The sequence below is a fragment of the Microbacterium sp. BWR-S6Y genome (genome assembly GCF_041379845.1).
GTDB lineage: Bacteria > Actinomycetota > Actinomycetes > Actinomycetales > Microbacteriaceae > Microbacterium > Microbacterium hydrothermale.
This window is the reverse complement of sequence record NZ_JBFECV010000008.1, coordinates 56,315-169,565: the sequence shown is the minus strand read 5'-3', so window position 1 is coordinate 169,565 and position 113,251 is coordinate 56,315. Positions and strand designations below refer to the sequence as shown.

The 113,251-nt window shown below is 71.7% G+C and carries 98 protein-coding genes (1 of these 98 only partly in view); 40 read left to right on the top strand and 58 right to left on the bottom strand.

Features of this window, described 5'->3' with window-relative positions; translation table 11 throughout:
• Window positions 1-185 precede the first annotated feature (185 nt).
• Window positions 186-1,556 carry a deoxyribodipyrimidine photo-lyase gene (locus AB1K56_RS16330; protein WP_371206515.1) on the top strand — a complete coding sequence of 457 codons (1,371 nt, stop codon included), beginning with the start codon at window positions 186-188 and terminating at the stop codon, window positions 1,554-1,556.
• Window positions 1,557-1,562: 6 nt separating this feature from the next.
• Here AB1K56_RS16330 and AB1K56_RS16325 read toward each other — a convergent pair whose 3' ends face one another.
• From AB1K56_RS16325 to AB1K56_RS16310, 4 genes are all read right to left on the bottom strand, one after another.
• Complete coding sequence (locus tag AB1K56_RS16325) at window positions 1,563-2,915, bottom strand: hypothetical protein (RefSeq protein WP_371206514.1); 1,353 nt, start codon at window positions 2,913-2,915, stop codon at window positions 1,563-1,565.
• Complete coding sequence (locus AB1K56_RS16320) at window positions 2,912-3,331, bottom strand: hypothetical protein (RefSeq protein ID WP_264632209.1); 420 nt, start codon at window positions 3,329-3,331, stop codon at window positions 2,912-2,914. Before AB1K56_RS16320 ends, AB1K56_RS16325 begins: the two co-directional genes overlap by 4 nt.
• A 117-nt stretch (window positions 3,332-3,448) precedes the next feature.
• A complete protein-coding gene (locus AB1K56_RS16315) occupies window positions 3,449-3,868 on the bottom strand; it encodes an Asp23/Gls24 family envelope stress response protein (RefSeq protein WP_136587376.1) in 420 nt (139 codons plus the stop codon).
• A gap of 121 nt (window positions 3,869-3,989) precedes the next feature.
• On the bottom strand, window positions 3,990-4,259 hold the full coding sequence (locus AB1K56_RS16310) for a hypothetical protein (protein WP_371206513.1): 270 nt from the start codon (window positions 4,257-4,259) through the stop codon (window positions 3,990-3,992).
• A gap of 95 nt (window positions 4,260-4,354) precedes the next feature.
• Between AB1K56_RS16310 and AB1K56_RS16305 the strand changes: the two genes are divergently transcribed.
• Window positions 4,355-5,404 (top strand): LLM class flavin-dependent oxidoreductase, encoded by a 1,050-nt coding sequence (locus AB1K56_RS16305; RefSeq protein WP_371206512.1) that lies wholly within the window; start codon window positions 4,355-4,357, stop codon window positions 5,402-5,404.
• Between the two features lie 195 nt (window positions 5,405-5,599).
• Here AB1K56_RS16305 and pheA read toward each other — a convergent pair whose 3' ends face one another.
• On the bottom strand, window positions 5,600-6,562 hold the full coding sequence (gene pheA, locus AB1K56_RS16300) for a prephenate dehydratase (RefSeq protein ID WP_371206511.1): 963 nt from the start codon (window positions 6,560-6,562) through the stop codon (window positions 5,600-5,602).
• Between the two features lie 131 nt (window positions 6,563-6,693).
• On the opposite strand from pheA, the gene pgm reads away from it, so the two are divergent.
• Window positions 6,694-8,340, top strand: coding sequence for a phosphoglucomutase (alpha-D-glucose-1,6-bisphosphate-dependent) (pgm, locus tag AB1K56_RS16295; RefSeq protein WP_371206510.1), 1,647 nt, complete (start codon window positions 6,694-6,696; stop codon window positions 8,338-8,340).
• A gap of 464 nt (window positions 8,341-8,804) precedes the next feature.
• On the opposite strand, the gene AB1K56_RS16290 is transcribed toward pgm, so the two are convergent.
• The 12 genes from AB1K56_RS16290 to AB1K56_RS16235 form a co-directional block, all read right to left on the bottom strand.
• Window positions 8,805-9,851 carry an NAD(P)-dependent alcohol dehydrogenase gene (locus AB1K56_RS16290; protein WP_371206509.1) on the bottom strand — a complete coding sequence of 349 codons (1,047 nt, stop codon included), beginning with the start codon at window positions 9,849-9,851 and terminating at the stop codon, window positions 8,805-8,807.
• A 90-nt stretch (window positions 9,852-9,941) separates the two neighbouring features.
• Window positions 9,942-10,556 (bottom strand): bifunctional 4-hydroxy-2-oxoglutarate aldolase/2-dehydro-3-deoxy-phosphogluconate aldolase, encoded by a 615-nt coding sequence (locus AB1K56_RS16285; RefSeq protein ID WP_371206508.1) that lies wholly within the window; start codon window positions 10,554-10,556, stop codon window positions 9,942-9,944.
• Complete coding sequence (locus AB1K56_RS16280; RefSeq protein WP_371206507.1) at window positions 10,553-11,476, bottom strand: sugar kinase; 924 nt, start codon at window positions 11,474-11,476, stop codon at window positions 10,553-10,555. The genes AB1K56_RS16285 and AB1K56_RS16280 overlap by 4 nt, the downstream gene beginning before the upstream one ends.
• Window positions 11,476-12,315, bottom strand: a complete 840-nt coding sequence (kduI, locus tag AB1K56_RS16275) for a 5-dehydro-4-deoxy-D-glucuronate isomerase (RefSeq protein ID WP_371206506.1) — start codon at window positions 12,313-12,315, stop codon at window positions 11,476-11,478. Before kduI ends, AB1K56_RS16280 begins: the two co-directional genes overlap by 1 nt.
• Before the next feature lie 95 nt (window positions 12,316-12,410).
• Window positions 12,411-13,175, bottom strand: a complete 765-nt coding sequence (kduD, locus tag AB1K56_RS16270) for a 2-dehydro-3-deoxy-D-gluconate 5-dehydrogenase KduD (protein ID WP_371206505.1) — start codon at window positions 13,173-13,175, stop codon at window positions 12,411-12,413.
• On the bottom strand, window positions 13,172-14,023 hold the full coding sequence (locus AB1K56_RS16265) for a fumarylacetoacetate hydrolase family protein (protein ID WP_371206504.1): 852 nt from the start codon (window positions 14,021-14,023) through the stop codon (window positions 13,172-13,174). Before AB1K56_RS16265 ends, kduD begins: the two co-directional genes overlap by 4 nt.
• Entirely contained in the window at window positions 14,017-15,198 is a 1,182-nt protein-coding gene (locus tag AB1K56_RS16260) for a glycoside hydrolase family 88 protein (RefSeq protein ID WP_371206503.1), read from the bottom strand. Before AB1K56_RS16260 ends, AB1K56_RS16265 begins: the two co-directional genes overlap by 7 nt.
• A gap of 19 nt (window positions 15,199-15,217) precedes the next feature.
• Window positions 15,218-15,892 (bottom strand): ferredoxin-NADPH reductase, encoded by a 675-nt coding sequence (locus AB1K56_RS16255; protein ID WP_371206502.1) that lies wholly within the window; start codon window positions 15,890-15,892, stop codon window positions 15,218-15,220.
• 2 nt (window positions 15,893-15,894) lie between these two features.
• On the bottom strand, window positions 15,895-16,809 hold the full coding sequence (locus AB1K56_RS16250; protein WP_264632195.1) for a carbohydrate ABC transporter permease: 915 nt from the start codon (window positions 16,807-16,809) through the stop codon (window positions 15,895-15,897).
• Window positions 16,809-17,759 carry a carbohydrate ABC transporter permease gene (locus AB1K56_RS16245; RefSeq protein WP_136587360.1) on the bottom strand — a complete coding sequence of 317 codons (951 nt, stop codon included), beginning with the start codon at window positions 17,757-17,759 and terminating at the stop codon, window positions 16,809-16,811. The genes AB1K56_RS16250 and AB1K56_RS16245 overlap by 1 nt, the downstream gene beginning before the upstream one ends.
• Window positions 17,760-17,825: 66 nt before the next feature.
• Window positions 17,826-19,127, bottom strand: coding sequence for an ABC transporter substrate-binding protein (locus AB1K56_RS16240; protein WP_371206501.1), 1,302 nt, complete (start codon window positions 19,125-19,127; stop codon window positions 17,826-17,828).
• Entirely contained in the window at window positions 19,124-21,142 is a 2,019-nt protein-coding gene (locus AB1K56_RS16235) for a DUF2264 domain-containing protein (protein ID WP_371206500.1), read from the bottom strand. The genes AB1K56_RS16240 and AB1K56_RS16235 overlap by 4 nt, the downstream gene beginning before the upstream one ends.
• Window positions 21,143-21,292: 150 nt before the next feature.
• Between AB1K56_RS16235 and AB1K56_RS16230 the strand changes: the two genes are divergently transcribed.
• Genes AB1K56_RS16230 through AB1K56_RS16220 form a run of 3 tightly spaced genes read left to right on the top strand, consistent with a single transcriptional unit; the run spans window position 21,293 to window position 25,901 of the window.
• Window positions 21,293-23,215 (top strand): heparinase II/III family protein, encoded by a 1,923-nt coding sequence (locus AB1K56_RS16230; protein ID WP_371206499.1) that lies wholly within the window; start codon window positions 21,293-21,295, stop codon window positions 23,213-23,215.
• The gene (locus tag AB1K56_RS16225; protein ID WP_264632191.1) at window positions 23,212-24,312 is read left to right on the top strand and encodes a substrate-binding domain-containing protein; all 1,101 of its coding nucleotides are present in this window, start codon (window positions 23,212-23,214) and stop codon (window positions 24,310-24,312) included. Before AB1K56_RS16230 ends, AB1K56_RS16225 begins: the two co-directional genes overlap by 4 nt.
• Window positions 24,309-25,901, top strand: a complete 1,593-nt coding sequence (locus AB1K56_RS16220; RefSeq protein ID WP_371206497.1) for a DapH/DapD/GlmU-related protein — start codon at window positions 24,309-24,311, stop codon at window positions 25,899-25,901. The genes AB1K56_RS16225 and AB1K56_RS16220 overlap by 4 nt, the downstream gene beginning before the upstream one ends.
• Before the next feature lie 96 nt (window positions 25,902-25,997).
• Here the strand turns inward: AB1K56_RS16220 and AB1K56_RS16215 are convergent, their stop codons facing one another.
• Window positions 25,998-29,549: a glycoside hydrolase gene (locus tag AB1K56_RS16215; RefSeq protein ID WP_371206496.1), complete on the bottom strand. Its 3,552-nt coding sequence runs from the start codon at window positions 29,547-29,549 to the stop codon at window positions 25,998-26,000.
• Window positions 29,550-29,946: 397 nt separating this feature from the next.
• On the bottom strand, window positions 29,947-30,930 hold the full coding sequence (locus tag AB1K56_RS16210; protein WP_371206552.1) for a LacI family DNA-binding transcriptional regulator: 984 nt from the start codon (window positions 30,928-30,930) through the stop codon (window positions 29,947-29,949).
• Between the two features lie 194 nt (window positions 30,931-31,124).
• Between AB1K56_RS16210 and AB1K56_RS16205 the strand changes: the two genes are divergently transcribed.
• The 7 genes from AB1K56_RS16205 to AB1K56_RS16175 all read left to right on the top strand — a co-directional run bounded on the left by AB1K56_RS16205 (window position 31,125) and on the right by AB1K56_RS16175 (window position 38,959).
• Window positions 31,125-32,048: a carbohydrate ABC transporter permease gene (locus AB1K56_RS16205; protein WP_136587353.1), complete on the top strand. Its 924-nt coding sequence runs from the start codon at window positions 31,125-31,127 to the stop codon at window positions 32,046-32,048.
• Window positions 32,045-32,974 (top strand): carbohydrate ABC transporter permease, encoded by a 930-nt coding sequence (locus AB1K56_RS16200; protein ID WP_205822938.1) that lies wholly within the window; start codon window positions 32,045-32,047, stop codon window positions 32,972-32,974. The genes AB1K56_RS16205 and AB1K56_RS16200 overlap by 4 nt, the downstream gene beginning before the upstream one ends.
• Before the next feature lie 91 nt (window positions 32,975-33,065).
• Window positions 33,066-34,424 (top strand): sugar ABC transporter substrate-binding protein, encoded by a 1,359-nt coding sequence (locus AB1K56_RS16195; protein WP_371206495.1) that lies wholly within the window; start codon window positions 33,066-33,068, stop codon window positions 34,422-34,424.
• Window positions 34,425-34,494: 70 nt separating this feature from the next.
• Complete coding sequence (locus AB1K56_RS16190) at window positions 34,495-36,015, top strand: alpha-N-arabinofuranosidase (RefSeq protein ID WP_371206494.1); 1,521 nt, start codon at window positions 34,495-34,497, stop codon at window positions 36,013-36,015.
• 13 nt (window positions 36,016-36,028) lie between these two features.
• Window positions 36,029-37,747, top strand: a complete 1,719-nt coding sequence (locus AB1K56_RS16185; RefSeq protein ID WP_371206493.1) for a glycoside hydrolase family 35 protein — start codon at window positions 36,029-36,031, stop codon at window positions 37,745-37,747.
• Between the two features lie 205 nt (window positions 37,748-37,952).
• Window positions 37,953-38,522 (top strand): pyridoxamine 5'-phosphate oxidase family protein, encoded by a 570-nt coding sequence (locus AB1K56_RS16180; protein ID WP_371206492.1) that lies wholly within the window; start codon window positions 37,953-37,955, stop codon window positions 38,520-38,522.
• The gene (locus tag AB1K56_RS16175) at window positions 38,519-38,959 is read left to right on the top strand and encodes a cupin domain-containing protein (protein WP_371206491.1); all 441 of its coding nucleotides are present in this window, start codon (window positions 38,519-38,521) and stop codon (window positions 38,957-38,959) included. Before AB1K56_RS16180 ends, AB1K56_RS16175 begins: the two co-directional genes overlap by 4 nt.
• A 16-nt stretch (window positions 38,960-38,975) precedes the next feature.
• On the opposite strand, the gene AB1K56_RS16170 is transcribed toward AB1K56_RS16175, so the two are convergent.
• The gene (locus AB1K56_RS16170) at window positions 38,976-39,992 is read right to left on the bottom strand and encodes a LacI family DNA-binding transcriptional regulator (RefSeq protein ID WP_136587348.1); all 1,017 of its coding nucleotides are present in this window, start codon (window positions 39,990-39,992) and stop codon (window positions 38,976-38,978) included.
• A gap of 141 nt (window positions 39,993-40,133) precedes the next feature.
• Between AB1K56_RS16170 and AB1K56_RS16165 the strand changes: the two genes are divergently transcribed.
• The 4 genes from AB1K56_RS16165 (at window position 40,134) to AB1K56_RS16150 (ending at window position 45,427) form a co-directional block, all read left to right on the top strand.
• Window positions 40,134-42,197, top strand: coding sequence for a beta-galactosidase (locus tag AB1K56_RS16165; RefSeq protein WP_371206490.1), 2,064 nt, complete (start codon window positions 40,134-40,136; stop codon window positions 42,195-42,197).
• On the top strand, window positions 42,194-43,123 hold the full coding sequence (locus AB1K56_RS16160; protein ID WP_264632183.1) for a carbohydrate ABC transporter permease: 930 nt from the start codon (window positions 42,194-42,196) through the stop codon (window positions 43,121-43,123). The genes AB1K56_RS16165 and AB1K56_RS16160 overlap by 4 nt, the downstream gene beginning before the upstream one ends.
• Complete coding sequence (locus AB1K56_RS16155) at window positions 43,120-44,025, top strand: carbohydrate ABC transporter permease (protein ID WP_205822936.1); 906 nt, start codon at window positions 43,120-43,122, stop codon at window positions 44,023-44,025. Before AB1K56_RS16160 ends, AB1K56_RS16155 begins: the two co-directional genes overlap by 4 nt.
• Before the next feature lie 73 nt (window positions 44,026-44,098).
• The gene (locus AB1K56_RS16150) at window positions 44,099-45,427 is read left to right on the top strand and encodes an ABC transporter substrate-binding protein (protein ID WP_371206489.1); all 1,329 of its coding nucleotides are present in this window, start codon (window positions 44,099-44,101) and stop codon (window positions 45,425-45,427) included.
• Window positions 45,428-45,500: 73 nt separating this feature from the next.
• Here AB1K56_RS16150 and AB1K56_RS16145 read toward each other — a convergent pair whose 3' ends face one another.
• A complete protein-coding gene (locus AB1K56_RS16145) occupies window positions 45,501-46,466 on the bottom strand; it encodes a helix-turn-helix transcriptional regulator (RefSeq protein WP_371206488.1) in 966 nt (321 codons plus the stop codon).
• Window positions 46,467-46,563: 97 nt separating this feature from the next.
• Here AB1K56_RS16145 and AB1K56_RS16140 point away from each other — a divergent pair, with 97 nt between their 5' ends.
• Window positions 46,564-46,980, top strand: a complete 417-nt coding sequence (locus AB1K56_RS16140) for a VOC family protein (RefSeq protein ID WP_136587343.1) — start codon at window positions 46,564-46,566, stop codon at window positions 46,978-46,980.
• Between the two features lie 127 nt (window positions 46,981-47,107).
• Here AB1K56_RS16140 and AB1K56_RS16135 read toward each other — a convergent pair whose 3' ends face one another.
• From AB1K56_RS16135 to AB1K56_RS16125, 3 genes are read right to left on the bottom strand one after another with little or no spacing between them, the layout of a single operon-like run.
• Entirely contained in the window at window positions 47,108-47,503 is a 396-nt protein-coding gene (locus AB1K56_RS16135; RefSeq protein WP_371206487.1) for a type II toxin-antitoxin system VapC family toxin, read from the bottom strand.
• On the bottom strand, window positions 47,500-47,763 hold the full coding sequence (locus AB1K56_RS16130; protein WP_371206486.1) for a hypothetical protein: 264 nt from the start codon (window positions 47,761-47,763) through the stop codon (window positions 47,500-47,502). Before AB1K56_RS16130 ends, AB1K56_RS16135 begins: the two co-directional genes overlap by 4 nt.
• 59 nt (window positions 47,764-47,822) lie before the next feature.
• Window positions 47,823-48,776: a LacI family DNA-binding transcriptional regulator gene (locus AB1K56_RS16125; RefSeq protein WP_371206485.1), complete on the bottom strand. Its 954-nt coding sequence runs from the start codon at window positions 48,774-48,776 to the stop codon at window positions 47,823-47,825.
• A 145-nt stretch (window positions 48,777-48,921) separates the two neighbouring features.
• Here AB1K56_RS16125 and galT point away from each other — a divergent pair, with 145 nt between their 5' ends.
• The 4 genes from galT (at window position 48,922) to AB1K56_RS16105 (ending at window position 52,839) form a co-directional block, all read left to right on the top strand.
• The gene (gene galT, locus AB1K56_RS16120) at window positions 48,922-50,013 is read left to right on the top strand and encodes a galactose-1-phosphate uridylyltransferase (RefSeq protein ID WP_371206551.1); all 1,092 of its coding nucleotides are present in this window, start codon (window positions 48,922-48,924) and stop codon (window positions 50,011-50,013) included.
• Complete coding sequence (gene galK / locus AB1K56_RS16115) at window positions 50,010-51,161, top strand: galactokinase (RefSeq protein WP_371206484.1); 1,152 nt, start codon at window positions 50,010-50,012, stop codon at window positions 51,159-51,161. Before galT ends, galK begins: the two co-directional genes overlap by 4 nt.
• Before the next feature lie 323 nt (window positions 51,162-51,484).
• Entirely contained in the window at window positions 51,485-52,069 is a 585-nt protein-coding gene (locus AB1K56_RS16110; RefSeq protein WP_371206483.1) for a GNAT family N-acetyltransferase, read from the top strand.
• 2 nt (window positions 52,070-52,071) lie between these two features.
• Complete coding sequence (locus tag AB1K56_RS16105) at window positions 52,072-52,839, top strand: PaaX family transcriptional regulator (protein ID WP_371206482.1); 768 nt, start codon at window positions 52,072-52,074, stop codon at window positions 52,837-52,839.
• Window positions 52,840-52,893: 54 nt separating this feature from the next.
• Here the strand turns inward: AB1K56_RS16105 and AB1K56_RS16100 are convergent, their stop codons facing one another.
• The 4 genes from AB1K56_RS16100 to AB1K56_RS16085 form a co-directional block, all read right to left on the bottom strand.
• Window positions 52,894-53,877 carry an LLM class F420-dependent oxidoreductase gene (locus tag AB1K56_RS16100; RefSeq protein ID WP_371206481.1) on the bottom strand — a complete coding sequence of 328 codons (984 nt, stop codon included), beginning with the start codon at window positions 53,875-53,877 and terminating at the stop codon, window positions 52,894-52,896.
• A gap of 279 nt (window positions 53,878-54,156) precedes the next feature.
• A complete protein-coding gene (locus AB1K56_RS16095) occupies window positions 54,157-55,104 on the bottom strand; it encodes a DNA methyltransferase (protein ID WP_371206480.1) in 948 nt (315 codons plus the stop codon).
• On the bottom strand, window positions 55,101-56,150 hold the full coding sequence (locus AB1K56_RS16090) for a biotin/lipoate A/B protein ligase family protein (RefSeq protein WP_371206479.1): 1,050 nt from the start codon (window positions 56,148-56,150) through the stop codon (window positions 55,101-55,103). Before AB1K56_RS16090 ends, AB1K56_RS16095 begins: the two co-directional genes overlap by 4 nt.
• Window positions 56,151-56,323: 173 nt before the next feature.
• Window positions 56,324-57,283, bottom strand: a complete 960-nt coding sequence (locus AB1K56_RS16085; RefSeq protein ID WP_371206478.1) for a DMT family transporter — start codon at window positions 57,281-57,283, stop codon at window positions 56,324-56,326.
• Between the two features lie 71 nt (window positions 57,284-57,354).
• Between AB1K56_RS16085 and AB1K56_RS16080 the strand changes: the two genes are divergently transcribed.
• Window positions 57,355-58,263, top strand: a complete 909-nt coding sequence (locus AB1K56_RS16080; RefSeq protein WP_371206477.1) for a LysR family transcriptional regulator — start codon at window positions 57,355-57,357, stop codon at window positions 58,261-58,263.
• 59 nt (window positions 58,264-58,322) lie between these two features.
• On the opposite strand, the gene AB1K56_RS16075 is transcribed toward AB1K56_RS16080, so the two are convergent.
• Window positions 58,323-59,171 carry an alpha/beta fold hydrolase gene (locus AB1K56_RS16075; protein WP_371206476.1) on the bottom strand — a complete coding sequence of 283 codons (849 nt, stop codon included), beginning with the start codon at window positions 59,169-59,171 and terminating at the stop codon, window positions 58,323-58,325.
• Between the two features lie 107 nt (window positions 59,172-59,278).
• On the opposite strand from AB1K56_RS16075, the gene AB1K56_RS16070 reads away from it, so the two are divergent.
• From AB1K56_RS16070 to AB1K56_RS16060, 3 genes are all read left to right on the top strand, one after another.
• Window positions 59,279-59,740, top strand: a complete 462-nt coding sequence (locus tag AB1K56_RS16070) for a MarR family winged helix-turn-helix transcriptional regulator (RefSeq protein WP_136587334.1) — start codon at window positions 59,279-59,281, stop codon at window positions 59,738-59,740.
• Between the two features lie 8 nt (window positions 59,741-59,748).
• Window positions 59,749-61,110: an MFS transporter gene (locus AB1K56_RS16065; protein WP_371206550.1), complete on the top strand. Its 1,362-nt coding sequence runs from the start codon at window positions 59,749-59,751 to the stop codon at window positions 61,108-61,110.
• Between the two features lie 166 nt (window positions 61,111-61,276).
• Window positions 61,277-62,887 (top strand): DHA2 family efflux MFS transporter permease subunit, encoded by a 1,611-nt coding sequence (locus AB1K56_RS16060; RefSeq protein ID WP_371206475.1) that lies wholly within the window; start codon window positions 61,277-61,279, stop codon window positions 62,885-62,887.
• A 99-nt stretch (window positions 62,888-62,986) separates the two neighbouring features.
• Here AB1K56_RS16060 and AB1K56_RS16055 read toward each other — a convergent pair whose 3' ends face one another.
• From AB1K56_RS16055 to AB1K56_RS16040, 4 genes are all read right to left on the bottom strand, one after another.
• Window positions 62,987-63,298, bottom strand: coding sequence for a transcriptional regulator (locus AB1K56_RS16055; protein ID WP_264632162.1), 312 nt, complete (start codon window positions 63,296-63,298; stop codon window positions 62,987-62,989).
• On the bottom strand, window positions 63,295-63,726 hold the full coding sequence (locus tag AB1K56_RS16050) for a chemotaxis protein CheY (RefSeq protein ID WP_371206474.1): 432 nt from the start codon (window positions 63,724-63,726) through the stop codon (window positions 63,295-63,297). Before AB1K56_RS16050 ends, AB1K56_RS16055 begins: the two co-directional genes overlap by 4 nt.
• Window positions 63,727-63,860: 134 nt before the next feature.
• Entirely contained in the window at window positions 63,861-64,991 is a 1,131-nt protein-coding gene (locus AB1K56_RS16045) for a Gfo/Idh/MocA family protein (protein WP_371206473.1), read from the bottom strand.
• Complete coding sequence (locus AB1K56_RS16040) at window positions 64,988-65,812, bottom strand: sugar phosphate isomerase/epimerase family protein (protein ID WP_371206472.1); 825 nt, start codon at window positions 65,810-65,812, stop codon at window positions 64,988-64,990. The genes AB1K56_RS16045 and AB1K56_RS16040 overlap by 4 nt, the downstream gene beginning before the upstream one ends.
• 103 nt (window positions 65,813-65,915) lie before the next feature.
• Here AB1K56_RS16040 and AB1K56_RS16035 point away from each other — a divergent pair, with 103 nt between their 5' ends.
• On the top strand, window positions 65,916-66,533 hold the full coding sequence (locus AB1K56_RS16035; protein WP_371206471.1) for a TetR/AcrR family transcriptional regulator: 618 nt from the start codon (window positions 65,916-65,918) through the stop codon (window positions 66,531-66,533).
• Window positions 66,534-67,119: 586 nt separating this feature from the next.
• Here the strand turns inward: AB1K56_RS16035 and AB1K56_RS16030 are convergent.
• The 5 genes from AB1K56_RS16030 to AB1K56_RS16010 form a co-directional block, all read right to left on the bottom strand.
• Entirely contained in the window at window positions 67,120-68,379 is a 1,260-nt protein-coding gene (locus AB1K56_RS16030; RefSeq protein WP_371206470.1) for an alpha-hydroxy-acid oxidizing protein, read from the bottom strand.
• 65 nt (window positions 68,380-68,444) lie between these two features.
• On the bottom strand, window positions 68,445-69,896 hold the full coding sequence (locus AB1K56_RS16025) for a rhamnulokinase family protein (RefSeq protein WP_371206469.1): 1,452 nt from the start codon (window positions 69,894-69,896) through the stop codon (window positions 68,445-68,447).
• Entirely contained in the window at window positions 69,893-71,929 is a 2,037-nt protein-coding gene (locus AB1K56_RS16020; protein WP_371206468.1) for a bifunctional aldolase/short-chain dehydrogenase, read from the bottom strand. Before AB1K56_RS16020 ends, AB1K56_RS16025 begins: the two co-directional genes overlap by 4 nt.
• Before the next feature lie 119 nt (window positions 71,930-72,048).
• Window positions 72,049-73,215 (bottom strand): L-rhamnose isomerase, encoded by a 1,167-nt coding sequence (gene rhaI, locus AB1K56_RS16015; RefSeq protein WP_371206467.1) that lies wholly within the window; start codon window positions 73,213-73,215, stop codon window positions 72,049-72,051.
• Complete coding sequence (locus tag AB1K56_RS16010) at window positions 73,212-73,607, bottom strand: L-rhamnose mutarotase (protein ID WP_371206466.1); 396 nt, start codon at window positions 73,605-73,607, stop codon at window positions 73,212-73,214. The genes rhaI and AB1K56_RS16010 overlap by 4 nt, the downstream gene beginning before the upstream one ends.
• Before the next feature lie 82 nt (window positions 73,608-73,689).
• On the opposite strand from AB1K56_RS16010, the gene AB1K56_RS16005 reads away from it, so the two are divergent.
• Window positions 73,690-74,688: a LacI family DNA-binding transcriptional regulator gene (locus tag AB1K56_RS16005; RefSeq protein ID WP_371206465.1), complete on the top strand. Its 999-nt coding sequence runs from the start codon at window positions 73,690-73,692 to the stop codon at window positions 74,686-74,688.
• 188 nt (window positions 74,689-74,876) lie between these two features.
• Here the strand turns inward: AB1K56_RS16005 and rhaS are convergent, their stop codons facing one another.
• From rhaS to AB1K56_RS15985, 4 genes are read right to left on the bottom strand one after another with little or no spacing between them, the layout of a single operon-like run.
• The gene (gene rhaS / locus AB1K56_RS16000) at window positions 74,877-75,917 is read right to left on the bottom strand and encodes a rhamnose ABC transporter substrate-binding protein (protein WP_371206464.1); all 1,041 of its coding nucleotides are present in this window, start codon (window positions 75,915-75,917) and stop codon (window positions 74,877-74,879) included.
• 37 nt (window positions 75,918-75,954) lie between these two features.
• Window positions 75,955-77,019 (bottom strand): ABC transporter permease, encoded by a 1,065-nt coding sequence (locus tag AB1K56_RS15995; RefSeq protein ID WP_371206463.1) that lies wholly within the window; start codon window positions 77,017-77,019, stop codon window positions 75,955-75,957.
• Window positions 77,016-78,050, bottom strand: coding sequence for an ABC transporter permease (locus AB1K56_RS15990; RefSeq protein ID WP_371206462.1), 1,035 nt, complete (start codon window positions 78,048-78,050; stop codon window positions 77,016-77,018). Before AB1K56_RS15990 ends, AB1K56_RS15995 begins: the two co-directional genes overlap by 4 nt.
• A gap of 52 nt (window positions 78,051-78,102) precedes the next feature.
• Window positions 78,103-79,635 (bottom strand): sugar ABC transporter ATP-binding protein, encoded by a 1,533-nt coding sequence (locus AB1K56_RS15985; protein ID WP_371206461.1) that lies wholly within the window; start codon window positions 79,633-79,635, stop codon window positions 78,103-78,105.
• Window positions 79,636-79,777: 142 nt separating this feature from the next.
• Here AB1K56_RS15985 and AB1K56_RS15980 point away from each other — a divergent pair, with 142 nt between their 5' ends.
• Window positions 79,778-80,788, top strand: a complete 1,011-nt coding sequence (locus AB1K56_RS15980) for a LacI family DNA-binding transcriptional regulator (protein ID WP_371206460.1) — start codon at window positions 79,778-79,780, stop codon at window positions 80,786-80,788.
• A gap of 9 nt (window positions 80,789-80,797) precedes the next feature.
• Here AB1K56_RS15980 and AB1K56_RS15975 read toward each other — a convergent pair whose 3' ends face one another.
• Window positions 80,798-82,264, bottom strand: a complete 1,467-nt coding sequence (locus AB1K56_RS15975; RefSeq protein WP_371206459.1) for an MDR family MFS transporter — start codon at window positions 82,262-82,264, stop codon at window positions 80,798-80,800.
• A gap of 71 nt (window positions 82,265-82,335) precedes the next feature.
• Between AB1K56_RS15975 and AB1K56_RS15970 the strand changes: the two genes are divergently transcribed.
• Entirely contained in the window at window positions 82,336-82,947 is a 612-nt protein-coding gene (locus AB1K56_RS15970) for a TetR/AcrR family transcriptional regulator (protein WP_371206458.1), read from the top strand.
• Between the two features lie 57 nt (window positions 82,948-83,004).
• On the opposite strand, the gene AB1K56_RS15965 is transcribed toward AB1K56_RS15970, so the two are convergent.
• From AB1K56_RS15965 to AB1K56_RS15955, 3 genes are read right to left on the bottom strand one after another with little or no spacing between them, the layout of a single operon-like run.
• Window positions 83,005-83,850, bottom strand: coding sequence for a transglutaminase family protein (locus AB1K56_RS15965; RefSeq protein WP_136587312.1), 846 nt, complete (start codon window positions 83,848-83,850; stop codon window positions 83,005-83,007).
• A 46-nt stretch (window positions 83,851-83,896) separates the two neighbouring features.
• Window positions 83,897-84,829, bottom strand: coding sequence for an alpha-E domain-containing protein (locus AB1K56_RS15960; protein ID WP_108320594.1), 933 nt, complete (start codon window positions 84,827-84,829; stop codon window positions 83,897-83,899).
• Complete coding sequence (locus AB1K56_RS15955) at window positions 84,823-86,559, bottom strand: circularly permuted type 2 ATP-grasp protein (protein ID WP_371206457.1); 1,737 nt, start codon at window positions 86,557-86,559, stop codon at window positions 84,823-84,825. Before AB1K56_RS15955 ends, AB1K56_RS15960 begins: the two co-directional genes overlap by 7 nt.
• A gap of 108 nt (window positions 86,560-86,667) precedes the next feature.
• Here AB1K56_RS15955 and AB1K56_RS15950 point away from each other — a divergent pair, with 108 nt between their 5' ends.
• Window positions 86,668-87,891, top strand: a complete 1,224-nt coding sequence (locus AB1K56_RS15950) for a carbamoyl-phosphate synthase large subunit (RefSeq protein WP_371206456.1) — start codon at window positions 86,668-86,670, stop codon at window positions 87,889-87,891.
• Between the two features lie 134 nt (window positions 87,892-88,025).
• On the opposite strand, the gene AB1K56_RS15945 is transcribed toward AB1K56_RS15950, so the two are convergent.
• Complete coding sequence (locus AB1K56_RS15945) at window positions 88,026-89,195, bottom strand: alpha/beta fold hydrolase (protein WP_371206455.1); 1,170 nt, start codon at window positions 89,193-89,195, stop codon at window positions 88,026-88,028.
• A 158-nt stretch (window positions 89,196-89,353) separates the two neighbouring features.
• Here AB1K56_RS15945 and AB1K56_RS15940 point away from each other — a divergent pair, with 158 nt between their 5' ends.
• Window positions 89,354-90,907, top strand: a complete 1,554-nt coding sequence (locus AB1K56_RS15940) for a molybdopterin-dependent oxidoreductase (protein ID WP_371206454.1) — start codon at window positions 89,354-89,356, stop codon at window positions 90,905-90,907.
• Window positions 90,908-91,062: 155 nt separating this feature from the next.
• On the opposite strand, the gene rocD is transcribed toward AB1K56_RS15940, so the two are convergent.
• Window positions 91,063-92,280, bottom strand: coding sequence for an ornithine--oxo-acid transaminase (gene rocD / locus AB1K56_RS15935; RefSeq protein WP_371206453.1), 1,218 nt, complete (start codon window positions 92,278-92,280; stop codon window positions 91,063-91,065).
• Window positions 92,277-93,161: a dimethylargininase gene (gene ddaH, locus AB1K56_RS15930; protein WP_371206452.1), complete on the bottom strand. Its 885-nt coding sequence runs from the start codon at window positions 93,159-93,161 to the stop codon at window positions 92,277-92,279. Before ddaH ends, rocD begins: the two co-directional genes overlap by 4 nt.
• 289 nt (window positions 93,162-93,450) lie before the next feature.
• Here ddaH and AB1K56_RS15925 point away from each other — a divergent pair, with 289 nt between their 5' ends.
• From AB1K56_RS15925 to mtnB, 3 genes are read left to right on the top strand one after another with little or no spacing between them, the layout of a single operon-like run.
• Window positions 93,451-94,623, top strand: a complete 1,173-nt coding sequence (locus AB1K56_RS15925; RefSeq protein ID WP_371206451.1) for a hypothetical protein — start codon at window positions 93,451-93,453, stop codon at window positions 94,621-94,623.
• Window positions 94,620-95,321: an acireductone synthase gene (mtnC, locus tag AB1K56_RS15920; RefSeq protein ID WP_371206450.1), complete on the top strand. Its 702-nt coding sequence runs from the start codon at window positions 94,620-94,622 to the stop codon at window positions 95,319-95,321. Before AB1K56_RS15925 ends, mtnC begins: the two co-directional genes overlap by 4 nt.
• The gene (mtnB, locus tag AB1K56_RS15915) at window positions 95,318-95,950 is read left to right on the top strand and encodes a methylthioribulose 1-phosphate dehydratase (RefSeq protein WP_371206449.1); all 633 of its coding nucleotides are present in this window, start codon (window positions 95,318-95,320) and stop codon (window positions 95,948-95,950) included. Before mtnC ends, mtnB begins: the two co-directional genes overlap by 4 nt.
• A gap of 209 nt (window positions 95,951-96,159) precedes the next feature.
• Here the strand turns inward: mtnB and mtnK are convergent, their stop codons facing one another.
• The 4 genes from mtnK to AB1K56_RS15895 are packed head-to-tail and all read right to left on the bottom strand — an operon-like array spanning window position 96,160 to window position 101,055.
• The gene (mtnK, locus tag AB1K56_RS15910) at window positions 96,160-97,356 is read right to left on the bottom strand and encodes an S-methyl-5-thioribose kinase (protein ID WP_371206448.1); all 1,197 of its coding nucleotides are present in this window, start codon (window positions 97,354-97,356) and stop codon (window positions 96,160-96,162) included.
• Window positions 97,353-98,405, bottom strand: coding sequence for an ABC transporter permease (locus AB1K56_RS15905; RefSeq protein WP_371206447.1), 1,053 nt, complete (start codon window positions 98,403-98,405; stop codon window positions 97,353-97,355). The genes mtnK and AB1K56_RS15905 overlap by 4 nt, the downstream gene beginning before the upstream one ends.
• Window positions 98,402-99,964: a sugar ABC transporter ATP-binding protein gene (locus tag AB1K56_RS15900; protein WP_371206446.1), complete on the bottom strand. Its 1,563-nt coding sequence runs from the start codon at window positions 99,962-99,964 to the stop codon at window positions 98,402-98,404. The genes AB1K56_RS15905 and AB1K56_RS15900 overlap by 4 nt, the downstream gene beginning before the upstream one ends.
• Entirely contained in the window at window positions 99,961-101,055 is a 1,095-nt protein-coding gene (locus AB1K56_RS15895; RefSeq protein WP_136587292.1) for a substrate-binding domain-containing protein, read from the bottom strand. Before AB1K56_RS15895 ends, AB1K56_RS15900 begins: the two co-directional genes overlap by 4 nt.
• A gap of 216 nt (window positions 101,056-101,271) precedes the next feature.
• Here AB1K56_RS15895 and AB1K56_RS15890 point away from each other — a divergent pair, with 216 nt between their 5' ends.
• Complete coding sequence (locus AB1K56_RS15890; RefSeq protein ID WP_371206445.1) at window positions 101,272-101,853, top strand: acireductone dioxygenase; 582 nt, start codon at window positions 101,272-101,274, stop codon at window positions 101,851-101,853.
• A 108-nt stretch (window positions 101,854-101,961) separates the two neighbouring features.
• On the opposite strand, the gene AB1K56_RS15885 is transcribed toward AB1K56_RS15890, so the two are convergent.
• Window positions 101,962-103,476: an alpha-N-arabinofuranosidase gene (locus AB1K56_RS15885; protein ID WP_371206444.1), complete on the bottom strand. Its 1,515-nt coding sequence runs from the start codon at window positions 103,474-103,476 to the stop codon at window positions 101,962-101,964.
• A gap of 193 nt (window positions 103,477-103,669) precedes the next feature.
• Window positions 103,670-107,413, bottom strand: a complete 3,744-nt coding sequence (locus AB1K56_RS15880) for an aldehyde dehydrogenase family protein (RefSeq protein WP_371206442.1) — start codon at window positions 107,411-107,413, stop codon at window positions 103,670-103,672.
• A gap of 188 nt (window positions 107,414-107,601) precedes the next feature.
• Here AB1K56_RS15880 and AB1K56_RS15875 point away from each other — a divergent pair, with 188 nt between their 5' ends.
• Window positions 107,602-108,735: a S1 family peptidase gene (locus tag AB1K56_RS15875; protein WP_371206441.1), complete on the top strand. Its 1,134-nt coding sequence runs from the start codon at window positions 107,602-107,604 to the stop codon at window positions 108,733-108,735.
• A 158-nt stretch (window positions 108,736-108,893) separates the two neighbouring features.
• Complete coding sequence (locus AB1K56_RS15870) at window positions 108,894-109,871, top strand: acetylxylan esterase (RefSeq protein ID WP_371206440.1); 978 nt, start codon at window positions 108,894-108,896, stop codon at window positions 109,869-109,871.
• A gap of 21 nt (window positions 109,872-109,892) precedes the next feature.
• Here the strand turns inward: AB1K56_RS15870 and AB1K56_RS15865 are convergent, their stop codons facing one another.
• Window positions 109,893-110,453, bottom strand: a complete 561-nt coding sequence (locus AB1K56_RS15865) for an acyl-CoA thioesterase (RefSeq protein ID WP_136587286.1) — start codon at window positions 110,451-110,453, stop codon at window positions 109,893-109,895.
• A gap of 179 nt (window positions 110,454-110,632) precedes the next feature.
• On the opposite strand from AB1K56_RS15865, the gene AB1K56_RS15860 reads away from it, so the two are divergent.
• Window positions 110,633-111,139, top strand: coding sequence for a GNAT family N-acetyltransferase (locus AB1K56_RS15860; RefSeq protein WP_136587285.1), 507 nt, complete (start codon window positions 110,633-110,635; stop codon window positions 111,137-111,139).
• A gap of 2 nt (window positions 111,140-111,141) precedes the next feature.
• A complete protein-coding gene (gene cofE, locus AB1K56_RS15855) occupies window positions 111,142-111,894 on the top strand; it encodes a coenzyme F420-0:L-glutamate ligase (RefSeq protein ID WP_371206439.1) in 753 nt (250 codons plus the stop codon).
• A 548-nt stretch (window positions 111,895-112,442) separates the two neighbouring features.
• On the opposite strand, the gene AB1K56_RS15850 is transcribed toward cofE, so the two are convergent.
• Window positions 112,443-113,051: a CbiQ family ECF transporter T component gene (locus tag AB1K56_RS15850; RefSeq protein WP_371206438.1), complete on the bottom strand. Its 609-nt coding sequence runs from the start codon at window positions 113,049-113,051 to the stop codon at window positions 112,443-112,445.
• On the bottom strand, window positions 113,045-113,251 hold the 3' portion of the coding sequence (locus tag AB1K56_RS15845) for an energy-coupling factor ABC transporter ATP-binding protein (protein ID WP_371206437.1). 480 nt of this gene lie beyond the right edge of the window; 207 of the gene's 687 nt are visible here — the last part of the coding sequence; its start codon lies beyond the right edge, outside the window; it ends in the stop codon at window positions 113,045-113,047. The genes AB1K56_RS15850 and AB1K56_RS15845 overlap by 7 nt, the downstream gene beginning before the upstream one ends.

Below are 113,251 nucleotides of genomic sequence, written 5' to 3'. Positions count from 1 at the left end.
GCGGCCCGCCGGCCGCTGCGCGCGGCGAGATCACACGAACGGCGCGAGAGCACGCGAAGCGGCGGGGCCGCAGCGGGTGCTGTCGCGCCGAACGTGTGATCTCGGCGTCGGCGACGCGGTGAGCGGCGGGCGCGCGGAGGTGTCAAGCCCGGATCGGCGGATGCCGCGGTGGATAGCGTCGGAGGATGGCTTCGCCCTCGATCGTGTGGTTCCGTGACGACCTCCGCCTGACCGACAATCCGGCCCTGCGGGCGGCGCTCGACCGCGACGAGCCGATCGTGGCCCTCTACCTCCTCGACGAGGAGTCCGACGGGGTGCGCGCCATCGGCGGAGCCGCGCGGTGGTGGCTGCACGGGTCGTTGGCATCCCTCGCCGAACGGCTCGAGGATCGGGGCGCGTCGCTCGTGCTGCGCCGCGGGGCGGCAGCGAAGGTGCTCACGGCGCTGGTCGACGAGGTCGGAGCGGGCGCCGTGTTCTGGAACCGCCGCTACGGCGGAGCCGAACGAGAGATCGACGCGGGCATCAAAGAGAAGCTGCGCGACGACGGGGTGACGGTGGCGTCGTTCGCGGCGAACCTCCTCTACGAACCGTGGACCGTGCGCACGCAGGGCGACAAGCCGTACGGCGTCTACAGCCCGTTCTCGCGGGCGGTGCAGAAGCTCCCGGCGCCGCGTCCGCCGATGCCCGAGGCGCGCAAGGTGCCCGGGATCTCGGCATCCGTCGACTCCGACGACCTCGCGTCGTGGGAGCTGCTCCCCACGAAGCCCGACTGGGCCGGGGGCCTGCGCGAGATGTGGGAACCGGGCGAGCCGGCGGCCAAGGCGCGGCTGCGCGAGTTCCTCGACGAGGACCTCGGCGACTACTCGAAGTACCGCGACGAGTTCGCCGGCGGCGCCACCTCGAACCTGTCGCCCCGCCTGCGCTGGGGAGAGCTCAGCCCCTACCAGGTGTGGCACGACACCCTCGAGCACCGCGGATCGGGCCAGCACGCGCAGAGCGCGAGCGGCTTCCTGTCGGAGGTCGTCTGGCGAGAGTTCGCCTGGCACGTGACCTACCACTCCCCCGACATCGCGACGGTGAACTGGCGCCGTAACTTCGACGCCTTCCCCTGGCCGAAGCTGAACCGATCGCACCTCGAGACCTGGCAGCAGGGCAAGACGGGCGTGGCCGTGGTCGACGCCGGCATGCGCCAGCTCTGGCACACCGGCGTCATGCACAACCGCGTGCGCATGGTGACGGCATCGTTCCTCGTCAAGAACCTGCTCATCGACTGGCGTCACGGCGAGCAGTGGTTCTGGGATTGCCTCGTCGACGCGGATGCCGCGAGCAACCCGTTCAACTGGCAGTGGGTCGCGGGGTCGGGCGCGGATGCCGCCCCGTACTTCCGCGTGTTCAACCCGGAGACGCAGCGCAAGAAGTTCGACGCGCACGACGAGTACGTGCGCGAGTGGGCGCCGGAGTTCCTGGGCGAGAACCCGCCCGAGCCGATGGTCGACCTCGGCGAGACGCGCAAGCGCGCGCTCGACGCCTACGCCCACGTGCGACACGGGGGCTGAGCCGACTCAGTGCCAGGGATCGACCGGATTGCCCGCGTCGAAACGCGCGAGGAACTGCGCCATCTCGTCGACCACACGCTGATCGTTGCTCTGCATGTCCTGCAGCACGAGGTCGAGGTTCTGCGCCCCGGTCGTCACATCCCAGGCGAGATTGCGCAGGAGGTCGTAGAGCAGGGTGCGCAACGCGCCCCAGGCGCCGGAAGGTCCGCTCGCGCCGATACCCAACGCGCCGTCGCGCGCTACGCAGCTCATCGAGGCGCTCAGGAGCGCGGTCGCCGAGCCGGAGAGCTCCGCCGAGATCGTGGGCAGGTACGTCGAGCTGATCTCGATGACGAGGGAGGGCTCGATGATGATGACATCGGAGGAACTCGCAGGATCATCCTGGACGAGGGGCGCCGACAGGTCGTACGACGACTGCTGGGACTGCACCGCGGTGAGGTTGTTCGAGAGGTTCTCGTCGAGCAGGGTCTCCTCGTGCGCGATGCCCTCGTTGAGTGCGCGTAGCGCCTCTTCGAATGTGGACAGCACGGCGGCGGCATCCGCTCCGGTGATCGTCTCCTTCTCGGGGTCCTGCTCGCTCGAACCCTGGACGACCTGGATGCCCAGGCCCACCACCTCGAACACCGCACCCGCGCCCGGCACGAACAGCTTGGCGCCCTGCGCCGCCCAGCCCGCCACCTTCAGCGCGATCTCGTACCCTTCGGTGGCGCCGGATGCCGCGAGCTCCTCCGACGCATCCACGCCCGCCTGGACGATCTGTCGCACGTTCTCCCGTGCGGACTCCCAGAGTTTCTGCTCCGCGGCGAGCGCGGCCCCGAGGACGACCGAGAGCCCGTGCAGCCCGCCGATGACGGGTCCCAGCTGCGAGACGAAGCGGGATTTGAACGCGGCGATGGCGGCGCCCGACATGGCGTCGCTGTTCTCCATGATGAGCGCGATGTTGCCGGCGATGAGTCCGGCACCGACCTGGGCGCCCTCGGACGCCGCCGCGGCACCCGACAGCTTCCGCGCGACGGCCACCGCGGAGGCCACCTCGCCCTCGATCGTGCCGGGATCGGGGAGGTGGAGCCAGGGGGCGATGGCCTCGTCGATGCGGGAACGGATGCTGTCGAACGCCGCGCCGAATTCCTCGTCCTTGCCGCCGCCGACGAAGATGTCGGCGATGAAGTTGTCGCTCGACCAGTCTCCGCCGCCCTCGCCGTCCGGCCCGGGCCGGGTGACCGTGTAGTGCGCGCTCGACGAGTCGATCTCGTAGGAGTCGCCGTTGATCTCCCATCCGGACGGGCTGGTGCGCATGTAGGCGTCGATGGCCGCGCGCTTGAATCGCGGAATGAGAGCGGAGACGTCCGTCGAGCTCATCGTTGCGCACCCGCCGAATCGCGCGCACCGTCGCCCTCGGGCAGCGCGGCTCGTCGTCGTGCCGCCAGCAGGGTCAGGCCGGTGCCGAACACCGCGACCAGACCGATCCACGTCATCCGAGACTGCCGCGCCTCGCCGCAGAGCCCCTGCGCCGTCGCGTCCGCCCGCGCCGCCAGCTCGACGCTCGGGTTCTCTCCCTCATCGATGTAGCCGACGCTCTCGAGCCAGCGCTCGGTCACATCGGACTGATCGTCCGCGCGGTCGCCGACGAGACTGGCCCCCGACACGGAGGACAGCAGGGGTCGGCACTGCAGGTCGCCGACCCCGTTGCTCAACCCCACGGAGGTCGGGGCGAAACCCAGGAACCCCGCTCCAACGATGGTCGCACCCGCCACGACCGGACTGATCCAGCGCATTCATCCCCCTTGAATCCACGTCGCCCTCCAACCTATGCGCGAGCATTGCGTGGCGGAAGGCCCACCGCCCAGGCGAAAGGGGCGCCACCTCGCGGTGACGCCCCTTATCGACGGGTGTCAGTTGACGCGCTGCTCGTCGGCGTCGTCCTCGTCGTCACCCGGGATGAAGACGTCGACCACGGTCACGTTGATCTCGGCGACCTTCATGCCGACGAGCTCGGTGATGGCCTGGTGCACGGCCGCGCGGACGTTGGACGCCACGCGCTGCAGCTGCTCGGGGTAGTCGACCTGGATGGCGATGTCGGCGGCCACCTCGGTCTCGCCGACCTCGACGCTCACGCCCTGGGCGTGGTCCTTCGCGCCGACGGCCTGACGGATGTTGCCGATCACGCGCGCGGCGCCGCCACCGAGTGCGTGGACGCCGGGGACCTCGGCCGCGGCGATGCCGGCGACCTTGGCGACGACGGCGTCGACGATGACGGTCGAGCCGCCGTCCTTCGTGGTGGGGGTGGCGGTGGTGGTGGTGTTCTCAGCCATGTTCGCTTCCTTCCGTCGTTCCGGGACCGTGTGTCCCGCGATGTCAAAGGTGAGACGCACCGCGGAGGGGATTCGTCACGACTTTCTTCCTGGGAGAAGCCTGGGGATGGATGCCGCGCCCTCAACCGACGTCCCAGTCGACCGGGGGCGGCTCGGCGGCGAAGGGATCGTCCGAGACCTCCGCGCCCCAGAGCAGCACGCGGGAGTGGGCGGTGAAGAGCACCCGCACCTCCCTGTCGCCCGTCACCGAGAACCGTTCGAACCGCCCGCCGTCGTGCACGGCGGCCTCGATGCGTCTCTCGAGATCATCGACATCCTGTCCCGGCGCGAGCGAGAACGTCGCGTCGTCGACGGCCATCACCGTGCGCACCACGGTCGCTTCATCGCTCATGCGCCGCACGCTAAGAACGTCTGCGCCCGTCCGTCACGGGGGTTGCGCCCCCGCGGAAGGGGAATACCCTGCAGCCAGCGGATGTTGTCATCGGGGTGAACGACGCGATCCCCTCCCTCTCCGTTCTCGACCTCGTGCCCGTGCGCCACGGGCAGACCAGCGCGCAGGCGGTGAGCGCCGCCCTCGACCTCGTCGAGCGGGCCGACCGCCTCGGCTACCGCCGCTACTGGTTCGCCGAGCACCACAACATGCCCTCGGTGGCATCCACCACTCCCCCGGTCCTGATCGCCGCGGCCGCCGCGCGCACGAGCCGCATCCGCGTGGGCTCGGGCGGCGTCATGTTGCCCAACCACTCGCCGCTCATCGTGGCCGAGCAGTTCGCGGCCCTCGAGGCGCTGGCACCGGGACGCATCGACCTCGGCATCGGACGGGCGCCCGGCAGCGACCCCGTCATCACGCAGCTGCTGAACCGCTCGGGAACCACGAGCGACGTCTCGCACTTCCCCGATCACGTGACCGACATCCTCGCGCTCACCTCCCCCGAGGGCGCGACCGTGCGCTTCACCTCGGGCAGCGAGTATCAGGTGCGGGCGACGCCCGCGGCATCCGGGATGCCGCAGGTGTGGCTGCTCGGATCGAGCGACTACTCCGCACAGCTCGCGGCGTCGTTCGGTCTGCCGTACGTGTTCGCGAATCACTTCGCCGGCGAGGGGCTCGACCGGGCGCTGCACCTGTACCGCGACCAGTTCGTGCCCAACGACAGCGGCGAGGGTCCCCGCACCTTCGTGACCGCCAACGTCGTCGCCGCCCCCACCGCCGAAGAGGCGGAGGAACGCGCGGTGCCGCAGCTGCGCATGATGGCGCGCCTGCGCACCAACAAGCCGCTCGTGCCGCTCGAGACGGTCGAGCAGGCGAAGGCCGACCCGTTCGACGCGATGGCCGAGTCGATCATGGCCTCGACGCGGCAGAAGTGGTTCGTCGGGACGGGCGCCGACGTGCAGGGCCAGCTCGCCGCCTTCGCCGCGCAGCACGGCGTCGACGAGATCATGGTGTCCCCCGTGGCGGGGGCGTACGACGGCGAGGGAGCGGAGGGCCGGGCCCAGACGCTCGAGCTCATCGCGACACCGGCGGCCGTCGCGGCCTGAGGGCCCGCCGCGGCGGCCCGGGGCAAGCCCGGGGGTGAGGCCGTGGCCCGGTGAGCCGTCGCGCGGAGTCCGTCGGCGACACGCCGGGGTACGGCATCCGGAACAGGCCTCCCGAGAGGACGGTCGCCCCGTGGCCGGGAGCGCCCGCGCGCCGGGACCGCGGCCGCGGCCCGGCGACCCGCGGCGGGGCGGGGGTCAGGCCTCGGGCTCGCCGCTCAGCAGGCCGCGCAGCCAGTCGCGGGCCTCGACGAACACGTCGTCGCTGTAGCGCTGCGGGTATCGCACGATCGCGCGGTCGGCGCGCGCGTACGACCCCAGGAAGATGACCTTCGGGCTGAAACGCCGCAGACCCATCAGCGCGTCGGCCATGCGCTCGTCGTGCACGTGCCCGTCGGCGTCGATGACGAAGCGGTAGCGGCCGAGGGCGTCGCCGATGGGGCGGGATGCCAACAGGCTCAGGTTGATACCTCGGGTGGCGAACTGCTCGAGCAGTTCGAGGAGGGCGCCCGGGTGGTCTTCGGGGAGCTCGACGATGAGCGAGGTCTTGTCGGCACCGGTCGGCGGGGCCGGCGCCACCGTGCGGCTGACCAGGACGAAGCGGGTCACCGCGTTCGGGTTGTCGCCGATGCTCTCCGCGAGCACCGCGAGGTCGTGGTGGGCGACGATCCCGGGCGCCGCGATCGCGGCATCCGCGGCGCTCGTGCCATCGAGGACGCCCAGGGCGCTGGCGACGTTGCTCTCGGCGGGCAGGTGCGCGTGCGCGGGGAGGTTCTTGCTCAGCCACCCGAGGCACTGGCCGTAGGCGACGGGGTGCGCGGCGACGAGGGAGACGTCGTCGAGCGTCGCCCCGGGGCGGCCCACGAGCACGAAGTTCACGGGGACGAGGTACTCGCCGACGATCCGCAGACCGGGAACCGTGGCCAGCGCGTCCTGCGCCGTCGAGACCCCACCGTCGACGGAGTTCTCGATCGCGATCATCGCGGCATCCGAGCGGCCCTCGACGACGTCGGCGAGCGCCTCGCCGACGTTGCGGACCGGGCGCCAGATCTGGTCGCGGGCTTCGGGGACCTGGGCGAGGGCCGCCTCGGTGAACGTCCCGGCCGGACCCAGGTAGCTGTAGGTACGACGGGCGGGAGTGTGATCTGTGTCGGGCAGCACGGCGTACAGCCTAGACCGGCGACGGGCGCGGACCCCCTCCGGGACCGTCGGGGGTCCGTACCCGTCGACGTATTCGCCGAGAATGCGACACCGCGTGTGCGCATGTCGGAGGGAGCGGGCAGACTGGGCGCATGAGCAGTCGCGCAGGACAGCCCGCCGAGGCATCCGATCTCATCGACATCGACGACCTGATCGCCGCGTATTACGACCGCAAGCCGGATGCCGCGGTGCCCGAGCAGCGCGTCGCCTTCGGCACGAGCGGCCACCGCGGCTCGTCGCTGAGCACGAGCTTCAACGAGGACCACATCCTCGCCACCACGCAGGCCATCGTGGACTACCGGGCGGCGCAGGGCATCACGGGCCCGCTCTTCCTCGGCCGCGACACCCACGGCCTGTCGCTCCCGGCCGAGCGCAGCGCCATCGAGGTGCTCGTCGCCAACGGCGTCGACGTGCGCGTCGACTCCCGCGACGCGTGGGTGCCCACGCCCGCCCTGAGCCACGCGATCCTCACCTACAACCGCGACCGCGCGACGGACGACCCGGGCCGTGCCGACGGCATCGTCGTGACGCCCTCGCACAACCCCCCGCGCGACGGCGGCTTCAAGTACAACCCGCCGCACGGCGGCCCCGCCGACACCGACGCCACGGGCTGGATCGCCGACCGCGCGAACGACCTCATCGCGGCCGGCCTCGACGGCGTGCAGCGCACCCGTCACGCGGACATCGACCTCGACGGCCTCGGACAGTACGACTTCCGCGACGCGTACGTGAGGGACCTGGCATCCATCATCGACGTCGACGCGATCAAGAACGCCGGGGTGCGCATCGGCGCCGACCCGCTGGGCGGGGCCTCGGTGGAGTACTGGGCGCTCATCGCCGAGGTGTACGGCCTCGACCTCACCGTGGTGAACCCCGAGGTCGACCCGACGTGGAAGTTCATGACGCTCGACTGGGACGAGAAGATCCGCATGGATCCGTCGTCGCCCTCGGCGATGGCCTCGCTCGTCGCGGCGCGCGCCGAGTACGACATCCTCACCGGGAACGACGCGGACGCCGATCGCCACGGCATCGTCACCCCCGACGCGGGGCTGATGAACCCCAACCACTACCTCGCGGTCGCGATCGACTACCTGTTCTCGCACCGACCGGGCTGGCCGACCGACGCCGCCGTGGGCAAGACGCTCGTGTCGTCGATGATCATCGACCGGGTCGCGGCCTCGCTGGGCAAGACGCTGCTCGAGGTCCCCGTGGGCTTCAAGTGGTTCGTCCCGGGCCTGCTCGACGGTTCCGTCGCGTTCGGCGGAGAGGAGTCGGCCGGAGCGTCGTTCCTGCGCAAGGACGGCACGGTCTGGACGACCGACAAGGACGGCATCCTGCTCTGCCTGCTCGCCGCCGAGATCCTCGCCGTCACCGGCAAGACGCCCTCGCAGCGGTACGCCGAGCTCGAGGCCGAGTTCGGTGCCTCCGCCTACCAGCGCGTCGACGCGGCGGCGACGCCCGCGCAGAAGGCGGCGCTGTCGAAGCTGTCTCCGGATGCCGTGTCGGCCACCGAGCTGGCCGGAGAGCCCATCACCGCGAAGCTGTCGCACGCGCCCGGCAACGGCGCCGCGATCGGCGGCCTCAAGGTGCAGACCGAATCGGCGTGGTTCGCCGCGCGCCCCTCGGGCACCGAGGACGTCTACAAGCTGTACGCCGAGTCGCTGCGCGGCGAAGAGCACCTGCGCGCGGTGCAGGAAGAGGCGCGGGCCGTCGTGTCCGCGGCCCTCGGCCAGGCGTAACAACGTCGCCGAAGCGGCGCTGTCCTGCGGGGCGGCGCCGCTTTCGCGTGTACCCGGGGGCGCGCGGGCGGCGCGCGCGGGGGCGCGCGGGCGGCGCGCGCGGGGGCGCGCGGGCGCTGGGGCGCGGGGGCAGTCGGCAGTCGCCGATAAACGCCGATCCGTGCGAGAAACGCGGCGACGCCGCGAGTTTCAGCAGGAGGAGCGTTTATCGGCGACAGGCCAGCGGCGTTCCACCGCGACGGGCCAGCGGCGTTCCTCCGGGGCAGGACAGCAGCGGGACCGGCGCGAGGTTCCGCTCGACCGCTCCGCCCGCCCGCGCCGATAAACGCCGATCCGTGCGAAACACGCGGCGACGCCGCGTGTCTCAGCAGGGAGAGCGTTTATCGGCAGAAGGCGGTGAGGACGCCGCGGCCCCGGCGCTCCGGAGAACGTCGGGGCCGTGGCATCCGGGGACGGAAACCGGATCAGGCGGGGGCGAAGGTCTTCGCGTCGATGACGAAGCGGTAGCGCACGTCGCTCTTCAGCACGCGCTCGTAGGCCTCGTTGATCTGGTCGGCCGAGATGAGCTCCGTCTCGGGCGCGATGCCGTTCTCGGCGCAGAAGTCGAGCATCTCCTGGGTCTCGCGGATGCCGCCGATCGACGAACCCGCGAAGGAACGACGGTTGGTGAACAGCGTGAAGACCTGGATCGGCAGCGGCTCCGGCGGGGCGCCGACGTTGACCATCGTGCCGTTCAGCGCAAGCAGGCCCAGGTACTGCTTGAGGTCGAGCGGGGCGCTCACGGTGTTGATGATGAGGTCGAAGTGCTTCTTCAGCTTCTCGAAGGTCTCGTCGTCCTTCGTCGCGTAGTAGTGGTCGGCGCCCATCTTCAGGCCGTCGTCCTTCTTGCTCAGCGTCTGCGAGAGCACGGTCACCTCGGCGCCCATGGCGTGGGCGATCTTGACGGCCATGTGGCCGAGCCCGCCGAGGCCGACGACGGCGACCTTCTTGCCGGGGCCGGCGTTCCAGTGGTTCAGCGGCGAGTAGGTCGTGATGCCCGCGCACAGCAGCGGAGCGGCCTTCTCGTAGGGGATCGACTCGGGAACGCGCAGCACGAAGTGCTCGTCGACGACGATCTTCTCGCTGTAGCCGCCCTGGGTGATCGTGCCGTCGACGTCCTTCGCGCCGTACGTGCCGATGTTGCCCTTCTCGCAGTACTGCTCCTCGCCGGCGAGGCAGTTCTCGCACTCGCGGCACGAGTTGACCATGCAGCCGACGCCGACGCGGTCGCCGACCTTGTGGCTGGTCACCTCGGAGCCGACCTCGGCGACCGTGCCGATGATCTCGTGGCCGACGGTCAGGGGGTAGGGGACGTCGCCCCACTCGCCGCGGATGGTGTGGATGTCGGAGTGGCAGATGCCGGCGTAGGCGATGTCGATCAGGACGTCCTTCGGGCCGACCTCGCGGCGCTCGATGGTCGTGGGCTCAAGGGGTGAGGTCGCGGACGACGCCGCGTAGGCGTTGACGTGCATGGGTCTCCTCGGTGGGGGTCGATTCGGACGTATCGATCTTCCTCTCCCTCCCGCCGAAGAAGACGGGCTTGCACGGACGTGCAGAATGACTCATCGCAACAGCCGCGCGAGTCGCGGCAGTTGCGAGGCGTCTTCGAGGGCCGAGCCGACCGCGGCCACGCGCACCCCGGCATCCAGGAATTCCGCCGCATTGCCGGCGTCCAGGCCGCCGGTCGCGACGAACCGCACGTCGGGGAACGGTCCGCGGATCACCCGGAACCACGCGGGCCCGAGCCACGCCGCCGGGAAGGCCTTGAGCCAGCGCAGCCCGAGGGCGACCGCGCGCTGCACCTCGCTGGGCGTGGCGACGCCCGGGAGGATCGGGATGCCGTGCTCTCGAGCGGCCGCGACCACCGCCGGATCGAGTCCCGGTGAGACGAGGTAGCGGGCCCCCGCGGCCAGGGCCACGGGAACCTGCGCGGGGTCGACGATCGTGCCCGCGCACACCGACAGCCCGCGCTCGGTCGCGGCCGCGGCGACGGCCCTCAGCGCTTCTTCGTCGTCGGGCGTCTGCAGCGGCACCTCGACGGAGGAGATGCCGAGGTCCCACGCCGTGGTCGCGAGGGCGAGCGAGCGCTCGCGTCCCATTCCGCGCAGGATCGCCATGAGCGGCGCCCCCGCGAACGTCTCGTCGAAGAAAGCGGTGTCGTCGGAGGGTGGGGTCATGCGAGGGTCCTGTCGAGGTACGGGGACGGAGTGGGGTCGTGGATCGAGTCGCCGTAGGTGCGCAGGGTCAGGGCGGCCCGCGCGTGGCCGGCGGCGAGGCGGTCGGCCACGTCGAGGCCCCGGGCACGCGCGGCGAGGTAGCCGCCGGCGAACGCGTCGCCGGCGCCCACGGCGTCGAGCACCTCGACGCGCAACGCGGGCACGAAGACGCGTCCCGCGTCCGCGAAGACGGTGGCGCCGACGTCGCCGTCCTTCACGACGAGCTCGGGGATCGTCGGCAGAAGTCTCCGCACATCGTCGTCGCGCGGGGTCTGCCATAGCGTCTCGGCCTCGTCACGGCCGACGAACACGATGTCGGCGCGCGCGGCGAGGGCCGCGAGCACCGGACCGGCGTCCGCCGCCGGCCACAGCGCCGCGCGGTGGTTCACGTCGAAGCTCACGGTGACGCCGAGGGCGCGCGCGCGGGTCATCGCCGCGTCGAGGAATTCGCGCGCCGAAGGCGACAGCGCGGCGGTGATGCCCGAGACGTGCAGCACGTCGACGTCGTCGAGGCGGAGCGCCGCGGCATCCCTCACCCCGAGGTGCGCCGCCGCGGAACCCGCGCGGTAGTACCGGACCCCGCGACCCGGGTCCTTCACGTACAGTCCCGTCGGATGCCGTTCGTCGCGCACCACGCCCGCGATGTCCACCCCGCGGGCCGAGACCTGTCGCAGGACGCGGTCGCCGAGGGCGTCGGTGCCCAGTCTGCTGGCCCACCGAGCCGTCACGCCGAGGGCCGCGGCGTGCGCGGCGACGTTCGACTCGGCGCCGCCCGCGTCGAGGAGGAAGACGGCGGCATCCGTCACCCCCTCGCCGTCGGAAGGCGCGAGCATCGCCATGGTCTCGCCGACGGCGAGGAGAACAGGGGCGGGAGCGGCCATCAGCGCAGGTCGGTGATGGGGGCGGCGTCCATGTCGTCGAAGGACTGGTTCTCGCCCGCCATAGCCCAGACGAACGAATACGCGGCCGTGCCGACGCCGGAGTGCAGCGACCAGCTCGGCGAGATGACCGCCTGGCGGTCGCCGACGATGAGGTGCCGGGTCTCGTCGCGTTCGCCCATGAGGTGCACGACGCGAGCGTCGTCGGGCACGCCGAAGTAGAGGTAGCACTCGGTGCGACGGTCGTGGGTGTGGGCGGGCATGGTGTTCCACATCGACCCGGGGTGCAGCTGCGTCACCCCCATCACGATCTGGCAGCTCTGCACGCCGTTCTCGTGGATGTACTGATTGAGCGTGCGGCGGTTGCTCGTGAGCGGGTCGCCGAGCTCGCGCACGGTTCCCTCGCCCGGCGAGACGAGAGCCGCCGGGTAGGTCGTGTGCGCGGGCGCCGAGAAGAGGTAGAACTGCGCGCCGGCATCCCGCGCGTCGGCGAAGACCACGTCGCGGATGCCGCGACCGAGGTACAGACACGCTCCGGTCGCGAGTTCGTACACCACGCCGTCGGCGGTGACCGTGCCCGGTCCCCCGACGTTGACGATGCCCACCTCGCGGTGCTCGAGGAAATAGTCGCTGCGGATCTCGGGATAGCCCGTCAACGCGAGCTCCGAGCCGGCCGGCACCGCACCGCCGAGGACGATGCGGTCGTGGTGCGTGTACGTCAGGCGCACCTCCCCCGCCACGAAGACGTCGTCGATGAGGAAGCGCTCGCGCACCTGCGCGGTGGTCATGCCCGGGATCTGCTCGGGGTGGGTGGCGTAACGCTGGGGGATGGAGGCGGTCATGCGGTTCTCCTGGTTTCGGGCTCGGCGGGCGGGACGGATCGGTGGGACGGTCGGCGGGACGATGCCGGCTGCGGAGGACGGACCGGCGCGACGGGTCAGCGCACGAGCCAGCCGCCGTCGACCGGGATGACGGCACCCGTGACGTACGCGGCGGCCTCGGACGCGAGGAACACGAACGCCCCCTGCAGGTCGGCGGGGGTGCCCCACCGCCCGGCCGGGATGCGGGCGAGGATCGAGGCCTCGCGATCGGCGTCGGCGCGGATCGGGGCGGTGTTGTCGGTGGCCATGTAGCCCGGCGCGATCGCGTTGACGGTGACGCCCGAGGCCGCCCACTCGTTCGCGAGGGCCTTCGTGAGGCCCGCGACGGCGTGCTTGCTCGCGGCGTAGCCCGGCACGAGAATGCCGCCCTGGAACGACAGCATCGAGGCGACGTTGACGATGCGCCCCCAGCCCTGCGCGATCATGTGCCGGCCGGCGGCCTGGGACAGGTGGAACACCGCGTCGAGGTTGACCGCGAGCACGTCGTCCCAGTCCTGGGCGAGGTGATCGGCGGCCGGGGACCGGCGGATCGTTCCGGCGTTGTTGACGAGGATGTCGATGCGCCCGCGCGTCTCGACGGCCTCGTCGATCGCGGAGGCCAGCTCGTCGCGCGAGGCCGAGACGAAGTCGCGGTGGATCGAGTGCACGCTCCGGCCGAGGCCCCGCGCGAGCTCGGCCGTGTGCTCCGCGTCGCCGCGGTCGATCAGCACGAGATCGGCTCCGGCCTCGGCGAGCGCCAGGGCCGCGCCCCGTCCGAGACCGCGGCTGGAGCCGGTGACGACGGCGACGCGGCCGTCGAGGCGGAAGGTGTCGAGGATCATTCGGGCTCTCCCGGGGGTGCGATGAAGGTGGTCGTGAGTTCGCCGATACCCGTCACCCGCACGGTGACCGCGTCGCCGGGGGCGAGGGGGCGGTGCGCCGACTGCGCGGCGGGGAGCTTCTGCGGCGTGCCGGTCGAGATGACATCGCCCGGTTCGAGGGTCAGCACCTGACTGAGGTGGTGGACGACGAAGGCGACCGAGAAGATCGTCGTCGCCGTGGATTGCGAGACCGTGACCTCGCCGTCACGGAGGACCTCGACGAGAAGGTCCTGCGGGTCGATCTCGTCGGCGGTGACCAGCCACGGTCCCAGCGGAGCGAAGCCGTCGAAGCATTTGCCCAGCGCCCACTGGCTCTGTCTGCGCTGCCAGGCGCGATCGGAGACGTCGTTGAGCAGCGTGAAGCCCGCCACGTACGACAGGGCCTCCTGCTCCGAGACCGCGTGCGCGCGGCGCCCGATGACGACGGCGATCTCGCCCTCGTAGTCGACGTCGTCGGCGACGGCGGGGATCACCACGGGATCGATCGGCCCGCCGAGGGTGTTCGCCGTCTTCACGAACACGTCGGGGCTGTCCGGGTCGTCGGCGGTGGGGTCGACGCCGTCGGGCACGTGCCCGCGGTAGTTGTAGCCGAGGCACAGCAGCGAGCGCGGAGTCACCGGCGCCTGCAGCGTCGAGGGGTCCAGGGGCGGGAGGGTCGCGGCATCCGTCCGTTCCACGAGGGAGCGGATGCCGTCGAGGTCGCGGAACAGCTCGGGCAGCGGACGCGGGCCGAGGTCGAGCGCGTGATCGCCCGAGGGTCCGGCGACGACCGCGATCGAGCGGTCGTCGGCGCGCGCGAGCCTCACCATACGGGCCGCCAGTCGGGGCGGGCTGCGCGGACGAGGGCTTCGAAGAAGAAGTAATCGCCCCAGAGCGTCCCCTCGTCGACGCCGACGTCCTTCGGGAGGTCGTAGACGCTGTGCAGCAGCACCGTGTCGGCGTCCTCGGCGCGGGCGGGGGTGTATCCGGCGATGAGGGATGCCAGGATCCGCTCCGCCGCGGCGCGCCAACGCGGCGCCCCCTCGGGGTCGACGGCGGCCAGCTCGAACAGCCCGCACACGGCGATCGCGCCCGAAGAGCTGTCGCGCGGGGCGTCGGCGCCGTCATTGTAGACGAGGTCCCAGTAGGGCACGTCGTCGGCCGGCAGGTGCGCGAGGAAGTACTCGGCGCAGGTGCGCGACGCCTCGAGCAACGACGAGTCGCCGGTCGCACGGTGATTCATCGCGAAGCCGTAGATCCCCCACGCCTGCCCGCGCGCCCAGCACGAGTCGTCGAACGCGCCCTGCTCGGTGGCGCCGCGCAGGGGCTCCCCGGTCTCGGCGTCCCAGTAGAACGTGTGGAACGTCGAGCCGTCGGGGCGCAGGATGCGCCGGCGCAGCTCTCGCGTGTGCCGTGCCACGACGTCGCTGTACCGGGAGTCGCCCGTCTGCTCGGCCGCCCATGTCAGCAGCGGCATGTTCATGAGGCTGTCGATGATCGTGCGCCCGCGCTGCGCGGGGTCGGCGAGGTCGCCCCAGGCCTGGATGACGCCCGCCGACGGCAGGAAACGGGTCATCAGGTGCTCGGCCGCCGCGAGAGCGCTGGATCGGGCGTCTTCGTCACCGAGCAGGCGGGCCGGGGCGACGCACGACAGCGTGTAGAGGAAGCCGAGGTCGTGGGTGTCGAGGTCGCGCTCCTCGCGCACCCGGCGTCCGAAGTCGGCGGCGTGCGCCAGGGCGGCGTCGCGGAAGACGTCGTCGCCGGTGAGCTCCCACCCGATCCACTGCATCCCGGGCCAGAAGCTCGTCGTCCAGCCGCGGTTCTCCCCCTCGTCGAAGCCGGGGGCGGCGGGCCGCAGCGGGTACCGGTCGTCGCGCGTGGTGTCGTCGGGGTAGCGGAGGCCGAAGGCGCGGATGTTCGCGCGCACCGTATCGAGCACCTGCGTGATCGCGCGGTCGGTGTCGGCGCGGACGGCGGCCGCGGCGGAGGGAGGGGAGGTGGTCATGCGGGGGAAGTCCTTCGGATCAGACGGCGGCGACGGTGGAGTCGGCCGGAAGCACGGGGCGGAGGCAGAAGCGGGCGTTTGCCCACACCAGGTACAGGGCGGGCGCCGCGGTCAGGCCGAGGGCCAGCGCGGGCGAGGTGGTGAACAGCACGGCTTGAGCCGCGAGCACGAGCAGGCTCACGACGCTGAGGTACCAGCGACGCACGGCGAGCACCGCCGCCGTCGAGAGGAGGACCCGCAGCGGCGTCCCCGGCGCTTCGACGAGCGCGGTCAGGGCGACCGGGGCGGTGGCCATCACGAGCAGCGCGACGGTGCCGCACAGCGGGACGACGACGACCGACCAGGATGCCGCCGACACGGCGCGCACGTCGACCAGGACGATCGCGAGGAGCCCGGCCACGAGAGCGCCGATCGCGAGCGCCTTGCGCAGCGTCCGTCGCCACCCGGCGAAGAAGGCTCGGACGACGCGCGCCTCGCCGACCTGGTGCGCCCGGAAAGCGGTGAGGGCGCCGGCCAGCGCGGGAGCGCTCACCGGGAGCGCGATCAGCAGCAGCGGCCAGGTCTGCGCGGGGTCGGTGGCGAGCAGGAGCAGCACCAGCGGCGCACCGGCGACGAGCAGGAGCACGTTGACCATCAGCCCCAGGTAGACCGTCGAGAAGACGTTCGCGTAGGTGTCATGGGAGATGCGACGCACGATCAGCCCTTCATCCCGCTGGTGGCGATGCCCTCGACGAAGTACTTCTGGCCGAAGAGGAAGACGATCGCGATGGGCACCACCGACATCGTCAGACCCGCGAACAGCAGCGCGTAGTTGGCGTCGTAGAGGGTGCTGACGAAACTCTGCAGACCCAGCTGGATCGTCCAGAGGTCGGGGTTGCGCAGGTAGATGAGGGGCCCGAGGTAGTCGTTCCAGGTGTTCACGAACGTCAGCAGCGTCAGACTGGCGATCGCCGGGACCGACAGCGGCAGCATGATGCGAGCCCAGATCCCGTACTCGCTCAGACCGTCGAGGCGCGCGGCCTCGGACAGGTCCTCGGGGATGGTGTCGTAGTACTGCTTCATCAGGAACACCCCGAACGCCCCGAACGCCTGGATGAGGATGATCGCCCAGAGGGTGTTCGACACCTTGAGGTTCGACAGCAGGATGAACTGCGGGATCATGTACGACTGCCACGGGACGGCGATGGTCCCGATGTACACGAGGAACAGCACGTCGCGGCCGGGGAAGCGCATGCGGGAGAACCCGTAGGCGGCGAACGAGCCGGTGAGCACTTGGAGGAAGGTCACCACCACGGCCAGCAGCAGGGTGTTGCGGATCCACGTGAGCATGCCGGACTGCGTCCAGATGTCGACGTAGTTGCTCCACACCCAGGTCTCGGGGAACCACTTCACCGGGGCGCTGAAGACGTCGTTGGGCGTCTTGAGCGAGCTCATGATCATCCAGAAGAACGGCAGCAGCAGTGCGGCGGCGGCGACGATCATGACGGCGTAGCCGACGATGCGCCCCACGCGGCGGGCGGGGTGGGAGCCCGCGACCGGGCGGCGGCGGGGCGGCTTGGCGCCCGCGGTGACGAGCGTGCGGGTGGCGTCGGGGACGAGGAGGTCGGTCATCAGGCGTCCCGCTTCTTGTTGAGGAAGAACTGCACGAGCGTCACCACGATGCACAGGAGGAACAGCACGATGGAGGCCGCCGAGGCGTAGCCGAACTGGTTCTCCTGGAAGCCCTTCTGGTAGATGAACTGCGACAGCACGAGCGTCGACTGCCCCGGTCCGCCCTGCGTCATCACGAGGATGAGATCGAAGATCTTGAACGAGTTGATCGTGAGCATCACGGTCACGAAGAAGGTGGTCGGGCGCAGGCACGGCAGGGTGACGTTGACGAAGCGCTGCCAGACGTTGGCACCGTCGACGCGCGCGGCCTCGTGCAGCTCGCGGGGCACCGTCTGGAGCCCGGCGAGGAAGAGGATCATGTAGTAGCCCATGTCGCGCCAGGTGCTGATGATCACGACGGCGGGCATGGCCCACTCCGACGAGGTGAGCCACCCGGGCGGGTTCTGCAGACCGAAGAAGCGCAGGATCTCGTTGATCGGCCCGTACTCCGGGCTGAACAGGAGGTTCCAGACGACGGCGATCGCGACGATCGAGGTGATGTAGGGGAAGAACGCGGCGGTGCGGAAGAACGCCACCCCGCGCAGCTTGTTGTTCAGCAGCAGGGCGAGCCCCAAAGCGACGATCATCGTCAACGGGATGTGCAGTGCCGCGTAGTACAGGGTGTTCAGCAGCGCGATGCGGAAACTGCCGTCGCCGATGAGCCGCTGGAAGTTGGCCAGGCCGACGAACGCCGACGACCCGAAGACGTTCCAGTTCGTCATCGACATGTAGAAGAGCGTGACGACGGGGACGAGCGTCAGGGCGGCGAAGCCCAGGAAGTTGGGGAGGATGAAGCTCCACCCGATGAGGGTGCTGCGCAGCGTCAGACGCGAGCGGCGGCGCACGGGACGGGGCCCGCGGTCCCGCCCGGTCTTCGACGCCCGCGGGCGCGTGTCGGCGATGGTCGCCATGGTGTCTCCAGATCGTGAGGGGTGACCGGCCCGAGCGGGGCCCGGGCCGGTCACCGACCTGCGGGGTCAGCCGACGCCGACCTCGCTCTTGACGCGGTTCTCGGCGGTCGCGATGGCGTCGTCGATCGAGGTGGATCCCGACATCACGGCGGTGTGCAGGTCGAGCAGGATGTTCTGCACGGCCGCGGTCTTGGCCGAGGTGGGGTTCTCGGGCTTCGTCTCGTGCGTCGACCACGCGAACTTCGACAGGTCGTCGGTGGGCGCACCGGCCACCGCGAAGTACGTGTCGGCGACGGTGGAGCTCGTCAGCGCGGGAGTGATGCCCAGGCCCGCGAGCACCTGCGCGCCCTCCTCGCCGGCGGCGAAGGCGAGGAACTTCTTCGCGGCGGCGAGCTTGGTGGCATCCGCCGCCTTGTTGATCGCGAAGCCGGTGGGGTCGCCGAAGGTCACCGGGGTCTTCGACTCGCCCGTGGTCGAGGAGTCGTACTGCGGGATGGGCGCGAGTCCCCACGAGAACGCGTCGGCCTCGCCCTTGGCCTGCTGGGCGATGAGGGTCGCGACGTACCAGGTGCCCATCGGCATCATCGCCGCCTGCTGCTTGCCGAACTCGGCCTGGTAGGTGAGCTTGTTGGCGGTGACGGTGTTGTACTCCACCTGCGCTCCGGCGGACTGCAGGGCGAGAGAGCGCTCGTAGAAAGGCTTGAGGTAGCCGTAGTCGCCCGCGAGGATGTCGGCGTCGGGCGACTGCGCGTTCGCGAAGCCCTGGACGGTCGACTGCCAGCTGTGCTGGTAGGTGCCGAGCGCCGCGGACCCGGCGGCGCCGAGCTTCGAGGTCAGCTGCTCGGCGGCTTTCTCGTAGTCGTCCCACGTCCACGAGCCGTCGGGTTCGGCGACGCCCGCCTGGGTGAAGAGGTCCTTGTTGTAGAAGAGCACCCACGAGTCCTGGCGGTAGGGCACGGCCCACGTCGCGCCGTCGACCTCGAACGCCTGAGCGCCGCCGATGTCGCCGGGCAGCTCGACGTCGGACACGTCGGCGAGCTGGCCGCCGGCCTGATAGGTGATGAAGGTCTTGAGGTTCTTCTGCGTGATGATGTCGGGTCCGGAGCCGGCCGCGAGGTCCGCCGTCATCAGCGTGTCGTAGTTCGAGGAGTCGTACTCCTTGACCTCGATCGTGATGTCGGGGTTCTCCTCGTGGAACTTGTCGGCGAGGGCCTGGAACTCCGGCGTCGTGCTGAGGCTCCAGCCCGACATCGACAGGGTCACGGGGCCGCTCTGCGCCGGGGCTTCCGACGATCCGCCGCTGCAGGCGGTCAGCGACAGGGCGGCGACGATGCCCACCCCGGTCGCGACGACGATCTTGCGCTTCATGCGTGCTGCTCCTTTGGGATTGCGTGACGGGCACCGCTTCGGGCCCGGGAGTGCCGGTGCGCCCCGCGCGGGGCTCCGGAGTCTGTGAGAGGGGTGCGCGTGCGCCGACCGTCGGGCCACGTGATCGCGGCGACCGCGTCGAGGCCGGCGCCCTCGATCTCGAGGCGGGGCTCGGCCCGGTCCGCGACGGGGTCGCCCGAGAGCGCGATGAGGGCGGCGAAGGGCGTGCCGACCGCCGCGTCCCACGTCAGGACCGGGACGGCCGCCCGCTCTCCGAGGGGGCTCGCCCCGCGGCGCATCGTCACGCGCGACGTGGCGTCGGGGGTGAGAGCCCGGATGCCGGACACCCGACCGTCGGCACGGGCCTCGGCCGCGCCGGTGGAGGTGGCGTGCGTCGGCTCGTCGGAGGCGACGGCCCAGCCGCCCATCCGCACCCGCACGGTGTCGAGGTCGACGCCCGCGGCCACGTGGTCGATCTCGGCGATGCGCACCTCCCAGGCGCCGCGCACCAGCGAGCGCACCGTCATCCGCCCGAGGGGGTGCACCGTGCCCGCGAGACCGGCACCGTGTCGGTGCGTGGTGGGGGCGGGGTCCACGAGGTGCACGTCGGATGCCGAGGCGGCGACGCCGACTCCGTCGTGCACGGTCGCGCCGAGGGGCTCGAGGGCGGTGCGGTGGGTCGCCCGCCCCGCGACGTCGACGAGGGCGACGCTCTGCTCGAGCGCGTCGCTCCACGCGAGGTCGTCGAGCAGCGGGGCGGTCGCGGTGGAGTAGCCGACGCGCGCGTAGAGCGGGGAGTCGGCCGTGCGGGCTCCGGGCAGCGCCTTGTCGGTGCCGTGGTTGACGACACGCACGATCCCGTCGGAACGGGTCGCCGACACGATCCACCCGGCGGCGCGAACGGAACGCAGGTCGTCGGCTTCGGTGACCGCGAGGGGCTCGTCGGGCGCGGCCCAGGCGTCGTGATCGGCGGGCAGCATGATGCCCATGAGCCCTTTGACGGCCCAGTAGGGGGAGCCGGGACCCGAGTACGACTGCGCGAGCGCGGGCCACTCGTGGTGCCAGCCGACTGTGAGCAGGTCGTCGTCGTCGAGGGCACCGTGCGTCAAGAAGTGGTCGACGATCGCACCCGCCGTGCGCCGCAGCCGCCCGGTACCGGTCGAGGGGACGCCGACGATGATCCCGGCCCAGAACGGCGCCGCCGCGGCGAAGCGGTAGATGAGACTGCGCCCCTGCAGCAGCGGGGAGCCGTCGCCGCCGACCAGGTGCACCGCGTCGAGCAGGAACCGGTCGAGCCGCGCGACGTCGTACGCCACGCGATCGCCGGCGAGCTCGCCCGCCCCGGTCATCCGGGGCCAGAGCACGGGGTACACGTGCAGGGCCCAGCCGACGTAGTGGTCGAAGGCCCGTTCGTCACCGTCGGACAGCCAGCCGTCGGCGCGCACGAACGAGTCGTGTCGAGCGAGGTCCGCGGCGATGTCGGACGCGGACCAGGGTCCGCCGACCGAGCGCAGGAACGTCTGGACGACGATGCGGAACCACACCCAGTTCGTCGACGGGTAGGTCTCATCGCCCACGGCCGGGGCGAGGTAGGCGATCACGCGCGCATGCGTCCGCTCGTCGAAGCGGTCCCAGATCCACTCGCGGGTGAGGTCCAGCGCGAGGGCGATCGAGGCGGCCTCGACCTTGGCCTGCGCGTGCTCGTCCATCCGCACCCAGCGATCGGTCGCGTCGGGGTCGACCCCGGTGCGCACGCCCTGGGCGAAGAAGGCGATGAGGTCGTCGACCCCCTGCCCGCGCGCCCCGGCGATGCGGAACGCGGCCAGCAGGAACACGCGGGCGAAGCCCTCGAGACCGTCGACGTCCGTCCCGTATCCGCCCGCGGGCCCCGGGATGACGATGCGACCGCGTCCCTCGGTGGCGTGCCGCTGCGCCCCCGCGAGCATCGCGTCGGCCACCGCGAGCCAGTCGCTGCGCTGTCCGCCGGCGAGGCGGGGGAAGACCGAGGTCGCCACGGGTTCTCCTTCGAAGGCCGTTCGTCCACCGGGTCCGAGTGGTGAACGTTGGCGAGCGTATCAATCATAAAACAACACAGCAACATCTTTTCTGAATCCTAATGATCGTTTATGATCGTTTTATCCGCTCACCCCCGACCGAGGAGACCGATGTCGTTCCCCGCCGCCGCGTTCCGCGGCCCCCTCGCCGCGATCGCCGAGGGGGCGACGTTGACCGCGCCCGACCGGTCGCTCCCCGTCCCCGTGGCCTCCGACCGCGACGTCTGGGACACCTCGTCGGGCTCGGCCGATCGCGCGGCGATCGAGGAGGTCATCGCGCGCGCCACCGACGAGCGCTCCACCCCGTGGCCGCAGCCCCGCGCGAGCGACGCCGCGCGCGTGCACCGCGACGGCGACCGCACCGCGTGGGAGGACGCCGCGTTCGAGCGGCAGCGGCGCCTCAGCCGCGCCACCGTGGCCGCGGCGGCGACGCTCGACGAGGGCTGGGTCGACGAGGTCGTCGACGGCGTGGTGCTGCTGTGCGAGCAGAGCTCGTGGTGCTGGCCCGCGCACGACGACACCCGGCGGGTGCACGGCGCGGTGCTCGCGACCGTGACCGATCCGTTCGTCGACCTCGGAGCCGGAGAGGTCGTGGCGCAGCTGGCCTGGATCGACCACCTGCTCGGATCCGTCCTCGAGGCCCGCGCACCCGGCATCCGCCGACGGATTCGACACGAAGCCCGCGTGCGCGTGTTCGAGCCGTTCCGACGACGACGCGACTGGCACTGGATCGGCCTCGACGGCGACGTGCACAACTGGAACCCGTGGATCCACGGCAATGTCATCGTCGCGGCCCTGCGCCTTCTCGACGCCGACACCGAGATCGCGGAGCGCGAGGGGGTCGTCGCTCTCGCCGTCGAGGGCCTGGACCGCTACGTCGCCGCCCTTCCCGCGGACGGCGCCATCGACGAGGGGTACGCCTACTGGTGGAACGGGGCGTGCCGCGCCCTGGAGGCGCTCGACGTGCTCGCGCACGCCACGGACGGGGCGGTGGATGCCACGTCCGTCGGCTCCCTCCGCGAGACCGTGGCCTTCCCCCACCGCTCGCACCTCGGCGGCGACTGGTTCGTCAACCACGCGGACGGGCAGGCGCGGCCTCCCTCCGACCAGCCCTGGCACGCCCTGCACCGCGCGGCCCGCCGGTACGGCGATGTCGAAGCGGAGGCGATGGCCGCGAGCCACCGGCACCCGGGGTCGCCCGCGGCGACGGAGCGAGAGGGCCTCGGTCGTCTGCTGCGCGGACTCACCGACCCCGCGTGGGTGGGGGCGTCCCCCGCGTCGCCGCCCCTCCCGCGCGCGGTCTGGCTGCCCTCGACCGAGGTTCTACTCGCCCGCCACGACGCGGGGTCGCCCGCGGGGCTCGCGCTCGTCGCGAAGGGCGGGAACAACGCCGAGCACCACAATCACAACGACGTGGGATCGTTCCTCGTCGCCGTCGACGGCGTACCGGTGATCGTCGACGCCGGTCGTCCCACCTACACCGCGGCCACGTTCGGTCCCGATCGCTACGACATCTGGACCATGCAGAGCTCCTGGCACAACGTCCCGGTCGTCCGGGGGACCACGCAACCCGCGGGCGGGGATGTCGCCGCCCGCGACGCCGTGACAGGGATCGACGACGAGCGGGCGACGTTCTCGGCCGACCTCGCGGGGGCCTATCCCGCGGCGGGCCTGGCGTCGTGGCGGCGCACGGCCGCCCTGGACCGCGTCACGCGGCGCATCGAGATCCGCGACGAATGGCGCTTCGCCGACGCCGCCCCCACCCGGGCCGACACGGCCCTGCACCTGCTGCTGGCCGGCGAGGTGCAGCTCGAGCGGGGAGGAGCGCGGGTGACGCCCCTCGGCGGCGCGCGGCCGGTCCGTCTGCGCTGGGCCGACGACCTCGAGGCGACCGCGCAGGTGCGGCACCTCGACGATCCGATGCTCACCGAGGTGTGGGGCGAGCGACTCACGCGCCTCGCCCTCCCCCTGGCATCCCGCACGCAGCTCCTGCTCACGGTAGAACTGGACACACCGATCGAGGACCTCCCATGACCGACACCACTCCGCATCAGCCGCTGGCCGCGGAACGCCGCGCCCACATCCTGAGCGCCCTGCACAGCGACGGCGCCGTGCGCATCTCCCAGCTGACCGAGGACCTGGGGGTGGCCACCGTGACCCTGCGTCGCGACCTCGCCCAGCTCGAGAAGGAGGGAGTGCTGCGACGCGTGCACGGCGGCGCGGTGCCCGGCGAGAACATCCCGGCGCGCCCCGAGCCCGCCGTCGACGAGACGAGGACCGGGTCGCTCGCGGTCCTCGTGCCCTCGCTCGCCTACTACTGGCCCGGGGTCGTCCGGGGAATGGAGACCGCCGCTCAGCGCCTCGGCTACAAGATGCTGCTGCGCGGAGCCTCGTACGAGCTGCAGGACGAGCGGCCCGTCCTCGAACGCCTCGTGGCCGGCGGAGACGTGCGCGGACTGATCGTGGCGCCCAACACCGACACCGCCCACGCGAGCGACGTCATGAGCTGGCTGGCCGACTGCCCCGTACCCAGCGTCCTTGTCGAGCGCGACGCGGTGCCCGGGGCCGGTGGCATCCCGATGGAGTCCGTGACGACCGACCACGCCCTCGGAGCCCTCTTGGCGGCACGGCACCTCGCCACGCTCGGGCACCGCAAGGTCGGCCTGATCCTCTCGCGGCACTCCCCCACCTCGCGCAAGATCGCCGCCGGATGGCAGACCGCGTGCGAGGAACTCGCTCTCACGCCCGCCGATCACTTCGAGCAGACGCTGCCCGACCGCACGAGTCCGGACTTCTCCGACGTGGTCAACGCGACCCTCGACTCCGCCCTGGCCACCGGCGTGACGGCTCTGCTCGTGCACTCCGATCCCGAGGCGATGGCCTTCGTCGATCTCGCCCTCACCCGCGGGATCTCGGTGCCCGACGACCTGTCGATCATCGCCTACGACGACGAGGTGGCCCAGCTCTTCACGCCCGCGCTCACCGCGGTCAGCCCGCCGCGCGCGAGCGTGGGCGAGGCGGCCGTCGAACTGCTCGTGCGACGCATCGAGGACCCGGACCGTCCGGTGCACCGGGTGCAGCTGAGTCCCCGACTCAACGTCCGCGCCTCGACGGCGGCGCCGCGGTCATGACGTCTCCCTCGTCTCACGACTTCTCGCCGTGGACGTTCTGGGACGAGGCATCCTCCGAAGACCGGGACCGGCAGCGGACCCACCTCGACGCGCTCCGCCGGGAGCACCCGCAGTGGAACCTCGGTGATCGCGTGTTCGTCTCGGAGCACGCGGGGGTCGACCCCGAACAGCTCGCGATCGGCGACCGCTCGTACCTCGCCCTCGGCACCTACGTCACGGGCACGATCCGCATCGGCGCCGACTGCTCGATCAACCCGTACACCGTCGTTCGCGGCGACGTGCAGCTCGGCGACGCGGTCCGCGTCGGCGCGCACACCTCGATCATCGGCTTCAACCACTCGTTCGAACCGGGCAGCCCGGTCTTCCGCCAGCCCCTGACCTCACGCGGCGTGCGCATCGGCGACGACGTCTGGATCGGCTCGCACGTCGTCGTCCTCGACGGTGTCTCGATCGGCGATCACGCGGTGCTCGCCGCGGGGGCCGTGGTGACCAAGGACGTCCCGAGCGGCGCGATCGTCGGCGGCAACCCCGCGCGCCGTCTCCGATGGCGCGTCGCTACCCCGACTTCTCGTGATCCGCGCCGCGACGAGCTCGCGCGGTTCGCCGACCGCGCCCGCGACGATCTGGCATCCGTCCTCTCCCTCACCGCGGTCGAGGGCGGCTTCCGCGACCGCCCGGGCGCGGCACCGTCGGTGCGTGGTCTCGGTGACGCGGTCGAACTCGCCGACCTGCTCCACGGCGCACCTCCCCCGGGTGCGGGGCGCACCGATTGGGTCTCCGCGCTGTCGTCGGCGCAGCGTCCCACCACGGGCCTGACGACCGACGCGGCATCGCTGTGGGACGACCCCGACGCCGCGTACGGCGTCCTCAGCGCCGGCTACGCCCTCGACCTGCTCGGTGCGCGCTTCCCCCATGCCCTCATCGACGTCGTCGATGCCGACGTCCCCGGTCTCGTCGCGCATCTCGAGGCCCTGCCCTGGGCCACCGACCCCTGGAGGGCGGGGCATCACGTCGATGCGTTCGGCACCGCTCTGCTGTGGAGCGGGCGGCGGACGGATGCCATCCCCCCGGGCCTCGCCGAGGCGCTGTTCGGCTGGCTCGCGCTGCGCGCCGACCCGCGCACGGGGATGTGGGGCGAGCCCGGCCCCGGCGGGGATTCACGCCTCCTGGTCAACGGCTTCTATCGCGCCGCGCGCGGCACCGTGGCGCAGTTCGGCCTCGACGTCGCGCACCCGCTCGCCGTGATCGACACCGTGCTGCGTCACGCGCGCGACGATCGATGGATGCGGCCCGAGCGACGCGACGCCTGCACCGTGCTCGACATCGCGCAGCCCCTCTGGCTCACGCGGTCGAGCGGCTACCGCACCGACGAGATCCGCGCTCTCGCCGCCGAACTGCTGCGTCACGCCCTGAGCGGTTGGCGCGCGGGAGCGGGTATGGCCTTCCGCCTCGACGGCGACGATCCCGGCCTGCAGGGCACGGAGATGTGGCTCGCGATCGTCTGGTACCTCGCGGATCTGTTGGAGTGCTCCGACGCGCTGGGGTACCGGCCGCGCGGAGTGCACCGCCCCGAGCCCGCCCCGCGCTGAGCGCTCGACCCGCCGGGGCGGGTGCCGGCCGCGCAGCGAGCTGAACCTCCGCCCCGCGGAGAGGGTGCGGCCCGCCGCAGCGGACCGCACCCGTTCTCACACCCGTGATCGACGGCGCCTCAGCAGGAGCGTTCCCGCGCCGAGGGCGAGGAGCAGCAGCGCGACGCCGGCCGTGACGGCCGCGCCCGTGGTGTCCTGACCCGTCGATGCCAGGTCGTCGCGCCCGTGGGGCTGGCCGGGGTCGGAGTCTCCCCCGGACGGCGGGCCGGGCGTGCCAGGCTCTCCCGGCTCTCCGGGCTCTCCCGGCTGACCGGGCTCGGCCGGCTGACCGGGCTCGGCCGGTTCGCCGGGCGCCGCCAGCGTCACCGCGACCGTGTAGGTGCGCGTCGCCCCGTCGGGGGCCGTGACCTGGACGGTTCCCGTGCCGTCGGCATCCTGAGGCTGCGTGATCGCGACGACGGCGTCCTCGTCGACCGCGAGGGCGAACAGCTGGGGCAACGCGTCGCCCTCCACCGTGACGGCGTACTCGGTCGTCGCCGGGTCGAATCCCGCGACCGCGTCGTCACCGACGGTCAGTCGCGCGAGGTCGGCGATGCCCGCCGGTCCCGCCGCGTCGGCGAGGATCTCGACCTCCGACACGATCATGTGCTGGTTCTCGCGAGCGGTCAGCACGACCCGCACCTCGTCGGCCCGGGCGCCGTCGACCGGCACTTCGACCCGCGGGGCGCCCTGCTCCGGCACGGGAACCGCGACCGGCTCGCCCTCGACCCAGGCGCCGTCACCCGCGCGATGGTCCACGCGGAGCGTGTCGGCCCAGCTCGGCCCGCCGTCGCGGAAGAACTGCACGGCGACGCCGCGCACGGTCTCCTCCGCGGCGAGCGCGTAGCTGAGCGTGTCGGAGGTGTTCTTGGCATCCGATCGCCAGTTCGACCAGCCCTTGTCGGTGGTGTCGCCGTTGATCGTGCGTTCCACGCCGTAACCGCTCTCCGTGTAGGTCGCCGAGGGCGTGCTCTCGGGAGCGACGTTGCGCTCGACCGCGGCGGTCACGATGACCGTGAGTCGCGCGTCGAGGCCGTCCTGCGTCGTGCCCGCGACCTCGACGGTGCCGGGCGCGGCGAACGCGGCGTCTTCCACGCCCTTCCAGTCCCACGAGACCGGTACCGCGTAGCCGGACCCCGAAGGACGCAGCTCGGCGAGCACCGTGTCATCCGCGTGCGCCTGCACGGCGGCGAGCGCCGACCCGGCGACGACGGTGACCGAACGGGGGCGGGTCGCGGTGAACGCACCCACCTCGACCTCGGCGCGCGCCTCGACGGAGGTTCCGAAGACGTCGGCCGCCGTTCCGGGCACCGTCACGGTCCCCGCGGCGCCGACGTCGAGCCCCGCGGTGTTCCATGTGACGGGCGCCGCGCGGCCCGCACCGTCGGCGTAGCGCACCGTCACGGTCTCGGGCAGATCGGGAGCCGTCCCCACGGGGGTCGCGACCGAGACCGGGTCGCTTCCCACGGCGGTCGTGCTCACGAGGCGCCAGGTCTGGTCGCCCGCACCGTTCGAGGTCCACAGCCCCACGGCCGCCCCGGCATCGCTGCTCGCGCCGTTCACGTCGAGAACCCGCTCCGCGGCGACGTTGAGCACCGAATACGTGGTGCCGTCGAGCGTCGAGCCCATCCACTGGGTCGCCGGATCCGCCGCGGCCGTGGCCGCATCCGTGTCGATCAACGCTGTGGCGCCGTCTCGCTCGCCGAGGAACAGCCCGTCGCCGTTCTGGAGCGTGAACCGGTGACGGTTGGTCCCGGCACCGTCGATCGTGCGCACCGTCCAGCCCTGGGCGCGAGCGGCTTCGGGGGTGGCGGCATCCGTCTCGATCGTGAGGTCGGTGTCGCCGTTCAGGGCGAGACCGCTCTGCACGCCGACGAGCTGCACGGTGTCGCCGTCGCGGAACGCCGGGGCGTCCGCCGCGACGCCCGAGACGCCGTCGACCTCGAACGTGACGACCGACTTCGCGGGGATCGTGAGCCGGGCGATTCCGGATGCCGCGTCCACGGCGACCGCGTCACCGGCGCGCAGCGCGTTGACGGTGGGCTCCTCGACGGTCGACTGGGTCGTCACGATCGGGGTGACCGTGGCCCCGGGGGCGATCTCGCCGAAGCGGCTCAGGTCGAGCTCGACGGCCTGCTCGGCATCGTCGGCGTTGACGTGGACGATGGACGCGCCCTGCCCGTCGGCGTCGATCGCCGCCGTCGAGTTCGTGTCGTCCGTGGCCATCAGCCGGTCGCCCGGCTGGATGTAGTGCGTGAAGTTGCGCACGGTGTTGAACTTCTCGTTCGTCAACACCTGGCAGCTCGGGTCGGCGTCGCCGTCGGCGATGCGCCGCTCCGAGAGACCCTCGGCGTTGCAGTCGAAGTCGATGAAGACGCTGCCCCAGTTGAGCTTCTCGACCTTCTGCATGTTGTAGAGATCTTCCACCGGCTGCCAGAACACCCACGCTTCGGGCTCGAGCTCGCGCAGGTCGCCGACGATGTGCGAGGCCATGCCGAGGCCGTTCTCGATGTCGTTCGTGACGAATCCGCGGCTCCTGTCGGTCCAGTTGCCCTCGACCTCGCTCATCCACAGGGGCTTGTCCGACGCCTTGGCGATGTCGCGCACGACCGGACGCCCGCCCGTGCCGTACGTGTGCACGTTGAGCTGATCGACGGCATCCTTCGATGCGTCCGACCACGTGTTCCAGTTGTTCGCGAAGATGCCCGGGTTCGTCTCGTCCATCGCCGAGATCACGGCATCCGTCGTCGTGTCGTCGCGCCCGAGTCGGTCGGCGAGCGCCCGGATCATCTCGTCCTGGCGCTCGGGGCCGATATGCGCGCCCTCCTGGCGACCACCGGTCGGCCATGTCGCGCCGTCGGGGATCTGCGTCTGCCAGTAGTTCGTGTTCGGCTCGTTGAAGGGATCGATCGTGTCGAACCGGATGCCATGGGCTTCCTCGAGCTCGTCGACCACGGTGACCAGATACCCGGCGAACTTCTGCATGTCGGCCGAGCGGAGCTGCTCGCTGGTGACGTCGTTGATGCCACCGGAGACGAAGCCGCTGTCGGTGAGGAAGTACGGCGGGGAGTTGCTGAAAGCCTCCCAGTGCGTGACCTTGTCCTTCAGCGCGTCGAGCCACCAGCGCTGGGCGGAGTCGGCGTCGAAGTCGTAGTGCGTCGGGTCGTCGGGGTTCCACGCGTCGCGGTAACGGTCGCGGTCGGCGTAGGTCGAGGTGATCTCGCCCTCGGCATCCGTCGCCGGGAGGTCGGGGTTCCAGAACCCGGGCACCGCGCCGCCCGCACGCAGGTAGGGCGGCACGTCGGTCGCGTTGCCGCCGCCCACGTTGTAGCGGGCGATGTTGAGGTTGAGCCCCTCCTCGCCGAACACGGCGTCGAAGAGCTTCTGCCGCACGTCGGCGGGGTAGTCACCGGTGGCATTGGCGAACCACACCAGGCTCGTACCCCAGCCCTCGAAGGCCTCGGTGGCCGAGGCGGGATTGGGCGTGATGCGCACGGCCGAGGGCGCGTCGGCGGCGCTCGCCGGGGGTGGCGCGGCGGCCGCTCCGGCGGTCAGGGCGCCGGCGACGAGAGCCGCGGCGCACGTGGAAGAAAGGACTCGAGACGTCATCGTCGTTTCCGTTTCCGGCCGCGTCGGTGCGACCTGTGGGGGGATGTTGACGTCAACATGTTGACGTCAACACCGAGCCTAAGCCGATTCGCGGGCCGCGCGCAACGGTTCCGCCGCGCGGCGGATGGCTCGCGCGGGCCGCGTGCGCGTGCGACGTGGGGCCGTGCACGGCGGTCACGCGGGGCCGCGCACCTGGGGCCGGCAAGGAGCCGCGCGTGGCCGCGCACCCGGGGCGCGCCGAGACTGCATCCGGCAGACATCCCCGCCGCACGCTGCACGGGGAGATGTCAGCGGCATGCAGTCTCGCGGGCCAGATCGAGCGCAAGCGCGCGGGAGCGGCGAGCGCCTCGGAGTCACGGGCCCGATCGAGCCGAAGCGCGCCGGAGCGGCGACCGCCTCAGCGCCGCGGACCGGAGCTCGCCCGCACCACGAGGGAGGTCGGCACGAGCGTGCGCGCGTGCTCGCCGCCGGTGCCCTCGATGTCGGCGATGAGCGCCGTCATCGCCTCCTCCCCCACGCGCTCGAAGCGCTGGCGGACGGTGGTGAGCGGAGGCCAGAAGTTGGCCGATTCGGGCATGTCGTCGAAGCCGACGACGCTGACGTCCCCCGGGACGGCGCGGCCCGTCTCGTGCAGGGCGCGGATCACGCCGAGCGCCATCTGATCGTTGGCCGCGAACACGGCCGTCACCTCCGGCATGGTGGCCAGCGCGAGCCCGATGCGGTGCCCCGACTCGGCCGTCCAATCGCCGATCTGCACGTCGGGCACGCGGCATCCGCGCTGCTCGAGGGCCTCGCGCCAGGCGTCGCGCCGGCGCTCGGCCGCGAAGGACTCCGGCGGCCCCGACACGTGCCACACCGTCTCGTGACCGAGGTCGAGCAGGTGCTCGGTCGCGAGCTTCGCCCCCTGCGCCTGATCGTTGTCGACGACCGCGTACGGGTAGTCGGCGCTGGAGTCGACGACGACGACGGGCAGCCCCGACGGGATCGACAGCTCGGTCTCGCCCAGGCGGTGCGTCTCGATCAGGATGACGATGCCGTCGACCGCGTGCTCGCGCAGGCGCAGGAAGGCCCCCGACACGTCGGACTGCGACGCGGACTGCACGGTGATGAGGGTGATGGAGTATCCGGATGCCGCCGCCATCGACGCCAGCGCGTCGAGGGTGCGCGTGTTGCCGTACGAGCTCAGCGAGAACATGATCACGCCGATGCTCCGGAAGCGCCCCGAGCGCAGCGCGCGGGCCGCGCTGTTGGGGCGGTAGCCGAGGGTCGACATGGCATCGAGCACCCGCTGTCGCGTCTCGGGGTCGACGTTGGTGCGGCCGTTCGCGACGCGTGACACCGTCTGCCCCGACACTCCGGCCGCCGCGGCGACGTCGGCCATCGACACCTCGCGCCGACGTCCGCGCGCCGGCGCGGCGGCCGGAATCGCGGTCTCGATCGCGGTCGACGTCGTCGTCTCGCTCACGTGTGCCCCCTTGGGATGTTGACGTTGACACACTAGCGCGACGGAGTTATGTTTACGTCAACATCTCGACGACCCGGCCGAGATGCGCACCGACGAAGAGGCACCGGACGATGACGACCACCGCGGCACCCCCGCCCGCCCTGCGCACCCCCCGGCGCAAGCGGCGCACCCGAATCGACGACCGCGGCTGGCTGTTCGTCGCCCCCTTCGCGATCGTGTTCGCCCTGGTGTTCCTCGCGCCGCTCGCGTACTCGATCTACCTCAGCCTCTTCCGCGACCAGCTCATCGGCGGCAACGCGTTCGTCGGCTTCGCGAACTACGTGACGGCCTTCAACGACCCCCAGTTCTGGGACGGCCTGGGTCGGGTCGCGATCTTCCTCGTCGTGCAGGTGCCGATCATGCTGCTGCTGGCCCTCGCCGCCGCCCTCGCGATCGACAGCGCGCGTCTGCACGCCGCGGGCTTCTACCGCATCGTGATCTTCCTGCCCTACGCCGTGCCCGCGGTCGTCGCCGTGCTCATGTGGGGCTACATCTACGGCGACCAGTTCGGGCTCACCCGCAACCTCAACGACCTGCTGGGCGGTCAGTTCGTGCAGCCCTTCCTCCCGGAGTGGATGCTCGTCTCGATCGGCAACATCGTCACGTGGCAGTTCGTGGGCTACAACATGCTCATCTTCTACTCCGCGCTGAAGACGATCCCGAACGAGCTGTACGAAGCGGCATCCATCGACGGGGCGGGCGCGTGGCGCACGATCTTCTCGATCAAGATCCCCGCCGTGCGCGGCGCGATCGTCATCGCGACGATCTTCTCGATCATCGGCAGCTTCCAGCTCTTCAACGAGCCCAACATCCTCAAGCCGCTGGCGCCGAACACGATCTCGACGTACTTCACGCCGAACATGTACGCCTACAACCTGTCGTTCGCCGGCCAGCAGTACAACTACGCGGCCACGATCGCGATCATCATGGGCGTCATCACCGCCGTCATCGCTTACGTCGTGCAGCTGCGCGGCTCACGTCAGGAGGCGCGATGACCACCGCGACCGCACCCCGTACCGACACCGTCGCCGTGACGACCCCGCGTCGCGCGCCGCGCCTGGCGCGCCGCTCCCCCACCCAGGGCAAGAAGTCGCTCGTGCTGAGCATCGTCATGGGCCTGTACCTGCTCTACACGCTCGTTCCGCTCGCGTGGCTGCTCATCAACGCCACGAAGACGCAGCCCGACCTGTTCACCACCTTCGGCCTCGGCCCCGGCAACAGCTTCGCCCTGTTCGACAACATCGCCCAGACCCTGACCTATCGCGACGGGATCTTCCTGCGGTGGCTCGGCAACACGCTGCTCTACGTCGTGGTCGGCGCGGGCGGCGCGACTCTCCTGGCGACCCTCGCCGGGTACGGTCTGGCCAAGTACAACTTCCGCGGCCGCAAGGCGGTGTTCGCCGTCGTGCTCGGCGCGATCGCGGTGCCCGGAACCGCCCTGGCGGTGCCGACGTTCCTGCTCTTCAGCCAGCTGGGCATCACCAACACCCCGTGGGCGATCATCATCCCCTCGCTGATCAGCCCCTTCGGCCTGTACCTCATCTGGGTCTACGCCACCGACGCGATCCCCACCGAGCTGCTCGAGGCCGCGCGTATGGACGGAGCGGGCGAGTTCCGCACGTTCTTCACGATCTCGATCCGACTGCTGACCCCCGGCATCGTCACGGTGCTGCTGTTCGCGGTGGTCGCGACCTGGAACAACTACTTCCTGCCGCTCATCATGCTCAGCGACCCCCAGTGGTACCCGCTGACGGTCGGCCTGAACCAGTGGAACGCGCAGGCGACCGGTGTCGCCGCGCAGCCCATCTACAACCTCGTGATCACCGGGGCCCTGCTGTCGATCATCCCGATCGTCGCCGCGTTCCTCGTGCTGCAGCGCTTCTGGCAGTCGGGCCTGAGCGCCGGCAGCGTCAAGCAGTGATCCCCTGACTCCCCCTCACCGCGCCTCCCCGTCCACGGGGCGTCGCACCTGCAACCGCACCACATCCACAACAACGAAGTAGAGGAATCCGATGACATTCATGCGTTCCGGCTCCGCCGCGCGGCGGACCGTCTTCGCCGTCGCCGCGACCGCCCTGTCGGTGGCCGCGCTCACCGCCTGCTCGGGCGGCAGCACCGGCGGCGCCGCCGCGGGCTCGGCCGACGACATCGAGAAGGCCCTCGAGGCCGGCGGCGAGATCACGTACTGGTCGTGGACCCCGTCCGCCGAGGCCCAGGTGAAGGCGTTCGAGGCGAAGTACCCCAACGTCAAGGTCAACTACGTCAACGCCGGCACCAACAAGGACGAGTACGCCAAGCTGCAGAACGCGATCAAGGCCGGCTCGGGCGCCCCCGACGTCGTGCAGATCGAGTACTACGCGTTCCCGCAGTTCGCCCTGTCCGACTCGCTCGTCGACCTGTCGTCGTACGGTTTCGGCGACCTGAAGGGCGACTACAGCTCCGGCACCTGGGGCTCGGTCGACTTCGACGGCAAGATCTTCGGCCTGCCGCAGGACTCGGGCCCCATGGCCCTGTTCTACAACAAGGCCGTCTTCGACCAGTACGGCATCGCGGTCCCCACCACGTGGGACGACTACTACGCCGCCGCGCAGAAGCTGCACGCGGCCGACCCGACCAAGTACATCACCGCCGACACCGGCGACGCCGGTTTCACCACCAGCATGATCTGGCAGGCCGGGGGCACCCCGTTTACGACCTCGGGCGACGCCGGAACCGACGTGAAGATCGACCTCCAGGACGACGGATCGAAGAAGTTCGCCGACAACTGGAACCGCCTCATCGAGGGCGGCCTCATCTCCGACACCCCGAGCTGGAGCGACGAGTGGTTCAAGGGCCTCGGTGACGGCTCGATCGCCTCGCTCGTGATCGGCGCCTGGATGCCGGGTGTGCTGGAGTCCTCGGTTCCCGACGGCGCCGGCAAGTGGGCCGTGGCCCCCATCCCCACCTACGACGGCAAGGCCGTGACGGCCGAGAACGGCGGCGGCGGCCAGGCGGTCACCAAGCAGAGCAAGAACCCGGCCCTGGCCGCGGGCTTCCTGAAGTGGCTCAACAACGACGAGGAGAGCCTGAAGATCTTCGCCGAGTCGGGCGGCTTCCCGTCCACGACCGCTCAGCTGAGCGACTCGGCGTTCGTCGACAAGGCCTCGGACTACTTCGGCGGCCAGAAGATCAACGAGGTCCTCACGCAGGCCTCGGGCGAGGTGCGCGAGGGCTGGAGCTACCTGCCCTACCAGGTCTACGCCAACAGCATCTTCAACGACACCGTGGGCCAGGCCTACGCCACCAAGGGCGACCTGAACGCGGGCCTGAGCGCGTGGCAGGACCAGCTCGTGCAGTACGGCAACGACCAGGGCTTCTCGGTCAACAAGTAACACCTTCGCGGGGGCGGGTCGCATCTGTCGTGCGACCCGCCCCTTCCTCTTCCCACCAGGAGAAACCCGAATGACCTCCCCCACCCGCATCGTCGTCGACCGCGCCGCGGTCGGAGCCGACGTCCCCCGCCGCCTGTTCGGCTCCTTCGTGGAGCACATGGGCCGCTGCGTGTACGACGGCATCCACTCCCCCGGTCACTCCACCGCCGACGCGTCCGGGTTCCGAGCCGACGTGCTCGAGCTCGTGCGCGAACTGGGCGCCACGGTCGTGCGCTACCCGGGCGGCAACTTCGTCTCGGGATACCGCTGGGAAGACGGTGTCGGCCCCCGCGACGAGCGTCCCGTGCGCCTGGATGCCGCGTGGCACAGCACCGAGACGAACCAGGTGGGCCTGCACGAGTTCGCCGAGTGGGCGGATGCCGCGGGCCTGGAGGTCATGGAAGCGGTGAACCTCGGCACGCGCGGCGTCGCCGAAGCCGCCGACCTGCTCGAGTACGCGAACCACCCCGCCGGGACCGAGCTCAGCGACCGACGCCGCGCGAACGGACGCGACGAGCCGTTCGGCGTCCGCCTCTGGTGCCTCGGCAACGAGATGGACGGTCCCTGGCAGATCGGCCACAAGACCGCCGACGAGTACGGCCGCCTCGCCGCCGAGACCGCCCGCATGATGCGCTTCATCGACCCGGGCGTCGAGCTCGTCGCCGCGGGCAGCTCGAACCACGAGATGCCCACGTTCGGCGAGTGGGAGCGCACCGTGCTGCGCCACACCGCCGGTCTCATCGACCACATCTCGGTGCACGCCTACTACGAGGAGGACCCGGCCGACCCGGCGAGCTTCCTCGCGAGCGGCACCGCCCTCGACCGCTACATCTCCGACGTCGTCGACATCATCGACGAGGTCGGCGCCACGACCCCCGACGGCGGGACCATCGGCATCAGCGTCGACGAGTGGAACGTGTGGAACCAGACCCGCTGGAACGAGGTCGACAAGCCCCGCGTCTTCACCGGCGACTGGCCGATCGGGCCGCGCCTGATCGAAGACGACTACACCGTCACCGACGCCGTCGTCGTCGGCTCCCTGCTCATCACGCTCATCCGCCGCTCCGACCGTGTCTCGATGGCCAATCTCGCGCAGCTGGTCAACGTCATCGCCCCCATCCGCACCGAGCCCGGCGGGGGCGCGGCCTGGCGCCAGAGCACGTTCCACCCGTTCGCGCTCACCGCGAAAGCGGCATCCGGTCGCGTGGTCCTCCCCCGCGTCGAGGGCGCCACCATCGACACCGCCCGCCACGGCGCGGTGGACGCGGTCGACGCGGTCGCCACCGTCGACGGCGACACCGTGGCGGTCTTCCTCGCGCACCGCGATCTGCACGCGCCGACCGAGGTCGAGCTCGACCTCGGTCCGGTCGAGGGCGTCGAGGCGGTCGTCGTGACCATCCCCCACGGCGGCGACCGTCACACCACCAACTCCGCCGACGCCGAACCCGTCGCGCCCGCTCCCCTGTCCGTCGAGGTCGGAGCCGACGGCATCCTGCGCTTCACCCTCCCCGCCCTCGCCTGGGTGCGCCTGACGGCGCGCCTCACCGACTGACCCGAAAGACACCGTGACGACCTTCACCATCGGCGAGACCGACTTCCTGCTCGACGGGCGACCGCACCAGGTCATCTCGGGCACGCTGCACTACTTCCGCATCCACCCCGAGCACTGGGCCGACCGCATCCGCACCGCCAAGGCGATGGGCCTCAACACGATCGAGACCTACGTCGCGTGGAACGCGCACGAGCCGGTGAAGGGCGAGTGGGATGCCACGGGCTGGAACGACCTCGGACGCTTCCTCGACCTGATCGCCGAGGAGGGACTGCACGCGATCGTGCGCCCCGGGCCCTACATCTGCGCGGAGTGGCACAACGGCGGTCTGCCGGTGTGGCTGACCTCGACGCCGGGGATCGGCATCCGCCGCTCCGAGCCGCAGTTCGTGGAGGCCGTGTCGGAGTACCTCCGCCGGGTGTACGAGATCGTCGCCCCCCGCCAGATCGACCGCGGCGGCAACGTCGTGCTCGTGCAGATCGAGAACGAGTACGGCGCGTACGGCTCCGACAAGGAGTATCTGCGCGAGCTCGTGCGGGTGACGAAGGAGGCCGGCATCACGGTGCCGCTGACCACCGTCGACCAACCGATGCCGTGGATGCTCGAGGCGGGGAGCCTGCCCGAGCTGCACCTCACCGGCTCGTTCGGCTCGCGCTCCGCCGAGCGCCTCGAGACCCTCCGCGAGCACCAGCCCACGGGTCCGCTGATGTGCAGCGAGTTCTGGGACGGGTGGTTCGACTGGTGGGGCAGCATCCACCACACGACCGACCCCGCGGCATCCGCCCACGATCTCGACGTGCTGCTCGCGGCCGGGGCCTCGGTGAACATCTACATGGTGCACGGCGGGACCAACTTCGGCACGACGAACGGCGCGAACGACAAGGGACGCTTCGACCCGATCGTCACCTCGTACGACTACGACGCCCCCATCGACGAGTCGGGTCACCCGACGGCGAAGTTCCACGCGTTCCGCGAGGTCATCGCGAAGTACGCGCCCGTGCCCGCCGACGTGCCCGCACCGCGACCGGCGGCACCCGCGTTCACCGTCTCGCTCTCGGGCGAGGGCGACTGGATGCCGGCCGCCGGAGGTTCGCCGCGTCCGGCGCCGTCGAGCTTCGAGCAGCTCGGCCACCTCGGCCCGCTCGTGCGGTACGACGTCGACCTGCCCGCCTTCGCCGGTCCCGCGGCGCTCGTGTTCGACGAGGTGCGCGACCTGGCCTGGGTCCACGTCGACGGCACTCCCGTCGGCCGCCTCTCGCGGAGCCTGCACGAGCGCGCCCTCACGCTCCCGGCGGGATCCCGGCTCACGGTGCTCGTGGAGGACCAGGGTCGGGTGAACTACGCCGACCGTCTCGGCGAGGCCAAGGGGCTCATCGGCGAGGTGACGCTGAACGGCGAACCGCTGACCGGATGGACCGCCACTCCCGTCGACCTCGACACCGTCGAGGGCAGCGGCACCGGTGCCGTCGGCCGGGCGTTCCTGCGCGGATCGTTCGACCTCGACGCCCCGGCCGACCTGTTCCTCGACACCGCGGCGTGGGGCAAGGGCTACGCGTTCATCAACGGCTTCTTCCTCGGTCGCTACTGGAACAACGTCCCCCAGAACACCCTCTACGTGCCGGGTCCGGCGACCCGGGCGGGCGCGAACGAGATCGTCGTGCTCGAGCTCGAGCACGCTCTCGAACCGGTCGCGCGCTTCGTCGCGGAGCCGTCGCTGGGTCAACTCGAGGAGTAGGCCCGCCCTTCTCGGAACAGGCGATCCATCGACGAAACGCTCGGCGGGTCGCCTGTTCGCGCGTGGGCGTCGCGACGGCGGGCGCGCGGGGCCGGGCGACCGCCGCCGACGGGCCTCGCCGAGGTCCTCGCCGACCGGCCTCGCCGACCGGCCTCGCCGACGGGCCTCGAGCGACGGCCGCGCCCGGGAGGAGCAGGATGGAGGGATGACGATGGCCGCCTGGCTCCGCTCGCTCCCCTCGCTCACCGGCACGGCTCCGCTCCCGGACGCCGCACCCCCGCCCGACGCGCCGGAGCCGCTGTTCGAGCGCTGGATCCGCGCGGCCGTCGACGCGGGCGTCGCCGAGGCGCACGGCGCCACCCTCGCGACGGTGGATGCCGACGGCATCCCGGACGCGCGCGTGCTCATCCTCAAAGATGTCGGCCCCCGCGGCTGGGCCTTCGCGGGACCGCGGGACTCCGCCAAGGCCGAGCAGCTCGCCGCGCAATCCGCTGCGGCGCTGACGTTCTGGTGGCCGCCGGTGCTCCGCTCCGTGCGCGTGCGCGGCCGGGTGATGGAGGCGTCGGCGGAGGAGTCCGCGGCCGATCTCGCCGCGCGATCCGCCGCCGCTCGCGACGGGATCGCCCCCGGCGGGTGGGTGCTGTGGCGGCTGGTCCCCGACCGCGTCGAGTTCTGGGAGGGCTCCCCCGATCGCCGACACCGGCGCACGATCTACCATCGCACCGCCGGCGGCTGGCAGGTCTCCACCCCCACGACAGAGAGCGAACGGCCATGACCGACTACGAGATCACCGACATCGGAGCGATGGATGCCTGGCGCGCCCACTTCGGCGGGTTCGTCCCCGAGCGCTCCCGCGACGGACGGCGCGTGATCGACCACGAGATGGCGATGCAGTTCATCGGCATGACGGCGAACGCCCTCCTCCCCGGCGAGGACGCGGGCTACTGGCACACGCACAGCCGGGTCGAGGAGCTCTACGTCTTCCTCGAGGGACGCGGACAGATGGGCCTCGACGACGACGTCGTGGACGTCGGACCCGGCAGCGTCGTCCGCGTCGGACAGGGCGTGTGGCGCGTCTGGCGCGCGCTCCCCGACAGCCCCGGGGAACTGCGCTGGCTGTGCATCCGCGCGGGCGGGGAGGCCCTGCCCCGCATCCCCGACGACAGCTCGCGCGACGCCGAGCGCCCGATGCCCTGGGCCGCGGCCGGCTGAGGGCGCCGGGAAGGGCCTACGCCGACCCGCGCCAGACGACCGGAGCGTCGAGAAGGATGCCGTCGGCGTCGGCGACGCCGCCCGACAACTGCAACAGCACGGCCTCGGCCGCCGCGGCCCCGAGTCCCTCGGCGGGTTGGTCGACCGTGCTGAGCGGCGGGTCTGTGCGCAGCGCCCACGCGCTGTCGTCGAATCCCACGACGCCGACGTCGTCGGGCACACGCCGCCCCGCTGCACGCAAGGCCTGCACGGCGCCCGCCGCCACGGCATCCGATGCTCCGAAGACGGCGTCGAGGTCGGGCGCGCGCTCAAGCAGCCGACGCATGCCCGCCTCGCCGTCGGCGAAGGCGTACAGCGGCACCGGCTCCACGAGGTCGGGGTCGAAGTCGTCGCCGAGAGCCTCGCGGAACCCGGCCAACCGGTCGCTGCCGGAGTCGCGGTCGAGGGCGGCGGCGATCATGCCGATGCGGCGACGGCCGGTCTCGCGCAGCTGACGGGTGATCGCGCGGGCCGCTCCGAGATTGTCGATACCCACCCACGGCCGCGAGATCCCCGGCGGGTGCCCGACGTAGGCGACGGGGAGGCCCAGTCGTTCGACGACGTCGGTGATGGGGTCGTGATGACGGGCCGAGACGATCACGGCGCCGTCGACGAAGCCGCCGCTGAGGTAGCGCGCGACCCGGTCGGTGTCGCGGTCGGTGTCGACGACGACGCACACCATCTGATAGTCGGCCTTCGACAGCGCCGTGTTGGCACCGAGCATGATGCCGCCGATGTTGGGGTCTTCGAGGAAGAGCGAGTGCGGCTCGTGCACGATGAACCCGACCGCCTGCGTGCGCTGTCGCACCAGGGTGCGGGCGGCGTTGTTGGGCACGTAGCCGACCTCGCGGATGGCGGACTGGATGGCCTCGCGCGCGTGCTCCGAGACGTAGCCGCCGTTCAGGACGCGGCTCACCGTCCCCCTCGACACCCCCGCGGCCTTCGCCACGTCATGCACCGTGCTGCGCCGGCGCCCGGGCGGAGGAGGCGTCATGAGGGTCAGCCTAGCGGCAGCCGGGAGTTGACGATCGCGTGACGCCGTGTCAGTATGTGCACGTTCACACATTCATCCTCCGGATTTTCGGATGCCGAGTGTGTGCACGTTCACAGAACCACGCAAAGGAGCGCCCACCGGATGCTTGCCGTCGATCATCTGGCCCCGCTCGATCGCGAGAGCGATCGTCCGACCAACCCGACCCGCAAGGGCGGCGCGCTCGATGCCCTGACCCGCGAGGGTCTCGTCTTCGGCTGCGACTACAACCCCGACCAGTGGGATCGCTCCGTCTGGGACGAGGACATGCGCCTGATGCGCGAGGCGGGCGTGGGTCTCGTTGCCGTCAACATCTTCGGCTGGTCGTGGATCAACCCCGACCACGGCGTGTGGAGCTTCGACGAGCTCGACGAGCTCATGGACCTCGCCCACGCGCACGGCATCCGGGTCAATCTCGGCACCGCGACCGCCTCTCCCGCCCCGTGGGTGACCGCGCGGCATCCCGAGATCCTCCCCGTCGCCGAAGACGGCACGCGCCGCTTCCCCGGAGGCCGCCAGGCCTACTGCCCGAGCTCGCCGATCTTCCGCGCCTACGCCGCCGAGCTCAGCCGCCGCGTCGTCGAGCGCTACGCCGACCACCCCGCCCTGGCCATGTGGCACGTCTCGAACGAACTCGGATGCCACAACGCCCTCTGCTACTGCGACGCCAGCGCCGTGGCGTTCCGCTCCTGGCTCGAGGCGCGTTACGGCTCGCTCGCCGAGCTCAACGCGGCGTGGGGCACCTCGTTCTGGAGCCAGCGGTACAGCGCCTGGGACCAGATCCTCCCGCCGATGGCCGCCCTGTCGCTGCGCAACCCCGGCCAGCTGCTCGACTTCCAGCGCTTCTCGTCCGACCAGCAGCTCGAGCTGTACCGCGCCGAGGCCGAGATCATCCGTCTGCGCAGCGCGGCGCCCGTCACCACCAACTTCATGGTCACCGCGCACATCCGCGCTCTCGACTACTTCTCGTGGGCGGACGAGATGGACGTCATCGCGAACGACCACTACCTCGACCGGCGCCTCGCCGACCCGATCGCCGAACTCTCGTTCGCCGCCGACCTCACGCGCGGTCTCGCCGCCGGCACCCCGTGGCTGCTGATGGAGACCTCCACCGGCGCCGTCAACTGGCAGCCCCACAACCTCGCGAAGGGCGAGGGCGAACTGCTGCGCAACGTCGTGTCGCACGTCGCCCGCGGCGCCGACGGCATCTGCTTCTTCCAGTGGCGTGCCTCGGCGCAGGGGGCGGAGAAGTTCCACTCCGCGCTCCTCCCGCACGCCGGGACCGAGACCGCCCAGTGGCGGAGCGTGCTCGAGGTGGGCCGCACCCTGCGCGACCTGCAGCCGATCGCGGGAACGCGCGTCGCCTCCGACGCCGCCGTGCTCTTCGACTGGGAGAGCTGGTGGGCGCTCGAGAACGAGGGGCGTCCCAGCGAAGACCTGCGCTACCTCGACCAGGTGCACGCCGCTCACGCCGCGCTGACCGCCGCGGGCGTCTCGACCGACGTCGTCTCGGCCGACGCCGACCTGTCCGCGTACCGCCTGGTCGTCGTGCCGGCCCTGCACCTCGTCCGCGACGCCTGTGCCGACCGACTCGCGCGGTTCGTCGAGGCCGGCGGGACCGCCGTCATCACCTTCGCGAGCGGGATCGTCGACGAGAAGGACCGCGTCCGCCTCGGCGGCTACCCGGGTGCGTTCCGCGACCTGCTCGGGATCGTGTCGGAGGAGTTCGCCCCCCTCGGACCCGCGCAGGTCGTCGCCCTCGACGACGGCAGCACCGGCACGGTGTGGTCGGAGCGCCTGCGCACGGTCGACGCCGAGATCGACGCCCGGTTCGCCGACGGTCCGGCGGCGGGGCTCCCCGCCCGCACCCGTCGCTCCGTGGGCGCGGGATCCGCGTGGTACCTCGCGACCCTGCCCGCCGCAGACGCCTATCGCGACCTGATCTCGCGCATCGCCGCGACCGCCGGCATCCGCACCCTCGACGCAATCCCCGGCGTCGAGATCGTGCGTCGCGCGGGCGAGGACCGCGCGTACACGTTCGTCATCAACCACACCACCGAGTCGGTCGAGATCGCGGCGCACGGTCGCGACGCGCTCACCGGCGAGACCGTCGAGGGCTCCGTCGCCGTCGCCGGCGGTGCCGTCCGCATCATCGAGGAGGCCTCGTGACCACCACCGCTCCCGCTCCCGCGCGGGCCGACCGCGCGGGAGCACCGCGGCCCCGCCGCTCGCGCGTGCCCTTCAAGAGCGCGATCGTCATCCTGCTCGCGCCGTTCGCGGTGCTGTTCGCCCTCTTCTACGTCCTGCCGATCGTCTTCGCCATCGGGCAGTCGCTCCTGGTCGTGCGGCGCGAGGGCACGTTCGGCAAGGCCGAGCTCGTCTTCGGCGGTCTCGCGCAGTACGCCCTCGTCTTCCAGAACGAGGCGTTCTGGGCGTCGATGCTGCGCATGCTCGCGTTCGGCGTCGTGCAGGTCCCCGTCATGCTCGGGCTCGCGCTGATCTTCGCTCTCCTGCTGGACTCGCCCCTGCTGAAGGGCAAGCGGTTCTTCCGCCTGGCCTTCTTCGTCCCCTACGCCGTCCCGGGCGTGATCGCGGCGATCATGTGGGGCTCGCTGTTCTCGCCCAACCTGTCGCCGTTCACCGCGCTGACCAAGAACGTCGACTTCCTCGGCGCCGACCTCGTGCTGTGGTCGATCGCCAACGTCGTCACCTGGGTCTACGTCGGCTACAACATGCTGATCATCTACTCGTCGCTGCTGTCGATCCCCAGCGAGATCTACGAGGCGGCACGCCTCGACGGCGCGGGCCAGTTCCGCATCGCCTGGTCGATCAAGATCCCGCTCGTGCGTCCCGCGATCGTCATGACCGCGATCTTCTCGATCATCGGCACGCTGCAGCTGCTCGCCGAGCCGCAGGTCTTCCGCTCGTTCAGCTCCGCCGTGACGAGCACGTTCACCCCCAACATGACCGTCTACGCCACGGCATCCATCCCCAACGCCAACCTCGCCGCGGCGTTCTCGGTCGTGCTGGCCGTGACCACCTTCGTGCTGTCGTTCGGCTTCATGAAGTGGATGCAGAAGAAGGGCAACGCATGAGCGCCGTCACCACCTCCCGCAGCCCCCTCGGCACCCGCGCGGGCGCCTCCCGGTCGGGCGCGATCCGCGAGCCCCTCGTCTCGCGCACCTCGGCGATGCTGGTCATGGCCGTGTTCACGGTCTACTTCCTGCTGCCCCTGTGGTGGCTGCTCGTGGCCTCGAGCAAGAGCACCGGCGACATCCTGACCACGAACCCGCTGTGGTTCGCCGACATGCGCCTGTTCTCGAACATCGGCGACCTGTTCGCCTACCGCGACGGCATCTTCCTGCGCTGGCTCGGCAACTCGCTGCTGTACGCGGGTCTCGGCGGAGCGGTCGCGACGCTGCTGGCCGCGATGGCCGGCTACGCGCTGGCGAAGTACCGCTTCCCGGGCCGCGAGCTCGTGTTCGACGTGGTGCTCGGCGGCGTGCTGGTCCCGGCCACCGCGCTCGCCCTCCCGCTGTTCCTCATCTTCAGCCAGGTGCAGCTGACGAACACGTTCTGGGCGGTGTTCCTGCCCTCGCTCGTCAGCCCGTTCGGGGTGTACCTCGCGCGCATCTTCGCGGCATCCTCGGTGCCCGACGAGCTGCTCGAGGCGAGCCGACTGGACGGCGCGGGCGAGATCCGCACCTTCTTCACCGTGAGCCTGCGGCTCATGAGCCCCGCGCTGGTGACGATGTTCCTCTTCCAGTTCGTCGCCATCTGGAACAACTTCTTCCTGCCGCTGATCATGCTGCGCAGCGAAGAGCTCTTCCCCGTCGTGTTCGGTCTCTACGGCTGGAACAACCAGCTCAACCAGATCCCCGAGCTGCGCGGGCTCGTGCTGATCGGCGCCCTGCTGTCGGTCATCCCCCTCATCGTCATCTTCCTGCTCCTCCAGCGCTTCTGGCGCAACGGTCTCGGGACCGGCGCGCTGAAGTGATCCCTTCGGCGGCTCCGGCCGCCTCCACCCCGGACGGAATGGCCCGTCCGGGACACCAGAGAAAGGCATTCGCATGAAGCACAGAATCCTCGCGGCGACCTCGGGCGTCGCCCTGTCGGCTCTGCTCCTGGCCGGCTGCGCCGGCGGTGGAACCGACAGCGGCAGCGGCGCCGCAGCCGACTGCGCCCCCGCCGACGGCCCCGTCACCCTCGAGTTCACGTCGTGGATCCCGGGGATCGAGAAGGTCGTCGACATGTGGAACACCGAGAACCCCGACATCCAGGTCAAGGTGCAGACCGGCCCCAACGGCAACAACGGCACGTACCAGAACTTCTTCAACCAGATCGCGGCGGGCAACGCCCCCGACCTCGGCCAGATCGAGTACGACGCGCTGCCCAACTTCCTCGTGCAGGACGGTGTCGAGAACATCGCCGGATGCTCCGACGTCGTCGCAGCGAAGGACCAGTTCGTCGGTTGGGCCTGGAACCAGGTCGCCCTCGGCGAAGACGGCGCCGTCTACGGCATCCCGCAGGACATCGGTCCGATGGCGCTGTTCTACCGCAAGGACCTCTTCGAGAAGAACGGCATCGCGATCCCCACCACGTGGGACGAGTACACCGAGGCCGCCAAGAAGATCCGCGCGCTCGGCGGGTACATCACCAACTTCTCGCAGTCCGACATCAACCAGTTCGCCGGCTTCGTCTGGCAGGCCGGTGGACAGTGGTTCGGCAACGACGCGGACGGTTGGACCGTCTCGCTCACCGACCCCGCGTCGGAGAAGGTCGCCGACTACTGGCAGTCGCTCATCGACCAGGACCTCGTCTCGACCTACCCCGCGTGGACCGACGAGTGGAACAACGCCTACAACTCCAGCCAGGTCTGGACCTGGAACTCCGCCGTCTGGGGCGCGAACTCGATCTCGAGCGGCGCTCCCGACACCGCGGGCGGCTGGGCCGTGGCCGACCTTCCGCAGTGGAACGCCGGTGACAAGGTCTCGGGCAACTGGGGCGGATCGTCGATCGCCGTACTGAAGGGCAGCGAGCACCCCTACGAGGCGACGAAGTTCGCCCTGTGGCTGAACACCTCCGAGGAGGCGCTCACCGCGCTCAACGAAGAGGCCAACATCTACCCCGCCACGACCGAGGGCCTGAAGCTCCCCTCGCTCACCCAGGGTGTGGAGTTCTACGGCGGCCAGAAGATCTACGACGTCTTCGCCAAGGCCGCGACCGAGGTGACGCCCGACTTCGTGTGGGGCCCGACCATGACCAAGACCTACGCCGACGTCTCCGACGGCTTCAAGGCCGCGGTCAGCGGAAGCGGAACGCTCGCCGACGCCCTGCAGAAGGGCCAGGATGCCACCATCGGCGCCCTGGAGTCGCAGTCCATCCCCGTGAAGAAGTAACGCTCCTTCCTCGCCGCGACGCCCGCGGATGCTCCGGCATCCGCGGGCGTCCTGCGTTTGCGTGAGGGCGGGCTCAGGATGCCGCGGCGGTCGCGGCGCGGCGCGCGGCCTCGGCCAGGGCCTGCCGCAACGCGGCGGGGCGGGCGTGCGAGATCGGGCGGTCGAATCGGAGGCACTCCGCGGCGAGAGCACCCCACGACCACGACCCCAGCGACACGCGGGTCCTCCCGTCTCCGGCGTCGTCGAGCGTGCCCTCGACCACGAACGGTTCGAGCTCGGCCCGGGCCGCCGCGACCACGATCTCGCCCCGGCACGGCCAGCGGCCCGTCTCGTCACCCCCGCGGAAGCGCCCCTCGAGGTAGCGCACGGGATCCCCGCCGGGCACCGGGCGCGGGGTGAACGGGCGCCCGCGGTGGCTCTTGAGTGTCATCCGGTCGACGCGGTAGACGCGCCAGTCCTCGCGGTCGGGGGTGAAGCCGAGGAGGTACCAGCGTCCCGCGGACGACAGCAGGTGATGCGGTTCGGTCGCGCGCACCGGCCCCTCCGCTCCGCCGTAGTCGAAGCGCACTTCCTCTCGCGTGTCGATGGCCGCCTCGATCGCGCCCAGCACGGCGGGATCGACGCCGACCGCTCCCGCCGGCGCGACCGCCTCGACCGCGAAACGCTGGGCGCGACGCCCGAGCGGGGCGGGCAACAGGCGGGAGAGGACGCTGAGCGCTTCGTCGGCAACGTCGGCGAGCGGACCGCCCCCGGAGGCCGCGAGGCGCAGTGCCACGGCGACGGCGACGGCCTGATCGGCGTCGAAGGCCACGGGCGGCAGCTGCGTGCCCGCGCGCAGGCGGTATCCGCCCGCGGGCCCGCGGGTGGAGTCGATGTCGTACCCGAGCTCGCGGAGGCGATCGACATCCCGGCGGATCGTGCGCTCGCTGACCTCGAGACGCCCGGCCAGCGCCCCCGCCGACCAGTCGCGGCGCGACTGCAACACGGTCAGCAGCGACAGCAGGCGACGCGAGGTCGACGGGGCGGAGCTCTCCGGCATGGCATCCATTCTGGGCACAATTGCGGACGTTCACTGTCCGCAACGCTCGGAACAGTGGGACGCATCCGGGATCCCCCGGCTGCAGACAGGACGCACCATGACCCTCACCACCACCCTCCACGTCAACTTCGACGGCCAGGCCGCCGACGCCCTCGCCTTCTACGCCGAGGTCTTCGGCGGCACCGTGACCGCCGTCCCGTACGGCGAGACGGCCGAAGAGCCCGAACAGCGCGAGCAGATCGTCTGGGGCGAGATGATCGCCCCGAGCGGCGTGCACGTCATGGCCTACGACATCCAGCGCTCGCTCCCCCACGACCGCGGGGTCAACCCGTTCTACCTCGCCCTCCGCGGCCACGACGCGGACGAGGTGCGCGCCGCGTGGGAGGGACTGAGTCAGGATGCCGAGATCCTCGCCCCGTTCGGACCGTCGGCGTTCTCGCCGCTCTACGGCAAGCTCGTCGACCGGTTCGGCGTCGTGTGGATCATCGACGTGATCGCTCCCTGGAACGGCTGAGCCGCACCACGGTCGGGGCTCGGCGACGGGCCCCGACCTCCCGCATCCGCGTCGCACGTGCGCCGCACCCGCCCGCCGCGCCGCGGTCGCCCGCTCGCCCGCAGGAAGGGATCGACGCCCTCCGGCATCACTCGGCCTCGGGAAGCAGGGCGGCGCGCAACGCCATCCCCTCGGCGATCGCACCGAGCCGCTCGTCGAACGTCACGAGGGGCGCGTTCAGATGGACGGCCGCGGCGAGCACGCACGTGTCCGGCATCTTCAGCGCGTGCCTCGCGCGCAATCCGGCCAGCAGGAGGGGCTCATCGGCGCCCATCGCGACGACGTCGATGTCGAGACCGCGCAGGGTTCGCCACATCTCCGCTTCGCGACCGACCCACGCCGCCCCCACCAGCGTCTCGGCCACGGTGAGCGAGTGCATGAGGAACGGACCCGGACCATCGGCGATCACCCTCTTCGCCCGCTCGTGGTGGGCGTCGCCGGGAGTGAACAGAGCGATGACGACTCCGGCGTCGAGGACGATCACTCGGGCCAGTCCGCGCGCAGGTCCGGGAGATACCCCGGCCCGTAGATCCCGGCGAACCGTCCGACGGCCACGTCGATGCGACGGCTCCGCGCGCCGTTCCGCTCGCTCCCCTCCTCGCGCAGGGCCTGCGCACCCGCGACGACGAGGTGCGTGATCAACGCGCTCGGCGACTCGTCGGGCCAGCGTGAGCGGGCGATACGCAGAGCTTCTTCGACCTCGTCGGTGTGCGTCACCTGCGTTCGTGGTCGTGTCGTGGGCATGAACGGAGTGTACCACCGCGCGCCGAGGTGGTACACCGGCGATCCCGAGACGACGCCCCTCAGGCGACGCCGCTGCTCGAGCGGGTGACCAGCGCCGCGGCCACCGTCTCGGCGACCGGCGCTCCGCCCTCGATCGCTTCGACGAGCGCCGCCACCGCGCGGCGGCCGAGGACGTCGAAGTCCTGGCGGACGGTGGTCAGCGGCGGGCGGAACTCCGCGGCATCCGCGATGTCGTCGAATCCCACCAGCGAGACGTCCTCGGGCACGCGTCGACCCGCGTCGGCGAGGCCGCGGAGGGCACCGAGGGCCATCTGGTCGTTCGCGACGAAGATCGCGGTGGCGTCGGCGAGACGCCCGACGGCGGCGTTTCCGGATGCCGAACTCCAGTCTCCGCGCACGGGCTCCGGCGGCACGACACCGGCGTCGGCGAGCGCCTCGCGCCACCCGCGCTCGCGCTCGGCGGCGGCGAACGACCGCGCCGGCCCCGCGAGGTGGTGCACGACGGGGTGACCGAGGTCGAGAAGGTGGCGGGTCGCGGCGCGGGCACCGCCGGCGTGGTCGGTCTGCACGATCGAGAATCGCGGGTCGGGGGGCGAATCCACGACCACGAGGTGCAGGTCGGCGGGCGGCTCGGTGTCGCGCGCGAGCTCGGTCGCCTCGTTCAAGACCACGGCGCCGTCGACACCCTGGGACCGCAGTCGGGCGAAGGCGTCGCGGATGCCGCGCTCCCCCACCGTCACCACGGCCAGCGCGTAGTCGCGCTCGGCGGCGGCCTCCGAGATCGCCTGCAGCATTCGCGAGTTGCCGACCGTCGCGAGGGTCGACACGACGAGCCCGATCGTCGAGGTCTGGCCGGTGCGCAGGGCCCGGGCGGCGCGGTGCATGCGATAGCCGAGGTCGGCCATGGCCCTCTCGACCCGGGCGCGCGTCGCGGGGTCGACGCGGGGGCTGCCGTTCGCGACACGCGACACCGTCTGGGCGGACACTCCGGCCCGCTCCGCGACGTCGGCCATGGATACCCGCATCTCGCCCTCCGATGTTGACGATAGCACGCCTGGAATGTAGCGTGTTATCGTGAACACGGAGACTTCCCCGGCGATCGCTCTGGGCGCCGGCGTCATCAAACGCCCCACTCACCTCGCCGACGGCCGCGAGCTGATGTACTTCGACGATCCCGGCACGACCCTGGGCGCCGAGCGATCGGTCGACGCCCGCACCCTTGACCCGCGCCCGGCCACCGCGACCATGCGTCAGGACGTGCTCACCGGCGACTGGATCACCGTGGCATCCAACCGCCAGAACCGGGCGTTCCTCCCGCCCGCCCACCTCGACCCGCTGTCTCCGCAGACGCCGACGAACCCGTCGGAGATCCCCTCGCTGTACGACGTCGCGGTGTTCGAGAACAAGTCGCCCTCGTTCGGCCCCGCCCTCGACGTCGCGTCCGGCGGCGCCCCCGCCGCGGTCGACCCTCCGCGCGGCGACGACGACCTCGAACACCTCGGTCTCGGACGCACGCGCACCTCGGTGGGACGCTGCGAGGTCGTGTGCTTCAGCCCGGAGCACGAGGGCTCGTTCGGCTCGCTCTCACGCACGCGCGCCCGCACCGTCATCGAGGCGTGGGCCGACCGTACCGCGGCGCTGTCGGCTCTGCCCGGCATCCGCCAGGTCTTCCCGTTCGAGAACCGCGGGCAGGAGATCGGCGTCACGCTCCCCCACCCGCACGGCCAGATCTACGCGTACCCCTACGTGACCCCGCGCACGCACCGCCTGCTCGACACGATCTCGCGCACCTCCGACGATCTGTTCGCCCGCATCCTGGAATTCGAGCAGGGCGGCGAACGCGTCGTGCTGCGCGGCGAGCACTGGACCGCGTTCGTGCCGTTCGCCGCGCGCTGGCCGATCGAGGTGCACGTGCTGCCCCACCGCCACGTCGCCGACCTCGCCGAGACGACCGATGCCGAGCGCGACGAACTCGCCCCCTTCTACCTGCGTCTGCTGCGCGGCATCGACGCGCTGTACGACACCCCCACCCCCTACATCGCCGCCTGGCACCAGGCACCCGTCGGACGGGGCCGGGATGCCGTGCGCCTGAACCTGCAGATCACCTCGCCGCGTCGCGCGGCCGACAAGCTGAAGTACCTCGCCGGATCCGAGGCCGCCATGGGCGCCTGGATCGGCGACGTGACCCCCGAGTCGCAGGCCGAGCGCCTGCGCGCCGCCCTCGACACCGTTCCGGAGGTGACGGCATGACCGCCGTCGACGACGCCCGCGCCCTTCTCGCCGCCTCGCCCGAGGGGGTGTGGTCGGCCCCCGGCCGCGCCAACCTCATCGGAGAGCACACCGACTACAACGAGGGCTTCGTCTTCCCCTTCGCGATCGCTCAGCGCACCGCCGCGGCCGTGGCGCTGCGCGACGACGACGTGATCCGCGTGCGCTCGACCTTCGCGCCCGAGGCGGTCGAGGTCCCGCTCGCGGAGCTCGATGCGCGCATCGCCGCCGGTGGCCTCGACTGGGCCGGATACCCCCTCGGGGTGGCGTGGGCCCTGCTGCAGGAGGCTCCGGATGCCACTCCCCGCGGCGTCGACATCGCCCTGGCGTCGGAGGTCCCGGTCGGCGCCGGCCTGTCGTCGTCGGCGGCGATCGAGGGGGCCGTGGCATCCGCCCTCAACGACGTCTGGAACGCCGGCCTCGACAAGGTCGCCCTGGCCCGCGTCGGACGCATCGCCGAGAACGACGCGGTCGGTGCGCCCACCGGGATCATGGACCAGATGGCCTCGATGCTCGGCGTCGCCGATGCGGCGACCTTCCTCGACTGCCGCACCCTCGAGACGCGGGCCGTGCCCCTGGGCTTCGCCGACGCGGGCCTGTCGATCCTCGTCGTCGACACGCTCGTCGAGCACGCCCACTCCACCGGCGGATACCGCGAACGCCGCGAGGCGTGCGAGCGGGGCGCCGCGGCCTTCGGCGTCGGGTCGCTGCGCGACCTGACGGTCGACGACCTGCCTCGCGCGGCCGAGATCCTCGACGATGTCACCTTCCGCCGCGTCCGCCACGTCGTCACCGAGAACCAGCGCGTGCTCGACACGGTCGCCGCCCTCGACGCCGACGGCCCCGCCGCCATCGGCGACCTGCTCGTCGCTTCGCACGCCTCGATGCGCGACGACTTCGAGATCTCGGTGCCCGAGCTCGACCTCGCCGTCGAGACGACGCTGGCTTCGGGCGCCCTCGGGGCGCGCATGACCGGCGGAGGCTTCGGCGGAGCGGCCATCGCGCTGATGCCCGTCGGGCTGATCCCGGCAGCGACCGACGCGGTGCACGCCGCGTTCGCGGCATCCGGATTCCGCCGCCCGAACATCTTCACGGTGACCCCGTCGGAGGGTGCGCGCCGCGACGCGTGACGCTGCGGCTCGTTGCACGTATCGGGAAGAGTCGCGGTCGTCGTCGAACACACCCGACGCCAGCAGGCTCCGCGGTCGGATCGCCCCGGTCGCGGAGCCGAGCAGATCGGGATCCTTCCCGATCGGGTGACGCGGGGTCGTCGTCGTACGTCGTCCCTCGCGCGAGTCGGCGAAACCGCTGGTGGACGGCAACGCGGTGCTCGTGCCCGCCAACCCGGCATCGGACGACGACCCTGTCGCGACGACGGCGTCGATTCCACCTCGAGGAGAGCGCTTATATATCCTTCTTCACACGACCGTATTGATAGAGATATGTTTTGCGCATGTCAGATCTATCCATCGGGCGCGGTTTCTCCGAAGATGAGCGGTCGCGCGTCGCGGCCCTGTACTGGGCGGCGTTCGGCACGAAGCTGCGCACCGCGTTCCCCGATCAGGAGCGAGGCCTCGCCGTCATCGAGGCGAGCCTCCGGCCGGACAACACCCTCATCGCTCGGACCCCCGCCGAGGTGCGGGGCGTGTGCGGGTTCCACGCCGACGGCACCGGCGCGATAGACCTCTCCTGGAGCACGCTTCGCAGACATCTCGGCATCCTCCCGGCCGTGCGCGCAGCGGGGCACCTGGCTTTCCTGGACAGCGGTTCACGGCCCGCGACTCTCGTGTTGGACGGCATCTGCGTGGACGATCGAGCAAGGGGCCAAGGGATCGGAACGATGCTGCTCGCCGCCGCCGACGATCTGGGGCGATCCATGGGAGCGCGCGCCGTGCAGCTCTCCGTCATCGAGACCAACCCCGGCGCACGGCGTCTGTACGAGCGCGTCGGCTTCCGTCCCGTCAGCGCGGGACGCCTGGGGCTGCTGAGCGCCGTGTACGGGTTCGACCGGTTCACCGTCATGCGCAAGGATCTCTGACGATGCCCTCCCCCCGCACCGTCGTCGAAGCGCTCGTCCCCCTCTCGGGGGCGGCGTCCGCGCGTGAGGTGTACGACGCCGCCAACCTCGTCGGAATCGCCGATCAGCCCATGCGCCTGACTCTGCGGCGGATGATCGCCGGCGAGGAACTGGTCCAGGACGGACGAGGGCGCAGTGCCCTGCTTTCCCTGACGCCCGCAGGTCGCGAGCGGATACTGTTCGACCGCCGCGCTCTTTCCCTCGCGTTCGCCCAGGACGCCGGGGCGGCTCCTTGGGATGGCCGCTGGCACCTTTTCGCACTGACCGTGCCCGAGGAGCAGCGGATCGTCCGGGACACCCTCCGACGCACGCTCACCCACCTGGGCGCCGTGACCGTCGCCACCTCGCTCTACGTCAGTGCGCACGATCTGGGCGAGGCCTTCCCCCCGGCCACACGAAGATTCGTCGCCACGGCCGCGAGCACCGATCTGAACCTGCGCGGCGTCACCGACCCGCGGGCGATCGCCGAAACGCTGTGGCCGGCCGAGCCGCTCGTCGAGGGCTATCGCGCCGTCGGCGACGCCCTGCGGGACGATGACCAGAGCGCCCCCGTCGTCGCGCGTCGGCTGCGTCTCGCCGACGCGCTCGAACGGGCGATGCGCGACGATCCCCTTCTCCCCCCCGAGCTGCGCGCTTCCGACTGGGCGCCCGCGAGTTGGCGACACGCGTGGGCGCAACGGTGGGAGTCTCTCGGCGACGACGCCCGGGTGTATCCGGGCTGGCACCCCTGACGCACGCTCGACATCCACGAGGATGACGCATAGCGCGGCAGCCGCCCGGGCCGATCAGAGGTGCGGGATCACCTCGCGTTCGAACAGCGAGACGCCCGAAGTGTCGTATGCGGCCTCGGGGAAGTAGTGGATCGCGTAGCCGAGGCCGTGCTCCGCACGCGCGCGCAGGCGTTCGACGATCTGCTCGGGGGTGCCGAAGCCGTCGGACGAGCGGTAGTCGGCCTCGATGGCATCCGCCCGCTCGTCGCCGACGTGCGGACGCAGACGCGCGACGACCGCGGCGAGCCGCTCGTCGACCTCGGCCTCGGTCTCGGCCACGATCGTGTTGAAGTTCGTCGACCGCGTGATCTCACCCGCGTCGCGACCGAGGGCCTCGCAGTGCCCCCGCAGCACCTCGGACTTGTGGTCGAACTCCTCCAGCGAGCCGCCGAAGTTCGTGTACGAGGCGTACTTCGCCGCGATCTTGAGCGTGACCTTCTCGCCGCCGCCGGCGATCCACAGCGGGATGCCACCGGGCTGCAGCGGCTGCGGCTGCACGATCGCGCCCTCGACCTCGTAGTACTTCCCGGACAGCGTGGCCTCGCCCGTGGTCCACGCCTGATGCATGATCTCGACGCCCTCGCGCAGGCGGCCGAGGCGCTCGGCGATGGGCGGGAAGCCGTAGCCGTAGGCCTTCCACTCGTGCTCGTACCAGCCGCCGCCGATGCCCATCTCGGCGCGACCGCCCGAGATCGCGTCGACGGTGGCGGCGACCTTCGCGAGATAGGCCGGGTTGCGATAGCCCATGCAGGTGCACATCTGGCCGAGGCGCACGCGGTCGGTCGCCGCGGCGAACGCGGCCATGAGCGACCACGCCTCGTGGGTGGCCTCGCGGCTGGGAACCGGGGTGGTGTGGAAGTGGTCGTAGACCCAGAGCGAGGCCCAGGGGCCGTCGTCGGCGCTCTGGGCGAGCGCGTTCATGACGCGCCAGTGCTCGGAGGGATCGATGCCGACGAGGTCGAACCGCCAGCCCTGGGGGATGAAGATGCCGAAGTCCATGGGCTCACCCTAGGCGTGAGGGCCGATGTCGGGGGCCGCTCGGTCGGATTCGGTCCGTCCGGGTCGAGGGCCGCGACACGAGCGGAGCAGGCGGGCTCCCGCCATGCGGAGTTCCCCGGCGACACGCCGCCCGAGCCGCGCCCTCGACGGCCTATCCACCCCCGCGTCCGCACGACGGTACGCCCCACGCCGCGGCGCCGACCCCGCGCACCGGCACCACCCCGCAACCAGGGGCCATCAGCTCGCCCCGGCGGGGGCGACGACGACCACCCCGCCCGCTCAGCCCGCGAACGGCTCCAGGCGCTTGTGCATCACGGCCACGGCATCCGCGTTGTCGTCGATGAGCACGGCGTCGCGGCCGAGCGGGGCGGCGACCGCGCCGAGCGTGCCGCTGCCGGCGAACATGTCGAGCACGCGATCGCCCGGGCGGCTCGAGGCCTGCACCATGCGCCGCAGCACGCCCTCGGGCTTCTGCGTCGGATAGCCCGTCTTCTCGCGACCGGTCGTCGGCACGATGGTGTGCCACCACACGTCGGTGGGCATCTTGCCGCGCGCGGCCTTCTCGGCGGTCACGAGACCGGGGGCCATGTAGGGCTCGCGGTCCACGGCATCCGAGTCGAAGAAGTAGGTCGCGGGGTTCTTCACGTACACGAGGATCGTCTCGTGCTTCGTGGGCCAGCGGCGCTTGGTCTTCGCTCCGTAGTCGTAGGCCCAGATGAGCTCGTTGAGGAACTTGTCGCGACCGAACAGCGCGTCGCACATCACCTTGGCGTAGTGCACCTCGCGGTAATCGAGGTGCAGGTAGAGCGTGCCGTTGTCGGCGAGCAGGCGCCAGGCCTCGACCAGCCGCGGCTCGAGGAAGCCCCAGTAGTCGTCGAAGCGGTCGTCGTAGGTGCGCAGGTCTCCGCGCAGGCGCGCGTACTCGCGGCCGTGGAAGCCGCGCTGAACGACCGGCGGCGGGGGCGGCTCCTCCTCGGGGAAGTCGAGCATGTTGGGATCGGATGCCACGGCCTCGGGCTCCGCGGCATCCTGAGGCTCTTCGACCGGGGGCGTCCACGTCGCCGACTCGACGGCCTTCGAGCGCGTGCGCCCGGTGTTGAACGGCGGGTCGAGGTAGACGAGGGCGAACGACCCGTCGGAAAGGGCCGGGGTCACCGTCAGATTGTCGGCATGGTGGATCTCGACGCGGCCGGGAGCGGGGGCGTCGGGCAGGGCCTCGGTGCTCACGGGACGCGCTGCAGCCACGCGTCGGTGGCGAACTTCGTCTCGACGAGCGCTTCGGCCTCGGCGTACTCCTCGTCGGAGATGTGACCCTCGGTCGCGCCGTAGAGCGTGGTGAAGGTCTGGATGAAGCGCTCGATGACCTCGTCGCGCGGCAGGCCGGTCTGGCTGCGCAGCGGGTCCACGCGCTTCGCGGCCGAGACGGTGCCCTTGTCGCTGAGCTTCTCGCGGCCGATGCGCAGCACCTCGGTGAGGACCTGGCCGTCCATGTCGTAGCTGAGGGTCGCGTGGTGAAGGACGCCGCCGTTGGCGAGGCGCTTCTGCGCGGCTCCGCCGATCTTGCCGTGGGGTCCGGCGATGTCGTTCAGCGGCTGGTAGACCGCGTCGATGCCGAGCGAGCGGAGGGCCTGCAGCACCCAGTCGTCGAGGAAGGCGTACGAGTCGGCGAAGGTCATTCCGGCGACGAGGGATGCCGGCACGTACAGCGAGTACGTCACGATCGAGTTCGCGGCCATGAGCATCGCGCCACCGCCGGAGATGCGGCGCACCACGTCGAAGCCGTGCTTCTCGGCGCCCTCGGGGTCGACCTCGTTGCGCAGCGACTGGAACGAACCGATCACGACGGCGTTCTCGTTCCACTCCCATAGGCGCAACGTGGGCTTGCGGAGCCCCGCGCCCACGCGGGCGGTGAGCACCTCGTCGAGGGCGAGGTTCATGCGCGGCGAGACCGGGGCGTCGTGCACGACCTCCCACTCGAAGTCGGCCCAGCCGGGGGCCGTGACCAGCGCGCGACGGATGGCCGTGGCCACCGACTCGGGCGTGAAGCCGAGCAGCTGCGCGCCCTCGGGCAGCGCCTGGCGGATGGCCGCCGCGATCGTGGGGACGTCGGACTCGACGGGCAGCCCGTTCACGGCCGCGTCGATGTCGTCGAGGGCGTCGTCGGGTTCGAGGAAGAAGTCTCCCGCGAGGTGGAAGCCGTGGATCCGGCCCTCGCGCTCCTCGAGGTCGACGACGACCAGCTTGCCCCCCGGGACCTTGTACTCGCCGTGCATGCGTCCAGCCTACGGCGGGGGCGCGGCGGTCGGGACGGCGGGGCGCGGCGGCGGCGGCGCGGGGGCGGGGCGCGCGGGGGCGGGGCGCGCGGGGGCGGGGCGCGCGGGGGCGGGGCGCGGCTCACCGAGACTGCATCCGGCCGACGAAACGGTTGCAGGATGCCGCCGAGATGTCAGCGCCGTGCAGTCTCGGCGCCCGCGGCGACGCCCGCGGCGGGGGAAGCGGCCGGGGGTGCGGCGGCGAGCGCGCGACGGTGGCGGCGCTCGATGGCTTGGCCGGCGTACGAGGCGGCGACGATCAGCGCCGCCCCCACCAGCCCCGGGGCGCCGACGGCCTCTCCGCCGACGGCCACCCCCACGGCGAGCGCCCACACCGGTTCGGTGCCCATCAGGATGCTCGCGCGCGTCGCCGAGGTGCGGCGCACGGCCCACAGCTGAACCACGAACGCGAATACCGAGCACATCAGCCCGAGGAACAGCACGTCGATCCACCCGGATGCCGAGAGCCGCCCCACCGCGAGGGGGAGATCGCCGCCCGCCACCGCCGACGAGGCCACCGCACACACCGTCAGCTGCACGAGCACGACCGCGAGACTGCTGTCGTTACGCCCGCGCGTGAGCCGGGCGCTCGCGGTGACGTGCACGGCGCGCACCACGGCCGCGGCGATGACGAGGGCGTCGCCGACGGTCGGCATCCGGAGTCCTCCCCCGGAGACGAGGAGGAAGACCCCGACCACCGCGGCCACGGCGGCGACGAAGTACGACCGCGGCAGCCACGACCGCGCCGCGATGCTCTCGAGCACGGGCGTGAAGACGAGGGCGAGGCTGATGAGCAGTCCCGCGTTCGTGGCCGAGGTGAGGTGCACGCCCCACGTCTCGAGTGCGATCACGGCCGCCTGCGAGCAGCCGAGCAGCGCCGCGATCGCGAGACCGCGGCCGCGCGGCATCCGTTCCCGTCGCGCCGCGCAGACCACCCCGAGCGCGGCAGCCGCGACGAGGAAGCGGAGGGCGACCGCGGGAGCGACGCCGACCTCGGCGGCGAGGTCTTTCGCGGCCAGGAAGCTCGCACCCCAGACCGCCGCCACGGCGATGAGGAGGAGGTCGACGACGATCTCGGGCGGGCGACGGCTCATGCGTTCAGCCTCGGCGCGAACACTCGGAAGAACAACGACGTTTCGCTTCACGATCTCGTAAGTTCGAGCTTATGGATCCTGTCCATCTGCGCACGCTGCGCGAACTCGGCGATCGTGGGAGCGTGGCCGCGGTCGCCGCGGCGCTGCACGTCTCGGCGTCGGCGGTGTCGCAGCAGCTCGCCCATCTGCAGGCGCGCGTTCCCGTGCCGCTGACGGCGCGTCGCGGCCGCGTGCTGACCCTCACCGCGGCGGGAGAAGCCCTCGCCGCCGCCGGCACGCGCGTCGACGAGGCGCTGACCGCCGCGCGCGAGGCGGTCGGCGCGTTCCTCGACAGCGACGAACGCCCGGTGCGCGTGTCGGCCTTCCACAGTGCGGGACTCGCGCTGTTCGGTCCGCTGCTGCGCGAGCTCGACGGCATCCCGCCCCTCCATCTGGCCGACGCAGATGTGGCGCACCGGGACTTCCCGGGCCTGACCGCCGACCACGACCTGGTGATCGCGCACCGCCTCGCGCACGACGAACCCTGGCCCGCCGATCGCGTGGTGGCGACGCCGCTCCTGAGCGAGGCGCTCGACATCGCCCTGCCCGCGGCGCATCCCCTCGCTCGGCGTGAGCGGTTGCGCGCCGACGACGTGGCCGGCGAACGCTGGGTGTCGGTGCATCCCGGGTTTCCCCTCGCGGGCGTCCTCGACCATCTCGCCGCGCACGTCGGGCGCCCCCTCGACATCGCCCACCGCATCAACGAGTTCTCGGTCACCGCGGAGGTCGTGCGCGCGGGAGCGGCGATCGCGGTGCTCCCGCGCACCACCGCCCTGCCTCTCGCCGGGGCGGGCCTCGTGCTGCGCCCGCTCGTCGATCTCCCGCTCGTGCGCCACGTCGACGCCCTCGCCCGCCCCGACGCCCTCGCCTACGCGGCGGTCCGACGCGTGCTCGCCGCGCTGCGCACGGTCGCGGCGCGGGCGACGGATGCCGCGGGGTGAGGCGAGCGCGGCGGAGAGACCGGACCCCTCGACAGGCTCAGGGTCCTGGGTGGGATCGCTCAGTCCCGCGCCGGAACCCGCCGGTCGAGCCACGCGAGCAGGTCGGCCCGGACGGCATCCTGTTCCCGCTCCGCGAAGATCTCGTGGCGCGCACCCGGGTAGACCAGGGTGGTCACGTCGGTCAGGCCGGACCGCTCGCGGTACGCGTCGGCCAGTCGGTGGACGCTCCGGGGGCCGCCCACGGTGTCGTCGCGACCGACCATGAGCAGCATCGGCACATCGCGCCCGAGGTCGCGGCGCGGGCGCCCGAAGAGCTTGGCCGCCTCGATCGGCCCGAACAGCTTCATCAGAGGCTCCGAGGTGGTGAGGGGGTCGGCGATGAAATCGCGCCCGACCTGCTCGTCGCTCGAGAGCCACTCCATCCCCGATCCGCGCAGGTGCTTCCACGGGGCGTTGAGGTCGCCGGCGTTCAGGGAGCCGGGCCAGCGCAGGGCGGATCCACTCAGCACGACGGCGTCGTAGGCATCCGGATGCCGATCCAGCAGCATCTGCGCGAGGAACGAGCCCCACGAGTGCCCGAGCAGGACGAGCGGCAGGTCGGGGTGCGCCTCACGGATGAGCTGCGTGAGGGTCCAGACGGCGTCTCGTGCGGCCCCGTGTCCGCCGGGGCCGAGTCGCCCGAGCCGGCGGTGGTCGCCGCCCCACTGGCGGAGCCCGGTGCGGCCGTGGCCGCGGTGGTCGTCGGCGTAGACCGTGTAGCCGTCGGCGACGAGGGCGTCGATGAGCGCGGCGTACCGGCCGGCGTGCTCCCCCACCCCGTGCAGCAGTTGCACGACCGCCCGTGGGCGGTCCGCCTCGTACACGTCGTAGACGATCGGGATGCCGTAGGCGTCGACGAACTCGGGCATGCGCCGAGTTTAGGGCGGCGGCGCCCGCCGGGCTCGGTCTTCGCGGGCGCATGGACATCCGCCCATTCCGTTAGCAAGGCTAATGAGCTATCCTCATGGTCAGGAACATGAACGATCGCGTCGACGAATCCCCCCTTCCCGACCTGAGTCATGACTTCAGCGCCGCGGCCTCCGAGCTGCGCATGGCCACGTTCCGCCTGGCCCGCCGCCTCCGGGCGCAGCGGGCCGTCGACACCATGAGCGACGGGCAGTTCGCCGTCCTCGCCGCGCTGACGGTGCACGGCGCGCACACGCTCGGCCAGCTGGCCGATCGCGAGCGCGTCACCGCCCCGTCGATGAACCGCACGGTGTCGCTTCTCGAGGAGGCCGGCTACATCAGCCGCATCCCCGACGAGGTCGATCGTCGCCGCGTGACGATCGACCTCACCGACTTCGGGCGCACGATCGTCGACGAGACCGTCCGACGCCGTGACGCCTTCGTGGAGGAGGCGCTGGCCGATCTCACCGCGGAGGAGCGCGACATCCTCGCGCGCGCCGCGGTGATCATGCGCAAGGTGGCCGACCGGTGAGCACGTCGATGTTCCGGTCGCTGTCGATCTTCAACTACCGCGTGTGGTTCATCGGGGCCCTCGTCTCCAACGTCGGCGCGTGGATGCAGGCGACCGCGCAGAACTGGGTCGTGCTCACGCAGCTCACCGACAACGACGCCGCCGCGATGGGCGTGACCATGGCCCTGCAGTTCGCTCCGCCGCTGCTGCTCGTGGGCGTCACGGGGTGGGTGGCCGACCGCTTCGACCGGCGCAAGCTCATCATGTGCACGCAGTCGGCTCTGCTCGCGCTGGCCGTGACCCTCGGCATCCTGCTGCTGACCGGCGCGATGACGCTGCCGCTGATGTTCGGGTTCGCCCTCGCGCTCGGCGTCGTCACCGCCTTCGACAACCCCGCCCGCCAGGCGTTCGTGTCCGATCTCGTCGCGCAGGAGAACGCCTCCAACGCCGTCGCCCTCAACGCCGCGTCGTTCAACACCGCGCGCCTGATCGGACCGGCCGTGGCGGGCGTGATGATCGTCGCGGTCGGCACCGGCTGGGTGTTCCTCGTCAACGCCTTCACGTTCCTCGCGATGATCACCGCGCTGCTCGTCATGCGCCCGCACGAACTCGTGGTGCACCACCGGCGGGGCGGACCGGCACGGCTCGCCGACGGTTTCCGCTACGTCGCGCGCCGGCCGGATCTCATCGTGATCTTCGTCATGGTGTTCCTGCTCGGCGCGTTCGGCATGAATTTCCCGATCTTCGCCTCGACCATGGCACTCGCCTTCGGACGCGGCGCCGACGGCTTCGGCCTGCTGAGCTCGTTCGTCGCGATCGGCTCTCTCGCCGGCGCCCTGCTCGCCGCGCGCCGCGAACGCGCCCGGATGCGCGTGGTCGTGCTGGGCGCGGGCGGCTTCGCCGTGGCATCCACCCTCTCTGTCCTCGCTCCCTCGTACGAGACCTACGCGGTGACGCTGGTGCTCACCGGGTTCTGCGTCGTCACCACCCTGACCACCGCCAACGGCTACGTGCAGACCACGACCGACCCCGCCCTGCGCGGGCGCGTCCTCGCGCTGTACATGGCGATCCTCCTCGGCGGAACACCCGTCGGCGCCCCCATCGTCGGGGCGGTGGCGGCCGAGTTCGGCCCGCGGACGGCGATCGCCCTCGCGGCGGGTGTCGCCCTCGTCGCGTGCGGGATCGGCGTGACCTGGACCCTCGCGTCGGGGCGCGTCCACCGCCACGACACCAAGCGCTTCCGCCTCACCATCGACGAGACCCGGCCGATCGCGACCGTGACGCCCGAGCCCGAGGACTTCAGCGACGAGATCGCCGGGACCACGCCCATCCCCCTCCCGCCGGGCGAGCGGCCCGCGCGCGCCACCCCCCGCCCGCGCCACGGCGCCTGACGCCGCGGCGGTTTGCCGCGGCGACCGGGGACGCGCGGCGGCGCATTCCCGGTGGCATTCGGGCATCTGCGACGTGCGAGGCCGCCCGGAACTCGGGAAGCGTGTCGCGGGAACGAATCTCACGCAACCCCTTTCCCTCGATAATCTAGCTAGATAATCTAGCTACATGACCGGAAACAGGGATGGGCGCCGCTGGGCGGGCCTCGTCTTCATCAGCATCGCCGTCTCGCTGATCATCGTCGACTCGACGATCGTCAACGTCGCCGTGCCCTCGATCGTCGAGGAGCTCAAGATCTCCTCGACCGAGGTGCAGTGGGTCCAAGAGGCCTACACCCTCGTCTTCGCCTCGCTGCTGCTGGTGTTCGGCAGCCTCGCCGACCGCTTCGGCCGACGTCGCCTCATGCTGCTGGGCGTCGTCATCTTCGGAGTCGCCTCGATCGCGGCCGCGCTCGCGCCGAGCGGCGGGCTGCTCATCCTGGCCCGTCTCATCCAGGGCGTCGGCGGCTCGATGATCCTGCCCACGACGCTGTCGATCATCAACGCCACCTTCCGCGGACGCGAGCGCGGCATCGCCTTCGCCGTGTGGGGCTCCACGATCGGCGGAATGGCCGCCGTCGGCCCCCTGCTCGGCGGGTGGCTCACGACCGCCTTCTCGTGGCGGTGGGCGTTCGGCATCAATATCCCGCTCGGCGTCATCATCGTGATCGGCGTCCTCTTCACGGTCGCCGAGTCGCGCAGCGACCGCGTGGAGCGCATCGACGGCGTCGGCGCCCTGCTGTCGGTGCTGACCATGGCGCCGCTCGTGTTCGGACTCATCGAGGGACGCACCTACGGCTGGTGGACGGTGGACACCGCCCCCACCCTCGGCGACTGGACCTGGCCACTGGAGCTGTCGCCGGTCCCCCTCGCCTTCGCGGTCGCCCTCGTCGCCCTCGTCGCCTTCATCGCGTGGGGTCTGCGCCGCCAGCGTCGCGGCGAGTCCACCCTGCTCGCCTTCGGGCTCTTCCGCATCGCGTCATTCCGCAACGGCAACATCGCCGCCGCGGTCGTCTCGCTCGGAGAGTTCGGCATCATCCTCGCCCTGCCCCTGTGGCTGCAGTTCGTCGTCGGCTTCGACGCCCTGCAGACGGGCCTGCTGCTGCTCTCTCTCGCGGTCGGCTCGTTCGTGGCGAGCGGCATCGCCGGGGCACTCAGCGGCCGCGTCGCCCCGGTGTGGATCGTGCGCGGCGGCCTTCTGGCCGAGATCGTCGGCGTCGCGGGAGTGGCGTTCACGATCGGTCCGGATGCCACGTGGGGACCGCTCATCCCCTTCCTCTTCGTCTACGGGGTCGGTGTCGGACTCGCCACCGCGCAGCTCACGGGGGTCGTGCTCGCCGAAGTTCCCCCGGCGGCCAGCGGACAGGCCTCGGGCACCCAGTCGACCTCACGGCAGCTCGGCGCCGCCCTCGGCGTCGCCGTGCTCGGCACCGTGCTCTTCTCGACCACGGCGGGGGTTCTGGCATCCACCCTCGACGACCGCGGCATCCCGGCCGCCCAGCGCGATCAGGTCGTGTCGCAGGTGGTCGACAGCGCGGGAGCGGCGATCGCCGGTCTCGCCGCCTCGCCCGAGACGCAGGACCTGGCGATCAACGCCCGGGCCGCGTTCAGCGACGGGACCCGCGCGGCCGCGTTCACGGCGGCGGGATTCCTCGTGCTCGGGCTCGCCTCGACGGCGACCCTCGGCGCGGGCGCGCGTCGTCGCTCGCCGGAGGAGGAGAACGTCGACGCGAGGGCCTGAGCCGCGCGGGTGTCGACGGGCGGGGGCGGAAGCGTCCCCGCCCGTCGGCGTTCGGGCGTCCGACCCGGCATCTCCGTGGTCCGGCGCGTCGCCGCCCCGTCAGTCGGGGATACCGGCGATCTCGCGCAGCGCCGCGAGGTGGCTCCGCCAGGCCGCCCGCCCCTCCGTGGTCATCGTCAGCGAGGTGCGCGGCATCTTGCCCGCGAACGTCTTGCCCACCGAGAGGTATCCGGCGGCCTCGAGCGCGGAGACCTGCTTGCTCAGAGCGGAATCCGTGATCTCGACGGCATCCCGCACCTCCCGGAATCCGAGGGTCGTCGCCCGGTCGAGAGCGGCCATGATCGAGAAGCGCACGGCGTTCTGCAGCAGATCGTCGAGACGGTGACGGGGATGCTGCGGCGCCAGGGTCACGAGCGGGCCTCGCGCGCCGCGCAGGCGAGGGCCACGACGAGCACGAGTCCCGAAGCCACGCTCGCGAGCACCACCGAGCCGTGCGCCCAGATGACCACCGACAACGCGATGGCGTAGGAGGTGAACCAGCTCGCGATGTAGGCGGTCCAGCGCCGGCTGCGGGCGAAGGCGGAGCGGCCCTGGATGCTGATGACGAATAAGAGCAGCAGCGCGAAGGTCACGGCCAGGGTGCCGACGTAGGCGAGACCGAACGCGTCGCCGGTGGCGAGGGCCATCGCGAAGGTGCCCATCGAGGTCGCCACCCCCAGGGCCACGATGAAGGTGATGTACGGCCAGCGGGTCGCGTCGTGGGCGGACCGACTGAGTCGAGCGGCCCGCTCGAGGAGGAGGCGCGCTTCGGGGGCGGTGACGGCGGAGGGGGTGTCCATGGGGACTCCTTTCGGTGTCTCCATCCTCGCAACTACTTTCCATATTGGCAAGTGGTTTCTTGCCGGCGTGCCGGGAAGCCTCCGAGACCGCTCCCGCCGGCGAGGCGGTGCACCCGCCGGCCGGAGCGGCCCGCTCAGAGTGTGCGGGCGAAGGGATCCATCTCGCGCGGCACGACCGGCACCGGGGCGGTCAGAGTGCTCTCGACCGTCACGAACCCCGCTCCCGCCGCCGACTCCTCGGCCGACAGCAGCACGTCGAGCACGTGATAGCCGAGCTCGCCGGTCGCCACGTGGGGGCGGTCCTCGGCGATCGCGCGCACCATGTCGAGCAGTCCGAGACCGCGGCCCACCGCCACACCCTCCTGCGCGACGGCGATGCGCTCCTGCTCCGGACGCACGTGATCGAGGAGCACGCCCAGGGGTTCGATGCGGCTGATCTCTCCCTCGAAGTGGTTGGGGTCGGGCAGGAAGATCGACCCCTCGGTGCCGTGCACCTCGAGCACTCCGGCCCTCTCGAGGGCGGAGTCGAAACTGAACAGCGCCTGCGCCTGCTGCCCGCCCTCGAACGAGAGGATCAGCTGCATCGTGGTCGGCACCTCGACGTCGAACAGCTCGCCGGCGGCGGGCCCGGTGTGGATGCGGCGCCGCGGGCGCGGGCGCGAGCCGATCGCCGCGACCCGGTCGACCGGACCGAAGAGACTCACGAGAGCCGACACGTAGTACGGCCCCATGTCGAGCAGCGGGCCGGCGCCGCGCGCGAAGAGGAACTGCGGTCCCGGATGCCAGAGATCCGGTCCCGGCGTCTGGAACGACGCCTGCGCGAAGAGGGGCTCACCGACGATCCCGTCGCGGATCGCGCGCTTGGCCGACTGGAACCCGGGACCGAGGATCGTGTCGGGCGCGGATCCGATGCGCAGGCCCGCCGCCGCGGCATCCGCGATCAGACGCGCGGTGCTGTCTCGATCTAGACCGAGGGGCTTCTCGGTCCACACGTGCTTGCCCGCGGCGATCGCCGCCGCCGAGACCTCGACGTGCACGGCGGGGATGGTCAGGTTGACCACGACCTGCACGTCGGGGTGCGCGAGGACGTCGTCGGCCGTCCCCCACGCGGGCACGCCGTACTGCTCGGCCTTCGCGCGGGCGCGGTCGGCGATCATGTCGCCGACGACGAGCACCTCCACATCGGGGAACGACGTGAGGTTCTCGAGGTAGGTGTCGCTGATGACGCCCGCGCCGATGATGCCGACGCCCACGGGCGCGCTCACGCCGCGAGACCCTTCTCGAGCAGGAACGCGTAGCTCGCGGCGATGTCGTCGAACACGTCGCCCGGCGACTGGTCGTACTCGATGACCGCCCAGCGGACGGCATCCGTCGCCCGCAGCGCCTCGACGAGCGGCACGTGCCCCTCACCCGGACGACGCTGGTCGAGGTGGCGGGTGACCGTGCGATCGGCGTCGACGCCGAACGGGTTCTCGGCGGGGACGAAGCCGTCCTTGACGTGCACGGCCAGCAGGCGCGATCCGAGGCGCTGCACGAGGGCCGGCACGTCCTGCCCGCCGGTGAGCGCCCAGAACAGGTCGAGCTCGATCGCGATGCGCTCGTCGGTGCGCGCGACGACGTGCTCGAGGGCGCTGCGCCCGTCGATGTCGAGCAGGAACTCCTGCGCGTGGTTGTGATAGCCCACGCTCAGTCCGTACGTCGCGGCGAGGTCGGCGACGGCGTTGAGGCGGTCGGCGATCTCGTTCACGCCGTCGACGGTCGACCAGCGCACCGGCTCGACGAAGGGGTCGATCACCGTGGTCAGCCCGACGACGGCGGCCGCCTCGAGCACGGCCTCGGGCTCGGGCGTGGGGATGGACCCGTCGGGGGTCCACAGCTCGTCGGAGAGCAGCGGCGCGTGTCCGGTCGGGGCGGTCAGGCCGCTGGCATCCAGGGCCGCCCGGATCTCGGCGGGTCGGCCGACGAAGTCGAACGCCTCCACGTGCCGGAGGCCGATCGCGGCGAGTCGATCGAGCGACCGGGCCGGATCGGCGCGGAACTCCTCGACCAGGGTGTAGAGCTGCACGGAGGGGGTGGGGAGCGACATCGGACCTTCCTCGTTCGTCGTCGAACGGCGTCGGGAGACACCTGATGGGAACGCTACCACTAAACCAACCAGTGGTTGCTTTTGATGCCTCTACACTGGCGGGATGCGGCGCGACGACGACACCTCCTCGGCGCCCGACGACGACCGCCTCGGCCGGTCGGGGGCGTACTCGAAGGGTGTCGCGCGGCGGCAGGAGATCCTCGACCGCGCGATCGAGGTCTTCGCCGAGCGCGGCGCCGAGGGGGCGTCGCTGCGCAGCATCGCCCGCGTGCTCGGCGTGTCGCACGCGGCGCTGCTGCACTACTTCGACTCGCGCGAGCAGCTGCTCGTCGCCGTGTACGACCACGCCAATCGCCAGCGGTCGCCGGAGCCTGCGGCATCCGCCCTCTCCACCCTCACCGACGCGGCGGCCCACAACACCTCGGTGCCGGGCCTCGTCGAGCTCTACACCACGCTCGTCGCCGCCTCGCTGAAAGACGACAGCGCGACCGCCCGCGCCTACTTCACCGAGCGCTTCTCACGCCTGCGCGGCGAGCTCGCCGAACGCCTGCGCACCGAACAGGCCGACGGACGCGTCCGCGCCGACATCGACCCCGACCGCATCGCCGCCCTGCTCATCGCCGCCTCGGACGGCCTGCAGGTGCAGTGGCTGCTCGATCCATCGATGCCGCTCGCCGACGTGCTCGGGGCTCTCGGCGGGCTGCTGGCGCCGCCGGACTGAGGCCGCGCGCGGGCGAGGCTCCGCGGGGCTGAGGCCCCGCGCGGGGCGTGGGGCGTGGGGCGTGGGGCGTGGGGCCAGGCGCCTGGCGCGCCGGCGACGCCCGCACAACCTCAGCGATTCGCATAACCTCCGCCATCCCGCCGCGATTAGCGCTGAGCTTGCGCAAATCACTGAGCGCGCGTGAGACCCCGGCGCCGCCGCGCACGCGACCCCCGCACAGGTCACATCCCGCGCCGGGGCGCGGGCCGTGACGGCCACGCCCGCACAACCTCAGCGATCCGCACAACCTTCGCCATCCCGCCGCGATTCGCGCTGAGCCTGCGCGAATCACTGAGCGTGCGCGAGGCCCCGGCCCCACCGCGCGCGAGCCCCGCACGGGTCACATCCCGGCAGCCCCGCGCGGGGCGCGGGCCGTGACGGCCACGCCCGCACAACCTCAGCGATCCGCACAACCTTCGCCATCCCGCCGCGATTCGCGCTGAGCTTGCGCAGATCACTGAGCGTGCGCGAGACCCCGACCCCACCGCCCGCAACACCCCAGCCCGCACCACCCCAGGCCGCACCGCACGCCGCACCGGCCGCGGCGTCACACCTGCGCGTCGACCCCCGCGGCATCCGCCACCGGGACCAGCCGCGTCAGCTGCGTCACGTGACGGGGCTCGAGCTCATCGAGCGACGAGACGCCGAGCAGGGTCATCGTGCGCTCGATCTCGCTGCGCAGGATCGCGATCGTGCGGTCGACGCCCTGGCGCCCGCCGGCCATGAGGCCGTAGAGGTAGGCCCGGCCGATCAGCGTGAACTTCGCGCCGAGGGCGATGGATGCCACGATGTCGGCGCCGTTCATGATGCCGGTGTCGACCATGACCGTGGCGTCCTTGCCGACCTCGCGCACGACCTTCGGCAGCAGGTGGAAGGGGATCGGCGCGCGGTCGAGCTGACGCCCGCCGTGGTTTGAGAGCACGATGCCGTCGACTCCGCGGTCGACGAGGCGAGCGGCATCCTGAACGTTCTGCACGCCCTTGACGACGATCTTGCCCGGCCACATGCCGCGGATGACGTCGAGGTCGTCGTAGCTGATGGTCGGGTCCATCGCGGCGTTCAGCAGCTCGCCGACGGTGCCGCCGGTGGTGCTGAGCGAGGCGAACTCGAGCTTGGGCGTGGTGAGGAAGTCGATCCACCACCACGGGCGCGGGATCGCGTTGACGATCGTGCCGACGGTCAGCTGCGGCGGGATCGAGAATCCGTTCCGCTTGTCACGGAGACGGGCGCCGGCGATGGGTGTGTCGACGGTGAACTGCAGGGTGTCGAAGCCGGCCTTGGCGGCGCGCTCGACGAGGCCGTACGAGATGTCGCGCTGCTTCATGACGTAGAGCTGGAACCAGTTGCGCCCGACCGGGTTGGCCGCCTTGACGCCCTCGATCGAGGTGGTGCCGAGCGTCGAGAGGGTGAACGGGATGCCGGCGGCGGCCGCCGCCGAGGCGCCCGCGGTCTCTCCCTCGGTCTGCATGAGACGTGTGAAGCCCGTGGGGGCGATGCCGAAGGGGAGGGCGGAGGGGCCGCCGAGGATCTCGCACGAGGTGTCGACGTCGGCGGCGGGACGCAGGATGTCGGGGTGGAACTCCACGTCCTCGAACGCGCGACGGGCGCGGTCGAGGGAGAGTTCGCCCTCGGCGGCCCCGTCGGTGTAGTCGAAGGCCGCCTTGGGTGTGCGTCGCTTCGCGATCGTGCGCAGGTCGGCGATCGTCAGCGCGGCGTCGAGGCGGCGCTTGCGCGCGTCGAGCTCGGGCTTCTTGAACTGCATGAGCTCGAGGAGCTCGCCGACTTTGGGGAGCTGTCGCTGCACCATGGAGATCTCTCTTTCGTGTGGTCTGACCACATAGTACGCCCCGCTCGACGGGGCGGGAAGGGGGTTCAGGAACGGGAGGTGAATCGTCGCGGCGGGTACGCCTCGGCCACGCGTCGGCGCAGGTCTTCGAGGGAGGCGTCGGCGCCGAAGCATCCCCTCGCCCGCGCCTGCACGAGGACGTTGCCCAGGGCCGTCGCCTCGACGGGACCGGCCAGCACGGGGAGCCCGCTGCGGTCGGCCGTCGCCTGGCAGAGCAGCGCGTTCAGCGCGCCCCCGCCGACGAGGTGGATGACGTCGATCGAGCGGTCGGCCAGCGTCCCGGCGGTGCGCACGGCGCGGGCGAAGGCGTCGGCGATGCTCTCGACGATGACCCGGGCGAACGCCGCACGCTCGGCGGCGCCGGCACCGGGAACCGGCGTCCCGAGCAGCTCCGCGATGCGCGCGGGCATGTCGCCGGGCCCCGCGAGCGAGGCGTCGTCCGCGTCGAAGAGCCGCACGGGCGACGGCGCGGCCGCGGCCGCGGTGAGCAGCAGCGGCAGATCGACGGGCGCTCCGTCGATCTCGGACCACGCCTTCACCGTCTCGCTGAGCAGCCACAGACCGGTGACGTTGTGCAAGAAGCGCACGCGCCCGTCGACCCCGCCCTCGTTCGTGAAGTTCGCCGCGCGCGCGGCATCCGAGACGATCGGCTCCGGCAGCTCCAGCCCGACCAAGCCCCACGTGCCGCACGAGATGTACGCGGCGTCGGGGGTCGACAGCGGGACGGCGACGATCGCCGAGGCGGTGTCGTGCGATCCGACGGCCACGACGGGGAGCGCGGCGAGATCAGCCGGAGCGTGCCCGATCGTGTCGCCCGGATCGACGAGGGACGGGAGCACGGATGCCGGGATGCCGATCGCCGCGGCGAGCGCGAGGTCCCACTCCCCCGTGTCGACCGCGAGCAGCCCGGTCGTCGAGGCGTTGGTCCGCTCCGCGACGCGGCGGCCGGTGAGCCGCTCGGCGAGGAGGTCGGGGATGAGCAGGCTCACCTCCGCGTCGGCCACGCACGGGTCGGCGGCGTACTGGTACAGCGTGTTGAACGGGAGGAACTGCAGACCGTTGCGCCGGTAGAGCTCCTCGAACGGGACGACCGCGTGAACGGCGTCCACCCCGGCGGCGGTGCGCTCGTCGCGATAGTGGAACGGCTCGGCGACGAGACCCTCGGCGTCGAGCAGGCCGTAGTCCACGGCCCAGGAGTCGATGCCCACGCTCTCGATCGACGGCTCGCGCCGCAGGGCCTCGGCCAGTCCCGCACGCACGTGACCCCAGAGGGCCTCGAGGTCCCAGTGCCACCCGTCGGCGCGGCGCACCGGGCCGTTCGGGAAGCGCGCGACCTGTTCGAGCTCGAGCAGGCCGTCGCCGACCCGCCCGATCATCACGCGCCCGCTCGTCGCACCGAGGTCGACGGCCGCGACCGCGCGGACGGCGCCGCGCACCTCCGCGGCCGGCGACGACGCGGCCGTCGACGACGAGCTCATCGCAGGAACGCCGCAGCCACGCCCGAGTCGACGGGGATGTGCAGGCCGGTGGTGCGCGAGAGCTCGGGCCCGGTGAGCACGTACACCGCGTCGGCGACGTTCTCGGGGACGACCTCGCGCTTGAGGATCGTGCGGTTGGCGTAGAACTGGCCGAGGTCCTTCTCGTCGACGCCGTAGGTGGCGGCGCGGTTGGCGCCCCAGCCGGCGGCGAAGATGCCCGAGCCGCGCACGACGCCGTCGGGGTTGATGCCGTTCACGCGCACGCCGTGCTCGCCGAGCTCGACCGCGAGCAGACGCACCTGGTGCGCTTGGTCGGCCTTCGTCGCCGAGTACGCGATGTTGTTCGGGCCGGCGAAGACGGAGTTCTTCGACGAGATGTAGATGACGTCGCCGCCCATCTTCTGCGCGATGAGGGCCTTGGCCGCCGCCTTGGACACCAGGAACGAGCCCTTCGCCATGACGTCGTGCTGCAGGTCCCAGTCCTTCTCGGTGGTCTCCAGCAGCGGCTTCGACAGCGAGAGCCCCGCGTTGTTGACGACGAGGTCGATACCGCCGAAGGCGAGCACGGTGGCGTCGATCGCGGCCTGCACCCCCTCTGCATCCGCGACGTTCGCGGCGACCCCGATCGCGACGTCGGTCGAGCCGAGCTCGGCGGCGACGGCCTGCGCCTTCTCGAGGTCGAGGTCGGCGACCACGACGCATGCGCCCTCGGCGGCGAGGCGGGTCGCGATGGCCTTGCCGATCCCGGAAGCCGCGCCGGTGACGAACGCGATGCGCCCCTGGTGCGTCTTGGGCTTCGGCATGCGCTGGAGCTTGGCCTCTTCGAGCGCCCAGTACTCGATGCGGAACTTCTCGGCATCCGAGATCGGGGCGTACGTCGACAGCGCCTCGGCGCCGCGCATGACGTTGATCGCGTTGACGTAGAACTCCCCCGCCACGCGCGCGGTCTGCTTGTTCGCGCCGTAGGAGAACATGCCCACGCCGGGCACGAGCACGATGAGCGGGTCGGCGCCGCGGATCGCGGGGCTGTCGGCCGTGGCGTGCGCGTCGTAGTACGCCTGGTAGTCGGCGCGGTACTCCGCGTGCAGTTCCTGCAGGCGCGCGATCGAATCCTCGACCGAGGCGTCGGCGGGCAGGTCGAGGATCAGCGGCTTGACCTTGGTGCGCAGGAAGTGGTCGGGGCAGCTCGTCCCGAGCGCGGCGAGGGCGGGGGCCTTCTCGGATGCCAGGAAGTCGAGCACGACGTCGGAGTCGGTGACGTGGCCGACCATCGGCTTGTCGGTCGAGGCGAGACCGCGAATCGTCGGTGCGAGTGCCGCGGCCTTGGCCCGGCGCTCGGCCTCGGGCAGGGCCGCGAAGCCGTCGCGGACCCCGCCGAACGGCTCGGCGGCGCCGTGCTCGTCGATGTAGGCCTGCGCGGTGTCGATGATCCAGAGCGAGTTGGCCTCGGCCTCCTCCGACGTGTCACCCCAGGCCGTGATGCCGTGGCCGCCGAGGATCGTGCCGATCGCCTGCGGGTTCTTCGCCTTGATCGCCGCGATGTCCAGGCCCAGCTGGAAGCCGGGGCGGCGCCACGGCACCCACACGACCTTGTCGCCGAAGATCTTCGCCGTCAGCGCCTCGCCGTCGGCGGCGGTCGCGATCGCGATGCCGGCGTCGGGGTGCAGGTGGTCGACGTGCGCGGCATCCACGAGTCCGTGCATCGCGGTGTCGATCGAGGGGGCCGCCCCGCCCTTGCCGTGCAGGCAGTAGTCGAACGCGGCGACCATCTCGTCCTCGCGCTCGATGCCCGGGTAGACGTCGACGAGGGCGCGCATGCGATCGAGGCGCAGCACCGCGAGGCCCCTCTCGGTGAGGGTGCCGAGGTCGCCCCCGGATCCCTTGACCCACAGCAGCTCCACCGGCTCACCGGTGACGGGGTCGATGTCGGTGCCCTTGGCGGAGGTGTTGCCGCCGGCGTAGTTGGTGACCTTCGGGTCGGAGCCGAGGCGGTTGCTGCGCGCGACGAGGTCGGCGGCGGTGGAGGTGGTCATGTGTTCCTCGCGAGGTTCGGGATGTGTCGAAGGGAGCACCGGGGCGACGAGATCGGACGCCGCCCCGGTGGGTCTGGTGGCCCCGGAGCGGCGGGTGACGCGCCGCTCCAGGGCGTCGGTCACGCGCCCCAGCCGGCCTGGGTGCCGCCGACGCGCTCTGCGGCGATGCTGGGCAGGTAACCGGATGCCGCGAACGCGGCCATGGGGTCGGCGGGAAGGCCGCGCGACTCGCGCCACTCGGCGAGCGCGGGACGCACATCGGTGTAGAAGGCGTCCATCAACACCGCGTTGGCGCCGAGCACGTCGTTGGCCCGCTGCGCGGCATCCAGGGCGTCGCGGTCGACGAGCAGCGCGCGCGCCGTCATCTCCTGGACGTTCAGCACCGAGCGGATCTGCCCGGGGATCTTGTCCTCGATGTTGTGGCACTGGTCGAGCATGAACGCCACGTCGGGGTTGTTCAGGCCCCCGCCGCGCACGACCTCGGTGAGGATGCGGAACAGCTGGAACGGATCGGCGGAGCCGACGATGAGATCGTCGTCGGCGTAGAAGCGCGAGTTGAAGTCGAAGGAGCCGAGCTTGCCCAGGCGCAGCAGCTGCATCACGATGAACTCGATGTTCGTCCCCGGCGCGTGGTGGCCGGTGTCGAGGCACACCATCGCCTTGTCGCCGAGGGCGGCGACCTGGGCGTAGGAGGTTCCCCAGTCGGGAACGTCGGTGTGGTAGAACGACGGCTCGAAGAACTTGTACTCCAGCACGAGGCGCTGGTCGTCGCCGAGGCGCGCGTAGATCTGCTGAAGCGAGTCCTGCAGGCGGTCCTGGCGGCCGCGCATGTCGTTCTGACCCGGGTAGTTCGAGCCCTCGGCGAGCCAGATCTTCAGGTCGCGCGAGCCCGTGGCATCCATCACGTCGATGCAGTCGAGGTGGTGGTCGATGGCCTTGCGGCGGATGCGCTCGTCGTGGTGGGTGAGGGCGCCGAACTTGTAGTCCTCGTCCTGGAAGGTGTTCGAGTTCACCGTGCCGAGGGTCACGCCGAGGTCTTCGGCGTGGCGGCGGAGGGCTCCGAAGTCGTCGACGAGGTCCCACGGGATGTGCAGGGCGACGCTCGGGGCGAGGGCGGTCAGGCGGTTGACCTCGGCGGCATCCGCGATCTTCTCGAACGGGTCGCGCGGGGTGCCGGCGGTGGGGAACACGCGAAAGCGCGTGCCCGAGTTGCCGAACGCCCACGAGGGCAGCTCGATCGCCTGGGCTTCGAGGGTCGAGAGGATCTCGGGAGACAGCATCGTCATGGGCGGGTGCTTTCGGTCGGGGCGGATGCCATGGGGTCGGGGCTCGCGGTGTCGACGACGTCGGCGAGCTGGTCGGCGAGGTGGAACACCTCGGTGAGCGCGGTGGCGGCCTGATCCGGGCGGCCGTCGAGGTCGAGGAAGAAGGGGGCCATCTCGGCTTCCCAGGCAGCCGCGATCGGGGAGGCTGCGAGGTAGGCCTGCGCGGCCGCGTCGTCGTCGGTCTCGTAGTAGCCGACGAGACGCCCGCCCTCGCCGAGGAACAGCGAGTAGTTGCGGCGGCCGGCGGCGGCGATCTCGGCGAGCATGTCGGCGCGGACCGGGGTGTGCCGAGCGACGTAGGCGTCGATCATCTCTGGTCGAACGCGCAGTTCGAAGCAGACGCGGGTGGGCATTCGGGCTTCTCTCCCTCGAGAATGAATCGTTTCATTGCACGATAGCACAGTGCGTCGACCCGTGCGATATCGTCGACGGATCATGGCGGTCAAGATCAAAGATGTCGCGGCGCACGCCGGTGTCTCGGTGGGGACCGTCTCGAACGTCCTCAACGGCCGCTCGACCGTCTCGCCCGCGGCCGTGGAACGCGTGCGCGCCGCCATCGACGCGCTCGGCTACGTGCGCAACGATGCCGCACGCCAGTTGCGCGCCGGCCGCAGCCGCGCGATCGCGCTGATCGTGCTCGACGTCGGCAACCCCTTCTTCGCCGCCGTCGCCCGCGGCGCCGAAGCGCGCGCCGCCGCGGACGGATACGTGGTCCTGCTCGGCTCGAGCGGGGCCGACGGCGACCAGGAGCGCCTCTACCTCGACCAGTTCCGCGAGCAGCGGGTCGCGGGGGTGCTTCTCACCCCGGCCGACGCCGACGGCGACGTGGTCGAGCATCTGGCGTCAGCCGGCATCCCGGTGGTCCTCGTCGACGAGCAGACCGCCGTCGACGAGGTGTGCACGGTGTCGGTCGACGATGTCGAGGGCGGGTACCTCGCCGTCGCCCACCTGCTCGAGCGCGGACGCCGCCGCGTCGCGTTCGTCGGCGGGCCCCTCGGCACGCGCCAGGTGGCCGACCGCCTCTCGGGCGCGCGCCGCGCGATCGCCGAGGTCGAGGGCGCCGCGCTCGAGATCATCGAGACCGAGGCGATGACGGTCCTCGCCGGCCGGGCCGCCGGCGAAAGGCTGCGCGAACGTTCCGACCGGCCGGACGCCGTCTTCGCCGCGAACGACCTTCTCGCCGTGGGCGTCTTGCAAGCGCTGACCATGCTCGGCGGGGTCCGCGTGCCCGAGGACATCGCCCTCGTCGGCTACGACGACATCGACTTCGCGTCCGCGACGGTGGTTCCGCTCACCTCGGTGCGGCAACCGGCCGAGGCGCTCGGGGCCACCGCCGTCGACCTGCTGCTGCGCCTTTTCGACGGAGAGCTCGACCCCGCCGAGCGGCAGGTGCGCTTCCGCCCCGAGCTCGTCGTGCGGGCGTCGAGCGGGTAGAGCCGTCGCGCCGCGGCGCGCTTCCCCCGTCCCGCCCACGCGCGGCGGCGCGTCGCGACCGAGTGTCCGAAACACACGGACGATCCCGCGCGACGCCCCGCAGCGCGGACACGACACACATCGACGCGCCGGAACGACCGAGGCCCCGACCGCCACGAGGGCGGCCGGGGCCGGGTGCGGGCGTCGACTCAGAAGTCGAAGTCCGCGATGTTCGAGGAGTCGAACACGTAGGGGTCGCCGAGCAGGACCGTGGCGTCGGCGCCGACGGTGAACGAGCCGAGCTTGCCGGCCTCGAACGAGTCGCCCTCCTTGCCCGTGATCGTGCCGTCGATCAGCGCCTTCGTCGCGTAGGCCGACAGGTAGCCGAGGTCGGCCGGGTTCCACAGCGCGAACGCGGTGATGGTGCCGTCCTGCACGTATTCGCGCAGCTGGTTGGGCGTTCCCAGACCGGTGAGCGCGACCTTGCCCTTGTACTCCGAGGTCGACAGGTAGCGACCGGCCGCGGCGATGCCGACCGTCGTCGGCGAGACGATGCCCTTGAGGTTCGGGTACGTCTGCAGCAGAGCGGCCGTGCGGTCGAACGAGGTCTGGTCGTCGTCGTCGCCGTAGACGACGTCGACCAGCTCGATGTTCGGGTGGTTGGCGGCGAAGTCCTTCTTCATCAGCTCGATCCAGGCGTTCTGGTTCGTCGCGTTGGCCGCGGCCGAGAGGATCGCCACCTGACCGGTGTCGCCGATCTGCTTCGCGACGAGGTCGACCTGGACCTTCGCGATGCCCTCCGCGGTCGCCTGGTTGATGAACAGGTCGCGGCATTTCGCGTCAGTGTCGGAGTCGAAGGTGACGACCTTCACGCCGGCGCTGCGGGCCTCGTCGAGCGCGTCGCAGATGGCGGAGGGGTCGTTCGCCGAGATGACGAGCCCACCCACGCCCTGCTGCGCCGCGGTCTGGATGTACTGCACCTGCGAGGTGGGCGTGGCCTCGCTCGGGCCGACCTGCTCGAAGGTTCCGCCGAACTCGCCGATGGCCTCTTCTCCGCCCTTGCTCGAGGTTTCGAAGTACGGGTTGCCGAGGTTCTTCGGCAAGAAGGTGATCGAGAGGTTGCCCCCGTCACCTCCGGATCCGGAGCCCCCGCCGGCTCCGCCGGAGCAGCCCGTCGCGACGAGCGTGACCGCCAGGGCGAGAGCGGCGGCAGCGGTGCCGACGCGGGTCTTGCGAGTGAATGCGAACATCGTTGTTTCCTTTCGTGGTGCGGGTGGTGCGTGCAGGTCAGACGGTCGCCGCTGCGGCGGCGGCGCGGGCGCTCTTGCGCTTGCCCAGGGCGGCCGCGCGGCGGGACTGCAGCCAGGCGAGCAGGCTGGCGGAGACCACCGAGAGCACGAGCAGCACCCCGGTGATGACGTTGATGATGTCGCTCGTGACTCCGGCGAGGCGGAGGGCGCTGCCGAGCGTTCCGATGAGCAGGACGCCGGCGATCACGCCGTGCAGGGCGCCGCGACCGCCGAAGATCGACACGCCTCCCAGCAGCACCGCGGCGATGATCTGCAGCTCCATGCCCATGGCGTTCTCGCCGCGGGCGTTGCTGTACAGCAGCGTGAAGTAGACCCCGGCGAAGCCCGAGACGGTACCGCTCAGCACGAAGAGCACGAACTTGGTGCGGGCCACGTCGATGCCCGAGAACTGCGCGGCCTCCTTGTTCAGACCGATCGCGTACAGCGACCGCCCGAACGGGGTGAGGTGCAGCAGCACGGCGAAGACGATCGCCAGCACCGCGAACGGGATCATGATCAGCGGCAGGGGGGTCCCGGGGATGTTGGCCTTGGCCAGGTCCGTCCAGGTCTCGGGGAACTCGGTCACCGCCTCCGTGCCGAGGAGTCCGACGGCGATGCCGCGGAACAGCGCGAGCGTTCCGATCGTGACGGCGAGGGACGGCAGCCCGACGACGGTGACGAGGAAGCCGTTGATCGCCCCGGCGACGAGGCCCACGACGATCGCGGCGAGGGCGGCCGCCTCGAAGGGCCACCCGGCCTGGGTGAGCACGCCCACGGTGACGCTCGAGAGCCCGACGATGCTCGCCACCGAGAGGTCGATCTCCTCAGTGATGATGATGAGCGTCATCGGCAGGGCGATGAGCAGGATGGGGGCGATGTCGCGCAGCAGGTACGTGACCGTGAGGGGGCTGTCGAAGTTGCGGACGGTCGCCAGCGACACGACGATGACCAGCAGCAGGATGCCGATGATGGCGGCTTCGCGGGTCAGCAGGGCGCGACGCCAGAACGGGCGGCCGTGCGCGCGGTAGGTCCGGGCGCGTTCGTCGACGGTGGTGGAGGTCATCGACCCGTCTCCCTCTCTGCGGTGAGCTTGCGCGACTGCCGGACGGCCAGCACGCGATCGAGCACGATGGCGCCGAGGATGAGCGCTCCGACCACGGCCCGCTGCCAGAAGTCGTCGATGCTGAGGATGGGCAGCGCGCGGTTGATGGTGAGCAGCAGGTAGGCCCCGATCGCGGCGCCCCACACGGTGCCGACGCCGCCCGAGATCGCGACGCCGCCGATGACGGCTGCCCCGATCGCCTGGAGCTCCCAGCCGAAGCCGGCGTTGGAGGCGACCGTGCCGTAGCGCGCCGCGTAGAGCACGCCGGCCAGCCCGGCCAGCGCACCGCTGGTGACGAACGCGCCGATAATGCGGCGGTTCACCTTGAGACCGTAGAGGTGGGCGGCGGCAGGGTCCGATCCGATGGCGTACAGCTCGCGCCCGCTGCGGAGGTTCCGCAGGTACCAGGCCGCGGCGATGAGCACGACGACGGCGAGCAGGGTCAGGATCGGGATGCCGAGGATCTGGCCCGTACCCAGTCCGCGGAAGTCCGCGGGCAGGTCGGAGGCGTTGACGCGGTTGCTCCCCGCCCAGGCGACGTTGATGCCCCGGAAGATGTACATCGTGCCGAGGGTGATGACGAGAGCGGGCACCTTCGCGTACGCCACGAGAGCGCCGTTGACGAAGCCCAGGATGCCGCCGACCACGAGGCCCGCGAGGAAGACCACCACGATCGGCAGACCGGGGACGTCGATGAAGAGGCGCCCCGTGAGGTAGGCGGTCAGCCCCACGACGGACCCGACCGACAGGTCGACGTTGCGCGTGATGATGACGATGGCCTGACCGACCGCGACGAGAAGCAGGAGCGACGGTGTGAGCAGCAGGTCGCGGAACCCGTCGGGCGAGAAGAGGAAGGTCGGGTTGTTCAGGGTCGCGACGACGACGATCAGCACGAGGGCGAGGACGATGCCGCTCTCGCGCGCCGTCGCCACGTGCGAGACGAGTTTGGCCGCGGGGCTCGTGCCCGGGCGGACGGGGGTGGCGGTGCTCATCGGTGGCTCTCCGCTTCAGGGGTGGTCGGGAAGACGAGCAGGTGGACGACGCTCACAGCGAGGCCCCCGCTTCGGCGGTCGCGGCGAACATGACGGCCTCGGGGGTGGCATCCGCTCGCGCGAACTCCCCGGTCAGCCGCCCTTCGCGCATGACGAGGACGCGGTCGGCCATGCCGAGCACCTCGGGCAGCTCGCTCGAGATCATGAGGATCGCGAGGCCCTGCTGCGCGAGCTCGGACAGAAGCCGGTGCACCTCGCTCTTGGTGCCGACGTCGATGCCGCGGGTGGGTTCGTCGACGATCAGCACCTTCGGCTGGGTCGCCAGCCACTTGCCGATGACGACCTTCTGCTGGTTGCCCCCGCTGAGCGTTCCCGTCGTGGCGTCGAGGGCGGCCGTCTTGACCTCGAGGCGGCTCGCCCACTCGCGGGCGGCGCGGTTCTCATCGGTGCTGCGCAGGAGTCCCCAGCGGGAGAGCTTCTGCCGGATGGCGAGGGTGATGTTGCGTGAGACCCCCTCGTCGAGGACGAGCCCCTGCTTGCGGCGGTCTTCGGGCACGAGGGCGAGGCCGCGCGCGGTCGCCTGGCGGACGCTCGCCTTGGCCAGCGGGCTGCCCGCGAGGCGGACGGTGCCCGACTCGTAGGAGTCGACGCCGAAGATCGCGCGCGCGACCTCGCTGCGCCCCGCACCGACGAGCCCGGCGAGACCGACGATCTCGCCCGCGCGCAGGGTGAACGAGATGTCGCGGAACACGCCCTTGCGGGTGAGTCCCTCGACCTCGAGCACGACGTCGCCGGGGGTGGAGGGGAGCTTGGGGAAGAGCTCCGTCACGTCGCGGCCGACCATCTGACGCACGAGATCATCGACCGTCGTGTCGGCCAGAGGGGTGGTGTGCACGTATGCCCCGTCGCGCATGACCGTGACGGTGTCGCACAGGGCGAACACCTCGTCGAATCGGTGCGAGATGAACAGCAGGGCGCGACCCTCGTCGCGCAGGCTGCGCGCGACGGCGAAGAGACGCTGGACCTCGACACCGCTGAGCGCGGCGGTCGGCTCGTCCATGATCAGCACGCGCGCGTCGAGCGAGATGGCCTTGGCGATCTCGATGATCTGCTGGTCGGCGATCGAAAGTCCCTCGGTCACGCGGTCGGGGTCGAGGGCGACGCCCAGCCGGGCGAAGATCTGCGTCGCCTCGGCGCGCATCGCCGCGCGGTCGATGCGACCGAGCCGGCCGGTGGGCTGGCGGCCCATGAAGATGTTCTCGGTGACCGACAGGTCGGGGAACAGTGTCGGCTCCTGGTAGATCACGGCGATCCCCGCGGCTTTGGACTGCGCGGTGCTGGCGAAGTCGACGCTCTCCCCGTCGAGGAGGAAGTCGCCGTCGTCGCGGCGGTAGAGCCCCGCGATGATCTTCACCAGGGTCGACTTGCCCGCTCCGTTCTCGCCGATGAGGGCGTGGATCGAGCCGCGGTCGAGCACAAGGCTCCCCGATCGCAGAGCGACGACGGGGCCGAAGGACTTCATCACCCGGCGCAGCTCGAGGGCGTGGTCGGACGGCGTGCGTGTCGCGTCCATCGCGTCAGCCATGCGGCCTCCTCGTTGAGGTTGATCCGGTCTCCCGGCTTGATCTGAAACGTTTCAGATCGGATGCGGATCACTGTAGGGTGAGCCCGACGACGTGGTCAAGTCGGGATCGCGTCGAGACCGGATCGTGACGTGAGGAGGCGCCGTGCCGATCAGCATCCGCGATGTCGCGACCCTCGCGGGCGTCTCCGTCGGCACCGTGTCGAACGTCCTCAACCGACCCGACACCGTCTCCGCCTCGTCGATCGAGCGCGTCAACAGTGCAATCGAGCAGCTCGGATACGTGCGCAACGACGCCGCCCGTCAGCTGCGGGCGGGGGTGAGCACGACCGTGGGTTTCGTCGCTCTCGACGGGCGCAATCCGTTCTTCGCCGACGTCGTCGGCGGCGCCGAACGCGAGGCCGCGGCCCGGGGGCTCGCGGTCCTGCACGGGAACAGCGACGAGGATGCCGCTCGCGAGACGCTGTACATCGACTTGTTCGAGCAGCAGATGGTGCGGGGGCTCCTCATCGCGCCGTTCGGCGACGTCACCGCGCGACTCACCCGCCTCCGAGCGCGCGGCATCCCCTCGGTGCTGATCGACCGATTCTCGGGGGACGCGCGCTTCTCGTCGGTCTCCGTCGACAGCGTCGCGGGCGGGCGGCTCGCCGCGGAGCACCTCCTCGAGCGCGGTCGCCGCAGGATCGCCTTCGTAGGGGGCGCTTTCGACATCCGACAGGTCACGGATCGTCTCGCGGGAGCCCGGAGCGCCGTCGAGAACAGCACGCGTCCCGCCACACTGGAAGTCGTCCCCACCCACGCGCTGACGGTGGACGAAGGGGTGGCGGCGGGGCGTCGACTGCTCGCGCGCGATCGCGCCGACCGCCCCGACGCGGTCTTCGCCGCCAACGATCTGCTCGCGCTCGGGCTCCTGCAGAGCCTCGTCGTGGGCGGGCGCATGCTGGTGCCCGACGAGATCGCCGTGGTGGGCTTCGACGACATCCCCTTCGCCGCAGCCGCGGCGGTGCCGCTCACCTCGGTGCGTCAGCCGAGCGCACTCATCGGAGGGACCGCGATGCGGATCCTGCTCGACGAGGCCGACGAACCGGAGCGCCCCACGCGGCAGACGGTGTTCGCGCCCGAGTTGGTGGCACGGGCGTCGACGGGGGCGCCCTGAGGAGACCCCTCAGTGCCCCGGCACCCCCTGCACGCCCTCGGCCGGCTTCGGCGTCCGCACGAACGCGGCGAGCACGATCACCGCGAGCGACAGGCACGCCGCGACGAAGAAGGCGGTGTGGATGCCGGAGGCCGTGGCCTCCACGATCCCGCTGCCCTCGGATGCCGCGGAGGCCGCCCCCACGGTCATGAGCGTGACGAACAGCGCCGTGCCCGCGGCGCCCGCGAGCTGCTGGACCGTCGACACGATGGCGGATCCGTGCGGGTAGAGCACCGGCGGCAGCGAGCCGAGCGCCGAGGTCATGAGCGGGGTGAACATGAACGCCAGCCCCAGACTCAGGACGCAGTGCACGGCGATCACGAAACCGATGGGCGTCGACGCCGAGAGGGTCGCGAAGCCCCACAAGGCCGCGGCCGCCACGACGGCACCCGGCAGCACGAGGGGGCGTGCGCCGAAGCGGTCGAAGAGGGTGCCGACGAGCGGGGCCATGAGCCCCATGAGCAGTCCGCCGGGCAGCAGCATGAGGCCGGTGGGGAGGGTGCCGAGCCCCAGGACGTTCTGCAGGTACAGCGGCAGCAGGATCAGCACGCCGAACAGCGTCGTCATCGCGACGACCACCAGGATCACGGCGACGCTGAAGGTCGAGTGCCGGAACACCGCGAGGTTCAGCAGCACGCGATCGGTCGCCCCGAGACGCAGCTGGCGCATGACGAACGCGGCGAGCGCGACCGCGCCGACGGCGAGCGGGATCCAGATCGGCACCAGGGCGTGGCCGCCGGCGGCCTCTCCGATGCTGGACAGACCGAAGATCAGCCCGCCGAACGCGAGGGCCGAGAGCACCACCGAGACCACGTCGAGGGTGACCCGGCGCGTCTCGGTGAGGTTCTGCACCCATCGGGCGCCGAGGGCGATCGCGACGAGGGCGATCGGGATCATCACGATGAACATCGCGCGCCACGGGAACACCGACAGGATGAGCCCCGACACCGTCGGCCCGACGGCGGGAGCGACCGAGATCACGATCGAGATGAGGCCCATCATGCGCCCTCGCCGGTGCACGGGCACGACGTTGAGCACGGTGGTGAACAGCAGCGGGATCATGATCGCCGTGCCCGAGGCCTGCACGATGCGCCCGATCAGCAGCACGCCGAACCCGGGGGCGACGGCGGCGATCACGGTTCCGAGGGTGAACAGCCCCATCGCGGCGAAGAACAGCGCGCGCAGGGGGAAGCGTTGGATGAGGAACCCGGTGGTCGGGATGACGACCGCCATCGTCAGCAGGAACGCGGTGGTCAACCACTGCGCCGTCGCTGCGGCGATGTCGAGTTCGCGCATGAGCTCCGGCAGGGCGACGCCCATGATCGTCTCGTTCAGGATGACGACGAACGCGGCGACGACGAGGAGGGCGATCACCGCGCCGGGGCGCGTCGCCTTCGCGGCGGAGGGGGCGGTGGGGACGGTTCCGGTGGAGACCATGACGACCAATCTGAGCAGGTGAGGCCAAGTTGGCAGGGACTGCCAAAACAGCATCCGCTACTCTAGCGGATATGACGACCCCGGACGCGCCCGTCGAGGGCCTCCGCGACCGCCGCCGCCGAGAGACGTCGATCGAGATCTGCGCGGCCGCCCTCGACCTCTTCGAGCAGAAGGGCGTGCACGGTACGACCGTCGACGAGATCGCGGCGCGCGCCGGCGTCTCGCCCCGCACCTTCTTCCGCCTCGCGGGCACGAAAGAAGACGCGGTCTTCATCGACGACGGCCGCTTCGCCGACGCCCTCTCGGGGATCGGCGAGGTCGGCGACGACATCCGCGCCCTGCTCGCCGCGCTGCGCGAGGTGTTCGCGCGCGAACTGAGGCTCCTCGACGCCGACGTCCGCGCGCGCGAGCGCTACCTGCGCGTGCGCAGGCTCATCGCGCACGAGCCCGCGCTCCTCGGCGCGGCGGTGCGGCGCGAGGTGACCTCGTCCGACCGGTTCGTTCCGGAGATCGCCGACCGGATCGGCCTCTCCGCGCTCGACGTGCGCACCGCGCTCGGGGTCGCCGGCCTCGAGATGCGCACCACCCTCGACGAGTGGGCCCGCCGCTACGACGCGGGCGAAGAGGGCCCCCTCGAGCCGCTGCACCGCGAGGTGCAGTCACGCGTCGCCGGCGCGGTCTGACGACCTCCCCGTCGCGGCCCCTCACGCCGCGCCGAGCGGATCGGATCATCGCGGCGATCACGTCTCGCGCGTGATCGTCACCTTCACCTTGAGGTTGCTCTTGCCGGGACCGGCGTACACGCCCCGCAGCGGCGGCACGTCGTTGTAATCGCGGCCGCGGCCGACGAGCACGTGCCGGTCGCCGATCTCGATGTTGTTCGTCGGGTCGAAGCCCTGCCAGTCCCCCGCGAACCACTCGACCCAGGCGTGCGACTCCCCCGTGACGGCCTCACCGACCTCGGCGGAGGGCTTGGGGTGCAGGTAGCCCGAGACGTAGCGGGCCGGGATGCCGACCTCGCGGAGCGCTCCGATGGCGATGTGGGCGATGTCCTGGCAGACACCCTTACGGGCCTCCCACGCGTCGACCGCGGTCGAGTGCACGCCCGTCACGCCCTGCATGTAGTCGATCGCGTCACCGATGGCCTCGGCGATCGCGTGCGCCGCCGGTCCCGGACGATCGTGCTGCGCCGCGATCGAGCGCGCCAGCTCGGCGACCTCGGGATGCGGCGCCGTCCGACGGGTCTGCGTGAGCTGCTCGACCGTCGTGATCGAACGTTCCGCCTCGGCGGCGAGCTGCTCCCACGTGATGTCGGCGTGCTCGATGGGCCGGGGCCGCACCTCGACGAGAGAGCGCGCCGTGATCGTGAGCGCGGCGTGCGGAGAGAGCACGTCGAAGGCCGCGACGCGCGTGCCGAAGTAATCGACGTACTGGTTGACCGACGTCGAGGGTTCGATGTCGAGCGACGAGCTCAGCACGAACTGGCTCTCGGTCGAGTGCGGCAGCATCCGCGCCTCGTTGTACGAGGCGACGACGTCGCCCGGGTACACGAAGCCTGTCTGGTGCTCGATGCGCAGGCGCTTCATCGACGGCCCCCCGAGGTTGTCGTCCGGCCGGTGGTCACGGCATCCGTCATGAGATCTCCCCGATCCAGCTCGGCTCGGCCTGCGTCGGGAAGAACCGCGAGCGGATCGCCTCCGAGGCCTCGCGCGTGACCGTCTGCACGCGCTGCATGTGCTCGGGCAGCTCCGCGAGGATGTCGCTGACCGGGCGGTACTCGAGGTCGTTGCGGATCTGCCCGAGGGCGCGCAGCACCGTGTTGGAGTGCCCGACGCGATCGGCGCGCGGGTCGATCGCGCTCATGCAGTCCTCGGCGCGCTGGATCGAGTAGATGATCGAGCGCGGGAACAGGCGGTCCAGCAGGAGGAACTCGGCCGCGTTGCGGGCGCTCGGCATGCCGCGGTACGTGCGCAGGTACGCCTCGTACGCGCCGCACGAGCGCAGGATCGTCGTCCACGACGGGCCCGAGACCTCGGTGAGCGAGCGCGTGGCGAGCAGGCGCGCGGTCATGTCGGTGCGCTCGATGCTGCGCCCGAGCGTGAAGAACTGCCACGCCTCGTCGCGGTTCGTGGAGGAGTCGACGATGCCGATCGCGAGGGCCGCGCGTTCGCGCACCCACTGGAAGAACTCGTGCACCTTGTCGGTCTGCAGCCGCCGCGGCATGCGCGAGTTGGTGGTGTTGAGGATCTCCCACAGTTCGGTGGAGACGATCTCGCGCGCGCGGCGGGCGTTCTCGCGCGCCGCGGTGAGCGAGTACGCGATGCTCGAGGGGTTCATCCGGTCCACGGCCAGGCGCGCGAGCACGTCGTCGCGGCGCACCGTGTCGACGTTCTCGGGCCACGCCGAGCCCATGACGCTCAACAGCGACCGGCAGGCGGTGTCCTCATCGATCCACGGATCCTCGAGCAGCAACTGAAGGTGCACGTCGAGGATGCGGGCGGTCCCGTCGCTGCGCTCGATGTAGCGCCCGATCCAGAACAGGCTCTCCGCGATGCGGCTCAGCATCCGGGCACCTCCTCGAACTGCTCCCGCGCCTGCTGCTGCTGCTGCTCCGCCTGCGGACCGTGCTGCACCGCGGCATCCTGCTGCTGCTGCTCCTGCTGCTCCTTGCCGGCGCCCGGTCGCGGGTCGCGCGGCGAGGTGGTCGGTGCGGGCTGGCCGTCGTAGATGATCGGGATCGCCTCGGTGACAGCCGCCTGGTCTGCGACGAGACCCGAGACGCCGTTGCCCTGGCCGTACTCGACGTGCGAGGGGGCCGAACCGCCGACCACCCAGGTGTCCTTCGAACCGCCGCCCTGGCTGGAGTTGACCACGAGCTGCCCCTCGGGCAGGGCCACGCGGGTGAGACCGCCGGGCAGCACCCAGATGTCGTCGCCGTCGTTCACGGCGAACGGGCGCAGATCGGCGTGGCGCGGGCGCATGCCGTCTTCGACGAGCGTGGGGATGGTCGAGAGCATCACCACAGGCTGCGCGATCCAGCCGCGGGGGTCGGCCAGCAGACGCTTGCGCAGCGCGTCGAGTTCGGCGGGCGAGGCGTCCGGACCCACGACGAGCCCCTTACCGCCGGAGCCGTCGACGGGCTTGACCACGAGCTCGGGCAGGCGGTCGAGCACCTCTTCGAGCGCGCCCGGATCCTCGAGACGCCACGTGTCGACGTTCTTCAGGATGGGCTCCTCGGCGAGGTAGTAGCGGATGAGATCCGGCACGTACGTGTAGAGCAGCTTGTCGTCGGCGACGCCGTTGCCGACCGCGTTGGCGATCGTGACGTTGCCCAGGCGCGCGGCGAGCATGAGTCCGGGCGCTCCGAGCATCGAGTCGGCGCGGAACTGCAGCGGGTCGAGGAAGTCGTCGTCGACACGGCGGTAGATGACGTCGACGCGCTGAGGACCGCGGGTCGTGCGCATGAACACCTTGCCGCCGATGCACAGCAGGTCGCGGCCCTCGACCAGTTCGACGCCCATGAGGCGCGCGAGCAGCGTGTGCTCGAAGTACGCCGAGTTGTAGACACCCGGCGTGAGCACGACGATGTTGGGGTCGTCGATCCCGGGCGGGGCGGACGCGCGCAGGGCCGCGAGGAGTTTGTTGGGGTAGTCGCCGACGGGGCGCACGCGCATCGAGACGAACAGCTCGGGCAGCGTCTGCGCCATGACGCGGCGGTTGGAGATGACGTACGAGACGCCCGAGGGCACGCGCACGTTGTCTTCGAGCACGCGCATCTCGCCGTGCTCGTCGCGGATGAGGTCGATCCCCGACACCTGGATGCGCACGCCGTTGGCGCTGCGGATGCCGGCGGCCTGACGGTAGAAGTACTGCGACGACGAGATGAGACCCGCCGGCAGGATGCCGTCGCGCACGCAGTGCTGGTTGCCGTAGGCGTCGTCGAGGAACGCCTCGAGCGCCCGGACGCGCTGCTTCACGCCCGCCTCGATGCGCGACCACTCGTCGTACGCGATCACGCGGGGGACGGCGTCGAGGGGGAAGGGCCGCTCCTCGCCCGCGAAGTCGAACGTGACGCCCTGCGCCAGGTACGAGCTCGCCAGCGACTCGGTGCGGCCGCGCAGCTCCTCCTGGGTCATCTGCGCGAGCGTCTGGTACAGCTCCCGGTACGCCTCGCGAGAGGGGGCGGCATCCCCGGCCGAAGCCGGCAGGCCGAACATCTCGTCGTACGCCGGGATGCCGGAAGCGGTCTTGCGCGGCGCCAGCGTGGAGCCGTAACCGTCGAACAGGTCACCCATGCTGAGACTCTACTCAGCGCCGTGTTGCGGAGACGTTTCCCCCACGCGGTCCCACCCGCGTGGATAGAGTGACGGCCAACGTCCGCCGCAACGACCAGGGGTGCCTCCATGCGCGTGCTCGTCACCAGTTCTCGTAATACGTTCGCCCTCGATCTCATCCGAAAGCTCGGCAGCGTCGGACACACGGTCTTCGCGAGCGACACCTACGACGGCGCCGTGGGCAATCACTCGCGGTTCCTCTCCGGGCACCTGGCGACGCCGTCGCCGCGGTTCGCGACCGACGCCTTCATCGCCGCGGTGAGCGCCTACGTCGACGAGCACGAGATCGACGTGATCATCCCCACGTTCGAGGAGGTCTTCTACCTCGCCGCCCGCGTCGCCGATCTGCCCGCCCGCGTGCGCCTGTACGCCGGAAGCTTCGCCGACCTCGCCCGCCTGCACGACAAGGCGAGTTTCCAGCGCCTGGCTCAGGATGCCGCCGTGCCCATCCCCGAGACCGTCGTCGTCACCTCGCCCGGCGAACTGCGCGAGGCGATCGACTCCTTCCCCCGCTACTTCGCACGCGCCGCCTTCTCGCGCGGCGGCGTGGGACTGCTGACGAACACCGGCCCTCTCGCGGGCAGGGTCCCGGTCGAGGAATGCGTTCCGACCCCCGAGCAGCCGTGGCTCGTGCAGCCGTTCGTCGACGGGCCGATGGTGTGCACCTACAGCGTCGTCGTCGACGGCCGCGTGCAGGCGCACACCACCTACAAGGCCGCGGAGCAGTGGGCGCACTCGACGGCGATCGCCTTCGTCGCCGTCGACAGCACCGACACCCTCCGCTACACGCAGCAGCTCATCGACGCCCTCGATCCCGGCTTCACCGGGCAGATCTCCTTCGACTTCGTCGACCACGGCAGCGCGGCCGCCCCCGACTACAAGGTCATCGAGTGCAACCCGCGGCCCACGAACGGCGTCATCCTGCTCGACGCCGACGACGTCTCGCGGGCGATCCAGGGCGAACTGGCCGAGCCGGTCGTGGCGATCCCGGGAACCGAGCGGCAGATCACCCTCGCCGTGCTCGCCGACGCGTTCACCGAACCCCTCTCGCACCTCCCCCGCACACTGCACGACCTGCTGCACGTGCGCGACGTGGGGGCGGGCTGGTGGGACGACGCGGCGATGCTGTGGAGTCCCGCGACCCTCGTGCACGGCGCCAAGATCTCGCACGGCGACCGCAAGGAGATCCTCGCGGCCCTCGGCGACGACATCGTGTGGAACGGCGAGCCCATCGAGGGGATGAGCCCGGCCGACGCCGACGCCCTCGAGGCCGTGCACGCGGGTCGCGTGTAGGTTCCCCGCATCCCGGTCCGGGCGGCGCGCATCGGGCGCCGCTCACCGGGCCTGCGGAATGGTCGGCCGCCGGGGTCCGCGAGGATTCACCCGGCGAGACCGATACGGCGCATGCCGGGACCCTCCGGCCGGGGTCAGCGGCGACGCAGGACCCGGCGTCGCAGCAGGGCGTCGAGACGGGCGATGTGCACCAGGAGCCGGGGGAACGATGCCGACAGGCCCGTGCGACGCAGGCGTTCCAGAGCCGGTTCGTCGCCGGGAAGACGGTCGTGCTCGCCGCGGACGAGACGACGCGTCGCGTTCAGCAGCGCCATCGGGTGGGTGTCGAGGGCGCTGTGTCCATTGCGCAGGCGCACGAGGACGGCATCCGGAGCCGCCGCGACGACGCGCTCGGCGATCGCCGGCGGGGTGCGCAGGTCGCGGTCGCCCGAGAGGACGACGAGCGGCCATCCGAACGCGCGCACGGCGGCGAGCAGGTCGTACGGCTCGCCCGCGAAGGAGGGGTATCGCGCGGCGAGGGGCAGGTACGTGCGCACCGGGTCGAGCGGATGACCGTCGAGGATGCCGCCGTAGCCGAGCTCGCGGAACGCGATCGTCCCCACGAGGTCGAACTCGTAGATGCGCGGGATGTCGGCGATCTCGGCGTCGCGCGTCGCGTACGCGGTGAGCGCGCGCCACGCGAGGCCGGGCTCGTGGCGCACGAGCGGATGGACGAGATCGGTCCCGCCGAGCTCGTACGCGGCCCGCACGACGTCGAGCACGATGCGCTCCGACACCCCCGCCGCCACGAGACGCCGGACTCCGCGGGCCATGTCGTCGTCGGCATCCCAGAACAACAGCCGCACCGTCGCGCGCTCGAGGTCGACGTCGTGGGCCGACTGCAGGGCGGAATCGAGCAGCATGGACGCCACGCGCCCCGGATGCCGCGCCCCGAACGCCATCGCGAGATAGCTGCCGTACGACGAGCCGACGATCACCGCACGCTCGATGCCCTCCGCGTCCAGCACCGCGGCCACATCGTCGAGCACGGCGGTGATGCGCATCGCCGCGGGCGGGAGGAGGCGTCCGTCGAGGTCGCGGCGCGACCGGCCGACCCCGCGGTGCTCGATCATCACGAGGTCGAGGCCGCCGTCCGACGCCCGTCGGCGCAGTCCGCGGTACGGCAGCACCGACGCCAACCCCGGGCCTCCCGGGATCACGACCACCGGCGTCGCCCCGCGCGGCCCCGAGCGCACGTAGGTCAGGTCGAAGGCGGGCGCCCCCTCCGCAGCCGGGCGCCGCACCTGTCGCAGGCTCTCGCGCATGGGGTGAACGCTACCGCGGGTGCGGGGGCGCGGGCGGGCGGCATCCTGATTCCTGCGCGCCCCCTCGGTGGCTCTCAGGCGGGATCGGCGGATGCCGATTGTCTGTGAGTTCCGCCCCCGTCGGCGCCGGGGTCTCGCGCGCTCCCTATGCTCCGAGGGTGGCCCCCGCTTCCTCCCGTTTGCGTGATCTGCCCGCCGTCGTCGCGGGGGTCGCCGCAACCGTGCTCGGGGCGGGGCTCGGCGAGCTGGCCGCGGCGATCGCGGCTCCGTCGGCGAGTCCGTTCGCGGTGATCGGGGGCGCGATGATCGACCTCGCCCCGGCCTGGGCGAAAGACCTCGCGATCGACCTCTTCGGGACGGGCGACAAGGCCGCCCTTCTCGTCGGCATCGCGGTGCTGCTGCTGATCGTCGCGGGAGCGGCCGGGGCGCTCGAGAACCGTCGTCCGCCGTGGGGGCGCGTCGTGCTCGCGGGTCTGGGCGTTCTCGGCGCCGTCGTGTCGATGACGCGCGCCGACGCGGGACTGCTCTCTCCGGTGCCCTCGCTCATCGCGGGCGCGGGGGCGGCCGTCGCGGGCGCTCTGCTGATCGCCCGCCTGCGGCGACCGCGCCGAGGCGTCGCCCCCGACAGCGATCCCGCGACCGACGGCGTCACGCGCCGCGGCGTGCTGGCCCTGTCCGGCGTCGCGGTGATGGCCGGGGCGCTCGCCGCGTTCGGCTCGGTCGCGCTGAGCGGCGGCGCCCGCGCGATCAGCGCCGTGCGCTCCGCTCTGCGGCTGCCGCAGCCCGTCTCCACGACGACGGTCCCGGATGCCGCCGATCTCGGCATCGACGGCCTCTCCCCCGTCATCACGCCGTCGGCCGACTTCTACCGCATCGACACCGCCCTCGTGGTGCCGCAGGTCGATCCCGCGACCTGGAGCCTGCGCGTGCACGGGCTGGTCGAGCAGGAGGTCGTGCTGCGCTGGGACGACCTCGTCGCCCTCCCGCAGCAGGAGACGGTGGCCACGCTCGTGTGCGTCTCGAACGAGGTGGGCGGTTCGCTCATCGGCACGGCGCGCTGGCTCGGCGTGCCCCTGCGCGACATCCTCGCCAGGGCGCGACCCACGGCCGAGGCCGACATGGTGCTCTCCCGATCGATCGACGGCTTCACGGCATCCAGTCCCCTCGAGGCCCTGACCGACGAGCGCGATGCGCTGCTCGCGATCGGCATGAACGGCGAGCCGCTCCCGATAGAGCACGGCTTCCCCGTGCGCATGGTCGTGCCGGGGCTCTACGGCTACGTCTCGGCGACGAAGTGGGTCACCGAGCTCGAGGTGACGCGGTACGACCGCGCCGAGGGCTACTGGACGCCGCGCGGGTGGTCGGAGCGTGGACCGGTGAAGCTGCAGTCGCGCATCGACGTGCCCCGAGCGGGCGCGCGCGTCGAGGCGGGCACCGCCGTGATCGCCGGTGTCGCGTGGCACAACCACGTCGGCGTCGCCGGAGTCGAGGTGCAGATCGACGACGGCCCGTGGCAGGCGGCGACGCTCGCGAGCGCGATCTCGGCCGACACCTGGGTGCAGTGGAGCTTCCCGTGGGAGGCGACGAGCGGCCTGCACACCGCCCGCTGCCGCGCGATCTCGGCCGACGGCACGACCCAGACCTCCGACGAGGCGCCTCCCGCCCCCGATGGCGCGACGGGTTGGGACGAAATGACGATCTCGGTCGCCTGACGGCGGCGGGTCGGCCGGGCCGGTGTCGGGGCGCGGCGCCACAGCGCAGCGAGACTGCAGCCGCGTGACATCTCGGCAGCACCCCGCAACCGAAATGTCAGCAGCATGCCGTCTCGCCGCCCGCCGCCGCCGAGCAGCCCGAGCCCCGACCCGCGTCAGGCCGCGAGCACGTGCTTCAGCTGTTCGACCGCCCAGTCGAGCTCGGTCGCGCGGATCGTCAGCGGGGGCGCGATGCGGATCGTCTGCCCGTGCGTGTCCTTGACGAGCACGCCGCGCGCGAGGAGCTTCTCCGCGATCTCGCGGCCCGTGCCCACGGCGGGGTCGATGTCGACGCCCGCCCACAGGCCCGCGATGCGCACCTCGGTCACGCCGTGGCCGACGAGGGTGCGCAGGTTCTGCTCGAGGTGCGCGCCCAACGCCTTCGCGCGGGTCTGGAACTCCCCGGATGCCAGCATCTCGACCACCCGCAGTCCCACGGCCGCGGCCAGCGGGTTGCCGCCGAACGTCGAGCCGTGCTCACCGGGGCGGATGACGCCGAGCACGTCCTCGTTCGCGACGACCGCGGAGACGGGGAGGATCCCGCCGCCGAGCGCCTTTCCGAGCAGGTAGAGGTCGGGCACGACGCCCTCGCGGTCGCACGCGAACGTCTCGCCCACGCGGCCGAGACCCGACTGGATCTCGTCGGCGATGAACAGCACGTTCCGCTCGCTGCAGATCTCGCGCACGCGCCGCAGGTACCCCTCCGGCGGGACGACGACGCCGGCCTCGCCCTGGATCGGCTCGATCAGCACCGCGGCGGTGTTCTCGTCGATCGCGGCGACGATGGCATCCGCGTCTCCGTACGGCACGTGCACGAAGCCCGGGGCGTAGGGACCGAAGTCGTCGTGCGCACTCGGGTCGTCGCTGAACCCGACGATCGTGGTGGTGCGGCCGTGGAAGTTGCCGTTGGCGACGACGATCGTCGCGGCATCCGGGGCGATGCCCTTCGTGCGGTAACCCCAGGCGCGGGCGACCTTGATGCCCGTCTCGACGGCCTCGGCGCCGGTGTTCATCGGCAGGACCATGTCTTTGCCGCACAGCTGCGCGAGGGCGGCGGCGAACGGACCGAGGCGGTCGTTGTGGAACGCGCGGCTCGTGAGGGTCATGCGCTCGAGCTGCTCGCGGGCCGCGGCGAGGATCGCCGGATGCCCGTGACCGAAGTTGAGCGCGGAGTACGCCGACAGCAGGTCGAGGTAGCGCTTGCCCTCGACGTCGGTCACCCATACGCCCTCGGCGCGCGCGGCGACGACCGGCAGCGGGTGGTAGTTGTGCGCGAGGTGCGCCCCCTCGGCGGCGATCAGCTGGGCGCCGAGGTCGTCGACGGCGGTGCTCATCGGGTGCCCCCGCGCAGCTCGAGGGTGCAGCACTTGATCCCGCCGCCGCCGAGCAGCAGCTCCGACAGGTCGACCAGGACGGGGGTGTAGCCGCGCTCGCGCAGCTGCGCCTCGAAGCCCTTCGCGCGCGGCGAGATGATGACGTTCTTGCCGTCGCTCGCGGAGTTCAGGCCGAACACCGAGCCGTCGGCATCCGAGACCCGGATGGCATCCGGGAAGCGCTCGCGCAGGATCGCCTGGCTGCGCTCGTCGAACGCGTTCGGAAGGTACGCGATGTTCGCCTTCTCGACGCCGCCGGGGCCTTCGACCGGGTCGAGAACGGCGAGCGCGGTGTCGAGGTGGTAGAACCGCGGGTCGGTCAGCGTGAGCGACACGACCTCGCGCGAGAAGACCTCGCCGACCTCGCGGTGGCTGTCACCGGTGGAGCGGAACCCCGTGCCCGCGAGGATCGTGTCTCCCACGAGCAGGAAGTCGCCCTCGCCCTCGTTCACCTCGACGGGCTCCGCGACCTCGAAACCGTTCACCGCGAACCAGTCGATGAAGGCGGGGGCCTCGGCCGCGCGCTCACGGAAGCGGAACTTGGGCCCGTACGCGACGCCGTCGATCACGAAACCGCCGTTGGCCGTGTAGACCATGTCGGGCAGTCCCTCGAGCGGATCGATCAGTTCGATCTCGTGGCCGAGCGAGACGTAGGTGTCGTACAGCGACTGCCACTGCTGCACGGCGAGGTTCGTGTCGGTGGGGCGCGAAGGCTCCATCCACGGGTTGATGCTGTAGCTCACCGTGAAGTGCGTGGGCCGGCACATGAGGTACCGGCGGTGCTGCTGGACGCGCTCGCCGGTCGACGACGCGGCGGTGGTGGCGGTGGGGGTAGCGGACATCTCTGCTCCTCGGAGGAAAGGTGCGGCGGACGCTGTCCTGGGGCTCGGTGGCCCTTCGACCCGGTGACGCCGTTCGAGGCGCCGTGGCGGGGAAAGGTCGGTCCGAGCACGCCGTGGTCATTGTCTCACGGGCGGGTGAGGGAGCGGGGGAAGGCCGCGGCGGGGGCGCGTTCCTCGCGGACCGGCACGGCGCGCGCAGGGTCCGGCCGCGAACGCCCCGGGCCGGCCCCGCCGTCGCACGGCGTCATGCACCCCACCGCGACACCGGCGACATGGGAGGATGACGGCGATGTCCGCCACGCTCGAGAATTCCGTCGTCCTCGACGAGACCGCAGGAATCGTCCGCATCCTCGACCGCCGCGTCTTCCCCTCCCGCGTGGAATGGGTGGATGCCGCGACCCCCGACGAGGTCGCCTCGGCGATCCGCGACATGGTCACCCAGAGCTCCGGCCCGCTCTACGCCGCGACGGCCGGGATGGCGCTCGCCGCCCTGCAGGCGGCCCGTCTCCCCCTCGCCGATGCCCGCACCGCGCTGGGCCGCGCTGGTCGGGCCCTCGCGACCGCACGCCCCACCAACGCGCACCCGCGCGATGCGGTCGCCCGCATCCTCGCCGCCGGTCGCGACGCCGACGACACCGCGGCGCTCGTGGACGCGACCCTCGAGACCGCCGCCGCCGTCGACCGCGACTACCGCGAGGCGAGCCTGCGCCTGGGCCGCGCGACGCTGTCGCTGCTGCCCGAGTCGCCGCGCATCCTCACCCACTGCTGGGCCGACGCGTATCTGTTCGGTCTGGTGGCCGCCGCCCGCGAGGCCGGCCGCGAGATCGAGTGGATCGCCACCGAGACGCGACCGTACCTGCAGGGCGCCCGCCTCACCGCGCACTCGCTGCGGGAGCTCGATCAGAGGGTCACGCTCATCACCGACGGGATGGCCGCGGCCGCGCTCGCGTCCCCGAACGGCGTCGGTTCGGGTCCGATCGACGCCGTCGTGACGGCGGCCGACCGGGTCGCCCTCGACGGCTCCGTCGTCAACAAGGTCGGCACGCTCGCGCACGCGGCCGCGGCGGCGGCGTTCGGCATCCCGTACATCGCGATGGTCGAGGCCCCCGATCCCGGGGCGCCGACCGGCGACGACATCGTCATCGAGGATCGCGACCCGCGCGAGGTTCTCGAGGTGCTCGGGCACCGCACGGCGAGCCCCCTCGTGACCGAGGCCTGGTACCCCGCCTTCGACGTCACCCCGCCCCGCCTGGTGACCCGCATCGCCACGAGCCGGGGCACGTTCGCCCCCGACCGGGTGGGCGAGCACTTCACCGCCGACCCCGACGCCCCGGTCGCGGCGGCGGTCACCGTCGTGCGACGTCGATCCCCCGAGCGGCCGGCTCCCGTGGCCGCCACCCTTCAACCCGACACGATCGCCTTCCGGCCCGTGTCCCCCACCCCCGACGAGGATCCTTCATGACCCGCATCTCCGCCGACGTCGTCGTGCTCGACATCGAGGGCACCACCAGCGCCGCCGGTTTCATCCTCGGCGACCTCTACGACTACGCCCGCCCGCGCCTCGACGAGGTGCTCGGCCGCGACGACGACACCGTGCGCGGCGCCCGCGCGGACGCGATCGCCGAGACGGGGCTGGATGCCGACGCCACCGACGCCGAGGTCGCCGACGCGCTGCGCGGGCTCATGGCGTCGGACGTGAAGTCGACGCCGCTGAAGACCCTGCAGGGCATCATCTGGGCCGAGGGCTTCGCCGCGGGAGAGATCCACTCGCAGTTCTTCGACGACGTCCCGCCGCGCCTGCGCGCCTGGCACGAGGACGGCATCCGCCTCGCCGTGTACTCCTCGGGGTCGATCGCGTCGCAGGTGCCGTGGTTCCGGCACGCGCCGCAGGGCGATCTGACGGTGCTCGTCGAGGACTTCTTCGACACCGTCAGCGCGGGTCCGAAGAAGGAGTCCGGCTCGTACGACCGCATCGCGGCGGCGCTCGGCGTCACCCCCGAGCGCGCGCTGTTCCTCACCGACCACCCCGACGAGGTCGCCGCGGCGCTGTCGGCGGGCTGGCAGGTCGTCGCGCTCGACCGCGTCGGGGAGCCGTGGGCCGGGTCCGACTTCGCGACGGATGCCGTGGCATCCTTCGACCGGATCGAGATCGCTCGATGAAGCTCCCCCTCGCCGCCCGCGTGCAGGAGGCCGGCGCCGCCCTCGCCGCCGAGGCCCGGCGCTTCTCGGGCTACGGCTGGATGCGCGGCACCTCCGGCAACCTCTCGATCGTCGTCGACCGCGACCCCCTGGTGCTGGCGGTCACCGCGTCGGGCCTCGACAAGTCCGAGCTCACCGACCGCGACGTCGTGCTGATCGACGCCGACGGCGAGGCACTCGACGCCGACGACCCGCGTCCCCCCTCCGCCGAGGCGGGACTCCACGCGCACATCGCCGCGCGGACCGGCGCGGGCGCGGTGTTCCACGTGCACGCGTTCGACGCGGTCGTCGCCGGGCACCGGTGGCCGGGCGGCGTCGAGATCCGCGACATGGAGATGCTCAAGGGCATCGGCCACCGCGCCCACGACGAGACCGTGACCATTCCGGTCATCCGCAACCACCAGGACATGACGGTCGAGGCGGCCTGGTTCGACGAGGTCTACCGCCCCGCGACGGCAGAGGTGCCCGAGGTGCCCGCGCTCATCGTCGCGAGCCACGGCATGTACGCGTGGGGCGCCGACGTCGCCGCGGCCCGCCGCCACCTCGAGATCGCCGAGTGGCTGCTGCGCTTCACCGTCGCGACGCGCTGACATCGTGGCATCCGGCGCGGGGCGGGGCGACGAGCCGCGGCGCCCCGGCGTGGTGCGCGATGAACGCTGTTCGTGCGCAGAAACGCGGCCTCTTCGCGTTCATCGGCACGAACAGCGTTTATCGGTGAGTCCCCCGGCCGGCTCGACGCCGACCCCCTCGCGCGCGGAGCACCCCGGCGCGCACCCGCGCTCCACGGCCCGGCCCGGCGTCAGCCGAACAGCTCCCCCGTCCGCGCCGTGAGCACGCGCGGGTCGGCGTCGTCGAGACGCGCCGTGCCCAGCGTGCGCGCGGCGCGCAGCACCAGGCGAGCGGCCTCGGCCTGCTCCGCCTCGGGCAGGGTCAGGATGTCGGCGACCTTCGAATACCCGACGATGCGACGCACCGCTTTGGCCGCTCCGTAGGCCGCGGCATCCGAGCGCACCTGCGCCAGCGTCCGCTCGAGCACCTCGTCGCCGTACACGCGCGGGTCGACCCGGTCGGGCCAGCGGCGCCGGAACTCCGCCTCGAACGCGTCCACCAGCTCGACCGGCAGAGCCAGCAGCGTTTCGGCGTCGGCCGGACGACCGAGCACCTGCGCGCGCGCCGCGGCGATCAGGAGGTTCGCCCACACGGCGCCGAGGTCGAACCCGGTCGGGCCGTAGGTTCCGAACTCCGAGTCGAACGCGCGCACTGATTCGCCCTCCGCGCGCACGAAGACCGAACCGGTGTGCAGATCGCCGTGCATGAGGCTCTGCGTGCTCTCCTGGAACCGCTGCTTGGCCAGGCCCATCTCGCGCACGAAGACCGCGTCGGCGCGCAGCTCGCGCACGTCGCCGGCGTTGGCCTCCAGCCACCCGTTGTGCTCGTGATCGACGTACGGCTCGGTGAAGACGAGGTCCTCGGTGATCTCGCTCAGCTCGGGGTTGGTCGCGGCGGCGATGGCGCGGCGGCGCTCGGGTCCCGGAGTGCCGAACACGCTGGTGGCGAAGCCCACCGCCCCCACGTACTGGCCCAGCTGGGCGGCCGCGTAGGGGTGCAGGCGTCCGGCGATGAGTTCGCCGCGCCACACGGCGTGATCGCTGAGATCCTCGATCGACAGGGCGAGGTTCTCGGCGTCGAAGCCGTGGAACGCCGGCACGTGCGCCGGGTCGATCCGCTCGTGCACGCCCAGCACCACGGCTTCGCGCGCCGCCCGCTCGCGAGTGAGGGGCCAGGAGGGGTCGACGCGCACGTGCGGCAGCGACTGCTTCACGACCACGCCGTGGCCTGCGGCATCCTTCACGATGAAGACGAGATTGAGGTTGCCGTCGCCGACCTCGTCGACCGAGACGATGGATGCCGGGTCCACCGGCCCCGACAGGTGCGGGCGCTCCGCGAGATAGGCGGGAACCGAGTCGACGGTGAGCTGTTGCGTGAGGAGGGTCATGATGCGGTGGTGCTCCCGGCGACGATGGTGGTCTTGCGACGGCGGAACGTGAAGCTGAACAGCAGAGCCACCAGCAGCACGACGCCCTTGCCGAAGTCCTGGATGTAATAGGGCAGTCCCTGCATCGAGAAGCCGGTGACCATGACCGCGATCAGGACGGCACCCAGCGCCGTCCCCCACGCGTTGGGCCGGCCGATGCCGAGCACCGAGACACCCACGAGCGAGACGGCCACGGCGTCGAGCAGCAGGCTGTTGCCGGCCGAGACGTCGCCCTGGCCGATGCGCGCCGCCAGCACGAGACCGGCGATGGATGCCAGGATGCCGCAGCCGATGTACGCGGCGGCGCGGTACGCCCGCACGCGGATGCCGGCGAGACGGGCGGCCTCGGGATTGGACCCGACGGCGGCGAGCGCGCGGCCCCAGCGCGTGCGGTCGAGCACGAACCACAGCAGCACGGTCAGTCCGAGGAACAGCAGCACGGGAACCGACACGGGGCCGATCGACCCGCGGTCGAACCACACGAAGTCGGGGGTGAAGCGCCCGGGAGCGGTCGTACCGTCGTCGAGGGTCATCTGCGACGAGATCGACTTGCCGTCCACGATGATGAGCTTGAGCCCGACGACGGTGAACATCGTGGCGAGGGTCGCGAGCAGGTCGGGGATGCGCGCGAAGACGATGAGGGCCGCGTTGACCGCGCCGATCAACGCCCCCGAGATCAGGACTACGCCGACGGCGATCCCGCCCACCTGGTTGCCGATGACCATGGTCCACGCGGCGATCGAGACGGCGAAACCGGCGTTGGCGCCGACGGAGAGATCGAGACCTCCCACGGTCATGGCCAGGGTCACCCCGAGGCCGGCGATGCCGATCGGGGCGATGTACTTGAGCATCCCGAAGACGTTGTCGATCGTCGCGAACGCGGGCTCGGTCAGCGCGAAGAACACGATGAGCAGCACCGTGACGGCGACGAAGCCCCATTTCGCGACGGCATCGACGGCGCGGGAGCCGAGGCCCGCCCGCGCGGGCGCGGCGGTGGACACGCTGGTCATGCGATTTCCTTCCGGTGGCCGGGGTCGTCGAGGAGCGCGGCGACGATCCGCGCCCGGTCGAGCACGCCGGCGGGAGTGTCGAGCGCGATGCGGCCCGAGACGAGGACGATGATGCGGTCGGCGACGTCGAGCACTTCGTCGACGTCGCTCGAAAGCACCACGACCGCCGCTCCCGACGCGGCGCGCGCGCGGGCGGCGTCGCCGATGCGGCGGCGGGCGCCGATGTCGACGCCGCGGAACGGCTCGTCGAGTAGCGCGAGACGCGGGTCGGTGCGCAGCCAACGGCCGACGATGACCTTCTGCTGGTTGCCGCCGGACAGATCGTCGACGTGCGCGTCGGCGGAGGGGGCCACGACGCCGTAGGCGTCGATCACCTCCTCGGCGGCGAGGTGCTCGCGCCGGGTCGCCATGACCCCCGCGCGCGAGAGGGCGTGCAGCACCGGCAGACCGACGGTGCGCGCGATCGACCATCCGGGCTGGATGCCCTGCCGCTGGCGGTCCTCGGGCACGAGCACGACTCCCGCGGAGATCGCGGCGGCGGGAGAGGCCGGGCGATACGGCTCGCCGTCGAGCGAGAGGTGCGCGTCGGCGGCCGGGCGCACCCCGGCGACGATCTCGGCCAGCTCGGTCTTGCCCGCCCCCAGCAGACCCAGGATGCCGGTCACCTGACCCCCGGCGACCCTCAGGGTCAGGGGCTCGGCGCCGGGCAGCAGCACGGCCCCTTCGACGGCGAGCACGTCACGACCGGCCGGGAGGGGCTCGGTGACGTGCTGTTGCAGCTCGGTGGGCACGCCCAGCATGGCCTCGAGCGCGGCGTGCCAGTCGAAGGGCCGGTGCGCGTCGAGCTCGAGGCGCCCGTCGCGCAGCACGACGATGCGGTCGGCGAGGCGTTCGATCTCGCCGAAGCGATGGCTGACGAAGAGGATCGACAGCCCCTCATCGCGCAGCGTGCGCAGCACCGCGAAGAGGCGGTCGGCCTCGGCGGCGGTGAGCGCCGAGGTGGGCTCGTCGAGGATGAGCAGGCGCGGGGTCGAGCGCAGGGCGCGGGCGAGGACGAGCAATTGCGCGTCGGAGGTGCCGAGGCGATCGGCGTCGGCCCGCAGCACCTCGTCGCTCCACGACAGGCCGAGCCGCTCGAGGGCGGAGCGGGCGATGCGCTCGGCCTCGGCCCGGCGGACGAGTCGGTGGCCGCCGGTCGCGAGGTCGGTGAGCGCGAGGTTGTCAGCGACGCTCAGCCCGGGCACGATGCCGTCGGCGATGCGCTGGTGCACCGTCTCGATCCCGGCGCGGCGGGCGCGGGCGGGCGATCCGAGGCGCGCGGGGGCGCCCTCCACGGCGATCTCCCCGCTGTACGCCGCGTTGGCCCCCGAGACGGCGCCGATGAGCGTCGACTTCCCCGCGCCGTTCGTCCCCAGCAGCGCCGTGATCGTCCCGGGGTGCAGGGACAGCGAGATGTCGCGCAGCACCTGGTTGCTGCCGAAGCGTACGCCGACGCCGCTCAGGCGGACGACGGGGGTGTCGTCGGCCGGAGCGGCGTCGGTGTGCCGGGGTGAGGTCATCCCGAGATCGCGGGGAGCCAGTCGGCCACCACGGTGTCGCTCAGCAGCAGCGAGGGCTCGGCCTCACGCAGCTGGGCGACGTTGGTGATGCCCTTTTCGAGCAGGAAGTCCCGGGTGATCGTGATCGCGGGGAACTGCACGCTCGTCTCGTCGAGCTGACCGGCGAGCTTCAGCGCCAGTGCGCGCACGACACCGGCGCCCACTGCGGACGGGTCGGTCGCGCTCGTGGCGACCCAGGGGCTGCCGTCGGCGGTCATGACCTCGATGTCGGCGTTCGAGATGTCGATGCCGTAGACCTTCACCTTGTCCTGCAGGTTGTTCTGCTGCACGGCCTGCACGACGCCCTTGGTGATCTCGTCGTAGGGGGCGAAGATCGCCTGGATCCCGGGGTTCGCCTTGAGGGCGGCGTCGATGAGCGGGATGTTGTCGGTCGCGGTCGACTCGGTGACCTTGCCGGTGAAGAAGAGCTGGTCGAGACCGTGCTCGGCGACGACCTCGTCCCACACCTTCTTGCGACGCTCGAGCGGCGCGAAGCCGTCGGTGCTCGCCAGGCCCACCTTGGCACCGTCGCCCACGTCGGCGACGAGCTGGTCGAGCACGCCCTGCGCCATCGACGCGTCGGACTGCGAGGTCACGATGACGCCGGTGGGGTCGTTCAGGGCCAGGTCGTAGACGATGACCGGGATGCCGGCATCCACCGCGTCGTGCACGTGCGACTCGATCGTGTCGGTCTGACCGTGGTCGACGATGATCGCGGCGGGCTTGGACGCGATCGCCTGTTCGAGGTCGGATGCCTGCTTGGCGTTGTCGTTACGGGCGTCGTACACCGTGAGGTCGATGTTGATCGCGGCGGCCTGCGCCTTCGCGCCGGCCGTCCACGCGGTGAAGAAGTCACCGGCGCCGGACTGCTGCACGAGAGCGACCTTCACGGGCGCACCGTCGAACGGCGCGGGCAGGTTGTCGACCTTCTGCACGGGAGCAGCCGAGGCCGCGGGAGCGGCGGTGTTCTGCTGCGCGCAGCCGGAGAGGGCGAGGGCGGCGATGCCGGCGGTCGCCAGGAGCGTCGCCCAGCGGTGGGATCGAACGGACACGGTGGTCCCCTTCGTCGAGGAGTCGGGTGCGAGGGCCCGTCCGGATGCTGCGCCGGTCGGCCGTCGAGCAGTCAAGCAGCAGCCACGCAACGCCGGTTAGTCGAGGTTGCACTTTGTTACATCGCGGGCGCCCATCCGGGCTTCGGAGTGGGCACTCGGTCGCCGAGGGCGAGAGAATCTGTTCATTCCGCTCATATCGCGTCGAGAGGAGGAGCCGTGACGCTCCTGACCGTCTGGAAAGAGACCGACCCGAGCACGCCCGTGCTCGAGACCACCGACGAGGCCGAGATCCGCGCGGCACTGGCCGAACTCGGCGCGCGCTTCTCGCGCTGGGAGATCCGCGACGTGCCCTCCGGCGCCTCGCAGGACGACGTCCTCGCGCTGTACGCCGCCGAGATCGGCGAGGTGAAGGAGCGAGAGGGGTACACGCTCGTCGACGTGGTCGCCCTCGACCCCGCGCAGGAGAACTACGACGAGGTGAAGATCCCCTCGCGGCAGAAGTTCCTCTCGGAGCACCAGCACGACGACGACGAGGACCGCTACTTCGCCAAGGGCGCCGGCGTGTTCTACCTGCACGCGAACGAGAAGGTCCACGCGGTGTACTGCGAGGCGGGCGACCTCATCTCGGTGCCGGCCAACACGACCCACTGGTTCGACATGGGCACCGCGCCGCATTACGTCAGCGTGCGCTTCTTCCACGACGACGACGGCTGGGTGGGCCACTTCACCGGCAGCCCGATCGCCGAGTCGTTCGCGACGTTCGACCAGCTCGCCGAGCGCCGCGCGCAGCTGGCCTGACCAGCAGCGCGGGCCGGGTCCTGACCCGGCCGGACCTCGGAAAACGCCCGGTTCTCGCAGTTTCTCTCACGGATTCTGCGGGAACCGGGCGTTTCCGCGTGCGCGACGTCAGCCGAGACGCCGCAGCGACAGCGCCGCCCACGCGATGGGCGGGAGCGTCACGTGCAGGATGCCGTCGACCACGCGGGTCTCGAGCGTCCCCGGCTGAACGCGCTCGGGCTCCTCGAGCGTGTTGCGCGCGTAGGGGTCGTCATCGTGCAGCAGGTGCGCCTCAACGATCTCGACATCTCCGAGACCCGCGACGTCGATCTGGAGCTCGACGGCATCGCCGCGCCCGCGGTGCACGAGGAAGATCGCGCTCGCCCCGGTCTCGGCGTCGTGGGTCGCGACGGCGTCCACCGCCGGGACCGCGCCGAACTTCTCGGTCTCGATCAGCGGTGACTCGACCTGCAGGCGCACGGCGTCTCCCTGCGCGAGGCGCGAGGTGATCGCGAAGGGGAAGAACGTCGTCTGGCGCCACGACGGTCCGCCGGGCTCGGTCATGATCGGCGCGATGACGTTGACGAGCTGGGCGAGCGAGGCGGATGCCACCCGGTCGGCGTGCTTGAGCAGCGAGATCATGAGGCTGCCGAAGACGACGGCATCCAGAGCCGAGTACACGTCTTCGAGCAGGCGCGGGGCGACGGGCCAATCGTCGATGGCCGTAGGCTTCACCGAGGCGACACGGTCGATGTACCAGACGTTCCACTCGTCGAACGAGATGTCGATCCTCTTCGCGCTGCCGCGCACCGCCCCTACGTGGTCGGCGGTCGCGACGACGGCCTCGATGAAGCGGTCCATGTCGACCGACGAGGCGAGGAACGAGTCGATGTCGCCGTCGTGCTCCTGGTAGTACGCGTGGCACGAGATCATGTCGACGTCGTCGTACGTGTGCTCCAGCACGACGCGCTCCCACTCGCCGAACGTCGGCATCTGCGCGCCCGACGACCCGCACACCACGAGCTCGATCGAGGGGTCGATCTGACGCATACCCTTCGCGGTCTGCGAGGCGATCTTGCCGTAGTCGTCGGCCGAGCGGTGGCCGAGCTGCCAGGGCCCGTCCATCTCGTTGCCGAGGCACCACACCTGCACGCCGAAGGGCTCGGCGCGGCCGTTGTCGATGCGCTGCTGCGACAGGGTCGTACCCCCGGGAACGTTGCTGTACTCGAGCAGGTCGAGCGCCTCGAGAACGCCCCGGGTGCCGAGGTTGACGGCGAGCATGAGGTCGCTGCCGGCCTTGTCGAGCCAGTCCGAGAACTCGTGGAGTCCGATCTCGTTCGTCTCGGTCGAGTGCCACGCGAGGTCGAGGCGACGCGGGCGCTGCTCGCGCGGCCCCACGCTGTCCTCCCACCGGAAACCCGAGACGAAGTTGCCACCGGGGTAGCGGATCGTCGAGACCCCGAGCTCGCGCACGAGCTCGAGCACGTCGCGGCGGAAGCCCTGGTCGTCGGCCTCGGGGTGGCCGGGCTCGTAGATGCCGTCGTAGACGTGACGGCCGAGGTGTTCGACGAAGCCGCCGAACAGGCGGCGACGCACGGCCCCGATCGGGAAGCGGGGGTCGACGGTGAGTCGGGCAGCGGTCATCGGTGCTCCTAGCGTTCGACCCCCGACGCTATCGCTCTCTCCGCCGTTCGCTAAACGTTTTCGAAACCCGTCGCCGCGGCATCCGCGCGTCGCACCGAGATCACACGATCGGCGCGAGCGCACGCGTTCCGGCCGCGCGAGAACGGGTGCTTTCGCGCCGATCGTGTGATCTCGCGCGGAGAGACACCCCGCCTCAGATGACCTCGGCGCTCCACCCGTCGACGCGACCGAAGCGGAACGCCCCGATCGACACCGCCTGCTCGCGCAGGAACGGCAGCAGCTCGAGGCGCCCCGCGGTGGTGACCTCGTCGGTGTACAGCGCGAGCGACGCGTCGGCGCCGACCGTCTCGGCGACCGCCGCACGCACGGCGGCGACCGAGGCCGCCGGGCCCACGAGTCGCACACGCCCCGGGCGCGGGGCGACGATCGGCTCTTCGGCGCCGGGCTCGGCATCCGGGATGCCGCCCGCCAGGCGCTGCAGCCACTCCGCGTCGCTCTCGACCGACACCGCGATCTCGCTCTCGCCGAGCAGGTGCCGCACCGCGGCGGGGAGCCCCACCGGGGTGCTGAGCGAGAACGTCGACCCCGAGCGCACCGCCGCGACGAGCACGCGCAGCACGGCCTGCCAGGGGGCGTCGGCCGTCGCGCGCACGGCCACGTCGGCGGGACGGTACCGGCGCAGGTTGCGCTCCACGCCGAGTCGCGAGACGTCGCGCACGCGGCCGTACTCGCGGTCCCACGCCACCGCGTCCGAGAGGGCGCCGCGGCGGAGCCAGTCGAACGCCTCGTACGACAGCGTCGGCTGCGCGGCCTCGATGAGCGCGGTGATGCGGCTGTCGAGTCCGCGCAGGTGCAGCGTCGACGACGACGCCCCGCCCGTCGAGGGACGCCACGAGCCGAGGGTGACGAGCCGGTGGGGTCCGCCCGACATCGCCCCGTCGCCGACGGCGGCCTCACCCCATCCGCCGAGCGGTTCGCGCTGCACCACGGCCCCCGTGGAGGCGCGGTTCACCCGCAGCACCGCGGCCTCGACGGTGTCGAGCCAGAGGTCGAGATCGGTCGCGTCGCGCGTGTGCAGACCCGCGACGAAGCCCGAGCCGATGGCGTTCTGCAGCTCGATCGCCCGCGCGAGGGTGGGAGCGTGCAGGATGCCGAGCACCGGAACCGCCGCGGCGGCCCGGGTCAGGTGCGAGCCCGCGGTGATGCCCGTGCGCACGCCGGGCGACCAGAACCGCCCCGCCGTCTCGGGACCGAGGTCGAGCTCGCGCGGCTCCACGAGCCAGCGTTCCCCGTCGCCCAGCACGGTCAGCGCGCGCCGCGCCTCTCCGGTCGGCTCCTCGACGAGCGGTCCGACGTCGGAGAGCGGATCGTCGGCCGGTCCCACGCGCAGCGAGGACACGGCATCCTTCAGCTGCTCGGTGAACCGGCCGGAGCGCGCGACGGCCCCCACGAGGATCACGAGCGACACGGCCGTCGCCGCCTGGCCCGCGCGCGCGAAGGCCCCGGCCACGACGTCGGCGACCGCCTCGTCGAGGTCGGCGGAGGGCGCGACGATCGCGACGTTGCGCCCGGCGGTGAGGCCCTGCAGGCGCAGAGCGGGGCGCCAACCGACGAACCGCTCGGCGGTCGAGCGGGCGCCCGCGAGCAGCACGCGGTCGACGCCGGGGTGGGCGATGAGCGCCCGACCGGAGGCGTCCTCGTTGAGGTCGACGTAAGCGAGGACGTCGCGCGGCACACCGGCCGCCCAGAGCGCCTCGGCCACCACGGCCCCCGCGCGGCGCGCCCGGGGCGACGGGGTGAGCAGCACACCGGACCCCGTGGCGAGGGCCGCGAGCACCTCCCCCGCGCACAGCCCGACCGGCGAATTCCACCGTGGCGCGACGACCGTGACCCGATCGGGCACGAAGACCGCCCCGGGCACGCGGTCCAGTTCTTTCGCGGTCGAGGCGTAGTACGCGGCGGCGTCGACCGCCTGCCCCACCTCGGCGTCGGCCTCGGCCAGCAGCGCCCCGCCCTCCGACGCGAGCACCTCGATGAGCTCGGCGCGGCGGTCGGCGAGCGCGCGGGACGCCGCCTGCAGCACCCCCGCGCGGTCCGCGGCCGCGAGCGCGCCCCATGTCTCGGCGGCGTCGCGCACGCGCGCGACCACCGCGTCGAGTCCGGCCTCGTCGTCGACGCGTCCCGCGGCGGCCGTGGCGTCTCCCGCGGTCGAGCCCGCGACCCGCGCGAGCACGGACAGGGCCCACGCGCGGTCGGCGGGCACGGTCGGATCGGTGTCGGCGACGTTGCGGAAGCCGGCGGCGCCCCCGGCGAGCTCGGCGCTCTCGCGCGACGAGAACACCGCGGTGTCGACGAACGCCTGCCCGCCGAAGAGCATCTGCTGCACGTCGGGCCCGAGGGCGGAGGTGTCCTCGGATGCCGCGGCCTCGCGCGCGATGCCGAGCACGGCCTGTGTGAGGCCCGCGGCGTCGGCCTCGTCGTCGGCGGGGTCGCGCAGGATCGCCGGCTCGGCGTCGGCGCGCACGTCGCGCTGCGGCTCGCGGGAGGGCGGGAGCGGGGTGTCCGCGGCGGCGAGCGCGCGACGGGCGCGGGCGGCGACGGCGGCGGTCTCGGGCGCCGGGGCCTCGGTGTCGTCGGGGATCGGTGCGGTGTCGCCGCCGCCCGTCGCGGGGCCGTCCTCCGTGCGGTCCGCCTCCGCGGGCGCCGCGGGCGGGAGGCCGGGGGCGCCGGTGATGCGGAAGGCCGCGGCGGCCGCGAGCGGGGCCGCGACCGCGTCGAGGTCATCGGGGTGCACGACGGCCACCGTCCGCACGAAGGCGCCGTCGGGGGCCCACGCCGCCGCGTTCGGCAGCACGAGGGTGATCCCGACCCCCGCGTCGTCCCCCCACGCGAGGGCGAGCGCCGCGCGCTCCGGGTCGGCCGTGGCGACCTCGACGTGCAGTCCCTCGACAGCGCGTGCGCTCGAGGTCTCGCGCAGCACCCGCACCAGGGCCGCATCGATCTCGTCGCGGGTCGTGACCGCGGGCGCCGGCCACCCGTGGCGGGCCGAGACCGCGGCATCCGGGGTCTCGATCGGGGCGTCGTCGAGACGCACGGTGAGGCGAGCGCCGCCGTCGTGCGTGCGCGTGCGCGCCCAGGCCGCGAGCTCGCGGACCGCGTCGACCGTCTCGGCGACACCGACGGGCAAGGCGATGCCGGCCGTCATCCCGGTCAGGCGCGGCTCCTCGAGCACGCGCGTGAGCACCGCCACGGTCGCGTCGAGGTCGGCGCGGTCGCGCGCGACGAGCGTGAGGTGGGTGCCGGCGGCGTCCGCGTCGAGGAAGAGCGGCAGCACGCGCTCGGCGGCGTGCTCGACCTCGGCGTCGAACGCCCAGTCCGACCGCCCCGCCAGGGCGTCGGCGAGCGCGAACGACACCCGTTCGACGTCGTCGCGACTCACCAGGGCGCGGATGCCGTCGAACCGGCGCCGCGCGGCCGAGTCGCCGAGCACCGCGGGCCCCTCCAGCCGCAGGTCGGGGGTCCCGCCCTGCGCGGCGATCGCCGCGATGCCCGCGGACAGGCGCTCGGGCCGGGCGTCGAGCACGAGGGCGGCAAGCAGGTCGCGCAGCGCGCGCTTGGCCAGCGGCACGGCCGGGGTCGGCATGACGGGGGCCACGGCACCGCCGAGCTGAAGCGCCCCGCGCACGAACCACGGCAGCGTCGAGGGCACGTCGTCGGCGAGGCGGTGCAGAGCGGCCGCCGCGGCGGTGAGACTCTCGGGCCGCAGCACGCCGTCGACGGCGCGGGCGGTGAACGCGGCGGCGGCGGCGTCGGTGGCGAGCTCGCCCCGGGCGGCGCCGAGGGCGCGCGTCGAGAACGCGGCGATGCGGGTCGCGGCGCGCTCGGCGACGGCGGAGGAGAGCGCCGGACCGGTGGTGCGCGGGTCGTTCGTGCTCATGATCGTCAGCCTAGGGATCGCGCGCGTGGCATCCCGGCGGCCCGCCGCGCAACCCGTGGATCGGCGTGACCGGACTTCTTGCACCCGGATCAGCAATGCACGGAAAATCCTTCGCTTTTCGTCTCCTGCGTGCTTTCATGGCGGTGGGTACCCACCATTTATCCCCCCTGGATGGAAGGTCACTCCTCGTGAACCGCATATCGAAATCGGTCGTCGGCGCTGCCGCCCTCGGCCTGTTCCTGACCACCGTCGCCACCGCTCCCGCGCTGGCGCAGACCCCGGCGACCCCTCCGGGCACCGACGCCGCCGCAACCGACGGCGTCGGCACGCAGCTGCTGCAGGCGATGGCCGACGACCTCGGCACCGACGTCGCGGGCGCCGCCGACGTGCTGCGTTTCCAGGCCGACGCGGCCACGACCGCCGACGACGTCGCCGCGGTGACGGGCGACGCCTTCGCCGGCACCTGGCTCGACGAGGGCAGCCGCACCGTGTACGCCGCGGTGACGACGGATGCCGCGTCGAGCGCCGCGACCGACGCCGGCGCCGTGCCGGTCGCGGTCGAGCACTCGCTCGCCGACCTCGAGACGATCACCGCGCAGCTCGAGACGAGCGCCGTCCCCGACGTCATCCCCTCGTGGTGGATCGACGTCGCGGCGAACGACGTCGTGCTCGACGTCGTCGCCGGCGGCGACCAGGAGGCCGCCGCTTTCGTGGCGGGCCTCGACGCCCCCGCCGGCGCCGTCCGCCTCGAGACGGGCGTCGAAGCGCCCGAGACGTTCGCCACCGTCCGCGGCGGCATGGCGTACAACATCAACAACCAGAGCCGGTGCTCGGTCGGCTTCGCCGTGCAGGGCGGATTCGTCACGGCCGGCCACTGCGGCGACACGGGCGACAGCACCACGTACGGCACGTTCCAGGGCTCGTCGTTCCCCGGGAACGACTACGCCTGGGTGGCCACGCCCTCGCACACGCCGGTCGGGCAGGTCATGGACTACGCCGGCGGCGCCGTCGCGGTGAAGGGATCGACCCAGGCCGCCGTCGGCGCGACCGTCTGCCGGTCGGGCTCCACCACCGGGTGGCACTGCGGCCAGATCCAGGGCTTCAACTCGACGGTGCGCTACGCCGAGGGCTCGGTCTCGGGTCTCATCCGCACGAACGTGTGCGCCGAGCCCGGCGACTCGGGCGGCTCGCTGCTCGCCGGCAACCAGGCGCAGGGCGTCACCTCGGGCGGCTCCGGCGACTGCACGTCGGGCGGCACGACCTACTTCCAGCCGGTGAACGAGATCCTGCAGACCTACGGCCTGCGCCTGCTCACCAGCTGACCCCTCTCGGGTACCCCGGTGCCCCGGCCGCCGCGCGCGGTCGGGGCACCTCCGTCTCTCCCGGAGGCGGCCGGCCGCAACCGGGCGACGCACGAGCGCCGCCGATCGCGGGCTTTTCGCTACTGTCGGTGCAGCCCCCACCTCGACCGGAGATCCGCATGGCTCAGACCTTCACCGACCTGCCCCTCGACGAGCTGGTCGACTACCGCCCGGCGCTCGACGCACCCGACGACCTCGACGCGTTCTGGAGCGACACCCTCGCCGAGGCGCGCGCGGCGGCGGGCCCCACGGTCCTCGCCGAGGTCTCCTCCCCGGTGCGGGCGCTGCACGTGCGCGACCTGACGTTCACCGGCTTCGGCGGCGACGAGATCAAGGGCTGGGTGGTGCGCCCGCACGGCGACGAGGAGCTCCCGGCGGTGGTCGAGTTCATCGGCTACGGCGGCGGCCGCGGCCTGCCCGGCGAGAAGAGCGCGTGGGCGAACGCGGGATACGTGCACATCATCATGGACACCCGCGGGCAGGGTTCCTCCTGGAGCGTGGGCGACACCCCCGACCCGCACGGCTCGGCCGCCGCGTTCCCGGGCGTCATGACCCGCGGCATCCTGGATCCCCGCGACTACTACTACCGCCGCCTCTACACCGACGCGGCGCGCCTCATCGATGAGGTCTCCCGCCTGGACGGCGTCGACGCCTCGCGCATCGCCGTCACCGGCGGCAGCCAGGGCGGCGGACTCGCGATCGCCGCCGCGGCGCTGGCCGGCGAGACCGTGGCCGCCCTGCTTCCCGACGTGCCGTTCCTCGCCGACTTCCCGCGCGCGATCGTGCGCACCCCGCTGGCGCCTTTCACCGAGATCACGCGGTTCCTGTCGATCCACCGGGATGCCGAAGACGCGGTGCTGCGCACTCTCTCGTACGTCGACGGGGCGATCCTCGCCCGGCGCATCACCGTTCCCGCGCTGTTCTCCGTCGCACTGATGGACGACATCGTCCTCCCCTCCGGCGTCTTCGCGTCGTTCCACGCGCTGCAGTCGTCGGACGCGGCGATCGAGGTCTACCGCTACAACGGTCACGAGGGAGGCGGCTACCGCCACTTCATGAAGCAGGTCGCCTGGCTCGACGCCCGCTTCGGGCGCTGACCCCGCGGCATCCCCCGGCGGTCAGCTCCAGACGCTCGGAGCGGGACGCTTCGTCGAGGGCAGCGCGGAGCCCGCGGCCCACTCGAGCACCCACGGTTCGATGTCGGGCAGCCCCTCGGGGCGCCCGACCGCCGCGAACAGCTCGTCGTGCGGCACGGTGCCCCCGCTGCGGCGGAGGATGCGCGCGCGGATGATCGCGCGGGCGTAGATCTCCCCCTTCACCAGCGCGCGGTGCTCGAGGTACACGGCGCGGTCGTCGTGGCCGATCATGCGCGTCTCGAGCTCGAATCTCTGCCACAGCTCCAGCGAGCGGCGGAACGTGATCGTCTCGGCGGCGACGACCGCGTACCAGCCCTGTTCCGTCATGGCCGAGGTGAGTCCCGCGCGGGTGAGCAGGTCCCAGCGGCCGAGGTCGAACAGCGACAGGTATCGGCCGTTGTTCAGGTGCCGCAGCAGGTCGATGTCGGTCGGCAGCACGCGGATGCGCAGGCGCGCCACGGTGTTGGGGTCGATCGGCCCCTCACGGCGCAGTCGACGACGGGCACGGAAGAGCACGAGAAGCGTGCGCCAGAGGACGTTCACGAGGGGCGAGCGTAGCGAGTCCACGACGGATCGGCGATTGCGTTGTCAGCCTTCCACAAAGTGCCCCGGCGGGCTCCGAGCGAGCCGGTGCCGCGGGCCCGAGAGGCCCCTCTCTAGCGCATCGACGCCCGTTCCGACGCCGATTTCACCTCCGCCGCGCCCGCGCGTAGAGTCGCGCCATGACTGCGGAAACCCGAACCGACATCGTCGTCCGTCCGGTGCGCGACGTGGATGCCGAGGCCCTGGGCCGCGTGCACGCCACCTGCTGGCACGAGACCTACGACCACCTCATCAGCAAGGCGGCCCTCGAGGCCGTCTCCCCGCGTCGCATGGCGGAGCTCTGGACCCACTGGGCCGCCCAGGGCGAGGACTACCGCATGCACGCCGCCCTCGTGAACGGAGAGATCGTCGGCTTCGTCGGCTCCGGCCCCGCGCGCGACGAGGACGCCCCGCGCGAGCGCGAGCTGTACTTCATCTACCTGCTCGACGCCTTCCACGGCACCGGCATCGGCCAGCAGCTCTTCGACGCCGCCGTGGAGGAGGGCGAGGGCCTGTACCTCTGGGTCGCCGACGACAACCCGCGCGCGCACCGCTTCTACACGCGCAACGGCTTCGCGCTCGACGGCGCGTCGCACACCGAGCCGTTCCTCGGCGAGGAGCTCACCGAGGTGCGCTTCGTCCGCTGACCGTGCTGCAGATCTGGGCCCTCGACGGCATCCCTGAGATCACCCCGGGAGACGATCTCGTCGGGGTGATCCTGGATGCGGTCTCCGAGCCCCTGCAGGACGGCGACATCGTGGTCGTCACCAGCAAGATCGTCTCGAAGGCCGAGGGGCGCATCATCCACGCGTCCGATCGCGAAGACGCGATCACGCGCGAGACCGTGCGCCTCGTGGCCTCCCGCACCTCCCCCAGCGGACACGTGACCCGCATCGTCGAGAACCCTCTCGGCATCGTCTCGGCCGCCGCCGGCGTGGACGCGAGCAACACCCCCGAGGGCACCGTTCTGCTGCTGCCCGTCGACCCCGACGCGTCGGCCCGGCGCATCGCCGAGGGCCTGCGCTCGGTCGCCCGCGTGGGAGTCATCGTCACGGACACGCTCGGCCGCGCGTGGCGCGAAGGCCAGACCGATCACGCGATCGGGGCCGGCGGCATCCACGTCTTCGAAGACCTGCGCGGAACGACGGATGCCGAGGGCCGCCCGCTCGTGGTGACCCTGCCGTGCGTGGCCGACGAGCTCGCCGCGGCCACCGACCTCGTGAAGGGCAAGGCATCGCGGCGCCCCGTCGCCGTCGTGCGCGGCCGTGCCGACCTGGTGGGCGACCTGGACCTCCCCGGCGCCCGCTCGATCGTGCGGGACCCGGCGCGCGACATGTTCCGCCAGGGCGCGGATGAGGCGTACGCCGAGGGCTTCGCCGCGGGCCGCGTCGCGCGCGACTGACACCCCTCTGCCTCGCGCGCTCTGCTCTCGCCTGTACCCCCTTGTCCCACTTATAGGGGTGCTTGTCCCAGATATGGCCGGTGAGGGGAGCTTGCACCGACCATAAGTGGGACGAGGGTGGTCACGTCAGCGGATGCCGCGGGCCACGCCGCGCGAGGCTGACTCGCTCTGCCCCTCGCCCGTACCCCCTTGTCCCTCTTGTAGGGGTGCTTGTCCCAGATATGGCCGGTGAGAGGAGCTTGCACCGACCATAAGTGGGACGAGGGTGCTCACGTCAGCGGATGCCGCGGGCCACGCCGCGCGAGGCTGACTCGCTCTGCCCCTTGCCTGTACCCCCCTCGTCCCACTTATAGGGGTGCATGTCCCACATATGGCCGGTGCCAGAGGTCCGCACCGACCACAAGTGGGACAAGGGGACTCAAGCCAGCGGATGCCGCGCCCCCAGCGCGACGCCCGCACCGACCAAAAGTGGGACAAGGGGACTCAAGCCAGCGGATGCCACGCCCCAGCGCGACGCCCGCACCGACCAGAAGTGGGACGAGGGCGGATCAGCGGATGCCGCGGGCGGCGAGCGCGTCGCCCAGGTCGTCGGCGTGGCGCAGGGCGACGATGAGGAACGGCAGGGTTCCGCGCAGGAGCGACGGGCGGAGCCCGCGCGCCCGCTGGGCGTCGCGGACCTCTGCGGCGTGACGGGCCAGGACGGGGATGGTCGTGAGGGTCACCATCCACAGCAGGGCGACGCGCGCCGGGTCGATGCCGACGAGACGCAGCGGCCGCGCCCCCCTCTCGAGCGCGTCGAGCATCGCCGAGACGGGGGTCGTGAGCGGAAGCACTCCCGCGACGAGCACGGCGGCCGCCACGCGTGCGGTGTTCGCCGCGGCCGGCTCGGGTCCGAGGAAGATCAGCTGCCCCGCCGCCGTGATGGCCACCATCCAGCGGAGCGCCCACGCCTGGCCGCCGAGGGCGCGCACGCCCTCTCCGACACCCATTCCGGCCGCGGCATACACGACGAGCGGAACGCCCACCGCGACCGGCACCGCGGCCCACACCGGCGGGAGCGCCGCGACGACCACCGCCACGACCGCGAAGAGAACGAGCTTCGGGCCCGGCGGCATCCGGTGCATCCATCCCCCGCCGGGGCGGTACATCGTCAGCACGCCAGGGCCCTCTCGTAGGCGTCGACGACCTCGTCCGCGGTACCGGATGCCGCGACCCGACCGTCCGCGAAGAGCACGGCCTCCTCGCACCGGCGTGCGAGGGCGAGGTCGTGCGTGACGACGACGAGCACGTGCCCGGTGTCGGCGAGGAGGTGGTCGGCGACGGCGCAGGCGTTGCGCGCATCGAGGAACGCCGTCGG

Excerpts from the sequence above, each read along its gene's own strand:
- AB1K56_RS16240 (WP_371206501.1), bottom strand. The coding sequence starts at position 19,127 with ATGAAGCGCAAGATCGTCGTCGCGACCGGGGTGGGCATCGTCGCCGCC.
- AB1K56_RS15955 (WP_371206457.1), bottom strand. The coding sequence starts at position 86,559 with ATGGGTGACCTGTTCGACGGTTACGGCTCCACGCTGGCGCCGCGCAAG.
- AB1K56_RS16035 (WP_371206471.1), top strand. The coding sequence starts at position 65,916 with ATGCGGCGCGACGACGACACCTCCTCGGCGCCCGACGACGACCGCCTC.
- ddaH (WP_371206452.1), bottom strand. The coding sequence starts at position 93,161 with ATGTCCGCTACCCCCACCGCCACCACCGCCGCGTCGTCGACCGGCGAG.
- AB1K56_RS16205 (WP_136587353.1), top strand. The coding sequence starts at position 31,125 with ATGACGACCACCGCGGCACCCCCGCCCGCCCTGCGCACCCCCCGGCGC.
- AB1K56_RS16285 (WP_371206508.1), bottom strand. The coding sequence starts at position 10,556 with ATGACCCCACCCTCCGACGACACCGCTTTCTTCGACGAGACGTTCGCG.
- AB1K56_RS16200 (WP_205822938.1), top strand. The coding sequence starts at position 32,045 with ATGACCACCGCGACCGCACCCCGTACCGACACCGTCGCCGTGACGACC.
- galT (WP_371206551.1), top strand. The coding sequence starts at position 48,922 with ATGTACTTCGACGATCCCGGCACGACCCTGGGCGCCGAGCGATCGGTC.
- AB1K56_RS15990 (WP_371206462.1), bottom strand. The coding sequence starts at position 78,050 with ATGAGCACCGCCACCCCCGTCCGCCCGGGCACGAGCCCCGCGGCCAAA.
- AB1K56_RS16090 (WP_371206479.1), bottom strand. The coding sequence starts at position 56,150 with ATGCACGGCGAGTACAAGGTCCCGGGGGGCAAGCTGGTCGTCGTCGAC.
- AB1K56_RS16170 (WP_136587348.1), bottom strand. The coding sequence starts at position 39,992 with ATGACGCCTCCTCCGCCCGGGCGCCGGCGCAGCACGGTGCATGACGTG.
- AB1K56_RS16020 (WP_371206468.1), bottom strand. The coding sequence starts at position 71,929 with ATGACCACCTCCACCGCCGCCGACCTCGTCGCGCGCAGCAACCGCCTC.
- AB1K56_RS16230 (WP_371206499.1), top strand. The coding sequence starts at position 21,293 with ATGTCGTTCCCCGCCGCCGCGTTCCGCGGCCCCCTCGCCGCGATCGCC.
- mtnK (WP_371206448.1), bottom strand. The coding sequence starts at position 97,356 with ATGACCCTCCTCACGCAACAGCTCACCGTCGACTCGGTTCCCGCCTAT.
- AB1K56_RS16025 (WP_371206469.1), bottom strand. The coding sequence starts at position 69,896 with ATGAGCTCGTCGTCGACGGCCGCGTCGTCGCCGGCCGCGGAGGTGCGC.
- AB1K56_RS16245 (WP_136587360.1), bottom strand. The coding sequence starts at position 17,759 with ATGGCGACCATCGCCGACACGCGCCCGCGGGCGTCGAAGACCGGGCGG.
- AB1K56_RS15900 (WP_371206446.1), bottom strand. The coding sequence starts at position 99,964 with ATGACCTCACCCCGGCACACCGACGCCGCTCCGGCCGACGACACCCCC.
- AB1K56_RS15885 (WP_371206444.1), bottom strand. The coding sequence starts at position 103,476 with ATGACCGCTGCCCGACTCACCGTCGACCCCCGCTTCCCGATCGGGGCC.
- AB1K56_RS16140 (WP_136587343.1), top strand. The coding sequence starts at position 46,564 with ATGACCCTCACCACCACCCTCCACGTCAACTTCGACGGCCAGGCCGCC.
- AB1K56_RS16070 (WP_136587334.1), top strand. The coding sequence starts at position 59,279 with ATGAACGATCGCGTCGACGAATCCCCCCTTCCCGACCTGAGTCATGAC.
- AB1K56_RS16155 (WP_205822936.1), top strand. The coding sequence starts at position 43,120 with ATGAGCGCCGTCACCACCTCCCGCAGCCCCCTCGGCACCCGCGCGGGC.
- AB1K56_RS16330 (WP_371206515.1), top strand. The coding sequence starts at position 186 with ATGGCTTCGCCCTCGATCGTGTGGTTCCGTGACGACCTCCGCCTGACC.
- AB1K56_RS16040 (WP_371206472.1), bottom strand. The coding sequence starts at position 65,812 with ATGTCGCTCCCCACCCCCTCCGTGCAGCTCTACACCCTGGTCGAGGAG.
- AB1K56_RS16005 (WP_371206465.1), top strand. The coding sequence starts at position 73,690 with ATGGCGGTCAAGATCAAAGATGTCGCGGCGCACGCCGGTGTCTCGGTG.
- rhaI (WP_371206467.1), bottom strand. The coding sequence starts at position 73,215 with ATGACGATGCTGTCTCCCGAGATCCTCTCGACCCTCGAAGCCCAGGCG.
- AB1K56_RS16215 (WP_371206496.1), bottom strand. The coding sequence starts at position 29,549 with ATGACGTCTCGAGTCCTTTCTTCCACGTGCGCCGCGGCTCTCGTCGCC.
- AB1K56_RS15995 (WP_371206463.1), bottom strand. The coding sequence starts at position 77,019 with ATGACCTCCACCACCGTCGACGAACGCGCCCGGACCTACCGCGCGCAC.
- AB1K56_RS15870 (WP_371206440.1), top strand. The coding sequence starts at position 108,894 with ATGGCTCAGACCTTCACCGACCTGCCCCTCGACGAGCTGGTCGACTAC.
- AB1K56_RS16030 (WP_371206470.1), bottom strand. The coding sequence starts at position 68,379 with ATGGTGCAGCGACAGCTCCCCAAAGTCGGCGAGCTCCTCGAGCTCATG.
- AB1K56_RS16010 (WP_371206466.1), bottom strand. The coding sequence starts at position 73,607 with ATGCCCACCCGCGTCTGCTTCGAACTGCGCGTTCGACCAGAGATGATC.
- pgm (WP_371206510.1), top strand. The coding sequence starts at position 6,694 with ATGAGCAGTCGCGCAGGACAGCCCGCCGAGGCATCCGATCTCATCGAC.
- AB1K56_RS16210 (WP_371206552.1), bottom strand. The coding sequence starts at position 30,930 with ATGGCCGACGTCGCCGCGGCGGCCGGAGTGTCGGGGCAGACGGTGTCA.
- rhaS (WP_371206464.1), bottom strand. The coding sequence starts at position 75,917 with ATGTTCGCATTCACTCGCAAGACCCGCGTCGGCACCGCTGCCGCCGCT.
- AB1K56_RS16190 (WP_371206494.1), top strand. The coding sequence starts at position 34,495 with ATGACCTCCCCCACCCGCATCGTCGTCGACCGCGCCGCGGTCGGAGCC.
- AB1K56_RS16325 (WP_371206514.1), bottom strand. The coding sequence starts at position 2,915 with ATGAGCTCGACGGACGTCTCCGCTCTCATTCCGCGATTCAAGCGCGCG.
- AB1K56_RS16180 (WP_371206492.1), top strand. The coding sequence starts at position 37,953 with ATGACGATGGCCGCCTGGCTCCGCTCGCTCCCCTCGCTCACCGGCACG.
- AB1K56_RS16280 (WP_371206507.1), bottom strand. The coding sequence starts at position 11,476 with ATGGCCGCTCCCGCCCCTGTTCTCCTCGCCGTCGGCGAGACCATGGCG.
- AB1K56_RS16125 (WP_371206485.1), bottom strand. The coding sequence starts at position 48,776 with ATGGCCGACGTCGCGGAGCGGGCCGGAGTGTCCGCCCAGACGGTGTCG.
- AB1K56_RS16265 (WP_371206504.1), bottom strand. The coding sequence starts at position 14,023 with ATGGTGAGGCTCGCGCGCGCCGACGACCGCTCGATCGCGGTCGTCGCC.
- AB1K56_RS16315 (WP_136587376.1), bottom strand. The coding sequence starts at position 3,868 with ATGGCTGAGAACACCACCACCACCGCCACCCCCACCACGAAGGACGGC.
- AB1K56_RS16260 (WP_371206503.1), bottom strand. The coding sequence starts at position 15,198 with ATGACCACCTCCCCTCCCTCCGCCGCGGCCGCCGTCCGCGCCGACACC.
- AB1K56_RS16085 (WP_371206478.1), bottom strand. The coding sequence starts at position 57,283 with ATGAGCCGTCGCCCGCCCGAGATCGTCGTCGACCTCCTCCTCATCGCC.
- AB1K56_RS16195 (WP_371206495.1), top strand. The coding sequence starts at position 33,066 with ATGACATTCATGCGTTCCGGCTCCGCCGCGCGGCGGACCGTCTTCGCC.
- AB1K56_RS16165 (WP_371206490.1), top strand. The coding sequence starts at position 40,134 with ATGCTTGCCGTCGATCATCTGGCCCCGCTCGATCGCGAGAGCGATCGT.
- AB1K56_RS15960 (WP_108320594.1), bottom strand. The coding sequence starts at position 84,829 with ATGCTGAGCCGCATCGCGGAGAGCCTGTTCTGGATCGGGCGCTACATC.
- AB1K56_RS16320 (WP_264632209.1), bottom strand. The coding sequence starts at position 3,331 with ATGCGCTGGATCAGTCCGGTCGTGGCGGGTGCGACCATCGTTGGAGCG.
- AB1K56_RS16175 (WP_371206491.1), top strand. The coding sequence starts at position 38,519 with ATGACCGACTACGAGATCACCGACATCGGAGCGATGGATGCCTGGCGC.
- AB1K56_RS15965 (WP_136587312.1), bottom strand. The coding sequence starts at position 83,850 with ATGAAGCGCCTGCGCATCGAGCACCAGACAGGCTTCGTGTACCCGGGC.
- AB1K56_RS16220 (WP_371206497.1), top strand. The coding sequence starts at position 24,309 with ATGACGTCTCCCTCGTCTCACGACTTCTCGCCGTGGACGTTCTGGGAC.
- AB1K56_RS15925 (WP_371206451.1), top strand. The coding sequence starts at position 93,451 with ATGTCCGCCACGCTCGAGAATTCCGTCGTCCTCGACGAGACCGCAGGA.
- AB1K56_RS16225 (WP_264632191.1), top strand. The coding sequence starts at position 23,212 with ATGACCGACACCACTCCGCATCAGCCGCTGGCCGCGGAACGCCGCGCC.
- AB1K56_RS15950 (WP_371206456.1), top strand. The coding sequence starts at position 86,668 with ATGCGCGTGCTCGTCACCAGTTCTCGTAATACGTTCGCCCTCGATCTC.
- mtnC (WP_371206450.1), top strand. The coding sequence starts at position 94,620 with ATGACCCGCATCTCCGCCGACGTCGTCGTGCTCGACATCGAGGGCACC.
- AB1K56_RS15905 (WP_371206447.1), bottom strand. The coding sequence starts at position 98,405 with ATGACCAGCGTGTCCACCGCCGCGCCCGCGCGGGCGGGCCTCGGCTCC.
- AB1K56_RS16060 (WP_371206475.1), top strand. The coding sequence starts at position 61,277 with ATGACCGGAAACAGGGATGGGCGCCGCTGGGCGGGCCTCGTCTTCATC.
- AB1K56_RS15975 (WP_371206459.1), bottom strand. The coding sequence starts at position 82,264 with ATGGTCTCCACCGGAACCGTCCCCACCGCCCCCTCCGCCGCGAAGGCG.
- AB1K56_RS16075 (WP_371206476.1), bottom strand. The coding sequence starts at position 59,171 with ATGCCCGAGTTCGTCGACGCCTACGGCATCCCGATCGTCTACGACGTG.
- AB1K56_RS16130 (WP_371206486.1), bottom strand. The coding sequence starts at position 47,763 with ATGCCCACGACACGACCACGAACGCAGGTGACGCACACCGACGAGGTC.
- AB1K56_RS15970 (WP_371206458.1), top strand. The coding sequence starts at position 82,336 with ATGACGACCCCGGACGCGCCCGTCGAGGGCCTCCGCGACCGCCGCCGC.
- AB1K56_RS16110 (WP_371206483.1), top strand. The coding sequence starts at position 51,485 with ATGTCAGATCTATCCATCGGGCGCGGTTTCTCCGAAGATGAGCGGTCG.
- AB1K56_RS15880 (WP_371206442.1), bottom strand. The coding sequence starts at position 107,413 with ATGAGCACGAACGACCCGCGCACCACCGGTCCGGCGCTCTCCTCCGCC.
- AB1K56_RS16065 (WP_371206550.1), top strand. The coding sequence starts at position 59,749 with ATGTTCCGGTCGCTGTCGATCTTCAACTACCGCGTGTGGTTCATCGGG.
- AB1K56_RS16105 (WP_371206482.1), top strand. The coding sequence starts at position 52,072 with ATGCCCTCCCCCCGCACCGTCGTCGAAGCGCTCGTCCCCCTCTCGGGG.
- mtnB (WP_371206449.1), top strand. The coding sequence starts at position 95,318 with ATGAAGCTCCCCCTCGCCGCCCGCGTGCAGGAGGCCGGCGCCGCCCTC.
- AB1K56_RS15945 (WP_371206455.1), bottom strand. The coding sequence starts at position 89,195 with ATGCGCGAGAGCCTGCGACAGGTGCGGCGCCCGGCTGCGGAGGGGGCG.
- AB1K56_RS16150 (WP_371206489.1), top strand. The coding sequence starts at position 44,099 with ATGAAGCACAGAATCCTCGCGGCGACCTCGGGCGTCGCCCTGTCGGCT.
- AB1K56_RS15985 (WP_371206461.1), bottom strand. The coding sequence starts at position 79,635 with ATGGCTGACGCGATGGACGCGACACGCACGCCGTCCGACCACGCCCTC.
- kduI (WP_371206506.1), bottom strand. The coding sequence starts at position 12,315 with ATGACCGCCTCCATCCCCCAGCGTTACGCCACCCACCCCGAGCAGATC.
- AB1K56_RS16145 (WP_371206488.1), bottom strand. The coding sequence starts at position 46,466 with ATGCCGGAGAGCTCCGCCCCGTCGACCTCGCGTCGCCTGCTGTCGCTG.
- AB1K56_RS16310 (WP_371206513.1), bottom strand. The coding sequence starts at position 4,259 with ATGAGCGATGAAGCGACCGTGGTGCGCACGGTGATGGCCGTCGACGAC.
- rocD (WP_371206453.1), bottom strand. The coding sequence starts at position 92,280 with ATGAGCACCGCCGTCGACGACCTCGGCGCCCAGCTGATCGCCGCCGAG.
- kduD (WP_371206505.1), bottom strand. The coding sequence starts at position 13,175 with ATGATCCTCGACACCTTCCGCCTCGACGGCCGCGTCGCCGTCGTCACC.
- AB1K56_RS16100 (WP_371206481.1), bottom strand. The coding sequence starts at position 53,877 with ATGGACTTCGGCATCTTCATCCCCCAGGGCTGGCGGTTCGACCTCGTC.
- AB1K56_RS16290 (WP_371206509.1), bottom strand. The coding sequence starts at position 9,851 with ATGCACGTCAACGCCTACGCGGCGTCGTCCGCGACCTCACCCCTTGAG.
- AB1K56_RS16250 (WP_264632195.1), bottom strand. The coding sequence starts at position 16,809 with ATGACCGACCTCCTCGTCCCCGACGCCACCCGCACGCTCGTCACCGCG.
- galK (WP_371206484.1), top strand. The coding sequence starts at position 50,010 with ATGACCGCCGTCGACGACGCCCGCGCCCTTCTCGCCGCCTCGCCCGAG.
- AB1K56_RS16050 (WP_371206474.1), bottom strand. The coding sequence starts at position 63,726 with ATGGACACCCCCTCCGCCGTCACCGCCCCCGAAGCGCGCCTCCTCCTC.
- AB1K56_RS15860 (WP_136587285.1), top strand. The coding sequence starts at position 110,633 with ATGACTGCGGAAACCCGAACCGACATCGTCGTCCGTCCGGTGCGCGAC.
- AB1K56_RS16080 (WP_371206477.1), top strand. The coding sequence starts at position 57,355 with ATGGATCCTGTCCATCTGCGCACGCTGCGCGAACTCGGCGATCGTGGG.